Origin of the sequence: Leifsonia sp. NCR5 (assembly GCF_002105485.1) — a bacterium.
In the GTDB taxonomy this organism is placed as follows: Bacteria; Actinomycetota; Actinomycetes; order Actinomycetales; family Microbacteriaceae; genus Leifsonia.
The window spans coordinates 1-113,725 of record NZ_NCSR01000002.1; the positions used below are offsets into that span (position 1 = coordinate 1).

Annotated in this window: 110 protein-coding genes and 1 tRNA gene (1 of these 111 cut by a window edge); 20 read left to right on the plus strand and 91 right to left on the minus strand. The window is 69.8% G+C overall.

Annotation, left to right across the window (positions count from 1 at the left end):
* The 9 genes from B7438_RS02005 to polA form a co-directional block, all read right to left on the minus strand.
* Positions 1–636, minus strand: a 636-nt coding sequence (locus B7438_RS02005) for a hypothetical protein (RefSeq protein WP_085367677.1), incomplete at its 3' end; no start/stop codon positions are given.
* Positions 633–1,352 carry a DUF4129 domain-containing protein gene (locus B7438_RS02010; protein ID WP_256921833.1) on the minus strand — a complete coding sequence of 240 codons (720 nt, stop codon included), beginning with the start codon at positions 1,350–1,352 and terminating at the stop codon, positions 633–635. The genes B7438_RS02010 and B7438_RS02005, both read right to left, overlap by 4 nt.
* 70 nt (positions 1,353–1,422) lie before the next feature.
* A complete protein-coding gene (gene uvrB / locus B7438_RS02015) occupies positions 1,423–3,489 on the minus strand; it encodes an excinuclease ABC subunit UvrB (RefSeq protein ID WP_085367679.1) in 2,067 nt (688 codons plus the stop codon).
* Between the two features lie 62 nt (positions 3,490–3,551).
* Entirely contained in the window at positions 3,552–4,148 is a 597-nt protein-coding gene (gene coaE, locus B7438_RS02020; RefSeq protein ID WP_085367680.1) for a dephospho-CoA kinase, read from the minus strand.
* A gap of 96 nt (positions 4,149–4,244) precedes the next feature.
* The gene (gene rpsA / locus B7438_RS02025; RefSeq protein ID WP_085367681.1) at positions 4,245–5,699 is read right to left on the minus strand and encodes a 30S ribosomal protein S1; all 1,455 of its coding nucleotides are present in this window, start codon (positions 5,697–5,699) and stop codon (positions 4,245–4,247) included.
* Positions 5,700–5,807: 108 nt separating this feature from the next.
* Positions 5,808–6,791, minus strand: a complete 984-nt coding sequence (locus tag B7438_RS02030; protein WP_085367682.1) for an epimerase — start codon at positions 6,789–6,791, stop codon at positions 5,808–5,810.
* Positions 6,788–7,417, minus strand: coding sequence for a DUF4166 domain-containing protein (locus tag B7438_RS02035; protein ID WP_085367683.1), 630 nt, complete (start codon positions 7,415–7,417; stop codon positions 6,788–6,790). The genes B7438_RS02030 and B7438_RS02035 overlap by 4 nt, the downstream gene beginning before the upstream one ends.
* A 7-nt stretch (positions 7,418–7,424) precedes the next feature.
* The gene (locus B7438_RS02040; RefSeq protein WP_085367684.1) at positions 7,425–9,095 is read right to left on the minus strand and encodes a DUF885 domain-containing protein; all 1,671 of its coding nucleotides are present in this window, start codon (positions 9,093–9,095) and stop codon (positions 7,425–7,427) included.
* A 147-nt stretch (positions 9,096–9,242) separates the two neighbouring features.
* Positions 9,243–11,915: a DNA polymerase I gene (gene polA / locus B7438_RS02045; protein ID WP_085367685.1), complete on the minus strand. Its 2,673-nt coding sequence runs from the start codon at positions 11,913–11,915 to the stop codon at positions 9,243–9,245.
* A gap of 67 nt (positions 11,916–11,982) precedes the next feature.
* Here polA and B7438_RS02050 point away from each other — a divergent pair, with 67 nt between their 5' ends.
* On the plus strand, positions 11,983–12,387 hold the full coding sequence (locus B7438_RS02050; RefSeq protein WP_085367686.1) for a hotdog fold thioesterase: 405 nt from the start codon (positions 11,983–11,985) through the stop codon (positions 12,385–12,387).
* A gap of 79 nt (positions 12,388–12,466) precedes the next feature.
* Here B7438_RS02050 and B7438_RS02055 read toward each other — a convergent pair whose 3' ends face one another.
* Positions 12,467–13,072 carry an ANTAR domain-containing response regulator gene (locus tag B7438_RS02055; RefSeq protein WP_055894059.1) on the minus strand — a complete coding sequence of 202 codons (606 nt, stop codon included), beginning with the start codon at positions 13,070–13,072 and terminating at the stop codon, positions 12,467–12,469.
* 38 nt (positions 13,073–13,110) lie between these two features.
* On the opposite strand from B7438_RS02055, the gene B7438_RS02060 reads away from it, so the two are divergent.
* Positions 13,111–13,193, plus strand: a tRNA-Leu gene (locus B7438_RS02060).
* Between the two features lie 127 nt (positions 13,194–13,320).
* Positions 13,321–15,324 (plus strand): cell wall-binding repeat-containing protein, encoded by a 2,004-nt coding sequence (locus B7438_RS02070; RefSeq protein ID WP_143465541.1) that lies wholly within the window; start codon positions 13,321–13,323, stop codon positions 15,322–15,324.
* 104 nt (positions 15,325–15,428) lie between these two features.
* Here the strand turns inward: B7438_RS02070 and B7438_RS02075 are convergent, their stop codons facing one another.
* On the minus strand, positions 15,429–15,929 hold the full coding sequence (locus tag B7438_RS02075) for an FBP domain-containing protein (RefSeq protein ID WP_085367689.1): 501 nt from the start codon (positions 15,927–15,929) through the stop codon (positions 15,429–15,431).
* Positions 15,930–15,997: 68 nt separating this feature from the next.
* Between B7438_RS02075 and trxA the strand changes: the two genes are divergently transcribed.
* Positions 15,998–16,324, plus strand: a complete 327-nt coding sequence (gene trxA / locus B7438_RS02080) for a thioredoxin (RefSeq protein WP_085367690.1) — start codon at positions 15,998–16,000, stop codon at positions 16,322–16,324.
* 8 nt (positions 16,325–16,332) lie between these two features.
* On the opposite strand, the gene B7438_RS02085 is transcribed toward trxA, so the two are convergent.
* Positions 16,333–17,142 (minus strand): MBL fold metallo-hydrolase, encoded by an 810-nt coding sequence (locus B7438_RS02085; protein ID WP_179150699.1) that lies wholly within the window; start codon positions 17,140–17,142, stop codon positions 16,333–16,335.
* A 52-nt stretch (positions 17,143–17,194) separates the two neighbouring features.
* Between B7438_RS02085 and B7438_RS02090 the strand changes: the two genes are divergently transcribed.
* Both B7438_RS02090 and B7438_RS20940 read left to right on the plus strand, forming a co-directional pair.
* Positions 17,195–18,229, plus strand: a complete 1,035-nt coding sequence (locus B7438_RS02090) for an LLM class flavin-dependent oxidoreductase (RefSeq protein WP_085367692.1) — start codon at positions 17,195–17,197, stop codon at positions 18,227–18,229.
* A 24-nt stretch (positions 18,230–18,253) separates the two neighbouring features.
* Positions 18,254–18,796 (plus strand): sugar O-acetyltransferase, encoded by a 543-nt coding sequence (locus B7438_RS20940; RefSeq protein ID WP_085367693.1) that lies wholly within the window; start codon positions 18,254–18,256, stop codon positions 18,794–18,796.
* Between the two features lie 16 nt (positions 18,797–18,812).
* Here the strand turns inward: B7438_RS20940 and B7438_RS02100 are convergent, their stop codons facing one another.
* The 3 genes from B7438_RS02100 to B7438_RS02110 are packed head-to-tail and all read right to left on the minus strand — an operon-like array spanning position 18,813 to position 20,853.
* The gene (locus B7438_RS02100) at positions 18,813–19,583 is read right to left on the minus strand and encodes an ABC transporter permease (protein WP_143465544.1); all 771 of its coding nucleotides are present in this window, start codon (positions 19,581–19,583) and stop codon (positions 18,813–18,815) included.
* The gene (locus B7438_RS02105; RefSeq protein ID WP_085367695.1) at positions 19,583–20,509 is read right to left on the minus strand and encodes an ABC transporter ATP-binding protein; all 927 of its coding nucleotides are present in this window, start codon (positions 20,507–20,509) and stop codon (positions 19,583–19,585) included. The genes B7438_RS02100 and B7438_RS02105 overlap by 1 nt, the downstream gene beginning before the upstream one ends.
* A complete protein-coding gene (locus B7438_RS02110) occupies positions 20,506–20,853 on the minus strand; it encodes a PLD nuclease N-terminal domain-containing protein (protein WP_218775125.1) in 348 nt (115 codons plus the stop codon). Before B7438_RS02110 ends, B7438_RS02105 begins: the two co-directional genes overlap by 4 nt.
* Before the next feature lie 75 nt (positions 20,854–20,928).
* Between B7438_RS02110 and B7438_RS02115 the strand changes: the two genes are divergently transcribed.
* The gene (locus B7438_RS02115) at positions 20,929–21,471 is read left to right on the plus strand and encodes a helix-turn-helix domain-containing protein (protein ID WP_085367696.1); all 543 of its coding nucleotides are present in this window, start codon (positions 20,929–20,931) and stop codon (positions 21,469–21,471) included.
* 89 nt (positions 21,472–21,560) lie between these two features.
* A complete protein-coding gene (locus B7438_RS02120) occupies positions 21,561–22,493 on the plus strand; it encodes a hypothetical protein (RefSeq protein ID WP_085367697.1) in 933 nt (310 codons plus the stop codon).
* A 25-nt stretch (positions 22,494–22,518) separates the two neighbouring features.
* Here the strand turns inward: B7438_RS02120 and B7438_RS02125 are convergent, their stop codons facing one another.
* Complete coding sequence (locus B7438_RS02125) at positions 22,519–22,992, minus strand: VOC family protein (protein ID WP_085367698.1); 474 nt, start codon at positions 22,990–22,992, stop codon at positions 22,519–22,521.
* Between the two features lie 73 nt (positions 22,993–23,065).
* Between B7438_RS02125 and B7438_RS02130 the strand changes: the two genes are divergently transcribed.
* Positions 23,066–23,851, plus strand: coding sequence for an SGNH/GDSL hydrolase family protein (locus B7438_RS02130; RefSeq protein WP_085367699.1), 786 nt, complete (start codon positions 23,066–23,068; stop codon positions 23,849–23,851).
* Between the two features lie 22 nt (positions 23,852–23,873).
* Here B7438_RS02130 and B7438_RS02135 read toward each other — a convergent pair whose 3' ends face one another.
* Entirely contained in the window at positions 23,874–26,303 is a 2,430-nt protein-coding gene (locus B7438_RS02135) for a phosphoketolase (RefSeq protein ID WP_085367700.1), read from the minus strand.
* 55 nt (positions 26,304–26,358) lie between these two features.
* Between B7438_RS02135 and B7438_RS02140 the strand changes: the two genes are divergently transcribed.
* The 3 genes from B7438_RS02140 to B7438_RS02150 are packed head-to-tail and all read left to right on the plus strand — an operon-like array spanning position 26,359 to position 28,700.
* Complete coding sequence (locus tag B7438_RS02140) at positions 26,359–27,207, plus strand: alpha/beta fold hydrolase (protein WP_085367701.1); 849 nt, start codon at positions 26,359–26,361, stop codon at positions 27,205–27,207.
* Positions 27,208–27,216: 9 nt separating this feature from the next.
* Positions 27,217–27,798 (plus strand): GNAT family N-acetyltransferase, encoded by a 582-nt coding sequence (locus B7438_RS02145; protein WP_085367702.1) that lies wholly within the window; start codon positions 27,217–27,219, stop codon positions 27,796–27,798.
* A 17-nt stretch (positions 27,799–27,815) separates the two neighbouring features.
* Positions 27,816–28,700 carry a DMT family transporter gene (locus B7438_RS02150; protein WP_256921834.1) on the plus strand — a complete coding sequence of 295 codons (885 nt, stop codon included), beginning with the start codon at positions 27,816–27,818 and terminating at the stop codon, positions 28,698–28,700.
* A gap of 7 nt (positions 28,701–28,707) precedes the next feature.
* Here B7438_RS02150 and B7438_RS02155 read toward each other — a convergent pair whose 3' ends face one another.
* From B7438_RS02155 to B7438_RS02285, 27 genes are all read right to left on the minus strand, one after another.
* Positions 28,708–29,613 (minus strand): ABC transporter permease, encoded by a 906-nt coding sequence (locus B7438_RS02155; RefSeq protein ID WP_085367704.1) that lies wholly within the window; start codon positions 29,611–29,613, stop codon positions 28,708–28,710.
* Complete coding sequence (locus B7438_RS02160) at positions 29,600–30,580, minus strand: ABC transporter ATP-binding protein (protein WP_085367705.1); 981 nt, start codon at positions 30,578–30,580, stop codon at positions 29,600–29,602. The genes B7438_RS02155 and B7438_RS02160 overlap by 14 nt, the downstream gene beginning before the upstream one ends.
* Complete coding sequence (locus B7438_RS02165; RefSeq protein ID WP_085367706.1) at positions 30,577–31,674, minus strand: DUF2092 domain-containing protein; 1,098 nt, start codon at positions 31,672–31,674, stop codon at positions 30,577–30,579. The genes B7438_RS02160 and B7438_RS02165 overlap by 4 nt, the downstream gene beginning before the upstream one ends.
* Before the next feature lie 115 nt (positions 31,675–31,789).
* A complete protein-coding gene (pyk, locus tag B7438_RS02170; RefSeq protein ID WP_085367707.1) occupies positions 31,790–33,205 on the minus strand; it encodes a pyruvate kinase in 1,416 nt (471 codons plus the stop codon).
* 85 nt (positions 33,206–33,290) lie between these two features.
* Positions 33,291–34,748, minus strand: a complete 1,458-nt coding sequence (locus tag B7438_RS02175) for a glutamate synthase subunit beta (RefSeq protein WP_085367708.1) — start codon at positions 34,746–34,748, stop codon at positions 33,291–33,293.
* Entirely contained in the window at positions 34,741–39,318 is a 4,578-nt protein-coding gene (gene gltB, locus B7438_RS02180) for a glutamate synthase large subunit (protein ID WP_085367709.1), read from the minus strand. The genes B7438_RS02175 and gltB overlap by 8 nt, the downstream gene beginning before the upstream one ends.
* A 146-nt stretch (positions 39,319–39,464) precedes the next feature.
* Positions 39,465–40,454 carry a prolipoprotein diacylglyceryl transferase gene (gene lgt / locus B7438_RS02185; RefSeq protein WP_085367710.1) on the minus strand — a complete coding sequence of 330 codons (990 nt, stop codon included), beginning with the start codon at positions 40,452–40,454 and terminating at the stop codon, positions 39,465–39,467.
* A gap of 100 nt (positions 40,455–40,554) precedes the next feature.
* Complete coding sequence (gene trpA / locus B7438_RS02190; protein ID WP_085367711.1) at positions 40,555–41,349, minus strand: tryptophan synthase subunit alpha; 795 nt, start codon at positions 41,347–41,349, stop codon at positions 40,555–40,557.
* Positions 41,346–42,557, minus strand: coding sequence for a tryptophan synthase subunit beta (trpB, locus tag B7438_RS02195; protein ID WP_085367712.1), 1,212 nt, complete (start codon positions 42,555–42,557; stop codon positions 41,346–41,348). Before trpB ends, trpA begins: the two co-directional genes overlap by 4 nt.
* Complete coding sequence (gene trpC, locus B7438_RS02200) at positions 42,557–43,327, minus strand: indole-3-glycerol phosphate synthase TrpC (protein ID WP_085367713.1); 771 nt, start codon at positions 43,325–43,327, stop codon at positions 42,557–42,559. Before trpC ends, trpB begins: the two co-directional genes overlap by 1 nt.
* 3 nt (positions 43,328–43,330) lie before the next feature.
* A complete protein-coding gene (locus tag B7438_RS02205) occupies positions 43,331–43,561 on the minus strand; it encodes a DUF6704 family protein (RefSeq protein WP_085367714.1) in 231 nt (76 codons plus the stop codon).
* 82 nt (positions 43,562–43,643) lie between these two features.
* The gene (locus B7438_RS02210) at positions 43,644–44,387 is read right to left on the minus strand and encodes a Trp biosynthesis-associated membrane protein (RefSeq protein WP_085367715.1); all 744 of its coding nucleotides are present in this window, start codon (positions 44,385–44,387) and stop codon (positions 43,644–43,646) included.
* Positions 44,371–45,918 carry an anthranilate synthase component I gene (locus B7438_RS02215; protein WP_085367716.1) on the minus strand — a complete coding sequence of 516 codons (1,548 nt, stop codon included), beginning with the start codon at positions 45,916–45,918 and terminating at the stop codon, positions 44,371–44,373. Before B7438_RS02215 ends, B7438_RS02210 begins: the two co-directional genes overlap by 17 nt.
* Entirely contained in the window at positions 45,915–46,295 is a 381-nt protein-coding gene (gene hisI, locus B7438_RS02220; protein ID WP_085367717.1) for a phosphoribosyl-AMP cyclohydrolase, read from the minus strand. The genes B7438_RS02215 and hisI overlap by 4 nt, the downstream gene beginning before the upstream one ends.
* Positions 46,292–47,056: an imidazole glycerol phosphate synthase subunit HisF gene (gene hisF / locus B7438_RS02225; RefSeq protein ID WP_085367718.1), complete on the minus strand. Its 765-nt coding sequence runs from the start codon at positions 47,054–47,056 to the stop codon at positions 46,292–46,294. The genes hisI and hisF overlap by 4 nt, the downstream gene beginning before the upstream one ends.
* On the minus strand, positions 47,056–47,895 hold the full coding sequence (gene hisG, locus B7438_RS02230; RefSeq protein ID WP_085367719.1) for an ATP phosphoribosyltransferase: 840 nt from the start codon (positions 47,893–47,895) through the stop codon (positions 47,056–47,058). Before hisG ends, hisF begins: the two co-directional genes overlap by 1 nt.
* Before the next feature lie 48 nt (positions 47,896–47,943).
* A complete protein-coding gene (locus B7438_RS02235; protein WP_055894116.1) occupies positions 47,944–48,207 on the minus strand; it encodes a phosphoribosyl-ATP diphosphatase in 264 nt (87 codons plus the stop codon).
* Positions 48,208–48,219: 12 nt separating this feature from the next.
* Entirely contained in the window at positions 48,220–49,059 is an 840-nt protein-coding gene (locus B7438_RS02240; RefSeq protein ID WP_085368090.1) for an IclR family transcriptional regulator C-terminal domain-containing protein, read from the minus strand.
* Positions 49,060–49,113: 54 nt separating this feature from the next.
* A complete protein-coding gene (locus B7438_RS02245; RefSeq protein ID WP_085367720.1) occupies positions 49,114–49,770 on the minus strand; it encodes a 3-oxoacid CoA-transferase subunit B in 657 nt (218 codons plus the stop codon).
* Positions 49,767–50,435, minus strand: a complete 669-nt coding sequence (locus B7438_RS02250) for a 3-oxoacid CoA-transferase subunit A (protein ID WP_085367721.1) — start codon at positions 50,433–50,435, stop codon at positions 49,767–49,769. The genes B7438_RS02245 and B7438_RS02250 overlap by 4 nt, the downstream gene beginning before the upstream one ends.
* Positions 50,432–51,712, minus strand: coding sequence for an acetyl-CoA C-acyltransferase (locus B7438_RS02255; protein ID WP_373270180.1), 1,281 nt, complete (start codon positions 51,710–51,712; stop codon positions 50,432–50,434). Before B7438_RS02255 ends, B7438_RS02250 begins: the two co-directional genes overlap by 4 nt.
* 57 nt (positions 51,713–51,769) lie before the next feature.
* Complete coding sequence (locus tag B7438_RS20945; protein WP_085367723.1) at positions 51,770–52,963, minus strand: alpha/beta fold hydrolase; 1,194 nt, start codon at positions 52,961–52,963, stop codon at positions 51,770–51,772.
* Complete coding sequence (locus B7438_RS02265; RefSeq protein ID WP_085367724.1) at positions 52,960–54,393, minus strand: lyase family protein; 1,434 nt, start codon at positions 54,391–54,393, stop codon at positions 52,960–52,962. Before B7438_RS02265 ends, B7438_RS20945 begins: the two co-directional genes overlap by 4 nt.
* Positions 54,390–54,959, minus strand: a complete 570-nt coding sequence (pcaG, locus tag B7438_RS02270) for a protocatechuate 3,4-dioxygenase subunit alpha (protein ID WP_085367725.1) — start codon at positions 54,957–54,959, stop codon at positions 54,390–54,392. The genes B7438_RS02265 and pcaG overlap by 4 nt, the downstream gene beginning before the upstream one ends.
* Positions 54,956–55,771 carry a protocatechuate 3,4-dioxygenase subunit beta gene (gene pcaH / locus B7438_RS02275; RefSeq protein ID WP_085367726.1) on the minus strand — a complete coding sequence of 272 codons (816 nt, stop codon included), beginning with the start codon at positions 55,769–55,771 and terminating at the stop codon, positions 54,956–54,958. Before pcaH ends, pcaG begins: the two co-directional genes overlap by 4 nt.
* Positions 55,772–55,803: 32 nt before the next feature.
* Complete coding sequence (locus B7438_RS02280; RefSeq protein WP_085367727.1) at positions 55,804–57,012, minus strand: 4-hydroxybenzoate 3-monooxygenase; 1,209 nt, start codon at positions 57,010–57,012, stop codon at positions 55,804–55,806.
* A gap of 43 nt (positions 57,013–57,055) precedes the next feature.
* Entirely contained in the window at positions 57,056–57,844 is a 789-nt protein-coding gene (locus B7438_RS02285; protein ID WP_179150700.1) for an IclR family transcriptional regulator, read from the minus strand.
* Between the two features lie 160 nt (positions 57,845–58,004).
* Between B7438_RS02285 and B7438_RS02290 the strand changes: the two genes are divergently transcribed.
* The gene (locus B7438_RS02290) at positions 58,005–59,237 is read left to right on the plus strand and encodes an aromatic acid/H+ symport family MFS transporter (protein ID WP_085367729.1); all 1,233 of its coding nucleotides are present in this window, start codon (positions 58,005–58,007) and stop codon (positions 59,235–59,237) included.
* Here the strand turns inward: B7438_RS02290 and rpe are convergent.
* The 30 genes from rpe to B7438_RS02440 form a co-directional block, all read right to left on the minus strand.
* Complete coding sequence (gene rpe / locus B7438_RS02295) at positions 59,227–59,901, minus strand: ribulose-phosphate 3-epimerase (protein WP_085367730.1); 675 nt, start codon at positions 59,899–59,901, stop codon at positions 59,227–59,229. The genes B7438_RS02290 and rpe overlap by 11 nt on opposite strands.
* 35 nt (positions 59,902–59,936) lie before the next feature.
* Positions 59,937–61,364, minus strand: a complete 1,428-nt coding sequence (locus B7438_RS02300) for an RsmB/NOP family class I SAM-dependent RNA methyltransferase (protein WP_085367731.1) — start codon at positions 61,362–61,364, stop codon at positions 59,937–59,939.
* Complete coding sequence (locus B7438_RS02305) at positions 61,361–62,278, minus strand: methionyl-tRNA formyltransferase (RefSeq protein WP_085367732.1); 918 nt, start codon at positions 62,276–62,278, stop codon at positions 61,361–61,363. Before B7438_RS02305 ends, B7438_RS02300 begins: the two co-directional genes overlap by 4 nt.
* Positions 62,279–62,420: 142 nt before the next feature.
* On the minus strand, positions 62,421–64,433 hold the full coding sequence (locus B7438_RS02310) for a hypothetical protein (RefSeq protein WP_085367733.1): 2,013 nt from the start codon (positions 64,431–64,433) through the stop codon (positions 62,421–62,423).
* Positions 64,434–64,435: 2 nt separating this feature from the next.
* A complete protein-coding gene (gene metK / locus B7438_RS02315) occupies positions 64,436–65,629 on the minus strand; it encodes a methionine adenosyltransferase (protein ID WP_085367734.1) in 1,194 nt (397 codons plus the stop codon).
* 50 nt (positions 65,630–65,679) lie between these two features.
* Complete coding sequence (locus B7438_RS02320; RefSeq protein ID WP_085367735.1) at positions 65,680–67,038, minus strand: phosphopantothenate--cysteine ligase family flavoprotein; 1,359 nt, start codon at positions 67,036–67,038, stop codon at positions 65,680–65,682.
* 102 nt (positions 67,039–67,140) lie between these two features.
* Complete coding sequence (gene rpoZ / locus B7438_RS02325) at positions 67,141–67,398, minus strand: DNA-directed RNA polymerase subunit omega (protein ID WP_085367736.1); 258 nt, start codon at positions 67,396–67,398, stop codon at positions 67,141–67,143.
* 82 nt (positions 67,399–67,480) lie between these two features.
* Positions 67,481–68,443 carry a guanylate kinase gene (gene gmk, locus B7438_RS02330; RefSeq protein WP_085367737.1) on the minus strand — a complete coding sequence of 321 codons (963 nt, stop codon included), beginning with the start codon at positions 68,441–68,443 and terminating at the stop codon, positions 67,481–67,483.
* Positions 68,436–69,293, minus strand: coding sequence for an orotidine-5'-phosphate decarboxylase (pyrF, locus tag B7438_RS02335; RefSeq protein ID WP_085367738.1), 858 nt, complete (start codon positions 69,291–69,293; stop codon positions 68,436–68,438). The genes gmk and pyrF overlap by 8 nt, the downstream gene beginning before the upstream one ends.
* Positions 69,290–72,577 (minus strand): carbamoyl-phosphate synthase large subunit, encoded by a 3,288-nt coding sequence (carB, locus tag B7438_RS02340; protein WP_085367739.1) that lies wholly within the window; start codon positions 72,575–72,577, stop codon positions 69,290–69,292. The genes pyrF and carB overlap by 4 nt, the downstream gene beginning before the upstream one ends.
* Positions 72,577–73,740 carry a glutamine-hydrolyzing carbamoyl-phosphate synthase small subunit gene (gene carA / locus B7438_RS02345; protein WP_247597075.1) on the minus strand — a complete coding sequence of 388 codons (1,164 nt, stop codon included), beginning with the start codon at positions 73,738–73,740 and terminating at the stop codon, positions 72,577–72,579. The genes carB and carA overlap by 1 nt, the downstream gene beginning before the upstream one ends.
* Position 73,741: 1 nt before the next feature.
* Positions 73,742–74,278 carry a hypothetical protein gene (locus B7438_RS02350; protein WP_085367741.1) on the minus strand — a complete coding sequence of 179 codons (537 nt, stop codon included), beginning with the start codon at positions 74,276–74,278 and terminating at the stop codon, positions 73,742–73,744.
* Positions 74,271–75,626 carry a dihydroorotase gene (locus B7438_RS02355; protein ID WP_085367742.1) on the minus strand — a complete coding sequence of 452 codons (1,356 nt, stop codon included), beginning with the start codon at positions 75,624–75,626 and terminating at the stop codon, positions 74,271–74,273. The genes B7438_RS02350 and B7438_RS02355 overlap by 8 nt, the downstream gene beginning before the upstream one ends.
* Positions 75,623–76,579 (minus strand): aspartate carbamoyltransferase catalytic subunit, encoded by a 957-nt coding sequence (locus B7438_RS02360; RefSeq protein ID WP_085367743.1) that lies wholly within the window; start codon positions 76,577–76,579, stop codon positions 75,623–75,625. Before B7438_RS02360 ends, B7438_RS02355 begins: the two co-directional genes overlap by 4 nt.
* On the minus strand, positions 76,576–77,166 hold the full coding sequence (gene pyrR / locus B7438_RS02365; RefSeq protein WP_085367744.1) for a bifunctional pyr operon transcriptional regulator/uracil phosphoribosyltransferase PyrR: 591 nt from the start codon (positions 77,164–77,166) through the stop codon (positions 76,576–76,578). The genes B7438_RS02360 and pyrR overlap by 4 nt, the downstream gene beginning before the upstream one ends.
* Positions 77,167–77,245: 79 nt before the next feature.
* Complete coding sequence (locus B7438_RS02370; RefSeq protein ID WP_085367745.1) at positions 77,246–77,992, minus strand: thioredoxin domain-containing protein; 747 nt, start codon at positions 77,990–77,992, stop codon at positions 77,246–77,248.
* Positions 77,993–78,071: 79 nt separating this feature from the next.
* Positions 78,072–78,488 carry a transcription antitermination factor NusB gene (gene nusB, locus B7438_RS02375; RefSeq protein WP_085367746.1) on the minus strand — a complete coding sequence of 139 codons (417 nt, stop codon included), beginning with the start codon at positions 78,486–78,488 and terminating at the stop codon, positions 78,072–78,074.
* Entirely contained in the window at positions 78,489–79,052 is a 564-nt protein-coding gene (efp, locus tag B7438_RS02380) for an elongation factor P (RefSeq protein WP_085367747.1), read from the minus strand.
* A gap of 113 nt (positions 79,053–79,165) precedes the next feature.
* The gene (locus B7438_RS02385) at positions 79,166–79,603 is read right to left on the minus strand and encodes a type II 3-dehydroquinate dehydratase (protein WP_085367748.1); all 438 of its coding nucleotides are present in this window, start codon (positions 79,601–79,603) and stop codon (positions 79,166–79,168) included.
* 77 nt (positions 79,604–79,680) lie between these two features.
* Entirely contained in the window at positions 79,681–80,808 is a 1,128-nt protein-coding gene (aroB, locus tag B7438_RS02390) for a 3-dehydroquinate synthase (RefSeq protein WP_085367749.1), read from the minus strand.
* Positions 80,805–81,296 (minus strand): shikimate kinase, encoded by a 492-nt coding sequence (locus B7438_RS02395; protein ID WP_085367750.1) that lies wholly within the window; start codon positions 81,294–81,296, stop codon positions 80,805–80,807. Before B7438_RS02395 ends, aroB begins: the two co-directional genes overlap by 4 nt.
* Positions 81,297–81,307: 11 nt before the next feature.
* Positions 81,308–82,516, minus strand: a complete 1,209-nt coding sequence (aroC, locus tag B7438_RS02400; protein WP_085367751.1) for a chorismate synthase — start codon at positions 82,514–82,516, stop codon at positions 81,308–81,310.
* Positions 82,517–82,546: 30 nt separating this feature from the next.
* Complete coding sequence (locus B7438_RS02405) at positions 82,547–83,698, minus strand: shikimate dehydrogenase (RefSeq protein ID WP_085367752.1); 1,152 nt, start codon at positions 83,696–83,698, stop codon at positions 82,547–82,549.
* A complete protein-coding gene (gene mltG, locus B7438_RS02410; protein ID WP_256921835.1) occupies positions 83,691–85,295 on the minus strand; it encodes an endolytic transglycosylase MltG in 1,605 nt (534 codons plus the stop codon). Before mltG ends, B7438_RS02405 begins: the two co-directional genes overlap by 8 nt.
* Position 85,296: 1 nt before the next feature.
* The gene (gene ruvX, locus B7438_RS02415) at positions 85,297–85,764 is read right to left on the minus strand and encodes a Holliday junction resolvase RuvX (protein ID WP_179150701.1); all 468 of its coding nucleotides are present in this window, start codon (positions 85,762–85,764) and stop codon (positions 85,297–85,299) included.
* A 6-nt stretch (positions 85,765–85,770) separates the two neighbouring features.
* Positions 85,771–88,428 carry an alanine--tRNA ligase gene (gene alaS, locus B7438_RS02420; protein WP_085367755.1) on the minus strand — a complete coding sequence of 886 codons (2,658 nt, stop codon included), beginning with the start codon at positions 88,426–88,428 and terminating at the stop codon, positions 85,771–85,773.
* Positions 88,429–88,470: 42 nt separating this feature from the next.
* On the minus strand, positions 88,471–88,662 hold the full coding sequence (locus B7438_RS02425; protein ID WP_055894169.1) for a hypothetical protein: 192 nt from the start codon (positions 88,660–88,662) through the stop codon (positions 88,471–88,473).
* 75 nt (positions 88,663–88,737) lie between these two features.
* The gene (locus B7438_RS02430) at positions 88,738–89,115 is read right to left on the minus strand and encodes a DUF948 domain-containing protein (RefSeq protein WP_085367756.1); all 378 of its coding nucleotides are present in this window, start codon (positions 89,113–89,115) and stop codon (positions 88,738–88,740) included.
* Between the two features lie 144 nt (positions 89,116–89,259).
* Positions 89,260–89,889, minus strand: a complete 630-nt coding sequence (gene rpsD / locus B7438_RS02435; RefSeq protein WP_085367757.1) for a 30S ribosomal protein S4 — start codon at positions 89,887–89,889, stop codon at positions 89,260–89,262.
* A 174-nt stretch (positions 89,890–90,063) separates the two neighbouring features.
* A complete protein-coding gene (locus tag B7438_RS02440) occupies positions 90,064–91,404 on the minus strand; it encodes a replication-associated recombination protein A (RefSeq protein WP_085367758.1) in 1,341 nt (446 codons plus the stop codon).
* A 171-nt stretch (positions 91,405–91,575) separates the two neighbouring features.
* On the opposite strand from B7438_RS02440, the gene B7438_RS02445 reads away from it, so the two are divergent.
* From B7438_RS02445 to B7438_RS02455, 3 genes are all read left to right on the plus strand, one after another.
* Complete coding sequence (locus B7438_RS02445; RefSeq protein ID WP_085367759.1) at positions 91,576–92,349, plus strand: peptidylprolyl isomerase; 774 nt, start codon at positions 91,576–91,578, stop codon at positions 92,347–92,349.
* A gap of 106 nt (positions 92,350–92,455) precedes the next feature.
* Positions 92,456–93,685: a DUF349 domain-containing protein gene (locus tag B7438_RS02450; protein ID WP_085367760.1), complete on the plus strand. Its 1,230-nt coding sequence runs from the start codon at positions 92,456–92,458 to the stop codon at positions 93,683–93,685.
* 86 nt (positions 93,686–93,771) lie between these two features.
* The gene (locus B7438_RS02455; RefSeq protein WP_085367761.1) at positions 93,772–94,383 is read left to right on the plus strand and encodes a type IV toxin-antitoxin system AbiEi family antitoxin; all 612 of its coding nucleotides are present in this window, start codon (positions 93,772–93,774) and stop codon (positions 94,381–94,383) included.
* Here B7438_RS02455 and B7438_RS02460 read toward each other — a convergent pair.
* From B7438_RS02460 to pdxS, 11 genes are all read right to left on the minus strand, one after another.
* Entirely contained in the window at positions 94,370–96,622 is a 2,253-nt protein-coding gene (locus tag B7438_RS02460) for a bifunctional (p)ppGpp synthetase/guanosine-3',5'-bis(diphosphate) 3'-pyrophosphohydrolase (protein WP_085367762.1), read from the minus strand. The genes B7438_RS02455 and B7438_RS02460 overlap by 14 nt on opposite strands.
* A gap of 69 nt (positions 96,623–96,691) precedes the next feature.
* Positions 96,692–97,045, minus strand: coding sequence for a rhodanese-like domain-containing protein (locus B7438_RS02465; RefSeq protein WP_085367763.1), 354 nt, complete (start codon positions 97,043–97,045; stop codon positions 96,692–96,694).
* Positions 97,046–97,054: 9 nt separating this feature from the next.
* A complete protein-coding gene (gene secF, locus B7438_RS02470; RefSeq protein WP_085367764.1) occupies positions 97,055–98,074 on the minus strand; it encodes a protein translocase subunit SecF in 1,020 nt (339 codons plus the stop codon).
* A complete protein-coding gene (gene secD / locus B7438_RS02475; protein ID WP_085367765.1) occupies positions 98,074–99,819 on the minus strand; it encodes a protein translocase subunit SecD in 1,746 nt (581 codons plus the stop codon). Before secD ends, secF begins: the two co-directional genes overlap by 1 nt.
* A 69-nt stretch (positions 99,820–99,888) precedes the next feature.
* Positions 99,889–100,269 (minus strand): preprotein translocase subunit YajC, encoded by a 381-nt coding sequence (gene yajC / locus B7438_RS02480; protein ID WP_247597077.1) that lies wholly within the window; start codon positions 100,267–100,269, stop codon positions 99,889–99,891.
* 84 nt (positions 100,270–100,353) lie between these two features.
* Positions 100,354–101,394, minus strand: coding sequence for a Holliday junction branch migration DNA helicase RuvB (gene ruvB / locus B7438_RS02485; protein ID WP_085367767.1), 1,041 nt, complete (start codon positions 101,392–101,394; stop codon positions 100,354–100,356).
* On the minus strand, positions 101,391–102,038 hold the full coding sequence (gene ruvA, locus B7438_RS02490) for a Holliday junction branch migration protein RuvA (RefSeq protein WP_085367768.1): 648 nt from the start codon (positions 102,036–102,038) through the stop codon (positions 101,391–101,393). Before ruvA ends, ruvB begins: the two co-directional genes overlap by 4 nt.
* Positions 102,035–102,628 carry a crossover junction endodeoxyribonuclease RuvC gene (gene ruvC / locus B7438_RS02495; protein WP_179150707.1) on the minus strand — a complete coding sequence of 198 codons (594 nt, stop codon included), beginning with the start codon at positions 102,626–102,628 and terminating at the stop codon, positions 102,035–102,037. Before ruvC ends, ruvA begins: the two co-directional genes overlap by 4 nt.
* Positions 102,629–102,643: 15 nt before the next feature.
* Positions 102,644–103,405, minus strand: a complete 762-nt coding sequence (locus B7438_RS02500; protein ID WP_085367770.1) for a YebC/PmpR family DNA-binding transcriptional regulator — start codon at positions 103,403–103,405, stop codon at positions 102,644–102,646.
* Between the two features lie 109 nt (positions 103,406–103,514).
* Positions 103,515–104,129, minus strand: coding sequence for a pyridoxal 5'-phosphate synthase glutaminase subunit PdxT (gene pdxT, locus B7438_RS02505; protein WP_085367771.1), 615 nt, complete (start codon positions 104,127–104,129; stop codon positions 103,515–103,517).
* The gene (pdxS, locus tag B7438_RS02510; RefSeq protein ID WP_085367772.1) at positions 104,130–105,032 is read right to left on the minus strand and encodes a pyridoxal 5'-phosphate synthase lyase subunit PdxS; all 903 of its coding nucleotides are present in this window, start codon (positions 105,030–105,032) and stop codon (positions 104,130–104,132) included.
* A gap of 87 nt (positions 105,033–105,119) precedes the next feature.
* On the opposite strand from pdxS, the gene B7438_RS02515 reads away from it, so the two are divergent.
* Positions 105,120–106,427: an aminotransferase class I/II-fold pyridoxal phosphate-dependent enzyme gene (locus tag B7438_RS02515; RefSeq protein WP_085367773.1), complete on the plus strand. Its 1,308-nt coding sequence runs from the start codon at positions 105,120–105,122 to the stop codon at positions 106,425–106,427.
* 48 nt (positions 106,428–106,475) lie between these two features.
* Positions 106,476–107,327 (plus strand): pyridoxal kinase PdxY, encoded by an 852-nt coding sequence (pdxY, locus tag B7438_RS02520; protein ID WP_085367774.1) that lies wholly within the window; start codon positions 106,476–106,478, stop codon positions 107,325–107,327.
* 252 nt (positions 107,328–107,579) lie between these two features.
* Here pdxY and B7438_RS02525 read toward each other — a convergent pair whose 3' ends face one another.
* The 3 genes from B7438_RS02525 to B7438_RS02535 form a co-directional block, all read right to left on the minus strand.
* Positions 107,580–108,227, minus strand: coding sequence for an HIT domain-containing protein (locus B7438_RS02525; RefSeq protein WP_085367775.1), 648 nt, complete (start codon positions 108,225–108,227; stop codon positions 107,580–107,582).
* Complete coding sequence (thrS, locus tag B7438_RS02530; RefSeq protein ID WP_085367776.1) at positions 108,215–110,197, minus strand: threonine--tRNA ligase; 1,983 nt, start codon at positions 110,195–110,197, stop codon at positions 108,215–108,217. Before thrS ends, B7438_RS02525 begins: the two co-directional genes overlap by 13 nt.
* Before the next feature lie 73 nt (positions 110,198–110,270).
* A complete protein-coding gene (locus B7438_RS02535; protein WP_256921836.1) occupies positions 110,271–110,531 on the minus strand; it encodes a hypothetical protein in 261 nt (86 codons plus the stop codon).
* A gap of 122 nt (positions 110,532–110,653) precedes the next feature.
* Here B7438_RS02535 and B7438_RS02540 point away from each other — a divergent pair, with 122 nt between their 5' ends.
* Positions 110,654–111,040, plus strand: a complete 387-nt coding sequence (locus B7438_RS02540; RefSeq protein ID WP_085367778.1) for a hypothetical protein — start codon at positions 110,654–110,656, stop codon at positions 111,038–111,040.
* A gap of 58 nt (positions 111,041–111,098) precedes the next feature.
* On the opposite strand, the gene B7438_RS02545 is transcribed toward B7438_RS02540, so the two are convergent.
* From B7438_RS02545 to B7438_RS02555, 3 genes are all read right to left on the minus strand, one after another.
* Positions 111,099–111,512 (minus strand): MarR family winged helix-turn-helix transcriptional regulator, encoded by a 414-nt coding sequence (locus tag B7438_RS02545; RefSeq protein WP_085368092.1) that lies wholly within the window; start codon positions 111,510–111,512, stop codon positions 111,099–111,101.
* A 22-nt stretch (positions 111,513–111,534) separates the two neighbouring features.
* Positions 111,535–112,185 carry an MBL fold metallo-hydrolase gene (locus B7438_RS02550; protein WP_085367779.1) on the minus strand — a complete coding sequence of 217 codons (651 nt, stop codon included), beginning with the start codon at positions 112,183–112,185 and terminating at the stop codon, positions 111,535–111,537.
* 66 nt (positions 112,186–112,251) lie between these two features.
* Positions 112,252–113,085 (minus strand): helix-turn-helix transcriptional regulator, encoded by an 834-nt coding sequence (locus B7438_RS02555; RefSeq protein ID WP_085367780.1) that lies wholly within the window; start codon positions 113,083–113,085, stop codon positions 112,252–112,254.
* 68 nt (positions 113,086–113,153) lie between these two features.
* On the opposite strand from B7438_RS02555, the gene B7438_RS02560 reads away from it, so the two are divergent.
* Positions 113,154–113,725: the 5' portion of a zinc-binding dehydrogenase gene (locus tag B7438_RS02560; RefSeq protein WP_085367781.1), read on the plus strand. Its footprint extends 505 nt past the window's final position; 572 of the gene's 1,077 nt are visible here — the first part of the coding sequence; the start codon lies at positions 113,154–113,156; the stop codon falls past the right edge of the window.

The window sequence follows — 113,725 nt, forward strand, 5'->3', positions numbered from 1 at the left end:
GGTGGATGCGGTGGATGCTGCGTGTGGCTCGGCTCTGCCGACCCTGTGGTGGTCGTGGCCGTCGCTGTCGCTGTCGGGGTCGACGGGGCCGATGAGTGTTTCGGCGAGGCGGGCGAGGGAGGTGACGATCGCCTCGAAGGTGGCGGGTTTCGGGGACTCGGCGGTGCCGCGGCGGAGGAGGCGGACCGTGTCGGGGCCGAGGAGGCGGGCGATCTCGGGGGCGTCTGCGGGGTTGTCGAGGTCGAGGCCGTGGAGTTCGAGGGTGCTGGCCGTGACGGAGCGGAGGCGGCGGACAGCCTCGGGCGCGACTCCCCCGCCGCGGGTGTGCAGCGCCCAGCCGAGCTGGGACACGTCGCGGCGGGCGCCGTCGCGCGGGAGCACGGGGTCGGGAAGCCAGTCGACTCCTGCCTGCTCTCCAAGAACCGTCGCGCAGGCACCGGCGGCGAGGATGATCGCAGCCAGACCGATGGAGTGCTCGGGGTCGAGGCCGAAGAACCAGGCGACGAAGCCAGCGACTGCCGCGAGCAGGATGCACCCGGCGATGCGCCAGCGGAAACCGGCAGAGAACAGGAGACGCCTGCTCGGGGCGCGCGCGGGCGCGAGGTGCTCGGCGGCGGCGCGCTCGTCCCCGGTCACCGCGGGCCTCCTGCCGCGCTGCGGGGCGCCATGGTCCAGGACGCGCGGAGCGCATCCACTGCGGAGCGGGCGCGGGCGACCTCGTCGGCCGTGACCGGTGCCGCGCTGAAACGCGCGAGCAGGTAGAGGTCGAGGAGCGTGGTCGCGGCAGCCCGGTCGGTGGCAACGCGGACGACCACGCGGGTGGTGAACTCGCCGGGGGTCTCGGCGGGGAGTCTGCGCATCCCGGAGTCGGTGGCCGCCTCTTCGAGTCCGAGCCAGGCGCGTTCGATGGCGTCTCGGGGTTCGCGCGGTTCGGTCAGGCGGTCGTAGGCCAGGTCGAGGCCGCGGCGGACCTGGACGGGTTCCGGGGTGGGCACATCCTCGGGTGCCGCGTCGCCGAGGGCGTCGGGGAGGAGCGGCAATGCATCCCGTTCCGGGAGGGTGAGACGGCGACGGACCGCTCGCCAGATGAGGGCTGCGACGATGACGAGCACGATCACGGCGGCGGCGACCACGAACCAGGAGATGTCGAACCGGGTGACGTGCTGCAGCTCGCGCGGAGCCGGAGACCCGGAGGCGGTGGGGCCGGTGAGGTTCTGCGGGAGCGGGGGCTGGGATTCCGCGGGAGGGATCCAGCGCATCCCGGAGAATACCGGGGCGCCCTGCACGGCCAGCGCGACCACGGCGATGAGGGCGAGCGCCGAGCAGGCGAGCAGCATCCGATGACGCTTCATCGCCCCGCCGTCGTCATCGCGCTCACCCTGCCACCGTATACCGGTCGCCCGATGGACAGGCGAGGCCCGCTCAGCCCAGGTGGCCGGCCTTCTCCATCTGGCGGAGGTCGCGCTTGAGGTCGCCGAGTTCGTCGCGGAGGCGCGCGGCCAGCTCGAACTTCAGTTCTCCGGCGGCGGCGAGCATCTGGCCGTTGAGGTCGGCGATGAGAGCCTCGAGCTCGTTCGCGCCCTGCGCGGCGATGCCGCCCTTGCGGAGGTTGGGCGTCGGGCTCTTCTTCTTCGCCTCGCGGCCGGCCAGCATCGCTGCCGTGTCTGCGCCCTCGCGAGCGAGCACGTCGGTGATGTCGGCGATGCGCTTGCGCAGCGGCTGCGGGTCGATGCCGTTGACCCTGTTGTACTCGACCTGCCGCTCGCGGCGGCGCGTGGTCTCCTCGATGGCGTTCTTCATCGAGTCGGTCAGCACGTCCGCGTACATGTGGACCTGGCCGGAGACGTTGCGCGCCGCGCGGCCGATGGTCTGGATGAGCGAGGTCGACGACCGCAGGAAGCCTTCCTTGTCCGCATCCAGGATCGCCACGAGAGACACCTCGGGCAGGTCGAGACCCTCACGCAGCAGGTTGATGCCGACGAGCACGTCGTAGACGCCCGCGCGCAGCTCGGTGAGGAGCTCGACCCGGCGGAGGGTGTCGACGTCGGAGTGCAGGTAGCGGACCTTCACGCCCGCCTCGGCGAGGAAGTCGGTGAGCTCCTCCGCCATCTTCTTGGTCAGCGTGGTGACCAGGACGCGCTCGTCGCGCTCGACCCGCAGCCGGATCTCTTCGAGCAGGTCGTCGATCTGGCCCTTGGTGGGCTTCACGACGATCTCCGGGTCGACCAGGCCGGTCGGGCGGATGATCTGCTCGACGACGCCGTCGGCGATGCCCATCTCGTAGCGGCCGGGCGTGGCGGACAGGTAGACCGTCTGGCCGACGCGGTCTTTGAACTCGTTCCACTTGAGCGGGCGGTTGTCGAGCGCGCTCGGCAGGCGGAACCCGTGCTCGACCAGCGTGCGCTTGCGCGAGGAGTCGCCCTCGTACATCGCGCCGATCTGCGGCACCGTGACGTGCGACTCGTCGATGACGACGAGGAAGTCGTCTGGGAAGTAGTCGAGCAGACAGTTCGGCGCCTCGCCCGGCTGACGGCCGTCGATGTGGCGCGAGTAGTTCTCGATGCCGGAGCAGAAGCCGATCTGCTCCATCATCTCGATGTCGAACTGGGTGCGCATCCTGAGTCGCTGCGCTTCGAGCAGCTTGCCCTCGCGCTCCAGCTCGACCAGCCGGTCGTGCAGCTCGGTCTGGATGGTGCCGATGGCGCGCTGCATCGTGGCGGGGCTGGCCGCGTAGTGCGTCGCGGGGAAGATCGAGATCGCGTCGACCTTGGAGATGATCTCGCCGGTGAGCGGGTGCAGTGTGTAGATGGCCTCGATCTCGTCGCCGAAGAGCTCGATGCGCACCGCGTTCTCCTCGTAGACCGGGATGATCTCGATGGTGTCGCCGCGCACGCGGAACTTGCCACGCGAGAAGTCGATGTCGTTGCGCTCGTACTGCATGCCGACGAAACGACGGATGAGCTTGTCACGGCCGACGTTCTCCCCCACCTGCAGGGCCACCATCGCCTCGAGGTATTCCTCCGCGGCGCCGAGGCCGTAGATGCAGGACACGGTGGAGACCACGACCACATCGCGACGGCTGAGCAGCGAGTTGGTGGTGGAGTGCCGCAGCCGCTCGACCTCCGCGTTGATCGAGGAGTCTTTCTCGATGAAGGTGTCCGTCTGCGGGACGTACGCCTCCGGCTGGTAGTAGTCGTAGTAGGAGACGAAGTATTCGACCGCGTTGTTGGGCATGAGCTCGCGGAACTCGTTGGCCAGCTGGGCGGCGAGGGTCTTGTTGTGGGCGAGCACGAGCGTCGGACGCTGCACCTGCTCGATCAGCCAGGCCGTGGTGGCCGACTTGCCTGTTCCCGTCGCGCCGAGCAGCACGACGTCGGTCTCGCCGGCGTTGATGCGACCGGCGAGTTCGGCGATGGCCTGCGGCTGGTCACCGCTCGGCTGGTATTCGCTGACGACCTCGAAGGGACGGACGGCGCGCGTGGGTTGCATATGTCCAGTCTAGGAAGGACCGCCGACATTCCTGGCGGTGTGCGCTCTGAGCGGAACGGCTGTCAGCCGCGCAGCCTGTCCCACAGCGCGTCGGTCTGCGCGAGCGTCTGCTCCAGGGTGCCGTCGGTGTCGATCACCACGTCGGCGACCGCCAGACGCTCCTCGTCGGTCGCCTGCGAGCCGACCCTGCGCCGTGCCTCCGCCTCGTCCGTCCCCCGCAGCTCCACCAGCCTCCGGATGCGCGTGTCCGCGGACGCGTGCGCCACCACGATCAGATCGAACGGGTACTCGTTGGCCGACTCGACCAGCAGGGGCACGTCGTAGACGACGACGGCATCCGGATCGGCCTCCCCCGCCGCACGGAAACGCTCGGTGGACAGGGCGAGCACTGCGGGGTGGGTGATCGCGTTCAACCGCAGCCGCGCATCCTCGTCGGCGAAGATGATCGCGCCGAGCGCCGGCCGGTCGAGGCTGCCGTCCTCGCGGATCACCTGCGGCCCGAACGTCTCGGCGATCTGCGCGAGCGCCGGGGAGCCGGGCTCGACCACCTCCCTCGCGATGCGATCGGCGTCGACGACGACGGCCCCGTGTTCGGCGAGGCGGCGGGCGATGGTCGATTTGCCGGAGGCGATCCCGCCGGTGAGTCCGATCAGCTGCACCAGACCATGCTAACCGCGTCCTGCCGCCGCCGGCTCGCTCGCGTTAACGCCGGAACGGCCGGCCCCGTGAGGGACCGGCCGTTCCGGATGAACCGCTTAGGAGTTCGAGCTGAGCTTCTCGCGCAGAGCGGCGAGCGACTCGTCGTCGGCCAGCGTTCCGCCCGAGGTGGACTCGGAGGTGAAGGTCGAACCGCCGGTGGACGCGGTGCCCTCGGCTGCGGCCTCTTCGAGACCCTTGGCGACCTGCTTCTTGTGGGCCTCCCAGCGAGCCTGGGCTGCAGCGTAGTCCTGCTCCCACTTCTCGCGCTGGGCCTCGAAGCCTTCCTTCCACTCGTTCGTCTCGGGGTCGAAGCCCTCAGGGTACTTGTAGTTGCCCTGGTCGTCGTACTCCGTGAGCATTCCGTACAGCGCCGGGTCGAACTCGGTGCCCTCGGGGTCGACGCCCTCGTTCGCCTGCTTCAGCGAGAGGGAGATGCGACGACGCTCGAGGTCGATGTCGATGACCTTGACGAAGACCTCGTCGCCGACCGAAACGACCTGCTCGGCGAGCTCGACGTGCTTGCCCGACAGCTCCGAGATGTGCACGAGGCCCTCGATGCCGTCTGCGACGCGCACGAACGCACCGAACGGAACCAGCTTGGTGACCTTGCCCGGTGCGACCTGACCGATCGCGTGGGTGCGGGCGAAGACCTGCCACGGGTCCTCCTGCGTCGCCTTGAGCGACAGCGAGACGCGCTCGCGGTCCAGGTCGACCTCGAGGATCTCGACGGTGACTTCCTGACCGACCTCGACGACCTCGGAGGCGTGCTCGATGTGCTTCCAGGAGAGCTCGGAGACGTGGACGAGACCGTCGACGCCGCCCAGGTCGACGAACGCACCGAAGTTGACGATCGACGACACGACACCCTTGCGGACCTGACCCTTGTGCAGGTTGTTCAGGAACGTAGTGCGGCTCTCGGACTGGGTCTGCTCGAGCAGGGCACGGCGCGACAGGACCACGTTGTTGCGGTTCTTGTCGAGCTCGAGGATCTTCGCCTCGATCTCCTGGCCGAGGTACGGCGTGAGGTCGCGCACGCGGCGGAGCTCGATGAGCGACGCCGGGAGGAAGCCACGGAGGCCGATGTCGACGATGAGTCCACCCTTGACGACCTCGATCACGGTACCGGTGACAACGCCATCGGCTTCCTTGATCTTCTCGACGTCGCCCCACGCGCGCTCGTACTGCGCACGCTTCTTGGACAGGATGAGGCGGCCTTCCTTGTCCTCCTTCTGGAGAACGAGCGCCTCGACGGTGTCGCCGACCTCGACGACCTCGGTGGGGTCGACGTCGTGCTTGATGGAGAGTTCGCGGGAGGGGATGACACCCTCGGTCTTGTAACCGACGTCGAGGAGGACCTCGTCGCGGTCGATCTTGACGACGGTACCTTCGATGAGGTCTCCGTCGTTGAAGAACTTCAGCGTCTTTTCGACCGCGGCAAGAAAGTCTTCAGCAGATCCGATGTCGTTGATGGCGACCTGCTTGGGTGCCTTGTCGGTCGTTGCGGTTGTCATGTAGTGAGTGCTCCGTTATGGACATAATTCAGGCCGGTCGCGATGGTGCTTCTGTTTTGTTCCGCGAACGGCAGGCGGATAGAGGTGCCACAAATGTGACAGTCCAGTCTAGCTGTGTAAAGCGGTGGGCGGCAAGCCGCGGGCGGCGACGATCTCGGCGAGTGCCGGCTCGAGGTCCGGTTGAGCGAATTCGTAGCCGGCTTCGAGCAGCCGTTCCGGCACGACCCAGCGGCTTTTCAGCACGAGTTCGGTCTCGGTGCGGATCGCGATCGAGCCGACCTCGAGCATCCACCGGTATGCCGGGAACCCGAACGGCACGCCCAGGACGCGTCGCAGCGTGGCCATGAAGGTGCGGTTGTCGGTGGGGTTCGGCGACGACACGTTGACCACGCCGTCGAGCTCCGGATGCGCGCGCACGAACTCGATGACACCCAGCACGTCCCGGATGTGCACCCAGCTGAACCGCTGTTGCCCTCCGCGGGCGCGGAACTCGTGGAAGGTGCCGGCATTCCTGCGCGCGGCCGTCGCGAACCACGGCCCGTCGACCTGCGGGCCGCCGAGCCCGAACTGCGCGAGCCTGATCAGCGGGGCGAGCGCGCTCCCGTCGCCGAGCACGATGGCCATCCGCAGCGCGACGCGGCGGGTGTACGGCAGGTCTCGCTCGAAGAACGCCCTCTCCCACGCCGTGGCGACGTTCACCGAGAATCCCGTGCCGAGTTCACCGCCGCGCTCGGTCATCGCGCGGTCCTCCGCGTGACGGTAGATGGTGGCGGTGGACGAGTTGATCCAGAGCGGAGGAGGACTGTCGCTCGCGGCGATCGCGTCGCCGATGGCCCTGGTGGTGTCGAGCCGGGAGCGGAACACCTCGGCGCGGTTGGCGTCCGTGTAGCGGCAGTTGACGCTCTTGCCGGCCAGGTTGACGACCAGGTCGGCGCCGTCCACCACCCGCCGGATGCTGTCCTGGTCGGCCCAGGTGGCATCAGCGCCTCTGCGTCCGATGGTCTGCACGACGGCCCCGGATGCGCGGAAAGCCTCCGTCAGGTACTGGCCGATGAAACCGGATGCCCCGGCGATGACGATGCGGTGGCTCACGCGTCCCGCTCCCCCTGTTCGATCTGATAGCGGAACGTCCCCGCGTATTCGTAGAGCCTACCGACGCCCGGCAGGTCGAGCCTGATCGAGACGAGCTGTGCATCCCGTTCGTCGTCGTAGCGCTCGGTGAGCTGCACCCGCGGAGCAAGCAGCCGCGGCACCGGGATGCGCGCCCTCCCGAGCAGGAACGCCACTCTGGTGGACGTGAGCGTCAGCCCGCCGTCGATCACGGCGGCGGCGAAGTGCGCCGACACGCGGGCGGGTCGGCCGAGCGTGTCCACGATGACGCCGCCGTCGACGGTGATCTCGTCGACCATCGCGCGTCGCCCGGAGGCGAGCAGGAAGACCCGCGTCGCTCGCACGGACGGGACGCCGCCGGCCGTCACGCCGGGCGCGTTCCACACCGTGAATGCCACGTCGTGCTCCCACACGGGGAACACGACGTGCGCCCTGGCGAGCACCGCCAGGGCCGGCCACAGCCAGCGCCGGGGCGTGCCGACCGTGTCGAACACGCCCCGGCCGAAGCCGTGACCACCCTCCGGGATGCCGTCGAAGTACGCCTTCAGCCGCGGATGCAGGCCGTCGAAGGCGTCACCGAGGACGACCCGGTACGGCGAGGTCGCCATCCGGTGCTCAGTCGAGCAGGGCCGACTTCAGGGTGTCGAGGCCGACACCGCCGATGTCGAGCGCCTTCTTGTGGAACGCCTTGATGTCGAAGGACGCCCCCTCGCGACGCGCGTACTCGTCGCGCAGCTGCTCCCAGATGCGCTGACCGATCTTGTACGACGGCGCCTGGCCGGGCCAGCCGAGGTAGCGGTTCACCTCGAAGCGCACGAAGCCGTCGTTCATGTTGACGTTCTCGCCGAGGAACTGGAAGGCGTACTCCCCCGTCCACGGGCCCGAGCCGTCCGGCAGCTGCTTCTCGAGGTGCACGCCGATGTCGAGCACGACGCGGGCGGCGCGCATCCGCTGGCCGTCGAGCATCCCGAGCCTGTCGGCCGGGTCGTCGAGGTAGCCGAGCTGCTCCATCAGGCGCTCCGCGTACAGGGCCCAGCCCTCCGCGTGGCCCGAGGTGCCCGCGATGCGGCGCCAGGAGTTGAGCTGCGCCTTGTTGTAGGTGGCCTGCGCGATCTGGAGGTGGTGGCCTGGGACGCCCTCGTGGTAGACCGTGGTCAGCTCGCGCCAGGTGTCGAACTCGGTGACGCCCTCCGGGACGCTCCACCACATCCGGCCGGCGCGGGCGAAGTCGTCGCTCGGGCCGGTGTAGTAGATGCCGCCTTCCTGGGTCGGCGCGATCATGCACTCGAGCCTGCGGATCTCGGTGGGGATGTCGAAGTGCGACGTGCCGAGCTCCTCGATGGCGCGGTCGCTGGTCTCCTGCATCCAGCGCTGCAGGGCGTCCGTGCCGTGCAGTTTGCGGCTGGCGTCGCCGTCGAGGAACTCGATGGCCTCCGCGACGGTCGCTCCCGGCTTGATCTCGCGCGCGATCGACTCCTGCTCCGCGACCATGCGGGCGAGTTCCTCGATGCCCCACTCGTAGGTCTCGTCGAGGTCGACCGTGGCGCCGAGGAAGCTGCGCGAGGCGAGGGCGTAGAGCTCGCGGCCCACCGCATCCTTCTCGGGGGCGTGCTGCGCGAGCTCGTCTTTCAGGAAGCCGGCCAGCTTCGCGTACGCGGCCGCCGACTCCTTCGCGCCCGCTGCCAGATCGGCGGAGAGGGATGCGGGAAGCTCGGCGTCTCCGGCCTTCGCACCCTCGGTGAACTCGAAGAAGAAGCCGGTGTCCGCCACCTGCTTGTTCGCCTGCGCGAGCACCTCGCGCACCTGCCGGATGGCCGGGACGTTCCCGCTCGCGATCCCGCTGCGCAGGGTCTCGATGTAGCCGTCCATCGCGGCGGGCAGGTTGTGCAGTCGCTTCGCGATGTTGGCCCAGTCGTCTTCCGTGTCGGTGGGGACGAGGTCGAAGATGTCGCGCAGCTCCTGAGCCGGAGAGGCGATCACGTTGAGGTCGCGCTGGTTGAAACCGGCCTCGTGCTTCTCGACGGTGAGCTGCAGGTCGCGGGTGAGGTCCATCTTGGTGACCCTGTCGATGTCGTCGACGGGCTCGGCGGCCTGGATCTTGGCCAGGGTCTCCCTGACTTTGCCGACGGCCTGCTCGGCACCGGCCGGCGAATAGTCGGCGTACTCGCCCTCCCGGCCTGGGCGGCCGAGCCAGACGTGGAACTCCGGATACAACTCGAGCTGGGTGTCCACCCACTCCTCGGCGATCGTGTCGACCGGAGTGGGTGTGCGGTTCTCTTCTGTCATACCTCGACCCTATTGCGGCACCCCGCCTCCTCACCATGCCCGATCCGCGAGATGCCAGGAACTGTCGCGAAACGCCCGGGATTCGCGACAGTTACTGGCATCTCGCCGGGCCGCCGGAGGCGGGCAGGAGGGGCGGGAGCCGCAGGGTCAGTGGGCCGCCGCGTCCCAGTTGGGACCGCGGCCGACCTGCACATCGAGCGGCACGCGGAGGTCGGCGGCGTGCGCCATCCGGTTGCGGACGATGCCCTCCAGCGCGTCCCACTCGCCGCTCGCGACCTCGAAGATCAGTTCGTCGTGCACCTGCAGCAGCATCCGGGATTCGAGCTTCTGGTCGATCAGGTCGCCTGCGATGCCGAGCATCGCGATCTTCATGACGTCGGCAGCCGAGCCCTGGATGGGCGCGTTCAGCGCAGCGCGCTCCGCGTTCTCGCGCAGCACCCTGTTGGTGCTCGTGAGGTCGGCGAACGGGCGGCGGCGTCCGAAGATCGTCTCGGTGTATCCGTCGACGCGGGCCTGCTCGACGACGTTGCGCAGGTAGTCGCGCACGTTGCCGAACCGCTCGAAGTAGTCCGTCATCAGCTGGCGCGCCTCGGCCGTCTCGATGCGCAGCTGCTTCGACAGCCCGAACGCGCTCAGCCCGTATGCGAGGCCGTACGACATCGCCTTGACCTTCGACCGCATCGTGGAGGTGACTTCCTCCGGCGCGACGCCGAAGATGCGGGCGCCGACGAACCGGTGCAGGTCTTCCCCGGCGTTGAACGCTTCGATGAGGCCGGGATCTTCGGAGAGGTGCGCCATGATGCGCATCTCGATCTGCGAGTAGTCGGCGGTCAGCAGCGTCTCGAACCCCTCGCCGCTGCGGATGGCGGAGCGGATCTCCCTGCCCTCCTCGGTGCGGACCGGGATGTTCTGCAGGTTGGGGTCGTTGGACGAGATGCGGCCGGTGCTCGTGCCGGTCTGGTCGTAGGTGGTGTGGATGCGCCCATCCGGCTCGACGGCGCGCTCGAGCGTCTCGACGATCTGCTTGAGCTTCGTCGCATCCCGGTGCTGCAGCAGCAAGCCGAGGAAGGGGTGCGGGTTCTTCTCCTGCAGGTCGGCCAGAGACGCGGCGTCGGTGGAGTATCCGGTCTTGGTGGAGCGCGTCTTCGGCATCTGCAGGTCGTCGAAGAGCACCTGCTGCAGCTGCTTGGGCGAACCCAGGTTGACCTCGCGCCCGATCTCCGCGTATGCGCGGGCGGCGTAGTCGTTGGCTTTGTCTGTCAGCTCGCCGCGGAGACGCGCGAGCACCTCGCTGTCGATGCTGACACCGGTGAGCTCCATCTCGGCGAGCACGGCGACGAGCGGCAGCTCGATGTCGTCGAGCACGGCACGCGTGCCGTCGTCGAGCGCGATCATCTGCGCCTCGGCGACCCTCCGCATGTACCAGGCCTCGGTCGCCGGGCTCACCGCATCCGTGAGCGCGACCAGCTGGTTGGGGTCGGACACCGGCAGCGTCTCGCCGAGCACCTCGTACACCTGCTCGGCGAGCGACTGGGCAGCAGCGCCCGGACGCACCAGCCAGGATGCGATGCTCGTGTCGAAGGCGAGCCCGTCCACGATCAGCCCGGCGCGGCTCATCGCCTTGAACTGCGGCTTGGCGCGGAAGAAATACTTGGGCGCGCTGCTCGCGAACCACTCCTCGAGGGCGTCGTAGTCCTTGCGGCCGGCCGCCCACGGCACGTACACCGTGTCGTCGTCGGCGGCGAGACCGAATCCGGTGACGCCGGCCGGGCCGAGCTCGACCTGCACGCCCACGGCGTTGCCGTCCGCCGACGCCTTGGCGAGCCAGTTCGCGAGCTCCTCGTCGACCATCGTGCGCACCGGCGGGATGGCGATGGCGCCGGTCTCGATCGCCGCGCTCGCTCCGGATGCGCCGTCCAGCTGGCCCTCCTCCGCCGCGGTCTTGAGCAGCCGGTCGAGCAGGGTCTTGAACTGCAGCTTGGCGAAGATGTCGCGCACGGCGTTCTCGTTGAGCGGGCGGCGCTCGAGGTCGGCGGGGCCGACGGGCAGGTCGACGTCGGTCAGCAGCTTGTTGAGGCGGCGGTTGCGGAGCGCGTTCTCCTGCTGGTCGCGCAGGTTCTGCCCGACGACGCCCTTGATCTCGTCGGCGTGGGCGAGGAGGTTCTCGACGGTGCCGTACTGCTGCACCCACTTGACCGCCGTCTTCTCCCCCACCTTGTCGATGCCGATGAGGTTGTCGCTGGTCTCGCCGACGAGAGCGGCGATCTCCGGATACTGGTGCGGCTCGATGCCGTAGCGCTCGCGCACGGCGGCGGGGTCGTAGACCTTCAGCTCCGAGACGCCGCGAACATTCGGGTAGAGCAGCGTGACGTCGTCGTTGACCAGCTGGATGGTGTCGCGGTCGCCGGACACGATGAGCACCCGGTATCCCTGCTCGGCCCCCTGCGCGGAGAGCGTGGCCAGGATGTCGTCGGCCTCGTAGTCCTCCTTGGCGATGGTCGTGATGTTCATCGCGTGCAGCGCCTCTTCGAGCAGCGGGATCTGCCCGACGAACTCGGACGGGGTCTCGCCGCGGGTGCCCTTGTACTCCGGGTACTCCCGTGTGCGGAAGGAGTATCGCGAGATGTCGAACGCCACGGCGATGTGGGTCGGACGCTGCTGGGAGAGCAGGTTGATGAGCATCGCGATGAAGCCGTGGATGGCGTTCGTGTGCTGGCCTTCGCGGTTGACGAAGCTGTCCACCGGGAGCGCGTAGAAGGCGCGGAATGCCAGCGAATGGCCGTCGATGATCAGGAGGGTAGGCTTTTCGGAGTCTGACACCAGGACAGCCTACAAGGCACCTGTGACACCCAGACGACCGGACAGACGAAGGTGAGAAAGGCCGCCGATGACCGAGGACGCGCTCGCATACGTGAACCAGAGGGGACTCGGCAAACTGGCCGAGAAGATGGGGATCGAGATCCTCGAATTCACCATCGAACGGGCCGTGGCCAGGATGCCCGTCGAGGGCAACCAGCAGCCGGCCGACCTCCTGCACGGCGGGGCGTACGTGGTGCTCGGCGAGTCCCTCGGCTCGATGTCCGCCAACCTGCACGCCGGCGCCGACCGGCTCGCGGTGGGCATCGAGATCAACGCGACGCACACCCGCTCGGCCACGAGCGGCTATGTGACGGGCGTGTGCACCCCCATCCACCTGGGGCGCACGCTGACGACGCACGAGATCGCGGTCACCGACGAGCAGGGCCGCCGCTGCTCGACCATTCGGATCACGAACCTGATCAAGGATCGCTGACGCCAGGACCCCCCACACAAACACAGAAGCGCGGCCCCGGATGTTCCGGGCCGCGCTTCTGAACGTTCTGGGCTCTGCTCTACTTCTTCGGAGCGAGCTGCTCGATGATCGCCTGGGCGACATCGTGCATGGTGAGGCGGCGGTCCATCGACGCCTTCTGGATCCAGCGGAACGCCTCGGGCTCAGTGAGGCCCATCTTCTCGTTGAGGAGGCCCTTCGCGCGGTCGACGAGCTTGCGGGTCTCGAAGCGCTCGACCATGTCGGACACCTCGGCTTCGAGGGCGATGATCTGGGCGTAGCGCGCGAGAGCGATCTCGATGGCGGGCAGCAGGTCGTTCGGCGTGAACGGCTTGACGACATATGCGAGGGCTCCCGCCTCCGTCGCGCGCTCCACGAGCTCCTTCTGGCTGAACGCGGTGAGGAGGACGACGGGGGCGATGTGGCCCTTCGAGAGGCGCTCGGCCGCGGAGATGCCGTCGAGCTGGGGCATCTTGACGTCCATGATCACCAGGTCGGGACGCAGCTCGGTGGCCAGCGCGACGGCGGTCTCGCCGTCTCCGGCCTCTCCGACGACCTCGAATCCGTTGTCACGGAGGATCTCGACGATGTCGAGCCGGATGAGGGATTCGTCTTCGGCGACGACGACGCGCCGTGGTGCGGTGGGTGTAGCTTCCTGGTCAGTCACGGACAAAAGCCTACGGTATTGTTCAGGTGTTGTTGTGCGCCGGTGTGGCGGAATGGCAGACGCGGAGCACTCAAAATGCTTTGTCCGAGAGGGCGTGTGGGTTCGAGTCCCACCACCGGCACAATGACCTGGCCCCCGGAAACGCACCCCCGGATGTGGGGACAGCCCGCGCGTAGGGCTGTGCATCGGCCGAACCTCAACTAGTCTGCCTGGGACCGCACCGACAGGCGGTCAGGGGAGAAACAACCATGCGTTCCAGGCTCAGGGTCGGCCTTGCCACGACCTTCACACTCGTGACGACGGTCGGTCTCGTCGTGGCTGGAGCTCAGCTCCCCGCCACGGCGGCGCAAGAGCCGTCGCCGTCACCGTCCACGACATCCACGTCGCCTGCGGCACCTGCTTCCGGTTCGGAGGCGGCGCCCACCGCTGCTCCGACCGCGCAGCCGACGACGACACCCACACCGGATGCGGCACCCGCCACTCCACCGGCCGCAGCCTCGGATGCGAGCGCGCCCGCAGCGCCCGCGCCCACCGCAGCAGCGCCCGGTTCGACCGTGGCGGCCGATCCCGCCCTCGCGGAGATGAACGCCGCCCGCAACCACTCGATGGGTTCGACGTTCTCGCTCAGCGGTGCTGCCGCCGACGCGGCAGCGGGCAACGATGCGGGAAGCCAGGCGCGCACGTTCAGCGCTGCGGCCACCACGTTCCCGCCCGGCGTCCGCGGTCTGGACGTCAGCGGCTGGCAGACCAACATCAACTGGAACCAGGTCTGGGCGGACGGCGGACGCTTCGCGTACATTAAGGCGACGGAGGACCTCGACTACAAGAGCAGTCAGTTCTCAACGCAGTACAGCGGCGCGTACAACGTCGGCATCATCCGCGGCGCCTACCACTTCGCCACGCCGAACACCTCGTCGGGCGCCGCGCAGGCGCGCTTCTTCGTGCAGAACGGCGGAGGCTGGTCGGCGGACGGCCGGACCCTGCCCCCGCTGCTCGACATCGAGTTCAACCCGTACGGCGGCAGCAACACCTGCTGGGGCCTGAGCGCTCCGCAGATGGTCGCCTGGGTCGCCGACTTCGTGAACACCGTCACGGCGATGACCGGCATCGCGCCCGCCATCTACACGAACACCAACTGGTGGAACCTGTGCACCGGCGGGAGCGCGGCCTTCGGCGCATACCCGCTGTTCGTCGCCAACTACTCCAACATCAGCACCCCTCCGCTTCCGCCGGGATGGGGCTCGTACACGATCTGGCAGTTCGCGAACGGCGTCGGGCCGTTCCCCGGAGACCAGGATGTGTTCAACGGCTCGCTGAAGGACCTGCAGGCGTTCGCCCTCGGCAACCGTCTCGCCGGCGCCGACGCATTCGGCACGAGCGCTGCATTATCGTCCACCTTCTCCCCCGGCGTCCCCGTGGCGTACGTGGCGTCCGGATACAACTATGCGGACGCGTTGGCCGGCGGCCCGGCCGCCGGTAAACAACGCGGGCCCGTGCTGCTCGTGCAGCCGTACGGCGTCCCCGACGTGATCGCGACGGAGCTCAAACGCCTGAGACCCGCACGCATCGTGGTGCTCGGCGGTCCGACGGCGATCTCGGACGGCACCGTGTCCGCGCTCCGCGCATACACGTCCGGCGGGGTGACCAGGCTGGCGGGCTCCGACCGGTTCGAGACCAGCGTCGCCGTGTCGAAGAGCGCCTTCGGGGCGAACCCGTCCGTCGCGTACATCGCGACAGGGATGAACTTCCCGGATGCCCTCACCGGCGCCTCCGTCGCGGCGGGCTCCGCGCACAGCGGGCCGCTCCTGCTCGTCACGAGTGTGAGCATCCCGCCCAGTGTCGCCGGCGAACTGCAGCGGCTGCGTCCGGGCAAGATCGTGGTGCTCGGAGGGACGGACGCGATCAACACGTCCGTCGAGGCGGCGCTGAAGTCGTACACGTCCGGCTCCGTCACGCGCATCTCCGGGGACGATCGGTACATCACCAGCGCGAAGGTGTCCCAGGCGAACTTCGCGCCCGGCGTCGCCGCCGCGTACATCGCGGTCGGGACGAACTTCCCCGACGCGCTCTCCGGGGCTCCGGTCGCCGGCATCGCGAACGCGCCGGTGCTGCTCACCCAGTCGACGGCCATCCCGCAGTCGATCGCCGCTGAGCTGACCCGCCTGAAGCCGAAGAAGATCGTCATCCTCGGCGGTTCGGCTGCCGTCAGCGCCTCGGTCGCCGCCGCGCTGAACGGCTACGTGGTGAAGTAGGGCTCCGTCCGGTCACGCCGGGCTCTGAGCGCGCATCCGGATGTTCCGGGCGGCGCGCCAGGGTCCGGCGTTTCCGTGCCCGGCGTCCGCGATCCCGGCCGCGGCTAGATGCGCGCGCCGACGACCGTGGCCGCGAAGCGCCGTGCCCGCTCGGCGAGCCCGGCGATCCTGTCGGCGACCACCGTGTCGGCGTCGAACCCGACGTACGCGGGAGGCGGCGTCCTCCGCACGTTCTCGCTGCACTCGAAGCCGCCGCACAGCATCGTGCCCACCGTGTCGCCGTTGCGACCGGCCTGCCCGGCCCTCCTGGCCACGTAGAGGTACACGTCGCGGGTGGCGTGCACATCCTGGCACCAGCCGCACATCGACGGCGCGTGCGACCGCATCGACGCGTCGGAGGCGCGCAGCACGATGCCCACCGGGCCGTTCTCGGTCGGCACCACCACATAGCCGCGCTGCGGGATGCGCGGGTCGCGCCAGCCGAGGTACTCCCGCCTCGACCAGTCCACCTCGTGCATGCCGGGCGGCAACGGCAGCTCGGCCGCCTCGCTCCTCGAACAGTTGACGAACGACTCCCGGATCTGCTCCTGGGTCAGTGTCTCCATGCGCACCTCCGGATTCCATGCTCGCACAGCTTGACCCTGACCCAGAGGTCACGGTCTAGCCTCGCCGCATGACAACACTCAACGCCGTCACAGACGCCACATTCCCGGAGGCCGTGCTCGCCGCATCCGGAACCACCATCGTCGAGTTCTGGGCGGAGTGGTGCGGCCCATGCCGCGCGCTCGGCCCCATCCTGGAACAGCTCGCCGACGAGCACGCGGACCGCATCAGCATCGTGAAGATCAACGCGGACGACAACCCGCAGGCCTCGGCCACCTACCGTGCGATGTCGCTGCCGGTGATGAAGGTCTTCCAGAACGGCGAGGTGGTGAAGACCATCGTCGGCGCGAAACCGAAGCCGGCGCTCGAGTTCGAACTGGCCCCCTATCTGGCGTAGGTCTCCGCTCAGGTGAGGTCGTCGAACGCGCCGCTCACCCAGCCGATGTAGCGCTCGGCCGAGCGCAGCACCGCCGCGCGCGCATCCACGGGCACCACATTGCCCAGGTTGCCGTACAGCCGGTCGAACGGCCGTTCGCAGACCCTGTCGGCCGTCCGCCGCACGACGGCGGCCGACAGCGGGATCGCATTCGGGAAGCTGCGCATGAACGTCACCCAGCGCTGCGACGGACCGGGGAACACCGTGTCGCCCGCGAGCACCACCCCGCGGTCCCAGTGCACGATCGCGCTGCCGGGGAAATGGCCGCCGATCGTGCGCAGCGTCACGCCTGGCAGCACCTCCTCGTCTCCGCTCCAGGTCCGGATGCTCGGCTCGTCCCGCTGCACCCAGTCGCGGTCCGCGGTGTGAACCAGCACGGGCGGGTCGCCGAGCATCCTGGACCAGGAGGTCTGCGCACCGAACATGTGCGGGTGACTGGTGGCGATGACCGCGACGCCGCCGAGATCTTGCACGGCAGCGGCCGCCGCTTCGTCGACGTAGCCCGTCGGGTCCCAGAGCAGGTTGCCCTCGGGCGTGCGCAGCAGCATGCTCTGCTGCCCGATGCCGATCTTGGGCTCGGACCGCAGCGCGTACAGGTCGGGCTCGAGCTCGGTGACGGTCACCCGCTCCCCCGCACGCTGCAGCGCCTGCAGCGACGTCCACTCCTGCCCGCCAGGCGGCACGTACTGCCGCTCGTCCTCGCAGATCGGGCACGAAGCGGGAGGTTCGTCTCCCGCGGGGAACTCCACGGCGCACGCAGCGCACAACCAGTCGACCACCCTGCGACGATACGCCGCAGCAGGCGACCTGCGGAATACCCGGATCGGGGGCATGATTGTGTTCACTGTGAAACGCATCGGATTCCTCTCCTTCGGCCACTGGCAGCCGATCCCCGGCTCTGTGTCGCGCACGGCGGCGGACGCTCTGCAGCAGACCATCGAGCTGGCGGTCGCCGCCGAGGAGGTCGGCGTCGACGGCGCGTACGTGCGCGTGCACCACTTCGCCAGGCAGCTGGCGTCTCCGTTCCCGCTGCTCGCGGCGATCGGCGCCCGCACGAGCACCATCGAGATCGGCACGGGCGTGATCGACATGCGCTACGAGAACCCGCTCTACGCCGCGGAGTCCGCAGCGGCGGCCGACCTGATCAGCGGCGGGAGACTGCAGCTCGGCATCAGCAGGGGGTCACCGGAGACGGCGCTGCACGGCTACGAGTCGTTCGGCTACGTGCCGGCGGAGGACGAGTCCGACGCCGACATGGCGCGCCGCCACACCGAGGTGTTCCGCGCCGCGATCGCCGGGGCCGGGATCGCGATGTCCAACCCGCAGATGACCGGCGTTTCGCAGCCGCTCGCCATCGAGCCGCGCTCTCCCGGCCTGGACGAGCGCATCTGGTGGGGTGCCGGCAGCCGCGCCACGGCGGTGTGGACGGCCGAGCAGGGCATGAACCTGATGAGCTCCACCCTGCTCACGGAAGACACCGGGGTGCCGTTCGACCAGCTGCAGGCCGAGCAGATCCGGATGTTCCGGGATGCCTGGCGCGAGGCAGGTCACGAGCGCGAGCCCCGCGTCTCGGTCAGCCGCAGCATCATCCCGATCATCGACGACGAGACCCGCCGCTACTTCGGCGCGAGCGCCGTGGCGGAGTCGAGCGACCAGGTCGGCCACCTCGACGGAGGACTCGCCCGGTTCGGCCGCAGCTTCGTCGGTGAACCGGACGTGATCGCGGCCGAGCTCGCAGCGGACGAGGCCGTGCAGGCGGCGGACACGGTGCTGGTGACGGTGCCGAACCAGCTGGGCGTCGAGTTCAACGCGCGCATCCTGGAGTCGATCGTGCGGGACATCGCGCCGGCGGCCGGCTGGCGATGAGCGGGTGGCGATGAGCGGTCGGCGATGAGCGGCGAGCGGCTCATCCCGCGGCGCACCCCCGAGTCGCGGGCGGTGACGGAGCGGGTGCAGACCGTGCTCGGTCTCACCTCGCGGCTCAACGCTCTGCCGTTCACGGACGAGTCCGGGCGGGCGGCGCTGCTGAGCGAGATCATCGGCGGCCCGCTCCCCGCCGGGCTGACCGTGTATCCCCCGTTCTACTGCGACCACGGACTCGGGCTCACCCTGGGTGAGCGGGTGTTCGTGAACCAGAACTGCTCGTTCTACGACATCGGCGGCATCACCATCGGCGACGGCACGATGATCGGCCCTGGCGTCACGCTCAGCACGGCCGGGCATCCCGTCGCGCCGTCCGAGCGCTACGACGGCATCACGGCCGCGCCCATCGTGATCGGCGCAGAGGTGTGGATCGGCGCGAACGTGACCGTGACCCCCGGGGTGACCATCGGTGACGGCGCCGTGATCGGGGCGGGCGCGGTGATCGCGAAGGACGTCGCACCGCGGACCGTCGTCACGGCGGGCAGCCAGGTGGTGCGGAAGGTCCTCTAGCGGCCCGCCGCGCGCCTCACAGCTCCTGACGCCGGAACAGCGCGGCGGCGCCCAGCACCGCCAGCACGGCGACGCCCAGCGAGATGAGCACCGACCACAGCACGGCGTCGCCGTCCGCGGGCGCCCCGGCCGCCAGCGACGTGGCCTGGCCGAGCAGCCCGGCCGGCGACCAGTCGGCGAGCGGCTTCCACACGCCGGCGACCGAGATCACCGCGAACAGGCCGAGCCCAGCGCCCGCCGCGCCCGCCGCCGACGGGATGAGCACCGAGAACAGCGTCATCACGGCCAGGTAGAACACCGCGAGCACCAGCCAGACCAGCGCCGACGACCACAGGGCGCCTCCCGGAGCCTCGCCGAACACGGCGGCGGTCACCGCCCAGGTCACGAGGGTGCCGGCCACCAGCAGCACCGCGAGGTAGACCGCGTTGACGATGGCCTTCACCACCACGAACGCCACCCGCGACACCGGTTTGGTGAGCACGAGGATCGCGGTGCCGCTGCGTCGCTCGCCCGACACGATCCCGCCGTAGATGATGACCAGGGCGAAGATTCCGATCTGGCCGAGGTTCTTGATCCACTGGCCGTATGCGTCGAGCACGGTCGGGGTCGGCAGCGGCAGGGACGAGAACTGGTCGCCGGCGACCGCGGCGAGGATCTCCGGCGTGTACTTGGCGAGCAGCGGACCGGTGAGTGCGAAGAGCAGCAGGATGGCCGGCAGCACGAAGACGCGCCAGGTGCGGAGGATCTCGAACGCCTCCTTGCGGGCGAACACGAGGGCGGAGCGCATCACGCCACCTCCCCGACCAGCTCGACGAACACGTCTTCCAGACCGGGTTCGACCGCCTCCAGCCGCACCAGTCCGGCGTGCTGCGCAGCGACGAGCGCCGGCAGTTCGCGCTGTGCGGCATCCTGATCGGCCACCAGCACCTCGATGGTGCCGTGGCCGCCACGGGAGACCGACGTGGCCCACGGCTGCGCCGTGATGGCGGCGGCCAGCGCGTCCGCACCGTCCGTGACCTCGAGCACGATGCGGTGGCCGCTGTGGCGTTCCTTCAGCTCGTGCATGCTCGCCTGGGTGAGCACGCGCCCGTGGTTCAGGATCGCGACGGTGTCGCAGACTCGCTCCACATCGCCCAGGATGTGCGAGGAGAAGAAGATCGTCGCCCGGCCGCGCAGCGCGTCGAGCATGTCGAGCACGTCCTTGCGGCCGATGGGGTCGAGGGCGCTCGTCGGCTCGTCGAGCAGCAGCAGCCGGGGCGCGTTGATCAGCGCCTGCGCGATCCCGAGCCGCTGCTTCATCCCTCGCGAGTACCCGCCGATCCTGGTGGTCACCCCGGCGAGCCCGGCGATGTCGAGCAGCATCGCCGTCCGCTGGTTCAGGATGCGGTGCTCCAGCCCGAACAGTCCGCCGACGAACCGCATGAACTCCGGCGCCGTCATCCACTCGTAGAACGCAGGGACGTCCGGCAGGAAGCCGAGCTGCGCGCGCACGGCGTTGCCCGCCGTCGCGACGTCCTGGCCGAGCACCCGCACCGTCCCGCTGGTCGGCCGGGCGAGGCCGGTGACGATGCGCAGCGCCGTGGTCTTGCCCGCACCGTTCGGGCCGAGGAAGCCGAAGATCGAGCCGTCGGCGACGCTCAGGTCCACGGCGTCGAGCGCGCGCTTCCCGCCGAACTCCTTGGTCAGCCCCACCAGCTCCAGCGCGGCGCTCATGCGTCTCCCCCGTCGTTTCGGCTGTCGTCTCGTGTGCCGTCTCGCCTGCCGTAGAGGGCGTCGGCGACCTCGGCCATCGTCACCCTGGCCACCGGAGCCAGCACCGGCTGCTCCTGCGCCACTCGCAGGCGCCCGACGACGAAGTACAGGATGGGCCCGATCAGGTTGACGAGCACGATGATCGCCACCCACACCCACTTGTTGCCGAACGCCACGGCGGCCGTCGGCCTCCGCACCAGATCGACCAGCGCCCACACCAGCAGCACCAGTTGCGCGACCAGGACGATGCCCAGGATCACGAGCACGGCCACGGGCAGCGAGCCGATGTCCAGATTCACATGCACCGTCGATCCCTCCACGATTGTTCTCGAATGCGAGAACATTATCACGGGCGAGAACAAAACCTCTAGACTGGGCGGATGAACAGCTCGGAGCTCCTCCTCCACCCGGTGCGGCTGCGCATCGTGCAGGCGTTCCTCGGCGACAGGACGCTCACGACCGCTCAGCTCGCCGAGCAGCTCTCCGACGTGCCGACGGCGACGCTCTACCGCCACGTCTCACTTCTCAGCACCGCGGGCGTCCTCGAGGTGGTCTCCGAGCGGCGGGTCCGCGGCGGGGTCGAGCGCACCCTCGCCCTCCGCGTGGATGCCGCACGCGTCACGCCGGACGAGCTGGCGACCCTGAGCACCGAGCAGCACGCCGCGATGTTCCGGGCGTACATCGCCCACCTCCTCACCGCGTTCGACGAGTACCTGGCCGCCGGGACGCCCGACCTGGTCGCCGACGGCGCTGGGTACAGCATGTCCGGGCTCTGGCTGAGCGACGCCGAGTTCGCCGAACTCGGCGCGGAGCTCGGACAGGTCCTCGCCTCCCGGATCGGAAACACGCCGACCGACGACCGGCGGCTCCGGATGTTCGCGAGCGTGGTCATCCCGCAGGATGTACCCCGGAATGAGGGTTAACGTCCCCCGAACCTCCTGCCACAATGGGACTGCTGCACACCCGAAATGACAGCGCCTTATTCGCTTGACGAAACAGGAGAGGGGTGTGCATGCGTATCCGAGGCATCAGGTCGGCCATCGCCGGCGCAGGCTTCGTCGTTCTGGCGGCCGCCGTGCTGGCACCCGCCGCCGCGAACGCGGTCGCCAACGTCTCCGAGGGCTCGTCGCCGTCCGCGATCACCAGCGTGTGGGCGTGGGGCAACCCCATCGACCCGGCGACCGACGCCCGTGGCCTCGGCCAGCAGCAGTTCCAGCCGGACGCGCTCGCCGCCTTCGCCGCTGAGCATCACCTGACCAGCGTCTACCTGTCCGTGCCGTGGGCGCCGCAGGAGGGCGCGTTCGCCACCTGGCTGCCCCAGGCCGTCGAGGCGCTGCACGGTGCAGGCGTGACGACCGTCGCCGCGCTCGGCGGGGATCCGGAGTGGGCCAGGCAGCCGCAGCTCGCCGCACAGTGGACCCACGATGCGCTCGCCACCGCCGACTTCGACGCGATCCAGTTCGACGTCGAACCGTGGGCGTCTGCGGCAGGCGAACCCGACCTCGGCGTCATCGTGCCGCAGCTGAGCACGATGTTCGACGCGGCGGCCGCCGTCGCGAACGGCACGCCGATCGGCGCCGACCTGCCGTGGTGGCTGGAAGCGAAGCCGTACGGAGCCTCAACGGCGTTCGACAGCCTGCTCCCCCACCTCGACACGGTCGCGATCGTCGCGTTCTCCGATCACGCGGCGAGAGCCGACGGGATCGTCGCGCTCGCCCAGCCGGCCGCCACCGCTGCCGCAGCGCGCTCCGTGCCGTTCACCGTCGGCGTCGAGACGGACACGCCCGCCGTCGCGGGAGGGCCGCAGTACACGTTCGGCGACGACACCGCCGTCGCCCTCGAAGCCCAGACGGCGCTGGCGCGGCAGCAGCTCTCCGGAATCGCGGGATACCGCGGGGTCACCGCGGAGCACCTGCTCGCCTGGCAGGCGCTGATCGCGCAGTAGCAGCTCCCGGCCGGGTCAGCCCGGCTCAGCCGTCCGCTGCGGCGCGCAGGGCGGCGATGTCCAGCTTGCCCATGCTCAGCATCGCCTGCACGGCGCGGTTCGCCCTCGCCGGGTCCGGGTCGCTCAGCAGCTCGTCCAGGGCGGACGGCACGATCTGCCAGCTGAGGCCCCACCGGTCTTTCAACCAGCCGCACTGGCCGGGCTCTCCCCCGTCGGAGGTGAGCGCATCCCACAGCCGGTCGACCTCCGCCTGGTCGTCGACGGTCACCGAGAACGAGAACGCCTCCGTGAACGCGAAGATCGGGCCGCCGTTCAGCGCCATCACCTCCACGCCGTCGAGTTCGAACCGCACCCTGGACACCCCGGCCGCCTGACCGGGCGCATCCGGTGCGAACCGGCTGACGTCCAGCATCCGCGAGTTCGGGATGACGGAGACATAGAACTCCGCCGCCTGCTCCGCCTGGTCGTCGAACCACAGGAAGGGACTGACTCGTGACATCGTGGGCTCCTCTGCTCGATCTGCACTGGCTGAACTGGCGCCCATGCTACTAGCGGGCGGGTAACGTAGCGATGTGTTCACGAGCTATATCGCGGTCGGCGACAGTTTCACAGAGGGTGTCGGAGACGAACTGCCGGACGGCCGCGCGCGCGGCTGGGCCGACTTCGTCGCGCTGGGGCTGGCCATCGCGGCCGGCAGGGACGGCGGGGACGTGCGCTACGCCAACCTCGCCATCCGGGGACGCAAGCTGAGCCCCCTGATCGAGGAGCAGCTGCCGCCCGCCATCGCCCAGCACCCGCAGCTGATCAGCCTGAACGGCGGAGGCAACGACATCATGCGGCCCCGCGTCTCCATCGACGGCGTCGCGACCCAGCTGGTGGATGCGGCGAAGCGCGTCACCGCGGAGGGCATCCACCTGCTGCTGCTGAGCGGCGCGAACCCGTCGGCGCACCTGCCGATGGGCGGCCTGGTGCGCCGCCGGGGCAACGAGCTCGCGGATGCGGTGCGCAGCCACCTGCCGCTCGAGAACGTCACCTTCGTCGACAACTGGGCCGACGAGACCCTCTGGGACCTGCGCTACTGGTCGCCGGACCGCCTGCACCTCAACCCGCTCGGCCACGCGCGCGTCGCGAGCAACGTGCTCACCGCGTTCGGCGTCCCCGTTCCCGCAGAGTGGGGCGTGGAGGAGGTCGCCGCCGCTCCGCCCGGAGAGCGGTCCCGCCGCACCGCGGACTACTACCGCCGCTACGTGCTGCCGTGGATCGGCCGCAGGCTCACCGGCCGTTCCTCCGGAGACGGCCGGGCGGCGAAGATCGCCGAGCTCACCGTCGTCGATCCGACGGCGGCCTCGCCGCTCTGACCGCGCAGGTCGTCCTCAGCTCTCAGTCGTTGTCGCCGCCCGTCGTGTCGAAGCGCGTCGTCCGCGTGCCTCCCGCCCAGGTCCACTCCGCGACCTCGGGGATGTCCTCGCCGTGTGCCCGCGTGTACTCGCGGGCGGCGATGCGCGCATCCTGCATCTCCTGGCGGAACGCGCCCTCGCGGGCGGCGAGGCCCGGCACCCGGTCGAGCACGTCGATCACCAGGTGGTACCGGTCGAGGTCGTTGAGCATCACCATGTCGAACGGCGTCGTGGTGGTGCCCTCCTCCTTGTAGCCGCGCACGTGCAGGTTGTCGTGGCCTGCCCGCCGGTAGGTCAGGCGGTGGATCAGCCACGGGTAGCCGTGGTAGGCGAAGATCACCGGCTTGTCGGTGGTGAACAGGGCGTTGTACGCGTGGTCGTTGAGGCCGTGCGGATGCTCGCCCTCGCTCTGCAGCCGCATCAGGTCGACCACGTTGACCACGCGCACCTTCAGCGACGGGATGCGCTCCCGCAGGATGGACGCGGCTGCCAGCACCTCCAGGGTCGGGATGTCGCCCGCGCAGCCGAGGACCACATCCGGTTCCTCCCCATCCACCTCGGTGCCCGCCCAGTCGAAGATGCCGATGCCGCGGGTGCAGTGGGCGATCGCTTCCTCCATCGTCAGCCAGTTCGGCGCTGGTTGCTTGCCGGCGACCACCACGTTCACGTAGTCGACGGAGCGCAGGCAGTGATCGTACGTCGACAGCAGCGTGTTCGCGTCGAACGGCAGGTACACCCGCACGATGTCGGCCTTCTTGTTGACCACGTGGTCGATGAAGCCGGGATCCTGATGCGACGCCCCGTTGTGGTCCTGCCGCCAGACGTGGGAGCTGAGCAGATAGTTGAGCGACGCCACCGGCCGCCGCCACTCGATCTCCCTGGACGACTTCAGCCACTTGGCGTGCTGGTTGAACATCGAGTCGACGATGTGGATGAACGCCTCGTACGAGTTGACCACCCCGTGCCTGCCGGTGAGCAGGTAGCCCTCCAGCCAGCCCTGGCACTGGTGCTCGCTGAGCATCTCCATCACCCGTCCGGAACGTGCGAGGTGGTTGTCCTCGTCGATCGGCCAGAACTCGGCGTTCCACTGCTTGGCGGTCACGTCGTAGACGGCCTGCAGCCGGTTGGAGGCCGTCTCGTCCGGCCCGAACAGGCGGAAGTCGCGCGGGTTCGCCTCCATCACGTCCCTGAACCACTCGCCCAGCACCTTCGTGGCCTCTGCCACGGTCTCGCCCGGCGACGGGACATCCACCGCGTACTCCCGGAAGTCGGGCAGCCGCAGGTCGCGCCGCAGCAGTCCGCCGTTGGCGACGGGGTTGGCGCTCATCCGCCTGTCGCCGTCCGGCGCGAGCGCGGTGACGAGTTCGACCGGGGCTCCCGACTCGTCGAACAGCTCCTCCGGCCGGTACGACGCCATCCAGCTCTCCAGCAGGCGCGTGTGCTCCTCGGTGTCGCGGGCGTCGGCGAGCGGCACCTGGTGGGAGCGCCAGTTGTTCTCGGCCGGATGCCCGTCGATCTCCTTCGGGCAGGTCCAGCCTTTCGGCGTGCGCAGGATGAGCATCGGCCAGGCCGGCCGCTCGGTCAGCTCACCCGCCGCGGCGGCCGCCTTGATGCCCGCGATCTGGTCCAGGATGCGGTCCATCGTCTCCGCCATCCGCTCGTGCACGGCGCGCGGGTCCTCCCCGTCGAAGCCGCCGGAGACGAGGTACGGCGTGTGGCCGTATCCCCGCATCAGGTCGAACAGCTCGCTCTCCGGGATGCGCGCCAGTACGGTCGGGTTCGCGATCTTGTAGCCGTTGAGGTGCAGGATCGGCAGCACGACGCCGTCGGTGACGGGGTCGAGGAACTTGTTCGAGTGCCAGGCGGTCGCGAGCGGGCCGGTCTCCGCCTCCCCGTCGCCGACGACGGCGGCGACCAGCAGGTCCGGGTTGTCGAACGCCGCACCGTACGCGTGCGAGAGCGCGTAGCCGAGCTCCCCGCCCTCGTGGATCGACCCCGGCGTCTCCGGAGCGGCGTGGCTCGGGATGCCGCCGGGGAACGAGAACTGCCGGAACAGGCGGCGCAGCCCGTCCGTGCTCCTGTCGATCGCGCTGTAGATCTCGCTGTACGTACCGTCGAGGTAGGCGCTCGCCACCACTCCTGGGCCGCCGTGGCCGGGGCCGGCGACGAAGATCGTGTCCAGGTCGCGCTCCTGGATCACTCGGTTGAGGTGCGCATAGATGAAGTTCAGGCCGGGCGTCGTGCCCCAGTGGCCGAGCAGCCGCGGCTTGATGTGGTCGCGGGTCAGCGGCTCGCGCAGCAACGGATTGTCCAGCAGGTAGATCTGGCCGACCGAGAGGTAGTTGGCGGCTCGCCACCACGCATCCAATCGGTCGAGAGTCTCGGGAGTGAGCGTGGTGGTCGGTGTCGTCACAGGATTCCTTCCCCTCGCTCGGCATCCTACGGGGGGACCGCTCCGAACAACAGGTATGGATGTCTCCACCGTCGACACAGCGCTCGGACCCGTGGCCGTGCGCCACACGCCCCGGGAGTCGCACACCGCCACGATCCTGCTGCACGGTGCCGCCGGCTCCTGGACCACCTGGCGCGCGGCCATCGGCGCAGCGGAGACGGGTGGCTCCGTGGCCGACCTGGTCGTGCCGGACCTGCCCGGCTGGGGAGACTCCCCCGTCGACGACCTGTCGGCGCTCGACGCGACCGGCCTGGCCGACGCGGTGGCCCAGGTCGCCCGCTCCCTCGGATACACCCGCTGGCGTCTCGTCGGCCACTCCCTCGGCGGCTTTGTCGCGCTCGAACTGGCCGTGCGCGAACCGGCGGCCACCGAGTCCGTGCTGCTGGTCTCCGCGACCACGTTCGGCGGCCGCGGCGACCGCCTCGGCCCGGTCGGCCGCCTCCTGAAGTACGCGCCGCTGATGCTGCTCGGCGTGGGCATCCGGATGCTCGCGGGGCTCGGACCGTACGCCGCCCGGTTCGTCCGCGCGCTCGACGGCAGCGGGATCCTGACACTGCTGGCCGCTCCCCTGTTCACCGTGGTCGACCGCCAGGCCGTGCACGACCTCGCGCACGACCTGCGCCCCGGCGCGTTCCTCCGGGCACTGCACTGCGCGACGACGTACCCGGCGGCGGCCCGCTGGGCGCGTATCCGGTGCCCCGTGCTGGCACTGCACGGCGACAGGGACGTGTTCGTCGGTGCGGACGACGACGACCGGCTGGCGGCGATCATCCCGGACTTCCGCGCTGTGGTGGTTCCGGCGACCGGACACTTCGGGCACGTCGAGCACCCCACGATCCTCGCCGGGGCGCTGCACGCGCGGTAGCGTGGCGGCATGACACAGCCGTCGATCACCGTCGAATCCGTCGGAGCGGACACCTGGGACGACCTGCGCACCGTGTTCGGGGAACGCGGAGACCCCTCCGGATGCTGGTGCCAGTGGTTCAAGCTGAGCGGCGGAGAGTTCCGCGCGACGCCCACCGACGAGAAGACCGCGCTGCTGCACACGTCCGTCGAGCAGGGATCCCCCGGCGTCATCGCGCGCATCGACGGCGAGCCGGTCGGCTGGTCCGCCGTGGAGCCGTACACCGCGTATCCGGGACTGCGGCGCTCGCCGATCACCAAACGGCTGGCGGGCGACCCAGACGACCCGTGGGCGGTCACCTGCTTCGTCGTGCGCATCGACCACCGCAAGCGGGGGGTCGCCCGCGCGCTGCTCGCCGGAGCGGTCGAGCACGCGGCGGAGCGCGGCGCGGAGGTGATCGAGGGCTACCCGGTCGACCCGGGCGTCCGGCCGTCGCTCAGCGCTGCAGAGCGCTACCACGGCACCGTCTCGCTGTTCGAGTCCGCCGGGTTCGCGGTGGTGCGGCGGCCCTCGGCCACGCGCGCGATCATGCGGCGTGAGCTGGTGCCGTGACCCCATAAGCTCGTCTGGTGACACCCAGACGCGACCGCCTGATCGGCGCAGGCACCCAGGTCGCGACCGAGGTCAGCATCAACTTCGGATCGTCGGTGGCCGGGCTGCTCATCCCGATCGTCGGGTCCGTGGTGGTCGTGGCGGTCAGGCAGGTCATCACCGCCATCGCGGTCCTCCCGTTCTACCGCCCGAAGCGGGCGGAACTCACCTGGCGGCGCCTCTGGCCGGCCATCGCGCTCGGCGTGGTGCTGGCGACCATGAACCTCAGCTTCTACGAGGCGGTCGGCAGGCTCGGGCTCGGCATCGCCGCCACCATCGAGTTCCTCGGACCGTTCGCGCTCGCGCTGGCCGGCTCCCGCCGGGTCGTGGATGTGGTGTGCGCGCTCTTCGCGGCGGGCGGCGTCGTGCTGCTCACCGGCACGGAGGGCGCGATCGACCCGCTCGGGGTCGTGCTCGCCCTGACGGCCGCCGCGAGCTGGGCGGCGTACATCCTGCTCACCCGCCGGGTCGCCACACGCCTGCCGGGGCTGGAAGGGCTGAGCGTCGCGAGCGTGGTCGCCACGATCATCCTGCTGCCGATCGCCCTGTTCGTGGTCGACTACAGCCGTCTGAACTGGCCGGTGCTCGGGATGCTCGTGGCAGCGGGCGTGCTGTCCTCCGCCATCCCGTACAGCCTCGACACGTTCATCCTGCGCAGGATCACCCCGCGGCTCTACGCGGTCATCACGAGCCTCGGGCCCGCCATCGCAACCCTGTTCGGGGTGCTCGTGCTGCACGAGTCGTTCAGCGGCGTCCAGCTGCTCGGGATCGCGGTGGTCTGCGTCGCGGCGGGCGTCACCATCGCCACGCAGCGCGACCACCCGAAGTCCGACCTCGAATCGACGGCGGAGTCGATCCCGTAGGCGAGGTCTAGGAGAGAATGTCCTTCGTCGTGAACCGGCCGACCGCCAGCGCGCCGAACACCGCGACGTAGCCGAGCTGCAGCAGAGCGTTGCTGCCGAACGCGTCCCAGCTCACCGGGTCGCGCAGGAAGTCGGCGAAGCCGAACCAGTAGTGGCTGAACAGCCAGGGATGCAGCGCCTCCAGCTGCGGCAGCTGGTCGAGCACCTGCGACACCACCGAGAGCACGATGGTCGCCGCCATCGCACCGACCGGCACGTCGGTCAAGGTGGAGAAGAACAGCCCGATGGCGCACAGCCCGAGCAGGGACACGACCACATACGCGCCGATCATGAGCAGGCGCCCGAACGCATCCCACGGCCCGACCTGCGTGCCGGAGAGCAGGGTGACCGGCCCGATGGGGAACAGGATGGCGCCGATCGCCGACCCGGAGACGATCACCACCAGCGTCCCGGCGATGCAGAATGCCGCAGCTCCCGCGTACTTCACTGCGAGCAGCCGCAGCCGCCCGGCCGGGGCGATCACCAGGTAGCGCAGCGTGCCGTGGCTCGCCTCGCCCGCGATGGTGTCACCGGCGACCACGCCGACGGTGAGCGGCAGGAACAGCGGAACGCACACCACCAGCGCCGTGAAGCCGACGAACAGGCCGTTCGCGGTGATCTGGTCGAGGAAGGCCGGACCACGCCCGGCGCGCGCCCCGCCGGTCAGCCGCACAGCAATGGCGATCAGGATGGGGATGGCGGCGAGGGCGGCGAGCATCGCCCAGGTGCGCCAGCGCCGGAACAGGACGGACAGCTCCGACCAGAGCAGCGACCACCCGGCAGCCGGACGCGGCCGATTCGCCGTGAGCACCGGATGCGCGGGCGTGGCCTCCGCCCCTGCTCCCCCGCCGGTCGCCGTCTCACTGCTCGACATCGAAGCCCTCCCCGGTGAGCTCCACGAAACGTTCCTCCAGCGTCGACCCGTGCACGCCGAAGCCGCGCACCCGCACGCCGCCGGCGACGAGGGCCGCCACGATGTCCTCCGCGGCGGGCGCGGGGACGGGGAGCGGCGCATCCAGGACGCTGCCGGACTCGGTGGTCGTGCCAGAGCCGGAGTTGGCCGCAGTGGCGGTGGCCGGGGCGATCCCGAGCCCGGTGAGGATGGTCGCCGCCGCCCGCGCATCCGGGGTCTCCACGCGCACGCGCGGTCCCGTGGCGCCGCGCAGCTCGTCGAGCGAGCCCTGCGCGACCAGCCGTCCGGTGCGCATGATCGCGGCGTGCGTGCAGATCTGCTCGATCTCGGCGAGCAGGTGGCTGGACACGAACACCGTGCGTCCCTCGTCGGCGAGGGAGCGCACGAGCGAGCGCACCTCCCTGGTGCCCTGCGGGTCGAGGCCGTTGGTCGGCTCGTCCAGGATGAGCAGGTCGCGGTCGGTGAGGAGGGCGCCGGCGATGCCGAGGCGCTGCTTCATTCCGAGCGAGTACGCGCGCACGTTCCTTCCCGCCGCGTGGGTGAGCCCGACACGGTCGAGAGCGGCGGCGACACGCGCGCGACGCGTTGCGGACGGGGCGTAGCGGTCGGCGGAGTCACGGCGCAGCAGGTTGGCCGTGCCAGACAGGTACGGCGCGAACGCCGGACCCTCGACCAGCGCGCCAACCCGCGGCAGGACCGTCGCCCCGCTGGCCGGCATCTGCTGCTCGAACAGCCGGATCTCCCCGGCGGACGCGGAGACCAGCCCGAGCAGCATCCGGATGGTCGTGGTCTTGCCCGACCCGTTCGGCCCGAGGAACCCGAACACCGAGCCGCGCGGGACGTGCAGGTCAATGCCGTCGACCACGGTGCGCGAGCCGAACCGCTTGCTGAGGCCGCTCGTCGTGATGGCGGCGGCTGCGTCGGTCACCGAGCGGCGGCCTGCAGGGCGGACACGGGCACCGCGCCGGCGAACACCCGTCCGTCGTCGGTGACGAGCACAGACACGAGCGAGGTGCTGAAGGCGCGTCCGCCGTCCACCGGGGTGGTCAGCTGAGCGAACAGCGGGGACGAGGTGAGGTCGGAGGGAACGGAGCCAGCCGGTGCGCTGACGACCGCGTCCCAGCCGGTGCCGGTCACGGTCGGCTTCGCGTGCGTCCCTGCCTCCGCCTTCTTCTCGCCCGGGGCGGGAAGCGCCTGCTCCGTCACCGTCGCGCCGGTCGGCGGCGTGAACGCGAACACGCTCGCGGACGGCGTCGCCGTGCTGAACTCGCTGAACCCGGTCTCGAAGGCGGGTGTGCTCTGGCCGCGCGCATCCACCTGCACCCGCAGCGGGATGCCCGTAGTGCCGTCGACCGCGATGGAGACGGAGCCGACGAGCGTCGCGTCGGTCTTCGGGGTGAGAACGAGGTCGTACGCGTCGCGTCCGGCGACCTTCACCGGGTCGCCGAGGGTGACCGATGTGCTGGGATCGACAGCCGCGAGGAAGCGCTGCGCCAGCTGCGACGGGGTCGTGGCCGCGCCCGTCGTTGCATCCGGGTCCGGTCGCTTGTTGTCTGGCGACTTCACGGTGGAGCGATCGGGCAGCGTCACGTGCGTGACCTTCTTGCCGGTCGACGTGTAGAGCCAGACGTCGGAGCCGTTGCGGATCACATCCCGTTCGGCCAGCTGGTCGAGCACCTGGAGGCGCTGCTTCGCCGGGCCGTCCACGTACACCTTCGCCGTGTGGTCGCCGGTCAGCAGCTCCAGGATGCTTGCGGCATCACCGGACGCAGAACCCGACGCCGAGCCGGAACCCGACCCTGGCCCGGTCGACGGGATCGACGGCAGCCCGAGCTCCGAGCTCTGCTCGACCGTGCCGGAGAACGCCTTCACGTCACTCGCCGCGACCAGCCGGAGCACCTCGTCCGGCGTCTTCGACGGAAGATCGGCGGCCCCGGCGGCGAGCGGCGCGATGATGACACCGGCCGCGATCGCGGCAGGCACGACAGCGGCGGGAAGCCAACGGACCCAGCGGCGTTTCATGGAGTCGAGACTACGCCTGTGGCGGGTCGGCGAACCCTCGGGGATGCTGCGAACTCCGTGGGAAACGCCGAACGGCCCCCGCACATCGCGGGGGCCGTTCGCACATCCAGACGTCTTAGAGGACGTCGCCCACCCTGTGGACGCGGATGTCGTTGGTGGTTCCGGGGATTCCGGGAGGGGAACCCGAGATGATGATGACCTTGTCGCCGTTCACGGCGCGGCCGGTCGACTTCAGAGCCTCGTCCACCTGCGCGACCATCTGGTCGGTGTGGGTGACGCGCGAGACGACGAACGACTCGACGCCCCAGTTCAGCGCCATGCGACGACGCACCGACTCCTCCGGCGTGAACGCCAGGATCGGGATCTTGTTCCGGATGCGCGACATGCGGCGGGCGGACTCGCCGGACTCGGTGAACACGCAGAGGTACTTCGCCTCGACGAACTCGGCCACCTCGACGGCGGCGAGGGTGATCGCTCCGCTCTGGGTGCGGGGCTTGGTGCCGAGCGGCTGGATGCGGTCGAGACCGTGCTCCTCCGTCGACTCCACGATGCGCGCCATGGTCTGCACCGTGATGACCGGGTACTCGCCAACGCTGGTCTCGCCGGAGAGCATGACCGCGTCAGCACCGTCGAGGACGGCGTTGGCGACGTCGGAGGTCTCCGCGCGGGTGGGGACGGGGCTGGAGATCATCGACTCGAGCATCTGCGTGGCGACGATGACCGGCTTGGCCGCACGGCGGGCGAGCTCGACGGCGCGCTTCTGCACGATCGGGACGGCTTCGAGCGGCAGCTCGACGCCCAGGTCGCCACGGGCGACCATGATCGCGTCGAACGCCTCGATGATGCCCTCGAGGTTGTCGACGGCCTGCGGCTTCTCGATCTTGGCGACGACGGGGAGCTTGCGGCCCTCCTCCGCCATGATTTCGTGCACGCGCTCGATGTCGGCGGCGTTGCGCACGAACGACAGCGCGATGAGGTCCGCGCCGAGCTTGAGGCCCCAGCGGAGGTCCGCCTCGTCCTTCTCGGACAGCGCAGGCACGTTGACCGCGACGCCGGGCAGGTTGATGCCCTTGTTGTTGGAGACGGGACCGGCGACGATCACCTTGGTGGTGACGACGGTGCCGTCGGTCTCCACGACCTGCACGCGCACCTTGCCGTCGTCGATGAGGAGGAAGTCGCCCGGCTTGACGTCCTGGGGCAGCCCCTTGAACGTGGTGGAGGAGATCTCCTTGGTGCCGATGATGTCTTCGGTGGTGATCTTGAAGATGTCGCCTTCGGCGAGGTCGTATGGACCTGCCTCGAACTTGCCGAGACGGATCTTCGGGCCCTGGAGGTCGACCAGGACGGCGACCGGCTTGCCTGCGTCGTCGGCGGCCTTGCGCACGTTGGCGTAGACGCCCTCGTGGACGTCGTAGCTTCCGTGACTCAGGTTCATCCTGGCCACGTCAACACCCGCGTCGATGATCGCGCGGATGTTGTCATAGCTCGAGGTCGCTGGCCCGAGGGTCGCGACGATTTTCGCCCTTCTCATACTTTTTGCTTGCTCCGTGATTCTGCGCCCCTGACGGCGCTCGATTCGGTGATGACGCCCGCGGGGTGCCGGGGAGTCCGTTCAGTCAGACGAGGATTCCCCTGTCGGTGGGGCGGACGGGGGACGGCAGATGCGTCTCCCCTTCAAGATACCGGTCAACGGCGGCGGCCGCTGCACGACCTTCTGCGATCGCCCACACGATGAGCGACTGTCCGCGCCCAGCATCGCCGGCGACGAACACGCCGGGCTGGCTGGTCTGGTAGTCGGCGTCGCGGGTCACGTTGCCGCGCTCGTCGAACGGGAGGGCGAGCTGCGCATCCAGGTCGTCCTGCTCGGGGCCGGTGAAGCCGAGGGCGAGGAGGACGAGGTCTGCGGGGATCTCGCGCTCGGTGCCGGCCTTCGGCACGCGGCGTCCGTCGAGGTACTCGGTCTCCGCGACGCGGATGGCGCGCACCTCTCCGAACTCGTTGGAGAGGAATTCGACGGTGGATGCGAGGTACTCGCGCTTGCCGCCCTCCTCGTGTGCGGAGGAGACCTCGAACAGCGTCGGCGTCATCGGCCACGGCTGGTGGCCGGGGCGCTCCGACGGCGGCTGCTTGCCGATGGCGAGGTTGGTGACGCTGGCAGCGCCCTGGCGGTGCGCCGTTCCGATGCAGTCCGCTCCGGTGTCCCCACCGCCGAGGACGACGACGTGCTTGCCCTCCGCCGAGATCTGGTCGGCGACCTGGTCGCCGGCGCCCGCCTTGTTCTGCTGGACGAGGTACTCCATCGCGAAGTGCACCCCGCTGAGGTCGCGGCCCGGGATCGGCAGGTCGCGAGGGACCATCGCACCGGTGGCGACCACGACGGAGTCGTAGCGGGCGCGCAGGTCGTCCCAGGTGATGTCGACGCCGATGTTGACGCCGGCGCGGAAGCGGGTGCCCTCCGCCATCATCTGGTTGAGACGCGCCTCGAGGTGCTTCTTCTCCATCTTGAAGTCCGGGATGCCGTAGCGCAGCAGACCGCCGATGCGGTCGTCGCGCTCGTACACGGCGACGGTGTGACCGGCGCGGGTGAGCTGCTGGGCGGCGGCGAGACCGGCAGGGCCGGAACCGACGACGGCGACCGTCTTGCCGGTGAGGCGCTCCGGCGGGTGCGGCTGCACCCAGCCGTTCTGCCAGGCCTGGTCGATGATCGACACCTCGACCTGCTTGATCGTCACCGCGGGCTGGTTGATGCCGAGCACGCACGACGACTCGCACGGAGCCGGGCACAGCCGCCCGGTGAACTCCGGGAAGTTGTTGGTGGCGTGCAGCCGGTCGATGGCCTGACGCCCCTCACCGCGGTACATCAGGTCGTTCCACTCCGGGATGAGGTTCCCGAGCGGGCAGCCCTGGTGGCAGAACGGCACGCCGCAGTCCATGCAGCGACCGGCCTGCCTGCGGAGCTGGGCGGGGTCGCCGGCCTCGTAGACCTCTTTCCAGTCCATCAGTCGCACCGACACGGGCCGGCGCTTGGGAAGCTCGCGCTCCGTAACCTTCAAAAAGCCCTTTGGATCAGCCACCGGTCACCTCCAAGATTCTGTTCCACACGATGTCGCCGTCGGGGTCCAAGCCCTCGTCGACGGCGTCTTGACGCATCTGCAGCACGGCCGCGTAGTCGCGCGGCAGCACCTTGACGAACCGGGCGACGGTCTCGTCGAAGTCCGCCAGCAGCCTCGCGGCCAGGTCCGACTCCGTCTCGGCCACGTGCCGTTCGAGCAGGTCGCGCACGATCTCCACGTCCGCACTGCCGAGCGGCAGCAGTTCCAGTTCCCCGCTGGCGAGCGAATCGCGGTTGACGAGGTCCCTCTGCAGGTCGTAGACGTACGCGGTGCCTCCGGACATGCCTGCACCGAGGTTGCGCCCCGTCGAGCCGAGGATCACGGCGAGTCCACCGGTCATGTACTCGAGCGCGTGGTCGCCGACGCCCTCGACGACCGCCGTCGCCCCGGAGTTGCGGACCAGGAAGCGCTCACCGACGATGCCGCGGATGAACATGCTGCCCTGGGTCGCGCCATAGCCGATCACGTTGCCGGCGATCACGTTCTCCTCCGCGGGGAACACGCTGCCCTTCGGAGGGCGGACGACGATCTGGCCGCCGGAGAGACCCTTGCCGACGTAGTCGTTCGAGTCGCCTTCGAGCCGCAGCGTGATCCCGCTCGGCAGGAACGCGCCGAGCGATTGCCCCGCCGACCCCGTGAGGGTGATCTCGATGGACCCCGTCGGCAGGCCGTTCTCGCCGTGCCGCACGGTCACCTCGTGGCCGAGCATGGTGCCGACAGCGCGCTCGGTGTTCCGGATGGGCAGGTTCAGCTCGATGTGACCGCCCCGGGCGAGCACGTCCGCGCTCTCCTGGATGAGGTGGTTGTCGAAGTGCTTGTCCAGCTCGTGATCCTGCGTCCTCGCGTTCTTGCGCGGGACGTCGGCGGGGAACTCCGGGCCGGTGAGGATCGGCGCGAGGTCGAGTCCCGATGCCTTCCAGTGGTCGATCGCTCCGTCGACGCCGAGCAGCTCGTTGTGGCCGATGGCCTCGTCGAGCGTGCGGAAGCCGAGCTCTGCGAGGTACTCGCGCACCTCCTGCGCGATGAACTCGAAGAAGTTCACCACGAACTCCGGCTTGCCGGAGAACCGGGAGCGCAGCTCCGGGTTCTGGGTGGCGACGCCGACAGGGCAGGTGTCGAGGTGGCAGACGCGCATCATGATGCAGCCGGAGACGACCAGCGGCGCCGTGGCGAAGCCGAACTCCTCCGCGCCGAGCAGGGCGCCGACGATCACGTCGCGTCCCGTCTTCAGCTGCCCGTCGACCTGCACGACCACCCGGTCGCGCATCCCGTTGAGCATCAGCGTCTGCTGCGTCTCCGCCAGGCCGAGCTCCCACGGGGTGCCCGCGTGCTTGAGCGAGTTGACCGGGGATGCGCCCGTTCCGCCGTCGTGGCCGGAGACCAGCACGACGTCGGCCAGGGCCTTCGCGACACCCGCCGCGACAGCGCCGATACCGGACTCGCTGACGAGCTTGACGTGGACACGCGCATCCGGGTTGGCACGCTTCAGGTCGAAGATCAGCTGCTTGAGGTCTTCGATCGAGTAGATGTCGTGGTGCGGGGGCGGCGAGATGAGTCCGACGCCGGCCGTCGCGTGCCTGGTGCGCGCCACCCACGGGTAGACCTTGGTCGGGGGCAGCTGACCGCCCTCGCCCGGCTTGGCGCCCTGGGCGAGCTTGATCTGGATGTCGTCGGCGTGCGTCAGGTACATGCTCGTCACGCCGAACCGGCCGGACGCCACCTGCTTGATCGCGCTGCGGCGCTCGGGGTCGAGGAGACGGTCGAGGTCTTCCCCTCCTTCACCGGTATTCGACTTGCCGCCGAGGCGGTTCATCGCGATGGCGAGCGTCTCGTGGGCCTCGCGCGAGATCGAGCCGTAGCTCATCGCACCGGTCGAGAACCGCTTGACGATCGACTCGACCGACTCCACCTCGTCGAGCGGTACGGCGGGCCGCACGCCGGTGCGCAGCGTGAACATGCCGCGCAGCGTCATCAGGCTCTCCGCCTGGTCGTCGACCAGCTTCGTGTACTCGCGGAAGACGTCGTAGCGACGGGTGCGGGTGGAGTGCTGCAGGCGGAACACCGTCTCCGGGTTGAAGAGGTGCGGGGCGCCGTCACGGCGCCACTGGTACTCGCCGCCCGTCGCCAGCCGCTCGTGCGCGACAATGGCGCTCTCCGCCGGGTACGCGCTCTCGTGCCTGGACAGGTTCTCGGCCGCGATGACTTCGATGCCCACGCCGCCGAGCTTGCTCGTCGTTCCGGTGAAGTACAGGTCGACGAACTCCTGGCTGAGGCCGACGGCCTCGAACGCCTGGGCGCCCGCGTAGGACGAGACGGTCGAGATGCCCATTTTCGACATGATCTTCAGCACGCCCTTGCCGAGCGCCTTGATCACGTTCTTGACGGCCTTCTCCGGCGTCACGCCGGTGATGGCTCCGCTGCGGACGAGCTCCTCGCAGGTCTCCATCGCCAGGTACGGGTTGATCGCGGATGCGCCGTAGCCGATCAGGAGCGCGATGTGGTGCACCTCGCGCACGTCACCGGCCTCGACGATCAGGCCCACCTTCATGCGGTTCTCCGCACGGATCAGGTGGTGGTGCACGGCCGCGAGCATCAGCAGCGACGGGATGGGCGCCAGGTCCTTCGTGGAGTCGCGGTCGCTGAGCACGATGAACTGCGCCCCCGCCGCGATGGCCTCGTCGACCTCGTCGCACATCTCCTTCAGCCGGAGCTGGAGCGCGTCGGGGCCTGCGTCGAACCGGTAGAGGCCCTTGACCGTGGTGGTCAGGCGGCTGCCCGGACGCGGGTCGATGTGCTGGATCTTCGCCAGCTCGTCGTTGTCGATCACCGGGAAGTCGAGCACGACCTGCTTGGCGTGCTCAGGACCGGCGACGAGCAGGTTGCGCTCAGGGCCGAGGCCCAGCTTCAGCGAGGTGACGACCTCCTCGCGGATGGAGTCGAGCGGCGGGTTCGTGACCTGCGCGAACTGCTGCGTGAAGTAGTCGAAGAGCAGGCGCGGGCGGTCGGACAGCACGGCGACCGGGGTGTCGGACCCCATCGCGCCGAGCGGCTCGGCACCCGTCGTCGCCATCGGCTTCAGCAGGATGCGCACCTCCTCCTCCGTGTAGCCGAACGTGCGCTGGCGGCGCGTGATCGACGCGGGGGTGTGCACGATGTGCTCGCGCTCCGGGAGGTCTTTCAGGTTGATGCGTCCGGCATCCAGCCACTCGCCGTACGGCGCGCCGGCTGCCAGGTCGGCCTTGATCTCGTCGTCCTCGATCAGGCGGCCCTGGACGGTGTCGACGAGGAACATCTTCCCCGGACGCAGGCGACCCTTGCGGACGACGCGGCTCGGCTCGATGTCGAGCACGCCGATCTCGCTGGCGAGCACCACGAGGCCGTCGTTGGTCACGACGTACCTGCCCGGGCGCAGGCCGTTGCGGTCGAGGGTCGCGCCGACCAGCGAGCCGTCGGTGAAGACGATCGCCGCCGGGCCGTCCCACGGCTCCATCAGCATCGAGTTGTACTCGTAGAAGTCGCGGCGCGACTTCTCGATCTCGGTCTGGTTCTCCCACGCCTCCGGCACCATCATCATGACGGCGTGCGGGAGCGACCGGCCCGACAGCGACAGCAGCTCGACGACCTCGTCGAACGAGGCGGAGTCGCTGGCGCCCGGCGTGACGATCGGGAGCACGGGAGACAGGTCGCCGAGCAGCTCGCTCTCCAGCTGCGACTGTCGGGCGCGCATCCAGTTGCGGTTGCCCTGCACGGTGTTGATCTCGCCGTTGTGCGCGATCATCCGGAACGGCTGCGCCAGCGGCCAGGACGGGAAGGTGTTCGTGGAGTAGCGCGAGTGCACGAGCGCCAGCTTGGAGGCGAAGCGCTGGTCGGAGAGGTCGGGGTAGAACGGCTCGAGCTGCAGCGTGGTGACCATGCCCTTGTAGACCAGGGTGCGGCTCGACAGCGACGAGAAGTAGATGTCGAGCTCGCGCTCCGCCCGCTTGCGCAGGAAGAACGTCTGCCGGTCGAGCAGGATGCCGCCGACCTGCTCTCCGTCGTCGCCCGTGCGGGCGCTCGACACGTAGAGCTGCTCGATGAACGGCATCGCGTTGCGGGCAAGGGTTCCGATCTCGTCGGCGGCGACGGGGACCTCGCGCCAGCCGAGGACGGTGAGGTCCTGCTCGGCGGCGATGGCCTCGATGGCCGCCTTCGCCTCTGCGCGCTCCGCCTCGTCGACGGGCAGGAACACGTTGCCGACGGCGTAGCGGCCGGCGGAGGGAAGCTCGAAGCCGGCGACGGCGCGCAGGAAGGCGTCCGGCACCTGCGTGATGATGCCCGCGCCGTCACCCGTTCCTGCGTCGGAGCCGACGGCGCCGCGGTGCTCCAGGTTGCGCAGGGCATCCAGGGCGGCGTCGATGATGTCGTGACCGGCCGTTCCGCGGAGCGTCGCGACCATCGCGAGCCCGCAGGCGTCTTTCTCGTGGGCCGGGTCGTACAGACCCTGCTTCACGGGGGTGGTGCTGAATCGGGTGTGGGTGGGCTGAAGCGCCATCAACGACCGTCCTCACTTGTTCGGTGGTGCGGGGGGACGCCATCGGCCCTGGACTGAGGGAGGGGGTTCCGCCGCTCGCGACAGGCTCGGTGCAGCCTTGGGAGACGGTGAGGGTGATGAGGCTCGGGGATGGCCTCGACGAGTGATTACGAGCCGAGTGGGCTTGTGGCCTTGGCTGCGTCCTTTTCGGTGGGCTCCGCGGCGTCGGCGCCGGAAACCTCGTCATCCGAGTAGGTGTCGTCCGAGTCTACCTCAGCATCGGGCCGAACCCATTCACGACCGGGCCGGTACACGCTCGGCTCGAGTCCGGGGTGGCGGCGGCTCTGCACGATGAAGAGCACGATGCCGAGCACGACGGCGGCGAACGCGGCCCACACGTTGGTCGGGATGCCCAGGAAGCTGAACTCGCTCGGGTCGATGCGGATCGACTCCAGGTAGGAGCGACCGAGGCCGTACCAGATGAGGTAGACGGCGAATGCCTTGCCCCAGCGCAGCTGGAACTTGCGCTCCAGCAGGATGATGACGGCGATGCCGATGACGTTCCAGATGATCTCGTAGAGGAACAGCGGCTGGAATAGCGTGTTGTCCGGCAGGCCGACCGGGATGGCCTTGTTGCCCGCGTCGATCTGCAGGCCCCACGGCAGGTTGGTCGGCAGGCCGAACAGCTCCTGGTTGAAGTAGTTGCCGAGACGGCCGAGCGCCTGCGCGAGCAGCATGGCCGGCGCGAGGGCGTCCGCGAACGACCAGAACCGGATGCCGGACCAGCGGCAGCCGATGTACGCGCCGACGGCTCCGCCGATCAGTGCACCGAAGATGGCGTTCCCGCCCTCCCAGATGTACAGCGTCTTGAGCAGGTCGGCGCCGGGGAAGAAGTAGTCGGCCGGGTGGGTGATCACGTGGTAGAAGCGTGCCCCGATGATGCCGAGCGGCACGGCCCAGAGGATGATGTCGAGCACGACGCCCGGCTCTCCCCCGCGCTTCGACAGCCGCCGCGACGTCCACATGGCGGCGACGACGATGCCGATCAGGATGCAGATCGCGTACGTCTGGATGCGCCAGTGCAGCCCGAAGATGTCGATCGGGATCTGCTGCCACTCCGGCCCGGGGCTGGGGATGCTCGCGTACCAGCTGCTCATCGTCGCAAACACCCGATGACTCACCTTTCGTGTTGATCAGACCGCGCGAAGACCACGCGCGGCCACCATAGTCTAATTCTGTTTGGAAGAGCCGCCGCGCCTAGGCGGCGGTGCCCTCTGCGAGGGCTGCCGCGAGGCGGGAGACGCCCGCGACGCCGTCGTCGGCCAGCGCCTTCACGAGCGCAGAGCCCACGATCGCGCCGTCGGCGTACTGGAGCACCTCGGCCACCTGGGCGGCCGTCGAGATGCCGACGCCCACGCAGGTGCTCGTCGCACCGGCGTCGCGCAGGCGCGCCACCAGGGCGCGGGCGGCGGAGTCGACGTCGGCGCGTGCTCCGGTGATGCCCATCGTCGAGACGGCGTAGACGAAGCCGCGGCTCGCCTCAACGGTCTGGCGCAGCCGCGCGTCGGTGGACGACGGGGCGGCGAGGAACACGCGGTCGAGCCCCGTGCGGTCGGAGGCCGCGAGCCAGGCTGCTCCCTCGTCCGGGATGAGGTCGGGCGTGATGAGCCCTGCTCCCCCCGCGGAGAGCAGGTCGTCGGCGAACCGGTCGACGCCGTACTGCAGCACCGGGTTCCAGTAGGTCATCACCAGGACGGGCACATCCACCTGGGCGGTGATCTCGCGCACGGCGGTGAAGCCGTCCCGCAGCCGGAACCCGTTGGAGAGCGCCTGCTGGGTGGCGGCCTGGATGACCGTGCCGTCCATGACGGGGTCGGAGTACGGCAGGCCGAGCTCGATCGCGTCGACGCCGTTCTGCGCGAGCGCGACGGCCGCGTCGATGCTGGTCTTCAGGTCGGGGAACCCGGCGGGAAGGTAGCCGATGAGCGCACCGGATGCGTCGGCGTTGCGCCGGGCGATGACGCTCTCGACGCCGTGCTGCGCGCCCGTCACGACTGCACCGCGTCGGTGTCGATCAGGTCGAAGTACCGTCCTGCGGTCTCCATGTCCTTGTCTCCGCGGCCACTGAGGTTCACCAGGATCACGGCGTCCTTCCCGAGCTCCTGGCCGAGCTTCAGCGCCCCGGCGAGAGCGTGTGAGGATTCGATGGCGGGGATGATGCCCTCCGTGCGGCTGAGCAGGCGCAGCGCATCCATCGCCTCGGCATCCGAGATCGGCAGGTACTGCGCCCGGCCGATGGAGGCGAGCCACGCGTGCTCCGGTCCGACGCCCGGGTAGTCGAGCCCGGCGGAGATCGAGTGCGACTCGATGGTCTGGCCGTCCTCGTCCTGCAGCAGCATGCTGCGCGCGCCGTGCAGGACGCCGGGGCGTCCCTTGGTGATGGTGGCGGCGTGGCGCGGGGTCTCCGCTCCCTCGCCCCCGGCCTCGTAGCCGATCAGGCGCACGTCTTCGTCGTCGAGGAAGGCGTGGAAGATGCCCATCGCATTCGATCCGCCACCGACGCAGGCGACAACGGCATCCGGGAGGGATCCGGTGAGGTCGATGACCTGCTGGCGCGCCTCTTCGCCGATGATCTTCTGCAGGTCGCGGACCATCGCCGGGAACGGGTGGGGGCCCGCGACGGTGCCGAAGATGTAGTTGGTGTTCTCGACGTTGGTGACCCAGTCGCGCATGGCGTCGTTGATCGCGTCCTTGAGGGTGCGCGATCCCGTCTTGACGGCGACGACCTCCGCGCCGAGCAGGCGCATCCTGGCCACGTTGAGCGCCTGGCGCTCGGTGTCGACCTCGCCCATGTAGATGGTGCACTCGAGCCCGAACAGCGCTGCAGCCGTCGCGGTGGCGACGCCGTGCTGCCCGGCGCCGGTCTCCGCGATCACGCGCGTCTTGCCGATGCGCTTCGTGAGGATGGCCTGGCCGAGCACGTTGTTGATCTTGTGCGAGCCCGTGTGGTTGAGGTCTTCGCGCTTCAGGATGATGCGTGCCCCACCGGCGTGCTCCGCGAACCGCGGCACCTCGGTGACGATCGACGGACGCCCGGTGTACGAGCGGTTCAGCTCGTCGAGCTCGGCGTGGAACGCCGGGTCGGCCTTCGCGGCCTCCCAGGCCGCCGACAGCTCGTCGAGGGCTGCGACGAGGGATTCGGGGACGAAACGCCCTCCGAAGTCGCCGAAGTACGGGCCGGTTTCGGAACGCAGGGACATCAGGCCACCAGGAATTCTTCGAGCGTCGCGACGGGGTCGCTCGTGACGAGAGCCTCGCCGACGAGGACGACGTCTGCGCCGGCCGCCCGATAGTGCGCGACGTCGTCCGCCGACTTCACGGCGGACTCCGCGACGCGGATGACACCGGACGGGATGCGGTCGGCCAGCCGGCCGAACAGGTCCTTGTCCAGTTCGAACGTTGAGAGGTTGCGGGCGTTGACGCCCACGAGACCTGCGCCCGTGTCGAGCGCACGGCTGAGCTCGTCCGCCGTGTGCGCCTCGACGAGCGAGGTCATGCCGAGCGAGGTGATCAGCTCGTGCAGCTCGACGAGCTTCCGCTGGTCGAGCGCAGCGACGATGAGCAGCACGAGGTCGGCTCCGGCCGCACGCGCCTCGAACACCTGGTACGGGTCGGAGACGAACTCCTTGCGCAGCACGGGGATGGAGACGGCGTCGCGCACGGCCTCCAGATCGGCGAGCGATCCCTTGAACCTGCGCTCCTCGGTGAGGACGCTGATCGCGCTCGCTCCCCCGGTCTCGTACGAGACGGCGAGGGCCGCCGGATCCGGGATGTCGGCGAGCGAGCCGCGGGACGGGCTCGCGCGCTTCACCTCGGCGATGATCTTGACGCGGTCGGCAGGGGCGAGGTGGCTCAGCGCATCCAGAGCGGGAGCACGGTCGGCCGCCTCGGCCTCGACAACGGACAGCGGGCGCTCTGCCCGGCGCCGCTCGGCGTCTTCACGGGCGCCGGCGACGAGGTCGTCCAGCACGCGTCAGTGGCCCTTCGGCTGGTACTTCGTGCCGTCGACGCCGTATCCGGCCTTCTTCATGGCCCAGCCGACGATGAGACCGACGATCGCGAGTCCAGCGGCCGACCAGACGACGATCGGCGCCTCGAAGAAGAACGCGACGGCGCCGATGGCGAAGGCCACCAGCATGATGATGACGGCCGTCCACGCCGCCGGCGAGTGACCGTGGCCTGGCTCGACTGACTCGGTGCTCATGGGACTCCTGCTTCGTGAGGTGCGCGGCGCTCAGCGTCGCGCACGATGGATCGGGGTGGTGCTGTTCAAGTCTAGCGGTGGGTCAGCGGGTGGGGTCTTCGCCACGGCTGAGGTCGTCCCAGCTGTCGATGGCGGTGTCCTTGTCGATGGCCGCTGCACCGGATGGGGTCTCTCCGTCCGCGGCGGCACGCGCCTCCGCGTCGTCGGAGACGGTCGCCGCAGCTTCGGCGTCCTCGACCTCCGCGTCGTGGTCGAGGAGGAGCGTCGTGCCGTCCTCGTCCTCGAAGCGCGTCTGGTACTTGCGCGACGAGCCGGGCCAGAGCCGGTTCGTGACGACGACGGCCGCGCTGGCGAGCACCAGCACCACCCCGCCCGCCACGGCGACACCCGGCCAGAACTCGGCGGCGACCGTGTCGACCAGGCGCGCGATCGACGCGGACCCCGCGACGCCTGTGGCCATGGTGATCGTCGCCGTCGAGGCGCGGAGCGCGTCTGCCAGGGCGCTGATCGAGGAGATGAGCACCGAGGCGCCGAGCAGCAGCCCGAGCAGCGCGAGGACGATGCGGAACGCCGGCCCGGCGATGGCCAGGGCGGCCGCGAGGGCCAGCCCGGCGAGCGAGAGCGCGGTGAGCGCCGGCGCGGCCGCTGAGCCGGGCACCGCGAGCGTCGCGGTGTGCTCCGCGACGTCGGTGAGGTGCACCGTGAACCAGGTCTGCGTGGATGCGAGCAGGGCGAGGCCGCTGCCGACCACCAGCGCCAGCAGCGTCAGGTACTTGGCCCTGCGGGAGACGGGACGCTCGACGGCGGGCTCAGACTGCTCGCTCACCGGTCACCCGCCTCATCGCGTTCGCCACGGCGACCGCGCGCAGCGGAGCAGCCGCCTTGTTCTGCGACTCCTCGAACTCGCTCTGCGGCACGGAGTCCGCCACCAGGCCGCCTCCGGCCTGCACGCGGGCGACGCCGTCCATGATGGTCGCCGTGCGGATGGCGATGGCGAGATCGGCGTCCCCGGAGAACCCGAAGTAGCCGATCACGCCGCCGTACACACCGCGCTGCGCCGGTTCCAGCTCGTCGATGATCTCCAGCGCCCTCGGCTTCGGGGCGCCGGAGAGGGTGCCGGCCGGGAAGGTGGCGCGGAACACATCCACCGCCGTCTTGTCCGGCAGCACGTCGCCCTCGACGCTCGACACGATGTGCATGATGTGGCTGAACCGCTCGACGCGCATGAACTCCGTCACCTCGACGGAACCGGCCGCACAGACCTTGAGCAAGTCGTTGCGGGCCAGGTCGACCAGCATCAGGTGCTCGGCGCGCTCCTTGTCGTCGGCCAGCAGCGAGGTCTCCAGGTCGAGGTCCTCCTCTGGCGATGCGCCGCGCGGGCGGGACCCGGCGATGGGATGCGTGAACGCGCGCCCGTCCTGCACCTTCACCAGCGCCTCCGGGGACGACCCGACGATGGAGTACTCCCCGCCGTCCGGCCGTTCGAGCGCCAGGAGGTACATGTACGGGCTCGGGTTGAGCGAGCGCAGCACGCGGTAGACGTCGAGCGGCGCGGCCTCGCAGTCCAGCTCGAAGCGCTGCGAGATGACCACCTGGAAGATGTCGCCGTCGACGATCCGCTCTTTCGCGGTCACCACGGCGGCCAGGAAGTCGTCCTTCGCCGTGCGCGACACCGGATGCGCGGGCGTGCCCAGGTCGACCTGGGCGAGCCACGCCTCCGACGGCTGGGCGAGACCGGCCTGCATCGCGTCGAGCCGCTGCTGGGCGGCCTCCCACATCGTGTCCGCGTCGTCGACGCCGTCGTTGAGGACGGTGGCGATCAGCTGCACGGTGCCGTACCGGTGGTCGATCGCGACCAGGTCGGAGCAGAACGCGAGGGCCTGACCGGGCATGTCGTAGTCCGCGGGCGGCTGGTGCGGCAGCCGCTCGATCTGGCGGATCGCTTCCCAGCCGATGAAGCCGACCAGTCCCCCGGTCAGCGGGGGCAGGCCGGGGATGCGCGGCGTCTGCCACCGCGCGTACAGCGCGGCGAGGGCTTCCAGCGGCGGCAGGTCGGCGGTGGAGCCGATGGCCCGCTCCGCCGGGATCCCGTAGTCGAGCCAGCGCACCGCATCCCCCTGCTGGGTGAGCACGCCGAACGACGAGACGCCGACGAACGAGAACCGCGACCAGATGCCGCCCTGCTCCGCCGATTCGAGCAGGAAGGTGCCCGGGCGTCCGTCCGCGAGCTTGCGGTAGATGCCGACGGGGGTCTCTCCGTCCGCGAACAGCTCGCGCACGACCGGGACGACCCTGTGGTCGTCGAGCAGCCGCGCGAACGCGTCGCGGGTGGTGGAGCTGGTGACGGTGTCGATCACGAATCCTCCGTGGGGCTCGCCTCGACGTGGCCGACCACGGGTGTGAGCTGGTCGGCGTCGAAGCAGGTGCGGGTTCCAGTGTGGCAGGCGGCGCCGATCTGCTCGACGGTCACCAGCAGGGTGTCTCCGTCGCAGTCGAGCGCAGCGCCCTTGACGTACTGTGCGTGCCCGGACGTGTCCCCCTTGCGCCAGTACTCCTGGCGGGAGCGCGACCAGAAGGTGACGCGCCCCTCGGTGAGCGTGCGGCTGAGCGCCTCCGCGTCCATCCAGCCCATCATCAGGACCTCTTTGGTGTCCCACTGCTGGATGATCGCCGGGACCAGGCCGTCGCCGTTGAAGGCGACGCGCTCGATGATGGCGGGGTCTGCTGCGGTCATGCCCTGATCTCCAACCCGGCGCGGACGAGTTCGTCCTTCACATCGCCGATCGTCATCTCACCGGAGTGGAACACGCTCGCGGCGAGTACCGCATCCGCCCCCGCCTCGATGGCTGGAACGAAGTCTGCGACCTTTCCCGCGCCGCCGGAGGCGATGACGGGAACACTGCTGATGCCGCGCATCAACCGGATGAGTTCGGTGTCGAAGCCCTCCTTGGTGCCGTCGGCGTCGATCGAGTTGACCAGCAGCTCGCCGGCCCCCAGCCCGATCGCGCGCTCGGCCCACTCCAGGGCGTCGAGGTCGGTCTCCGTCCGGCCGCCGTGCGTGGTGACCACGAATCCGGATGCGGTCGCCGCCGACCGCTTGACGTCGAGCGAGAGCACGAGCACCTGCGCGCCGAACCGGTCGGCGATCTCGGCCACCAGCTCGGGCCGGGCGATGGCGGCGGAGTTCACGCCCACCTTGTCCGCCCCGCTGGCGAGCAGGCGGGAGACGTCCTCCGGGCTGCGCACGCCGCCGCCGACGGTGAGCGGGATGAAGACCTGCTCGGCCGTCGCGCGCACCACGTCGTAGGTGGTCGAACGGTTGTCGACCGTCGCCGTGACGTCGAGGAAGGTCAGCTCGTCCGCCCCCTGCTCGTAGTACCGGCGCGCGAGCGCGACAGGATCGCCCGCGTCACGCAGGTTCTGGAAGTTGACGCCCTTGACGACGCGGCCGTCTGCCACATCGAGGCACGGGATGACCCGGACGGCGACGGACATCAGATCCGCGCAGCGTGGATCGACGTGACGAGGATGGCACGCGCTCCCAGCTCGTAGAGCGCATCCATGATGTGGTTGACCTGGTCGCGCTTGATCATCACGCGCACGGCCAGCCAGTCCGGCTCCCCGAGCGGGGACACGGTCGGCGACTCGACGCCGGGCGTGAGGGCGACCGCCCTGTCGAGCAGCACGGCGGGCAGGTTGTAGTCGATGAGCACGTACTGGCGGGCGACCATGACGCCCTGCAGCCTGCGCAGCAGCGTGTCGACGCCGGCCGCGGGCGACGCGGAGGAGATCAGCACGGCCTCCGACTCGAGGATGACCGGGCCGAAGATCTCCAGGCCCTGCTTGCGCAGCGTCGTGCCGGTCTCGACCACGTCGGCCACCGCGTCAGCGACGCCGAGACGCACGGCGGACTCCACGGCGCCGTCGAGCTTGATGAGGGTGGAGGCGATCCCGTTCTCGGCGAGGAACGCCCCGACGAGTCCCGGATAGCTGGTGGCGACGCGCTTGCCGTCGAGGTCGGCCAGCGCGGAGAACGAGCCGGTGGGGCCCGCGAACCGGAAGGTGGACGCTGCGAAGTCGAGCGAGGCGATCTCGCCGGCCGTGGAGCCCGAGTCGAGCAGCAGGTCACGGCCGGTGATGCCGACGTCGAGCGCGCCGGAGCCGACGTACGTCGCGATGTCGCGCGGGCGCAGGTAGAAGAACTCGACGTCGTTGCGGGCGTCGGTGACGATCAGCTCTTTGGGGTCGCGGCGGCCGACGTATCCGGCCTCGTGCAGCATCTGCGCCGCGGTCTCGGAGAGGGAGCCTTTGTTGGGAACGGCGATCTTCAGCATGGGTGGTCTTTCGTGTACAGGGGGACGATCAGGACGCGGGTGTACCGGTCACAGATGTCGGTACACGTCCGCGGGGCTGAGGCCCTTCGCGATGAGCAGCACCTGGAGGTGGTAGAGCAGCTGCGAGATCTCCTCGGCCGTCTCTTCGTCCGACTGGTATTCGGCGGCCATCCAGACCTCGGCCGCCTCCTCCACGATCTTCTTTCCGATGGCGTGCACGCCAGCATCCAGCTCACGAACCGTGCCGGAACCCTCCGGGCGGGTCGCGGCCTTCTCGCTGAGCTCGGCGAAGAGGTCGTCGAAGGTTTTCACCACTACAGGCTACTAGCTTGCGAACGGCCCGCCGGACATCGGCGGCGGAACGGCGACGGTCCGCTGGATGTCGAGCAGCCGATCGGCCGCGGACAGCAGTGCACTCCGGATGCGCGTGGTGCGCTCCACGTCGTCCTCCGGGGGCAGCAGCCCGGCTGAGAGCGACACGTTGATCGCGGCCACGACGGCGCCCGCGGGGTTGCGCACCGGCACCGCGATGGACCGCAGGCCGGGTTCCAGCTCCTGGTCGACGGACGCCCAGCCGTCCCGCGCGACGGCCAGGATCGCATCCAGGAGCGCCGCCGGATCCGTCGTGGTCCTGGGGGTCAGCTTCCGGAGGTCGCTGCGGGCGAGCACGGCGCCGATCTGTGTCTCGGTGAGCCCGGCGAGTAGCACGCGTCCCATCGAGGTCGCGTACGCGGGGAACCGGGTGCCGACCGCGATGGAGACCGACATGATCCTGCGCGTGTGCACCCGGGCGACGTAGACGATGTCCGTGCCGTCGAGCACGGCCATCGAGACGCTCTCCCCCAGTTCGGCCGACAGCTCCTCCAGCACCGGGGTGGCGAGCCGAGGGAGGGACTGGCCGGAGAGGTACGCGTATCCGAGTTCCAGGACCTTGGCCGTGAGCTGGAACTCGCGGCCGTCCGTGCGCAGGTAGCCGAGGTCGATCAGGGTCAGCAGGAAGCGCCGGGCCGCCGCGCGGCTCATCCCGGTCTTCCTGGCCACCTCGCTGAGCGTCATGGCCGGGTCGTCGGCGTCGAAGGCGCGGATGACCGCGAGCCCGCGCGCGAGCGACTGCACGAAGTGGTCGTCGCCGACCTCCGCCGGCTTCGCGGACGGATCGTCCACTGACTTCTCCGCCTGCGCCACTGGCTCCCCTTCCGTGCCGTGCGACGCCCCTGCTCAGGTCCCGGCGAGTCCGGGCGCGACGTCGAGCGGGACATCGAGCCTCGATTGTAGTTCAGCGAGGGTCACGCCGAAGATGTCCGTCACCGTGACCCGCCCGTCCGCCAGCTCGAAGACGGCGACGTCGGTGTACACCCGGCTGACGCATCCGATGCCCGTGACCGGGTAGTCGCAGACGGGAACCAGCTTGCTCCTGCCGTCTTTGCCGAACAGGTTCATCATGATGAAGATCTGCTTGGCGCCGGTCGCCAGGTCCATCGCCCCTCCGACGGCCGGGATCGCGTCCGGCTCCCCGGTGTGCCAGTTGGCCAGGTCGCCCGAGGCGGACACCTGGAACGCGCCGAGCACGCACACGTCGAGGTGGCCGCCGCGCATGATCGCGAACGAGTCGGCGTGATGGAAGTACGACGCGCCCGGCAGCTCGGTCACCGGGATCTTGCCGGCGTTGATCAGGTCGTCGTCGATCTCCTCGCCGACCGCCTGCCGCCCCATGCCGAGCATCCCGTTCTCGGTGTGCAGGATCACGTCCTGGCCTGGTGCGAAGTAGTCGGAGACGAGCGTGGGCTGGCCGATCCCGAGGTTCACGAACGATCCTGGCGGGATGTCGGCGGCCACGCGCTCGGCCAGCTCGGCCCTGGTCAGTGGTGCGTTCACAGCGACTCCTTCAGGTCGACCACGATGTTGACGAAGATGCTCGGGGTGACGACGGTCTCCGGGTCGATGGCGCCGGTCGGCACGACGCCACCGACCTGGGCGATGGTCGTCGCCGCCGCGGTCGCCATGATCGGGCCGAAGTTCCTGGCCGTCTTGCGGTAGACGAGGTTGCCCTGCCGATCGGCCGTGCGCGCGGTGATGAGCGCGACGTCGCCGTGGATGGGCAGCTCGAACACCTGGCCGACGCCGCCGAGCATCCTGGTCTCCTTGCCGTCGGCGAGGCTGGTGCCGTAGCCGGTCGGTGTGAAGAAGCCGCCGATGCCCGCACCCGCCGCCCGGATGCGCTCGGCGAGGTTGCCCTGTGGGACGAGTTCCAGCTCGATCCTGCCCGCGCGGTACTCCTCGTCGAAGCGGTGCGAGTCGGACTGGCGGGGGAAGGAGCAGATGATCTTCCGCACCCGGCGCGCCCCGATCAGCGCGGCGAGACCTTCGTCGCCGTTACCCGCGTTGTTGTTGACGACCGTCAGGTCGGTCGCACCGTGTTCGAGGAGCGCGTCGATCAGCTCGACCGGCTGCCCGGCCTTGCCGAAGCCGCCGATGAGCACCGTCGCGCCGTCCTGGATGCACGACACGGCCTCCAGCGCGCTGTCGGTGATGGTGGTCATGCTGCGTCTCCCGGCGTGGTGCTGACGGCGGTGGTGCTGACTGCGGTGGTGCTGACGGCTGTTCCGCTCACGTTCTCGAGCACGATCGCGAGTCCCTGGCCGACGCCGATGCACAGGGCCGCGACGCCCCAGCGCTGGTTCTCGGCGACCAGCCGCGCGGCGAGCGTCCCGAGCAGACGGGTGCCCGTCGCGCCGAGCGGGTGGCCGATGGCGATGGCGCCGCCCCAGGCGTTGACGATGGCGAGTTCGATGGGCCACGCGTCCAGGCAGGCGAGCGACTGCGCGGCGAACGCCTCGTTCAGCTCGACGGCGCCCACCTCCGCCCAGGTGATGCCCGCGCGCTTCAACGCACGGTTCGCCGCCTCGACGGGAGCGAAGCCGAACAGCTGCGGTTCGTTCGCCCACGCTCCTCGCCCGGCGACGCGCGCGAGCGGTGCCCGGCCGAGCCGGTCGGCCGCGGCCTCCGAGCCGACGAGCAGTGCGCCTGCTCCGTCGGTGAGCGGAGACGCGTTGCCCGCCGTCACCGTGCCGCCCTCCGCGGTGTCCCCCGCCGGCCGGAACACCGTCTTCAGCCCGGCGAGCACCTCGACCGTGCTCCCCGGCCGGATGCTCTCGTCGCGTTCCAGCGCGATCCCGTCCATCCCGAGCACCTGGTCGTCGTATCGTCCTGCGCGCCAGGCGGCGTCCGCAAGCCGGTGCGAGCGCGCGGCGAACGCGTCCTGCCGCTCGCGCGTCACACCGCACTTCTCGCGCAGGATCTCCGTGGCCTCGCCGAGCGAAACCGTCCACTCCGCCGGCATGGCCGGGTTCACCAGCCGCCAGCCGAGCGTGGTGGAGGCGAGGCCCAGGTCGCCCGCGGGATACGGGCGCTCGGTCTTCGGCAGCACCCACGGCGCACGCGTCATCGACTCGACGCCGCCGACGACGAGCAGGTCGACGTCGCCCACCTCGATCTCCCTGCTCGCCATCATCGCCGCGTCGAGCGACGAGCCGCAGAGCCGGTTGACCGTCGTGCCGGGGATGCTCGTGGGCAGCCCGGCGAGCAGGGTCGCCATCCTCGCCACGTTGCGGTTCTCCTCGCCGGCGCCGTTCGCGTTGCCGAACACGACGCCGTCGATCCGCTCCGGGTCGAGAGCCGGGCTCCGCTCGACGATCCCGGAGACCACCGCCGCGGCCAGGTCGTCCGGCCTGATCGCGGCGAGCCCGCCGCCGAACCGGCCGAACGGCGTCCGCACCGCGTCGTAGAGGTATGCGTGCTGCACCGGGGTCTCCTTCACTGCGTGTTGCTGCGCGCCATGTTCGCTGTGCGTACAGGCGTGCGTCTGGTGAACATCCTACCGCGCGCTGTCGGACGCCAGGATGCCGCGGGCGATGGAGAACGCGTGATTGGCCGCGGGGACGCCGCAGTACACGGCGCTCTGCATGATCACCTCGCGGATCTCGGCGACGGTCAGCCCGTTCCGCAGCGCAGCGTGCAGGTGCAGCTCGAACTCCTCCCAGTGCCCGCCCGCGATCAGCGCCGTGAGGGTGATGGCGCTGCGCATCGTGCGCGGCAGGCCGGGCCTGGTCCAGATCGAACCCCAGGCGTACCGGGTGATCAGCTCCTGGAAGTCCTCGTCCACCGCTCCGGCGCTGCGCGCGGTGGCCCGGTCGACGTGCTCGGCGCCGAGCACCTGGCGGCGCACGCGCATCCCGGCCCCGTAGCTGTCGCTGACCGCGCTGTCGGCAGCCCGCGCGAAGTGCCGCATCAGGATCTCGGCCACGCGCTCGGGCCGCTCGGCCGACGCGAGATGCCCGGCACCCGGCACCCACTCGGCGGAGCCCGCAGCGACACCGCTGGCCACGATCCACGCGTCCTCACCGGTCACGACCCCGTCGTGCTCCCCCGCGATCGCCACCACCGGCACCGGGATGCGCGGCAGCTCGTCCACCAGGTCGGCCTCCGCCAGCGCGTCGCAGCACGCAGCGTATCCGTCCTTGTCCGCATCGGACAGCGAGTGCAGCAGGCGGCTGGACACCTCGGGCTCCCGTTCCAGGAAGCCGGGCGCGAACCAGCGTTGTGCCGACCCGGCCAGCATGGTCGGCGTGCCCTGCGCACGCACCGTCTCCGCCCGCGCCCGCCACGCGCCCGGTTCGCCGATCCTCGCGCCGGAGCAGACGAGTCCGATCCCGGAGAACAGGGCGGGCGCATCCAGGGCCAGGCGCAGCGTCGTGATGCCGCCGAGCGACACCCCCGCGGCGAACAGCGCGCCGTCACCGAGGTCGCCGGCGGCACGCGCCGCGTCGAGCGTCGCCCGCACACCGAAGGCGAGTTCGGCCAGCGTGAACGGCGCATCCGGCCGGGGACTGCGCCCGTGACCGGGCAGATCCCAGCCGATCACGGTGTAGCGTTCGGCCAGGTACGGCACGGCCGGCGCCCAGACGGCGCTGACCGACGTTCCGAGCGACGGCCCGAGCACCAGCACGGGCGTGGCGGGGTCACCTGCCCGCTGTGCGAGGGCGGTGAGGACGATGGTGGGAACGCTCATGCGCGTGGCTCCTTGCCGAGGGGTGTCCGTGTGGTCGCCTCCGCCACGATCCTGACGCAGAAGTCGTCGGCCCTGCCGAGGTAGCCCGCCGGATCGAGCAGGTCGCTCAGCGTCGTGCCGCCGAGCGCGGCGGCGAGCCGGTCCGCCCCGAGCGTAGCGAGCAGGGAACGCTCGATGGCGCCGGTGTCGCCGGTGTCGCCGGTGGCCGCATCCCGTGCTGCGGTCATCGCCGCCCGCACGTCACGCGGACCGTCGTGGTCGCCCCGGTCGGCGAGAGCCCGGCCGAGCACGGCCACGACCCGCTCGCTCAACAGCACGGGACCGGCCAGCCCGAGGTTCTGCCGCATCCGCTCCGGATGCACGCCCAGTCCGCCGGCCAGTTCGGCCGCGAGTTCCGCAGACACCGCCGCCGAGCGCACGAGCGACCGCAGCGGCGTCCACTCGGCGTGCCAGCCGCCGTCCGAGCGTTCGTCCACGGTCGCGGCGGCGGCGGCGGTCAGCGCGCCGAGGTCGAGCCCGACCCGCAGCCCCTCCCGCTTGAGCAGGACGGAGAGCACCGGGTTCTGCTTCTGCGGCATCGCGGACGACACCCCGCGGCCGTCGGCGCGCGGCTCGGACAGTTCGCCGAACTCCGGACGGCTGAGGAGTGCGACGTCCGCGCCGATCACCGCGCACGCCGCCACCGCCTCGGCCGCCGCTCCTCCGGCGCGCAGCACCGGCCACCGGTTCGTCTGCCAGGGCGCGACCGGCGCGGCCAGCCCGAGGCGTGCGGCCAGAGCATCCACCAGGGCGAGCGTGTCCACGCCGCGCAGGGTGTCGAGCGACGCCAGCGTGCCCGCCGCGCCACCCCACTGCAGCGGGAGCTTCGGAAGCAGCGCGCCCATCCGGCTCCGCGCTGCCGTGATCCCAGCCAGCCAGTGCGCCGCCTTGAGTGCGAAGGTGGACGGCAGCGAGTGCTGCGCGAGCGTCCGCGCGACCATCAGCGTCGACCGGTGCTCGCCCACCAGCGCCACCAGCGCGTCGGCCGTCGCATCCAGAGCGGACGCGGCCGCAGTGAGCGTGCGGGTGGCGACCAGCATCAGCGCCGTGTCGACGATGTCCTGACTGGTCGCCCCGAGGTGCAGGAACGCCGCGGCCTCCGGCGACCGCTCGGCCGTCGTCGCCCTGAGCCGCGCGAGCACCGGGATGAGCGCGTTGCCCCCGCCTGCCGCGTCCGCGGCGATGGCAGCCAGATGGTAGAGCTCGACGGCGCAGGCGTCCTCGATGGCCGGCAGCCAGGCCGCGTCGCCGACGCCGTGCTCGACCAGCACCTGCGCCCAGGCGAACTCGGTGTCCAGCATGGCCTGCACCACGGCCAGGTCCGTGCAGAGCGCCGCGCCACCGGATGCCGCTACCGCCGGATCGAGGATGCCGACGTCTCCGTCGGTCATCGCCGGTCGCCGCCGAAGTCGATGAACACGGTCTCGTCGTCGCCCTGCAACCGAATGTCGAACCGCAGCGAGCCGTCCGGCTCCCGCTCGGCGATCAGCGTGCCTCGCCTGTCCTCCGGCAGCGCGGCGAGGAAGGCGTCTGCGGCGAGCGCCGTCTCGTCGTCGGGGAGGTATGCGCGGGTGTGCAGCTTGTCGAGGAGCCCCCTGGCGAACACCAGCACGGCGAAGAAGGCGGGCGCGCCCTGCTCGGTCGGTCCCGGCGTGCGGGTACTGAAGGTGTAGTGGCCGTCGTCGTCGGTGGCCGCTCGCCCCCATCCGGTGAAGGTGTGGCCGTCCCGGCGGAGGGAGCCGGTGGCGCGGGGCACTGCTCCGTGCTCGTCGGCCTGCCAGAGTTCGAGGATGGCGTCCTGCACGGGCACGCCCGCTCCGTCGGTGACCGTGCCGTGCAGCCGGATGGTGCCTGCCGCCCCCGGCGGGGTGAGCTCGGAGTCGCCGGCGAACGGGAGCGCGTAGCCGTAGAAGGGCCCCACAGTCTGACCGGGCGTGGGGGCGAGCGCTGTGCTCATTCGTCGTCTCCTTCTGGTTCCATCCAGGTGCGCCGCGAGCCGCTGAGCACGATGTCCCAGCTGTACCCGGTCGCCCACTCGTGCGTCGTGACGGCGTGGTCGTACCGGGCGACGAGCCGGTCACGCGCCTCCGGGTCGACGATCGACTGGTAGATCGGGTCGAGGGCGAACAGCGGGTCGCCGGGGAAGTACATCTGCGTGATCATCCGCTGGGTGAAGTCCGTGCCGAACAGGGAGAAGTGGATGTGGGCCGGACGCCACGCGTTGTGGTGGTTCTTCCAGGGGTACGGGCCCGGCTTGATCGTCGTGAAGCGGTAGCTGCCGTCCGCCGCCGTGATGCAGCGTCCCACCCCGGTGAAGTTGGGGTCGAGCGGGGCGGGGTGCTGGTCGCGCTTGTGGATGTACCGCCCGGCGGAGTTGGCCTGCCAGATCTCCACCAGCTGGCCGCGCACCGGTCTGCCGTCCCCGTCGAGCACCCGGCCGGTCACGACCATCCGCTCGCCGAGGGGCTCCCCGTTGTGCTGGATGGTGAGGTCGGCTTCGAGCGGGTGCACATCCCGGTGGCCGAACGCGGGAGACCACAGCTCGATGGTCTCCGGGTCGGTGTGACGGAGGTCTTTGGTCGGATGGCGCAGCAGGGAGCTGCGGTACGGCGGGAAGTCACGCCGCGTGCCGCGCTCCTCCGGCGCGCCTGCCGCCCGCCCGTCCGCGTATGCGGCGTGGATGGCCTGGATCTCCGCGCTCAGCTCCGACTGCGGCCGGAGCGGGTTCGGTGGGGTGGGTGGGGTCGTGGGTGGAGTCGTGGGTGACATCGGCGTCCTTTCGTGGAGGAGGGTGTTGCTGGTCAGGCGACGGGCTGCGCGACGGCGGCATGCTGCCAGCCGGTGTAGCCTTCCGCGAGGAACGCCGAGCCTGCGCGGGAGGAGACGATGGACTCCAGCTCGCCGCGTTGCCTGCGCCTGTCGAAATCGCTCGCGCCCGGCTGCTCGTGCAGGAGCGTCGTCATCCAGTACGAGAAGTGCTGGCTCTTCCACACCCTGGCCAGGGCACGGTCGCTGTAGCTGTCCACGCCGGATGCGCTCCCGCCGAGCAGCAGTTCGACCAGCGCTTCGTGCAGCACTGCCACGTCGGCGAGCGCCAGGTTCAGCCCCTTGGCGCCCGTCGGAGGCACCGTGTGTCCGGCGTCGCCCGCGAGGAACAGCGAACCGTGCCTGAGTGGTTCGCAGACGAAGCTGCGGAATGGAAGCACGACGCGGTCGGTGATCGGTCCCTCGGCGAGGGAGAAGCCGTTGCCTGCGACGCGGCTCTGCAGCTCGTCCCAGATGCGTGCGTCACTCCACTGGTCGGCGTCCTCGCCAAGGTCGCACTGGAAGTACATGCGCTGAACGGTCTCGCTGCGCTGGCTGATGAGCGCGAAGCCGCGGTCCGATGCGGCGTAGATGAGCTCCTCCGCGCTGTGCGGCGCCTCAGTGAGGATGCCGAACCACGCGAATGGGTACTCACGGAAGTAGCTGCGGCGCTGCGCATCCGGGATCAGCTTGCGGCAGGCGCTGCGCGAGCCGTCGGCGCCGATCACCACGTCGCAGCTCAGCTCGACGGCAGAACCGTCGTCCTCGGTGAACACGACGAGCGGATGCGCGTCCGTCGCCCCTGTCACCGTCACGTCCTGCACCGCGTAGCGCACGTCGCCGCCGTCGCGTTCGCGGGCGTCGGCGAGGTCGGCGAACACGTCGGTCTGCGGGTAGAGCCACGCCGACTGGCCGACGAGGTCCTGGAAGTCGATCCGGTGGCCGTCGCCGTCGATGCGCAGTTCGATGCCGTCGTGCCTGTCGCCCTTCTCCAGCACGCGGCGGGAGACGCCGGACTCCACCAGCATCCGGACGCTGCCGGGTTCCAGGATGCCCGCACGCACCGTCGCGTGAATCTCGGCCCGTGTGCGCCGCTCGACGACGACGCTGTCGATGCCGTCTCTCGCGAGGAGGTGCGAGAGCATCAGACCGGCCGGGCCACCGCCGACGATCGCGACCCTGGTCGTTTCTTTGCGCGCTGCCATAGCTGCACTCCTCCTGATGGTTCTGACGAGTGCGGTCAGTTTGTCAGGACGGCCGAGCGGCGGAGCGCCCTTCTCGTTCATTGAGAACGGCGAGCGCGTCGGCCCGCAGCGCCGCGGTGATCCGCTCAGCACCCTCGGTCAGCGGCCCGATCACCGCGGCGATCACAGCGGGGTCGCGCGGGACGACGACGCTGAGCGCCGCCACCACCTCGAGCCCTGGCTCGCGCACCGGAACGGAGACCCCGGCGGTGTCCGGGTGCATCATCCCCTCCACGACGGCGTGGCCGCTCGTGCGCACCCCGGCCAGCCGGTGCCGGAGGCCGGGCAGACTCGGCTCCCAGTCCGCGATGAAGCCCTCCCGCACCGCGCGGTCGGCGAACGCCAGGATCGCGTGCCCGGCCGACGACCGGTACGCGGGAAGCCGGGTCGCCGTCGTCGCCGCGTTCTCCACCGACCCCTCGCCCGAGTAGCACTCGAGGTAGAGCACCTCGTCGCCGTCCGCGGTGAGCACGCCGAGCTGGGTGTTCTGCCCGACCACCCGCTGCACCTCCTGCATGGCGGGGCGCGCGATCGTGAGCAGGTGCGTGTACGGCGAGCGGGCACGGTGGGCGAGCTCCCACAGGTCGAGGCCCAGGCCGATCCTGCCCTGCTCGTCCTTCACCAGCCAGCCGATCGCGCTCAGCTCGGCGACCAGCCGGTGCACGGTCGCCACGGGGAGGTCGGCGAGCCGGGCGACGGCGGTCGCGGTCATTGGCGGATGCCCGGAGTCGAGCGTGCTCAGGATGCGGACGAGCCGCGTGATCAGCGACTCCCCCGACGGCGAATTGGCCACGTCGACTCCTTCCTGCGCGTCCCACCATGCTACGGTGCGTTCTGATAGCGCACGAGCGTGCGCCAGGCGAACAGCCGTTTTGCCATCGCGTCGCCGTGACGCACGAACCGCAGCACCACGCACCACCAGCACCACCCCGCATCACAGCAAGGAGGCTCCGATGACGAGCTCACCCCCGTCCACCGCCCGCGTCTGGCCCGTCATGCTCTGCTGGATCGTGGTGGCGCTCGACGGCTTCGACTTGGTCGTCCTCGGCACGGTCATCCCGACCCTGATCGGTACGGGCGCGCTCGGGTTCGACCCTGGCGGCGCGACGGCCGTGGCCACAGCGGGACTCGTCGGGGTCGGAATCGGTGCGCTCGCCGTGGGGCCGCTCACCGACCGCTACGGCAGGCGCGCGACGCTGATCACCTGCGTCGCCCTGTTCTCGGTGTTCACGATCGCGGTCGTCGCCGCGCCGAACGTGTTCGTCTTCGGCGCCCTGCGACTGCTCGCCGGGCTGGGGCTCGGGGCGTGCATCCCGACCGTGCTCGCCTACGTGGGCGAGTTCGCCGGGTCCACCCGCACCGGGCGCTCGACGACGCTGACGATGACCGGCTACCACGCGGGCGCCGTCCTCACCGCGCTGCTCGCCCTCGCGATCGTGCCGAACTGGCAGCTGATGTTCCTGGTCGGCGGCCTCGCCGGGATCGTGGTGCTTCCCCTGCTCTGGTTCACGCTGCCGGAGTCGGCAGCCGTCCTCGCCCGTCGTGCGGACGGAGCAGCCCGACCGACGGGGACCGTCGGTGTCCTCGTCCGGCGGCCGTACCTGCTCGCCAGCATCGGCATCTGGACGGCGTCGTTCATGGGGCTGCTGCTGGTCTACGGCCTCAACACCTGGCTTCCGCAGCTCATGAAGGTCGCCGGCTACGACACCGGGGACGCGCTCGGCCTGCTGCTCGTCCTCAACCTGGGCGCCGTCGCCGGGCTCGTCCTCGCCGGAACGCTCGCCGACCGCAACGGCACCAAGCGCGTCACCCTGGTCTGGTTCTTCCTGGCTGCGGTGTTCCTCGCGCTGCTGAGCATCCGGATGGACGAGGTCGTGCTGCTGTACGCGGCGATCTTCGTCACCGGCGTCTTCGTGTTCTCCGCGCAGGTGCTCGTCTACGCGTTCGTCAGCCAGCTCTACCCTCCGGAGGTGCGCGGCACGGCACTCGGCTTCGCCGCGGGCATCGGGCGCATCGGCGCCATCGCCGGACCGGCCATCACCGGGGTGCTCGTGACGCTCGACCTGGCGTATCCGGGCGGCTTCTACGTGTTCGCCGTCGCCGCGCTGATCTCGGTGGCGAGCATCGCGACCGTGCCCGCCGTGATCCGCCGACGGGAGGGGGCGCCGGTCGTCGTCAGCGGCTGACCGGGTGGCTGTGACGCGCGGCCGTCTCACGGAGCAGCGCGATCTGCCGCTCGGTGTTCTCCGCCTTGAACACGCTCGATCCCGCCACGAAGGTGTCCGCACCGTTCTCGGCGGCGACGGCGATGGTCTCCTCGGTGATCCCGCCGTCGACCTGCAGCCACACGTCGGCGCCCGTTGCATCCACCGCCGCGCGCAGCCTGGCGAGCTTGGGCATGGTCTCCGGCATGAACGACTGGCCGCCGAAGCCGGGCTCGACGGTCATCACCAGCACCTGGTCGAACTCGGGCAGCAGGTCGAGGTAGTCGTCGACCGGCGTTCCCGGCTTGAGCGCGATCCCCGCCCGCGCACCGATCTCGCGCAGGCGCCTGGCGAGCGTGACCGGCTCAGTGGCCGCCTCGGCATGGAAGGTGACGGAGAACGCGCCGAGCTCCGCGTATCCCGGCGCCCAGCGCTCCGGGTCGTCGATCATCAGGTGCACGTCGAGCGGGATCGCGGACACATCCTGGATGCGCCCCACCATCTGCGGACCGAACGTCAGGTTCGGCACGAAGTGGTTGTCCATCACATCCACGTGCACGAGGTCGGCGGTGGCGATGCGACCGAGGTCGCGCTCCAGGTTGACGAAGTCGGCGGCGAGGATGCTGGGGTTGATCCGGACTGGCATGCCTCCAGCCTACAAAACCGGCGAACCCTGCCGGCTCAGCGCTTGGCGAGCAGCGCGATGAACATCGCGTCCGTGCCGTGGCGGTGCGGCCACAGCTGGGCGGCCAGGCCGTCGCCGGCGAGGTCGAGGCGCTCCAGCGCGAGCTCCTGCAGCACGAACGGCGTGTCGATGGCTTCGACGTCGTCGTGCGCGTCCAGCGCCGCCGCGACGATGCCCCGCGTCTCCGCGATGTGCGGGGAGCAGGTCACGTAGGCGATGAGGCCGCCGGGCTTCGCGGCGGCGATGGCCGCGTCGAGCAGCCGCGCCTGCAGTCCGGTGAGCTCTGCGACGTCGCGCGGGGTCTTGCGCCAGCGCGCCTCCGGCCGGCGGCGCAGCGCACCGAGCCCGGTGCACGGGGCGTCCAGCAGGATGCGGTCGAACTGTTCCGGGTGGGACTCTCCGACGGTCGTGCCGTCCAGTTCGAGCACCTCGACGGGCTCCGGCAGCGCGGCCAGCGCACGCCGGACCAGCTCCGCGCGGGCTGGGACGACCTCGTTGGCGGTGAGCGTCGCACCACCCAGCCGCGCCTCGGCGGCCAGCAGTGCCGCCTTGCCGCCCGGACCGGCGCACAGGTCGAGCCACTGCTCACCGGGCACGATCGGGCGCGACCTGCTCAGGGCGAGCGCCGCGAGCTGCGATCCCTCGTCCTGCACCCGCAGACGTCCGCCCGCCTCCTCGACCCTGGCCTGCGGATCACCGCCGCCCGCCGTGAAGCCGACGGGAGAGAACCGGTCCTCCGTCGCGTCGTCCGGCAGCTCGGCGAGTCCGGGCAGCGCGACCATGTTCACCCTGGGCGCTGCATTGTCGGCGTTCAGCAGGTCGGCGAGCTCCACCTCCCTGCCCTCCGCTTCGAGAGCGCGGCGGAAGGCGCGCACGATCCACACCGGATGCGAGGTCAGCGCGGAGAGCTCCTGGTCCTGGCCCTTCGCGTCGGCCAGGATGCGCTGCCGCCACTCCTCCGGGCTGTGCCGGCCGATCTCGCGCAGCACGCCGTTCGTGAACCCGGTCGCTGAGCGCGAACCGACGCTGCGGGCGAGCGCGACGGACTCGTTGACGGCCGCGTGGGGCGCCACCCGCGTGGACAGCAGCTGGTGGGCGCCGAGCCGCAGCACATCCAGGATGGGCGGATCGATGCGGTCGACGGGACGCCCGGCCGCGCGGGCGATCACCAGGTCGTAGTACCCCTGCATCCGGAGCGTGCCGTACGTCAGCTCGGTGGCGAGGGCGGCGTCTCCGGGGTTGAGGCCGGCGCGCGCGATGCGCGTCGGCAGCAGCAGGTTGGCGTACGCGTCGGAGTCGCGCACGGCGGCGATCACGTCGTACGCGACCCTGCGCGCCGGCTGCACGTGGCCGCCCTGCGCTCCGCGGCCGCCCTGCGCTCCACGACCGCCCTGGCCGCTCTGGTTTCTGTTCCGCTCGCTCATCGCAGCACCACCCCGTCCGCCGCGGAGAGGCCGCGCCACCAGTCGGCGGCACCCATCGCCTTCTTTCCGGCCGGCTGCACCGTCACCAGCTCCAGCGGATGCGTGCCCGTCCCGACCACGACCCGCTTGCCCTGCAGCGCGACCGCGCCGGGGGCCAGCTCGTCCGCATCCGGGGCCGGACGGGCCACGAGAACCTTGAACCGGTCGTCGCCGAGCAGGGCGAACGCCCCGGGCTCCGGCGTCACACCGCGCTGCCGGGCGTAGACCGCGGCCGCCGGCTGGTGGAAGTCGAGGTGCGCGTCGGCCAGCGACAGCTTCGGCGCGAGCGTGACGGCTCCGGTCTGCGGCGCGGAGGCTGCCGTGCCGTCGGCCAGCGCATCCACCGTGTCCGCCAGCAGTTCGGCACCGGAGAGCGAGAGCGCACCGAGCACGTCGCCCGCCGTCTCGTCGGCGCCGATCGCGCGGGTCAGCTCGGAGAAGACGTCGCCCGCGTCCAGCTCCGGCACCAACTGGAAGACCGCGGCCCCGGTCACCTCATCTCCCGCGATCACGGCGTGCTGCACCGGGGCGGCGCCGCGCCAGGCGGGAAGCAGCGAGAAGTGCAGGTTCACCCAGCCGAGCCGCGGCGTCGACAGCAGCGGCTCGCGCACCAGACCGCCGTACGCCACGATCACGCCGAGGTCGGGCGCCAGGCTCCGGATGCGCTCCGTCACCGTCTCGTCGAGCCGGTTGGCCTTGATCGTCTCGATGCCCAGCTCGTCCGCTGCAGCGGCGACCGGGGACGGCGTGAGCACGCGCTTGCGCCCCAGCTCCGCGTCGCGCCTGGTGAGCACGGCCACCACCTCGTGCCGCTCGGCCAGGAGCCGCAGCGCGGAGACGGCGACCGCCGGGGTGCCGGCGAAGACCAGCCTCATCCCTCGTTCTCCGTGCGGCGCGGCGTGGACGGGAATCGGGGCATAGCTGGTTCTTTCGGTCGGGAACGTCGGCCGCGTGCTCCACGGCCACCGTCGATCCTACCGGCCGGGGTCGGCCGGCCAGGGATCGGAGGCACAGGGGTCAGATGATCTCCGGGTCGTCGAACTGCACGCGCAGCGTCGGCGCCGGGCGGAACCCGGTCTTGCCCGCCGGAGCCTTGCGCCGCTTGCTCGCGTTGCGGACGATCGCGCCGCGCACCGCCGTCGCGACCTCCTGCCCCTTGGCGTACTCGAACCGCAGGATCGCGCGCACGGTGGAGTCGTCGACCGTCGCCGGGCCGAGGACGTCGATCAGCAGCCCCGGATCGACGGCGTCGACCGCCGCATCCACCACGTCCGGCGCCCCCGCGATCGACGCGAGCCGCACAGCGGGAGGGAAGTGCAGGGCGCGGCGGTCCACCAGCTCGGCGTGCGCGAACTCCGCGACCCGACCGGTGGCGAAGTCACGCGCGAGACCGCCGGAGACCCCCACCAGCACGGTCGGCGCTCCTGGTGCAGCGAGCCCGGCGGCGTTCGTCCACCAGCGCAGGCAGTCCTCGGCGACACCCAGAGTCTCCCTCGCCAGCATCCGCTCGCCGTCGAGCAGCAGCACGGCGCGGTACCCGCCCGCGGCGATCGGCTCCGCACCGCGGGTCGCCACGACGATGGCGCGCGCATCCGGCACGGACTGCACGGGATGCTCGCCGTCCGCCACGATCACGCGCACCCCGGGGAACGCACGCCCCAGCTCCTCCGCCGTGCGGCCGGACCCCAGCGTGACCAGCCGGAACCGGTCGTGCTCGCAGTGGTCGCAGTGCCAGTTGGTCGCGAGCGCCCCGCACCAGCCGCAGGACGGAACGCTTCCGGCCCTCCGCTGCCCGAGCGGGCCCGTGCAGCGGTTGCAGCGCGCGGCCTGCCCGCACTTCGCGCAGGCGATCTGGGGCGCGTACCCGGGCCTCGCCACCTGGATCAGCACCGGTCCCGCCGGCGTCTTCTCGTCGCCGTCGAGGGCCGCGCGCGCGGTCTTCCACGCCACGGACGGGATGCGCGCCGCCCGCGCCACCGGCTCCTCCGCCGTCTGGTTCGCGCTCAGGATCACCTTCGGCCACACCATGCGCTCCGGGTCGACCGCCCGCAGCCAGCCCAGCTCCACCAGCCGCTGCGCCTCGACGCTCCGGATGCGCCCGGCCAGGATGAGCGCGCCGCCCTGCTGCTCCTGCCGCACGAGCGCCGCATCCCTGGTGTGGATGTACGGGGCCTGCCTGGCCGCGTGCAGCGGGTCCCCGTCGTTCCAGACGATCAGCAGGCCGAGGTCGTCGGCGGGCGCGTACACGGCGGACTGGCTGCCGATCACGATGCGCGGGCCGGACAGCGCGCCGAGGAACGCCTTGTACCGCTCGGAGTCGGTCTGTCGGCCGTCCACCCGCACGACGGCCTCGGCGGGAGCCAGCGCGAGCAGTGTTGCGGCGAGCTGGTCGAGGTCGCGGTAGTCGGGGACGGCGATGATCGCGGTCTTCCCCGCCGCCCAGCAGGCGACGGCCGCCCCGGCGAGCGTCACGGCCCACTGGCCGACCCACTCGCCCTCCGGCGTGCGGACGACGCCCGGGATGGTGCGGAGCGCGATCCGCTCCCCCGCGGCGACGGCCGCCTCCAGCACGCCGTCGCCGTAGCTGCCGATCGGCGCGGTGCGCGGGTGGGCTGCCTCCTGCTCGGCGCTCTCGTCGCCGCTCGCCGCCGCCTGGGCAGCCAGCCACGCTTTCTCCACCCGCACCGACCGCGGGGGCACCGCGAAGCGCAGGATGTCGTTCGCCGTCCCCGCGCTGCGGTCGGCCAGCTTCCTGGCCAGCGCCCACACCGCGGGCGTCAGCACGCGCGCCGTCGACACCACCTGTTCGATCGGCGTCAGCTCGCCCTCGTAGTCGATCTGGTCGCGCGGCAGCACCTCCACCACGAACCCGGACACCATCCTGGCGCCCGTGCGCAGCGGCACCTTGACCCGCACTCCCGGATGCACGTCGGCGTCGAGCGCCTCCGGAACGCCGTAGTCGAAGAGGTGATCGAGTTGGGGAAGCGCCGAGTCGATCACGATGCGGGCGACCCGGCCGGCCGCCGCCATCGTCAGAGGCCTGCGGCCGACCGGAGGTCGTCGACGCGGTCCAGACGCTCCCAGGTGAAGTCCGGCAGCTCACGGCCGAAGTGGCCGTATGTCGCGGTCTTCGCGTAGATCGGGCGCAGCAAGTCGAGGTCACGGATGATCGCGGCCGGCCGCAGGTCGAACACCTCGCGGATCGCGGAGATGATGCGGTCCTCCGGCACGTGGCCGGTGCCGAACGTCTCCACGTACAGCCCGACGGGCGCCGCCTTGCCGATCGCGTAGGCGATCTGCAGTTCGAGCCGGTCGGCGAAACCGGCGGCGACCGCGTTCTTCGCCACCCAGCGCATGGCGTACGCCGCGGAGCGGTCGACCTTCGACGGGTCCTTGCCGGAGAACGCGCCTCCGCCGTGACGGCTCGCGCCGCCGTAGGTGTCGACGATGATCTTGCGGCCGGTGAGCCCCGCGTCGCCCTTCGGGCCGCCGATCTCGAACCGGCCGGTCGGGTTGATGAGGGTGCGCACGTGCGCGGACTCCAGCCCGGCCTCGTGGAGCACGGGGGCGATGATCTCCTCGATCACCTCGGCCTGCAGCTGCTCGTTGGACACGCTCGGCGCGTGCTGGGTGGAGAGCACGACGGTCTGCACCGACTTCGGGACGATGCCCTCGTAGCCGATGGTCACCTGGGTCTTGCCGTCCGGCCGCAGGTAGTCGAGCGTTCCGTCTTTGCGCACGGTCGCGAGGCGCTCGGAGAGGCGGTGCGCGAGCCAGATCGGCAGCGGCATGTACTGCGGCGTCTCCGTGGTGGCGTAGCCGAACATGATGCCCTGGTCGCCCGCACCCTGCCGGTCGAGGTCGTCGTTGCTCTGCTCCGCGCGCGTCTCCAGCGCGTCGTCGACGCCCTGGGCGATGTCGGGAGACTGCGCGCCGATCGACACGGACACGCCGCACTGGGTGCCGTCGAAGCTCACGTCGGAGGAGTCGTAGCCGATCTCCACGAGCTTGGCGCGCACCAGGGCGGGGATCTCCACGTAGCCCTTGGTGGTCACCTCGCCGGCGACGTGCACGAGGCCGGTGGTCACCAGGGTCTCGACGGCGACGCGGCTGTGCGGGTCGACCGTGAGGAGCGCATCCAGGATGCTGTCGGAGATCTGGTCACAGATCTTGTCCGGGTGGCCTTCCGTGACCGATTCGGACGTGAAGAGGCGCAGATCTGCCATTGTTCTCCTTAGCCGGATTGTGGCTGCTCGGACGGTGCCCGAGATGCTCGTCAGGCGATGACGTCGAGAATACGATCGGCCACCGACAACTTGGTCCCCGAGGCCTCCATCACTATATCCCCGCCCCGGCGGAGGACCACGACTTCATTGCTGTCCGTTGCGAAGCCCTGCGACCAGCCCACCTGATTGATCACCAGGAAGTCGCTGCCCTTCGACGCGAGCTTGCTGCGGCCGAGTTCGATCAGCGCCGACGGGTCGGGCTCCGTCTCCGCCGCGAAGCCGACGATGACCTGACCGTCGCGCCGTGCAGCCGAGAGACCGGCCAGGATGTCCGGGTTGGCGACCAGTTCGAGCGTGAGGGTCTCCCCCGCGACCGCCTTCTTGATCTTGGTGTCGCGGACCTCGGCCGGCCGGTAGTCGGCGACGGCGGCGGTCATCACGACGATGTCGGCGGCGCGCGCTGCCTCAGTGACGGCCTCCTGCAGTTCGAGTGCCGTCTGCACCTCGATCAGCTCCACGCCCTCCGGCGGCTCGACCTCGAGGTGGGCGGCGATCAGCACGACCTCCGCTCCGCGGGCGAGGGCCGCGCTGGCGACGGCGACGCCCTGGCGTCCGCTCGACCGGTTGCCGAGGAAGCGCACGGGGTCGAGCGGCTCGCGCGTGCCCCCGGCGGTGACGACGACGCGCTTCCCGGCGAGGTCGTCTCCTCCGCGCGGTCGGCGCGCGGCCTCGTTGGCCCTGCGGCGCTCGGAGAGCACGACGATGTCCGCACCGGATGCGGACGCCGCGACGGGGGAAGCGGGAGCAGTGGGGGCCTCAGTGGCGGGCGCTGCCGCATCCACTGCTGCCTGCGCTGCATCCCCTGCCGCTGCACGCTCGGGATGCGCGCCGACCGCGGCCAGCGCCTCCCGCACGATCACGGAGGGCTCCTCCATCCGGCCGGGGCCGGAGTCTGCGCCGGTGAGCTGACCGCTCGCCGGTCCGACGACGGTCACGCCGCGCGAGCGCAGGGTGGCGATGTTGGCGACGGTGGCGGCGTTGCGCCACATCTCCGTGTGCATCGCCGGGGCGATGACGAGTGGGGCCGTGCTCGCGAGCACGGTGTTGCCGAGCAGGTCGTCGGCGAGACCCGCCGCGAGCTTGGCGATGGTGTTGGCCGTCGCGGGAGCGATGACGATCAGGTCGGCCGACTGGCCGATAGCGACGTGCCGCACCTCGGCGACGCCCTCGTAGAGGTCGGTCGCCACCGGGTTGCGGCTGATCGCCTCCAGCGTCGGGCGTCCGACGAAGCGCAGGGCCGCCTCGGTGGCGACCACGTGCACCGAGTGCCCTTCGAGCACCAGCGAACGGATCACGCCGACGGCCTTGTACGCGGCGATGCCGCCGGTGACCCCGACGACGATGGTCAATCGTGCGCTCACGACGCCCTCCCCTTCAACGACGCCATCGCCTTGACGACGCGGCTCTCCCACGGCACTGCTCCTGCCCGGGCGCAGTGCCCGGGGGCGTCGCTATTCGGCGATCGGCTTGATGGTGAGCTTGTCCTCGTTGATCTCGTGCAGCGCGACGGACAGCGGCTTGTCGTCGACCGACGAGTCGACCAGCGGTCCGACGTTGTCGAACAGGCTGCCCTCGTGCAGGTCGGCGTAGTAGTCGTTGATCTGGCGTGCGCGCTTGGAGGCGAAGATGACCAGAGCGTACTTGGACTCGACCTTGGCGAGAACGTCGTCGATGGGCGGGTCGATGATGCCCTTGTTGCTGAGTGCCATGCGTGTATTGCTCCTTGCAGGTTGAACGGATCGTGGGTGGTCGCAGGCTGCGACGGCGTCTGAATGACGCGACGAAAACGGTCTACGGGCGCGACGGCGCCGCGCGGATCTTCATCAAGTCTACGACCTCGCGCGCCGCCTCGGCCACGTCGGTGTTCACGACGCGGTGGTCGAACTCGTCCTGAGCGGCCAATTCGACCTTCGCCGTCTCGAGTCTGCGCTGCTGTTCCGCCGGTTCCTCCGTGCCGCGGCCGATGAGCCTGCGGACCAGTTCCTCCCAGGTCGGAGGCAGCAGGAAGATCAGTCGCGCCTCCGGCATCGCCTTCCGCACGCTGCGCGCGCCCTGCAGGTCGATCTCGAGCAGCACGCTCTTTCCCTCGTCCAGCGCGCGCTCGATCGGCTTGCGCGGTGTGCCGTAGCGGTACGCGTTGTGCACCGTGGCGTATTCGAGGAGCTCGCCGTCCGCGATCATCCTGTCGAACTCCGCGTCGTCGACGAAGTAGTAGTTGACGCCGTCGACCTCGCCGGGCCGCGGGGCGCGGGTGGTCGCGGAGACCGAGAGCAGCACATCCGGGTAGTTCTCGCGGATGTACGTCGAGACCGTCCCCTTGCCGACGGCGGTGGGGCCCGCCAGCACCACGAGGTGGTTCTTCAGTCGCCCGGCCTTCGCCTCGCGGTCGATCAGGTAGTCGCGGAGGCGCAGGCGCTGGTGCCTGCCCAGGCCGCCCAGCCGTTTGGCGGGCGAGATCGCGAGCGTGCGCAGGGCATCCTGCATCTTGGTGGTGCCGATCGCGGGCACACTGAGCAGGAACTCGGTGACCCGCAGCCGCCCCTCGACGCCCTCCGGGTCGGCCGTCGCCTTGTCCAGGACGGTCAGCGGCGAGATCTCCTGGTGCGCGATAGCGGCCTTGACGGCCGCGCGCGCCCGGCGGGCGGCGACGGCGGCCTGCGATGCGGCGGCACGGTCGACCTCCGGCGGGGCCGGCCGGTGGGATGTTGCCGTGCCCGCCGCTGTCGTTCCCTCTGCTGTCGTCTGGTCAGACATGGCTCGCACGCACCTCCTCCGCCCGGCGCGCGATGGCGTCGGCCAGGCCGGACGGACCGGCGCCGAGCAGCCCGCGCGATTCGCTCACGATCACGCCGCCCGCGAACGAGCCGTACAGCCGGGGTGCGTCCTCCACCTTCGCGCCCTGGTGGCCGAAGCCCGGGGCGAGCACGGGAGCACGGTTGACGCCGGGCTCCCCCGCGATGTCGATGCCGAAGCCGGTGAGGTCGAGGGTCGCGCCGAGCACGAGCCCGACGGACCCGAATGCGCTGGGGGTCTGCGCCTGGTTGAACGATTGCACGTCTTCGATGATCGCACGAGCGACGGTGCTCCCCGCACGCCGGCCGTCCTGGACGACCGCGCGCTGGATGGCCGCCGCCTCCGGATTGGAGGTCGCGGCGAGCACGAACAGGCCCTTGCCGTTCGCCTCCGCCAGCCGCATCGGCTCCTCGATCGACCCGACGCCCTGGAAGGCCGCGATGGTCATCGCGTCCGCTTCCAGCGGGGCGCCGGGGGTGAGCCACGCCTCCGCGTACGCCGTGACGCTGGTGCCGATGTCCCCGCGCTTCGCGTCGGCGATCACCAGCAGCCCGGCCGAGCGGGCAGCCCCGATCACCTCTTCGAGCGCCGCGTACCCCGCGGAGCCGTAGCGCTCGAAGAACGCGACCTGCGGCTTGACGACGCCCGCCCGGCCCTTCGTCGCCTCGACCACCGCGAGCCCGAACTCACGCACACCGGAGGCCGAGGCCGCGAGGCCCCAGCTCTCCAGCAGGTGCGCGTGCGGGTCGATGCCGACGCAGAGGCGCCCGCTGGCCGCGAAGACTCCGGCGAGCCGGTCACCGAAGCTCACGCGCGTGCGGCCCTCTCGATCGCGTACTGCTGCAGCGACTTGACGTCGAAGCCCTCGCGGATCGCATCCACCGATGCCACCGCAGCGCTCAGCTCGGCGATCGTGGTGAACAGCGGCTTGTCTCCGGCCACCGCAGCGGCGCGGATCTCGTAGCCGTCCGCGCGGGCGGAGCGGCCGCTCGGGGTGTTGATGACCACGTCCACCTCGTTGCGGTTGATCAGGTCGACGATGGATGGCGCATCCACGTTCTCCGTCTCGCTGAACTTGCGCACGACGCTGGCGGCGATGCCGTTGCGGTTCAGGACCTCCGCCGTTCCCTCGGTCGCGAGGATCGAGAAGCCGAGCTCCTGCAGGCGGAGCACCGGAAGCACGATCGAGCGCTTGTCGCGGTCGGAGACCGACACGAACGCCGTGCCGCCGAGCGGCATGCCGCCGTACGCGGCCGACTGGCTCTTGGCGAACGCGCGCGGGAAGTCCTTGTCGATGCCCATGACCTCGCCGGTCGAGCGCATCTCCGGGCCGAGGACCGAGTCGACGACGTTGCCCTCCTTGGTGCGGAAGCGCTTGAACGGCAGCACGGCCTCCTTGACGGCGACCGGCGAGTCCATCGGGATGATCGAGCCGTCCTGCTGCGGAAGCAGACCCTCCTCGATCAGCCCGGCGACGGTCGCGCCGACCATGATCCTGGATGCAGCCTTCGCCAGCGGGATGCCCAGCGCCTTCGACACGAACGGCACCGTGCGGGAGGCACGCGGGTTCGCTTCGAGCACGTAGAGCACGCCGGCGCCGATGGCGAACTGCACGTTCAGCAGGCCGCGCACGCCGATGCCCTCCGCGATCTTCAGCGTCGCTTCGCGCACCCTGTCGATCTCGCGACGACCGAGCGTGATCGGGGGAAGCGTGCAGCTCGAGTCACCCGAGTGGATGCCCGCTTCCTCGATGTGCTCCATCACGCCGCCGATGTAGAGAGTCTCTCCGTCGTAGAGCGCGTCCACGTCGATCTCGATGGCGTCGTCGAGGAAGCGGTCCACCAGCAGTGGATGCGCCGGCCCGACGATGCCCTGACCGGCCACGCGCTCGAAGTAGTCGGCCAGCGACGGGCTGTCGTAGACGATCTCCATGCCGCGGCCGCCGAGCACGTAGCTCGGGCGCACGAGCACCGGGTAGCCGATCTGCTCCGCCACCTGCACGGCGCCGGGGAAGTCGAACGCGGTGCCGTTGCGCGGCGCGAGGAGTCCGGCGTTCTCGAGGATCTCGGCGAACAGGCCGCGCTCCTCCGCCAGGTCGATCGCCTCGGGCGTGGTGCCGAGGATCGGGACGCCTGCGGCCTCCAGGCCCTTCGCCAGCCCGAGCGCCGTCTGGCCGCCGAGCTGCACGACGACGCCCACGAGCTCGCCGCTCTGGCTCTCCGCGTGGATGACCTCCAGCACGTCCTCCAGCGTGAGCGGCTCGAAGTAGAGCCGGTCGCTGGTGTCGTAGTCGGTCGAGACCGTCTCCGGGTTGCAGTTGATCATGACCGTCTCGTACCCGGCGTCGCTCAGCGCGAACGACGCGTGCACGCAGGAGTAGTCGAACTCGACGCCCTGACCGATGCGGTTCGGGCCGGAGCCCAGGATGACCACCTTGCGCCTGTCGCTCGGCTCCACTTCGGTCTCCAGGTCGTAGCTGGAGTAGTGGTACGGCGTGAGGGCCGGGAACTCGCCTGCGCAGGTGTCCACCGTCTTGTAGACGGGACGCACACCCAGGATGTGCCGGATCTCGCGCACGTCCGCCTCGCCGAAGCCGCGCAGCTGACCGATCTGCGCGTCGGAGAAGCCGTGGTCCTTCGCATCCCGCAGCGTGTCGGTGTCGAGGGTCTCCGCGGTGCGGATCTGCTCGGCGACCTCGTTGATCAGCACGATCTGGTCGAGGAACCACGGGTCGATCTTCGTGGCCTCGAACACCTGCTCGGGCGTCGCTCCGAGGCGGAGCGCCTGCTGCACATCCACGATCCGGCCGTCCGTCGGGGTCTGGATGCTCGTCAGCAGCTCCTCGACGGTGCGGCTCTCGGCACCCCAGTGGAACGACGATCCGCGCTTCTCCAGCGAGCGGAGCGCCTTCTGCAGCGCGCTGCTGAAGCTGCGGCCGATGGCCATCGCCTCTCCGACCGACTTCATGGTGGTGGTGAGGGTCGGGTCGGCGGCGGGGAACTTCTCGAACGCGAAGCGCGGCACCTTGACGACCACGTAGTCGAGCGTTGGCTCGAAGCTCGCCGGGGTGACCTTGGTGATGTCGTTCGGGATCTCGTCCAGGCGGTAGCCGATGGCGAGCTTCGCGGCGATCTTCGCGATCGGGAAGCCGGTCGCCTTCGACGCGAGCGCCGACGAGCGGGAGACGCGCGGGTTCATCTCGATGACGATGATGCGGCCGTTCGCCGGGTCGACGGCGAACTGGATGTTGCACCCGCCGGTGTCGACGCCGACGGCGCGGATGATGTCGATGCCGATGTCGCGCATCCGCTGGTACTCGCGGTCGGTCAGCGTGAGGGCCGGGGCGACGGTGATCGAGTCACCGGTGTGCACACCGACGGGGTCGACGTTCTCGATCGAGCAGACGACCACCGTGTTGTCGGCGGTGTCGCGCATCAGCTCGAGCTCGTACTCCTTCCAGCCCAGGATGGACTCCTCCAGCAGCACCTCGCTGGTCGGGCTCTGGTGGATGCCGTCGCCGACGATGCGGCGCAGCTCCTGCTCGGTGTACGCGAAGCCGGAGCCGAGGCCGCCCATCGTGAACGACGGACGGACGACCAGCGGGTAGCCGAGGTCCTCGGCGAACTCGACGGCCTCCTCGACGGTGTGCGCGATGTGCGAGCGCGCGACCTCCGCGCCGGCCTCGATCACCAGCTCCTTGAAGATCTGGCGGTCCTCGCCCTTCTGGATGGCCTCGAACTTGGCGCCGATCAGCTCGACGTTGTACTTCTCCAGGATGCCGTGCTCGTGCAGCTGGATGGCGGCGTTGAGAGCGGTCTGGCCGCCCAGGGTCGGCAGGATCGCATCCGGCTTCTCCTTGGCGATGATGGTCTCGATGACCTCCCACGTGATCGGCTCCACGTACGTGGCGTCGGCGAAGTCGGGGTCGGTCATGATGGTCGCCGGGTTCGAGTTCACCAGGATGACGCGCACGCCCTCCTCGCGGAGCACGCGGCACGCCTGGGTGCCGGAGTAGTCGAACTCACAGGCCTGCCCGATGACGATCGGGCCGGAGCCGATGACCAGGACGGAATTGATGTCGGAACGCTTCGGCATTACTCGGAGTCTCCCTGCGATGCGGTTGCGCCGTTCTCCCGAGCAGTGATCATGTCGAGGAAGCGGTCGAAGAGGTAGTTGGCGTCGTGGGGCCCTGCGGCCGCCTCGGGGTGGTACTGCACGCTGAACGCGTTGAGGTCGAGGCAGTTGAGCCCCTCCACCACGTTGTCGTTGAGGCTGAAGTGGCTGACCTCGACGCGGCCGAAGCCCGCCGGGGAGTCGAACACACCGTCGATCGGCGCATCCACGGCGAACCCGTGGTTCTGCGCGGTGATCTCCACCCGGCCGGTGCGCTTGTCGAGCACCGGCTGGTTGATGCCGCGGTGGCCGAACGGCAGCTTGTACGTGCCGAGGCCGAGCGCGCGGCCGAGCAGCTGGTTGCCGAAGCAGATGCCGAAGTACGGGACGCCGGCCCTCAGCACCTCCTGCAGCAGCGCGACGTGCTTGCCGGACGCCTGGGGGTCACCTGGCCCGTTCGAGAAGAACAGGGCGGAGGGCTGCAGTTCCAGCACATCCCTGGCCGACACCATCTGCGGGAGCACGTGCACGTCGAGGCCGCGCGCTGCGAGGTTCTCGAGCGTCGACTTCTTCACACCGAGGTCGAGAACGGCGACGGAGCCGACCTTCTCGCCGACCGCGGGGACCGTGAACGGCTCGGGCGTCGACACCTCGGCGGACAGGTTGGTGCCCGCCATCGTCGAGGTGGACCGCACGAGCTCCAGCTGCTCCCCATCGGTGAGGTCGAAGTCCTCGCCGGAGAAGATGCCGGAACGCATCGCGCCCGCCGACCGGATGTGCCTGGTCACCGCGCGCGTGTCGATACCGCTGATGCCGACGACGCCCTGGGCGACCAGGTCGTCGTCGAGGCTGCGCTGGGCGCGGAAGTTCGACACGATGCGGCTGGGCTCGCGCACGACGTAGCCGGCGACCCAGATCTGGCGGGACTCCATGTCTTCGTCGTTCGTGCCCGTGTTGCCGATGTGCGGGGCCGTCATCAGGACGATCTGGCCCGCGTAGCTCGGGTCGGTCAGCGTCTCCTGGTATCCGGTCATGCCGGTGGAGAACACCGCTTCGCCGAACGTGCGGCCGACGGCGCCGTACGCCCGTCCGACATAGCGGGTTCCGTCTTCGAGGACGAGGACGGCGGGGGTTGCCTGCGCCACGTCACACCTCACTTTCCGTGCTGGTTCCCGCCTGATGGCCGGCGGGGAGAATGGATTCGACCGCGGCGATCACCGGCGCCCGGTCGGCCGGGTCGACGACCCGGAAGAAACTGTCTGCCGCCACGCCGCCGCTGGTGGTCCAGGAGAGACGGAGCAGTCCGTCCTTCTCGACCACGCGGTCGATGGCGGTGGTCGCCGCCCCGAGGCCGGTGATCGCCGACGACGGGATGTAGACGGGCTGCTCGCCGGGGATGGCGACGCTGACGCCGTCCTCCGTCACGCTCAGTTCGGCCTTGCCGCGGAACGAGAGCCCGGGGAGCGCGAGGCGCTCCAGGTGCTCCCCGCCCTTGGTGGTGGCGACGTAGAAGGTCGCGACGCGCGCGAGCGGCTGGGCTGCGGCGGTGGCCGCAGCCGGGGCAGCGTATCCGCCGCCCGCCGATCGGTCGCGTCGCACGCGTCGTCGCCAGCCCCAGACGATCAGCAGGACGGCGACGACCAGGACGGCCGCGACGACCAGGACGGGGACGAGCTTATCCACGCAGTGCCTCCTCGTAGTGTCCGGCGACCGCCCTCGCGCGGGCGGCGACCTCCTCCGCGTCGGAGACCGCGCCGTCGAAGACGGTCGGGTATCCGTGGTGGAAGGTCGCGATGACGCGGCCGGGGAGCGTCATCGACAGGTAGGGAGAATTGATACCCTTTCCGGCGAGGTCTCCGGTGGAGAACGACCGGGAGGCAGCGGGGTCGTAGAGCGTGAACTCCGCGGGAGCCCCCTGCTCGATCGCCTGGCCGTGACCGGCCAGCCTGCCAATGCGCGCCGGGGTGTGCGAGAGCACGCGGGCGACGTCCGCCCAGCCGAGCATCCCGTTCTGCACCACGGAGGCGTGCACCACCGAGAGCGCGGATTCCAGGCCGATCATGCCGAACGCGGCGGCGTCCCACTCGCAATCCTTCGACTCGACGGGATGCGGGGCGTGGTCGGTGGCGACGATGTCGATGGTGCCGTCCGCGAGCCCTGCCCGCAGCGCCTCGACATCCTCCGACCGGCGCAGCGGCGGGTTCACCTTGTATCGGGCGTCGTAGCCGCTCGCCAGGTCTTCGGTGAGGATCAGGTGGTGCGGGGTGACCTCGGCCGTCACGTCGATGCCGCGGGCCTTCGCCCAGCGGATCACGTCGACGGAACCGGCGGTCGAGACGTGGCAGACGTGCAGGCGCGAGCCGACGTGCTCGGCGAGGAGCACATCCCGCGCGATGATCGACTCCTCGGCCACGGCGGGCCAGCCGGCCAGCCCCAGCTCGCCGGACAGCGCACCCTCGTTCATCTGCGCGCCGACGGTCAGCCGCGGCTCCTGGGCGTGCTGGGCGATGACGCCGTCGAACGCCTTGACGTATTCGAGCGCCCTGCGCATCAGCAGCGGGTCGGAGACGCACTTGCCGTCGTCCGAGAACACCCGCACGCGTGCGCGGGAGTCTGCCATCGCGCCGAGCTCGGCCAGCCGCTCGCCCTCCAGGCCGACGGTGACGGCGCCGATCGGGCGCACCGTGGCGTAGCCGGCGGCGTCGCCGAGGCTCAGCACCTGCTCGACCACACCGGCCGTGTCGGCCACCGGGGAGGTGTTTGCCATCGCGAACACCGAGGTGAAGCCGCCGGCCGCCGCAGCGCGGGTGCCGGTCAGGACGGTCTCGCTCTGCTCGTAGCCCGGCTCGCGCAGGTGCGTGTGCAGGTCGACCAGGCCGGGAAGCGCGAGCAGCCCGTCCGCGTCGACCACCGTCGCGCCGGCAGCGGACAGGCCGGTGCCCAGCTCCGCGATCCTGCCGTCGCTCACCAGCAGGTCGGCACGCGTGCCGTCTGCGAGCGTCGCTCCCGCGATCAGATACTTCTCGTTCATGCCAAGTCCTCCCGATCTCCACCGGACAGCAGGAGGTACAGAGCGGCCATTCGAACGGAAACCCCGTTGGCCACTTGTTCCCTGACCGTCGAGCGGGGCGAGTCCGCCGCCGCCGCCGAAATCTCCAGACCCCGATTCATCGGACCGGGGTGCATCACAATGCTACCGTCGCCGAGCCGGGCGAGACGTTCGTCGTCCAGCCCCCAGCGACGCGAATACTCCCTGGTGTTGGGGAAGAACGCCGCGTTCATCCTCTCGCCCTGGATGCGGAGCATCATCACCACGTCCGGTCCTGCGTCGATCGCGGCATCGAGGTCATAACCGATCGTCGCCGGCCAGCCGGACGCATCCACCGGCAGCAGGGTGGGCGGCGCCACCAGCGTGACGTCGGCGCCGAGGGTCTCCAGCAGCCAGACGTTCGAGCGCGCCACCCGCGAGTGCAGGATGTCGCCGACGATGGTCACCGTCACGCCGTCGAGGTCGCGACCCCTGGATGCAGCACCGTGCAGCCTGCGCCGCATGGTGAACGCGTCGAGCAGCGCCTGGGTGGGGTGCTCGTGCATCCCGTCTCCGGCGTTGACGATGCCGGCGTCGATCCAGCCGCTGGCGGCGAGCGTCTGCGGGGCGCCGGATGCGCTGTGCCGGATGACGACGGCGTCCGCGCCCATCGCGGCGAGCGTCTGCGCGGTGTCCTTCAGGCTCTCGCCCTTGGAGACGCTGGAGCCCTTCGCGCTGAAGTTGATCACGTCGGCGGAGAGCCGCTTGGCCGCGGCCTCGAACGAGATGCGGGTGCGGGTCGAGTCCTCGAAGAAGAGGTTGACGACGGTCTTGCCGCGCAGCGTCGGAAGCTTCTTGACCTCGCGCTCCTGCACGTCGGCCATGTCCTCGGCCACGTCCAGGATGCGGATGGCGTCGTCGCGCCCGAGGGTGCGGGTGGAGAGGAGGTGCCTCATGCGCCGGCCTCCGCACTGCCCTCGGCATCCGCGGCGTCCGTCAGGCCGTCCTCGATGGTCACGGCCTCGTCCCCGTCGATCTCGGTGAGCAGCACGTTGATGCGCTCCGAGGCGGCGGACGGCAGGTTCTTGCCGACGAAGTCCGCCCGGATCGGCAGCTCGCGGTGGCCGCGGTCGACCAGCACGGCGAGCCGGACCGCGCGCGGCCTGCCCAGGTCGCTCAGCGCATCCAGTGCCGCCCGGATGGTGCGCCCCGAGTACAGCACGTCGTCGACCAGCACGACGGTCTTGCCGTCGATGCTGCCCGGCAGCGAGGTGGGCGCCGGGGTGCGGGTGGGGTTGCGGGAGAGGTCGTCGCGGTACATCGTCACGTCGAGCGCGCCGACGAGGTCGGCCGGCGATGCGACCGCCTGTGGCTCGATCCGCTGGATGTTCTCCGCGATCCTCCGCGCGAGGACGACCCCGCGTGTGGGGATCCCCAGGATGATGAGATCGTTCGTACCCCGGTTGGACTCGAGGATCTCGTGGGAGATCCGAGTCAACGCCCGGGTGATGTCAGCGTGTTGCAGCACTGTTCGCACTGTCATGCCGACCTCCTTCCCCGCCTCACAGGACGGCTGTTAAAGGATGTCTACCGCGAACGAGCATAGCAGGAGCGCGCGATGCTCAGTTCTTCGCAAGGAACGACGTGAACGCGGCGCTGTCATCGACCTTGCCGGTGAACTGCTTGCCGTCCACCAGCACGGTCGGCGTGCCCTGGATGGTGTCCAGCACCTTCGTGCCGTCCACGGTGATGGGGCCGGTCTGCGAGTGCGCGGTGTTCGCCTGCGCCCACGCCTGATACGGGCCGCTGCGGCCGAGGCAGTCGGTGATGTCGGTCATGCCGCCGTCCGTGGCGAGCTTCGCCAGCTGCTCGTTGGTCAGCCCGTTGGAGTTCTCCTCCGGCTGGTTGGCGAACAGCGCCGTGTAGTAGTCCAGAGCGCTGTTCGGCTCCTTCACCGCCACGCAGGTGAGCGCCGCGGAGGCGCGGGTGGAGTATCCGGTGCCGTTCGATGCCCGGTCGAGGAACGTCAGCGGGTGCAGGCGGAGCGTGATCGTGCCGTCCGAGACCGCCTTCGCCAGTGTGTCTCCGTTGGCCTTCTCGAACGCGCCGCAGACCGGGCACATCGGGTCGAACCAGATGTCGACGTGCTTGGTTCCCGTGCCCGCCTTGATGTAGCCGTCGTCGAAGTTGACCGCGCCGTCCGTGCCGGTCGGAGCCTTCGCCGTGGCGACAGGGACCGAGCCGTTGCCCCCGACCAGCGAGCACGCGGCCGTGCCGGCCACGAGGGCGATGGCGATGAGCGCTGCGCCGAGTGCGCGCACCCCCGCTCGCCGTCCGGATGGGCGTCGAAGGGAGGTGGTGCTGCGCATGGCTCTCGTTCCGCTGGTCTGGCGATCCCCCGCCGGGATGCGCCCTGGTCGGGCGCTCCCCGGCGGCCGGGCGCTGGTCTTACTTCGGTTTGTTCTGCGCGATCTTCGCGAGAAGACCGTTGATGAAGCCGGCCGAGTCGTCCGTGGACAGCACGGTCGCCGCCTCGACGGCTTCGGAGATGGCGACGCCGTCCGGCACCTGCTCGTTGAAGAGCAGCTCCCAGACGCCGATGCGCAGGATGGCGCGGTCGACGATCGGCATGCGCGCGAGGGTCCAGCCCTGCGCGTACGTCTCGATCTGCTCGTCGATCTCGTCCTGGTTGTCGATGATCCCGTCGACGATCTCGCGGGCGTACAGCCACGAGGCTTCGCGCTGCGGCTCGCTGGCCGCGCGCTCCGCCTCGGTCGCGAGTGCCTGGTTCAGCGCGATCTGCCGGACGTCCGCTCCGTAGAGCACGTCCAGAGCACGCTTGCGGGCTTTGGTCCTGGCGCTCATCTAGTCGTTGACGCGACCGAGGTAGTCACCGGTGCGGGTGTCGACCTTGACCTTGGTGCCGGTCTCGAGGAACAGCGGGACCTGGATCTGGTAGCCGGTCTCCACGGTCGCCGGCTTGGTGCCGCCGGTGGAGCGGTCGCCCTGCAGGCCCGGCTCGGTGTAGGTGATCTCCAGCACGACGGAGGCGGGGAGCTCGACGTAGAGCGGCTCGCCCTCGTGCAGCGCGACGGTGACGTTCTGGTTCTCGAGCATGAAGTTGGCTGCGTCGCCGACGACGGTGCCGGAGATGCTGATCTGGTCGTAGTCGCTGGTGTCCATGAAGACGAAGTTCTCGCCGTCCTGGTACAGGTACTGGTAGTCGCGACGGTCGACGTTCGACGTCTCGATCTTCGATCCGGCGTTGAAGGTGCGGTCGACGGTCTTGCCGCTGGTGACGTTCTTCAGCTTGGTGCGGACGAACGCGCCGCCCTTGCCCGGCTTGACGTGCTGGAACTCGATCACGGTCCAGAGCTGGCCGTCCATGTTGAGGACGATGCCGTTCTTGATGTCAGCGGTTGTTGCCATGCGTGAGTTCCGTTCGATTGTGGGAGAAGATCCGGGTGGATGCGCGCCGGAGCGGTCCACGGTGGCCGGCCACGCACGAAGGACGCGGCGGCAGCCTCAAGAGATTCTAGTTGTCAGTCGGCGTTTCGGCGAATGTGGGCGAGCGCCAGGCGGTAGGAGTCGAACCCGAATCCGGCGATCACCCCGCTCGCGACGGCGGAGATGACACTGGTGTGCCGGAACTCCTCGCGCGCGTGCGGGTTGGACAGGTGCACCTCGATGACGGTGCCGCCGGCCTTGGTCACGAGCGAGACCGCATCCCGGAGCGCGTAGGAGTAGTGGGTCCAGGCGCCCGCGTTGAGGATGACGGGAGCTCCGCTGTCCGCCGCCTCGTGCAGCCAGCGCAGGAGCTGGCCTTCGTCGTCCGTCTGGCGGAGGTCGATGGTCGTCTCCGGCGCGTCGGACTGCAGGACGACCCGGAGGTCGTCCAGGGTCTCCGCACCGTAGACGTCGGGCTCGCGGGTGCCGAGACGCCCGAGGTTCGGGCCGTTGAGGACGAGAACACTGCTCATAGCGGATCAGCCTACCGGCGCAGCGGCGGCGGAGAGCGGACGCGCAGCCGCCAGCTCGGTCGCGGTGGTCGCGGTCGTCACGAACCGATCTCCTGGTATGCGGCGAACAGCAGGCTCTGGTCGGGGCCGGCGAGCACGGTCGGCCGGGCGATGTCGTCGAGCACGATGAAGCGCAGCAGACTCCCCCGCGCCTTCTTGTCGCGCTGCATCGACGCGAGCAGCGTCTGCCACCGGCCGAGCGGGTAGCTCACCGGCAGCGTCAGGGACTCCAGGATGCGGCGGTGCCGGTCCACGACCTCGTCGCTCAGCCGCCCGCTCAGCCGGGCGAGCTCCGCCGCGAACATCATGCCCACGGAGACGGCGGCGCCGTGTCGCCACTGGTAGCGCTCGGCGTGCTCGATCGCGTGCCCGAGGGTGTGGCCGTAGTTGAGGATCTCGCGAAGGCCCTGCTCGGTGAAGTCCTCCCCGACGACGCGCGCCTTGATGCCGATGGACAGCTCGACCAGGCGGCGGAACTCGTCGGACAGCGGATCGGTGGCCCGGTCGACGTCGCGCTCGATGATGTCGAGGATCTCCGGCTCGGCGATGAAGCCGTACTTCACGACCTCGCCGAACCCGGCCAGGATCTCGTTGCGCGGGAGCGAGGTGAGCGTGTCCAGGTCGCAGATCACCGCGGCCGGCGCGTAGAAGGCGCCGACGAGGTTCTTGCCCTCCGCCGTGTTGATGCCGGTCTTGCCTCCGACGGCCGCGTCGACCATCCCGAGCAGTGTCGTCGGCACCTGCACCAGCCGGACGCCGCGCAGCCAGGTGGCCGCGACGAAGCCGGCGAGGTCGGTCACCGCACCGCCGCCGAAGCCGATGACGGCGTCGGAGCGGGTGAAGTCGGCCTGCCCCATCACCTGCCAGCAGAACGCGGCGACCTCGACCCGCTTGGCCGCCTCCGCATCCGGGACCTCGGCCAACAGCACCTCGAACTGCCCGACCAGCGACTCGCGCAGCTCGGCAGCGGCCGCGCCCAGTGTCGGCGGGTGGACGATCAGCACCTTGGCGACGCCGCCGCCGAGGTGGTCGGCCAGCTGCGTGCGAAGCCCACGGCCGACCACCACCGGGTACTGGTCTGCGCCGGGGACCAGGATCTCGGTCGGCTGGTCGTTGCCGGTGGGCTGGTCGTTGCCGGTGGGCTGGTCGTTCTCGATGGGGGTCATCGCTGTCCTTCCTCGACCCAGGCCGCGATCTCTTCCACGATGGTGTCGATCGGTCTGGTCGATGTGTCTGCCGTGTAGTCGGCGAGTGCTGTGTAGATGTCGGTGCGGGCGGCGACGAGTCGTTTCCACGATTCCACGTCGGTGACCAACGGTCGCTTGCCGTTGCCGATCCTGGCCGCGATGGCCTCCGGGCTCACGGTGAGGAGCACGACCCGCGCGTCGGCCAGGTCGGCCTGCGTGCCCTGGTCGATGACGGCGCCCCCGCCGAGCGAGACCACGCCGTGCTCTCCGAGCGCCCTGGCAACGATCGCGCGTTCCAGCGCGCGGAAGTGCGGCTCCCCGTGCTCGGCGAAGATCGCGGAGATGGGCCCGTGCTCGGCGACGATCAGCGAGTCCGTGTCGACGAACGGGACCTTCAGGCGCGCGGCGAGCCGTTTGCCGATGCGCGACTTGCCCGCCGCCGGCGGACCGATCAGGACGATGGTCACGGGTGCGGTGCTCAGGCGTATGGCGCCGACAGGCGCTCCGTCGCGAGGTTCTGCGGGATGGCGTCGAGGTAGCCGCGCAGGTTCCTCGCCGTCTCCGCGATGGAGTCTCCGCCGAACTTCTCGACGACCGCGTTGGCGAGCACCAGCGCGACCATCGCCTCCGCGACCACGCCGGCCGCAGGGACCGCACAGACGTCCGAGCGCTGGTGGTGGGCGGCCGCCGCCTCGCTCGTGGCGATGTCGATGGTGCGGAGGGCGTGCGGCACCGTCGCGATCGGCTTCATGCCTGCGCGCACGCGCAACACGGTTCCCGTGCTCATGCCGCCCTCGGTTCCACCGGCCTTGTCGCTGGTGCGGACGATCTCGCCGTCTTCCGCCACCAGTTCGTCGTGGGCCTCTGAGCCGCGGCGCGTCGTGGTCAGGAAGCCGTCGCCGACCTCCACGCCCTTGATCGCCTGGATGCCCATGAGGGCTGCCGCCAGCTGCGCGTCGAGCCTGCGGTCCCAGTGCACGTGCGAACCCAGTCCGGGCGGAAGCCCGTATGCGAGCACCTCGACGACGCCGCCGAGGGTGTCGCCGTCCTTGTGTGCGGCATCCACCTCTTCGACCATCAGCGCGCTGGTCGCCGGATCGAAGCAGCGCAGCGGATCGGCGTCGAGCACGTCGACGTCGCTCGGCAGCGGAAGGGGCGAACCCTCCGGAACGCGCACCGGACCGATCGACAGGGTGTGGCTGACGAGCGTGATGCCCAGCTCGGCCAGGAACGACCGGGCGACGGCGCCGAGCGCGACCCTGGCGGCGGTCTCACGCGCACTCGCCCGCTCCAGGATGGGGCGCGCCTCGTCGAAGCCGTACTTCTGCATCCCGACCAGATCGGCGTGACCGGGGCGCGGGCGGGTGAGCGGTGCTCCGCGGCCGCTCGCGAGCTTCTGCTCGTCGACCGGCTCCGCGCTCATCACGTCGACCCACTTGGGCCACTCGGTGTTCCCGATGCGCAGCGCGATGGGGCTGCCGAGGCTGTACCCGTGGCGGACGCCGCCCGAGATGTCGAGCGCGTCCTGCTCGAACTTCATGCGAGCACCACGCCCATAGCCGAGTTTCCGGCGCGCGAGATCGGCGCGGATGGCGTCGAGGGAGACGGGCACCCCTGCGGGGAGCCCCTCCAGGAGGGCGATGAGTTCGGGACCGTGGGATTCCCCGGCCGTGAGCCAACGAAGCATGATTCGATTCTGGCACAGCGGGCAGAGGGCTCAGTCCTCCAGCAGTGCTCCCGCAGCGTCGATCCCGACCGCGTCGAGCATCGCCGCCAGCACCGTCTCCTCGCCGTCCAGCGGCTGCAGAGGGTCGCCGGACACGAAGATCCGCACCTGCAGCAGAGCCTGGTGCGCGAGCAGCGCCAGTCCGGAGACGACATGGCCGCCGACGGCGTTCCACGACCGGCCGAGCGCGCTCGGCCACGGGTCGTACGACACGTCGAAGAGCACGGCCTTGCGGCGCGTGGAGTCGGTGTAGAGCGCATCCGTCGTCGCGCCACCCGGCAGGGTGCTGATCACCAGGTCGGGCACGTCGAGCGACCGGTCGGCCTGGCTGAGCGGCCGGATGCGCACCATGAGGCCCAGCTGGTGCGCGAGCGGTTCGAGCCACACGCTCCGCTCCAGCGACCGCACGTAGATGTCGACCTTCTCCGCCCCGAGCTCCGCGGCGGCGACGAGCGCGGACGCCGCCGTCGCTCCCCCGCCCAGGATGTGCACGAAGTGCGCGCTCTCGAGCCCTGCGGCGGACAGCGCGCGCACGAACCCGGGAACGTCGGTGTTGAAGCCGCGCACGGCACCGTCGTCGAGGAGGACGGTGTTCGCCGCTCCGGTCTGCTCGGCGATCCTGTCGGTCTCACCGAGCACCGGGACGACCGACTTCTTCAACGGCATGGTCAGCGACAGCCCGCGCCATTCCGGTCCGAGGCCGTCGATGAAGCCGGCGAGGTCGTCGGCGGTGACATCGACCGCGTCGTACTCCCAGTCGAGTCCGAGCACGTCGTACGCCGCGCGGTGCAGGGCAGGCGACTTGGAGTGCTCGATCGGCGAGCCGAGAACCGCGAGTTTGCGGGTGACGGGCTTGGCCGCCTTCGACGAGCCAGCGCGCGGCTTGCTGGACGCTGCGGCCGGCTTCTTGGCGACGACAGGCGCGGGCTCAGCCTCAGCCTCAGCCTCAGCCTCCACTTCAGCCTCGTCCTCCGGCTCCTCCAGCTCCGCCGCCTCTTCCGCTTCGGCGACGGCAGCCTCCTCGGCCTCCGCCGCGCGCTCCGCTTCGACGATGGCGGCGATCGTCGCCTCCGCCTCCGCCTCGGAGACGCCGTCTTCCTCTGCCGCTCCTTCGCTGCCGTTCACGCCGCGTTCGTCACTCATAGCCGGGGTTGTCCCTCATCCACTGTTGCCACTTCGCCACCGCGGCGTCGTGCTCTTCCACGGTCGTCGAGAAGATGGTCTCGCCGGTCTTCAGATTCCAGGTCACGAAGAACATCCACGGTCCGTCCGCCGGGTGGACCGCCGCTCCGATGGCGAGGTCGCCCGGGTTCGAGATCGGTCCGACAGGCAGTCCGGGATGCACGTAGGTGTTGTACGGGTTGCCCGCGTCGGCGCGCTCGGCGTCGGTCGTCGTCACCGTGTGCGTGTTGCCGGTGCCGTACGCCACCGTCGCATCCGACTGCAGGTCCCAGCCCTGCGCCAGCCGGTTGAGGAACACCCTGGACACCTTCGGGTAGTCGGGAGCAAGCCCGGCCTCCCGCTGCACGATCGAGGCGAGCACTACGGTCTTCCAGCGGTCGGCGGGAGCGACGCCCGCCTCATCCAGCGCCTGGAAGCTGCGGTCGACCATCGTCTTGATCGCGTCGTGCGCGGTGATCCCCGGGGTGAACGTGTACGTCGCGGGGAACAGGAACCCTTCGAGCGTCTTCGCCTCGGCAGGGACCCCGAACTGCGCGGGGTTCGCCGCTGCAGCCTGCAGGTCGGCCACCGGCAGCTTGGTCGCCTCCGCCACGATCGGCAGGATGTCCTTCTCGGCCGTGCCCTCGGGGATGACCGCCGTGTTCTCCATCTTCGACGCCGGATCCTGCAGCGCGATGAGTGCCGCCTGGGCGCTCATCTGCTTGGCCAGCTTGAACAGTCCCGGCTGGAAGTTCGGCTCCGGCTTCTGGCGGAGGAGCAGCGTATAGAACGCTTCGTAGCTCTTCGTCACGCCCTTCTTCGCCAGGTTGTTCGCGATGTCCGAGCCGCTGTCGCCCGAGTTGATCGTGAACAGCACCTGGCCGGTGCCGTTGCCGGTGTAGTCGTTGTCGACCGGCGTGATGGCCTGCACGAGCTTCGCGATCTGCGGCTGGAACACCGCGTACGCTCCGCCGATCAGGCCGCCGAAGATCGGGACGATGATCAGGGTCACCCAGAGCGGCTTGAGGCTGCGCTTCTTCTTGGGCGGTTCGGTGTGCGAGAGGTAGTGCTGCTGCCGCCAGACCAGCGGGGAGTCCTGCTGCGCATCCGGTGCGTGCTCGTCGTGCTGGGCCGCGAGCTCTTCGAAGGTGGCGAACGGGTCGGAGGTCACCGGCTCCTGCGCGGCGTCCGCGGCCGGTCCTCGCGCGCTGATGAAGTTGGAGCGACGGGCGCCGACGGTCTCCCGCTCGCGCTCCTCCGCCTGCTCCGGGATGCTGCCGTCGCGCTGGGCGGCGATCGGGCCGGTGATCACGGCGTCGAAGTCGAGCGGAGCGATCGAGCGCGCGGGCGTGGCGGGTGCCGCCGGTGCAGGAGCCTGCTGGCCCGACGGGTCAGCCGCGCCACTCCGCGCTGCGTCCGCGTCGGGTCCCGCCGCCGCTTTCGCCGCTGCCGCTTCTCTGGCCTTCGCCTCGCGCCGCGTCAGAGGCTGACGGTTGACCGACGGGAACAGCGGGGGTGCTGGCTGGCCGTCCGGCTGGCTGGTTTCGCCGTGCCCCGGGGTAGGAGGGTTCTGCGACAAACTAGGGTCCAATGTTCGGTTCAACGGGTGTGCCCGGCGGACGGTCTGAAGCGCGCTCCGCGTCGAGGGCGTGCTGCAAAATTATCGTGGCAGCCACCTGATCCACCACCGGACGCGCGCTTTTCGAGTTCTTTCCCGACGCCCGGAGTGCCGAATGGGCCGAAACGGTCGTCAATCGTTCGTCGACCAGCCGCACCGGCACACCCACCTCCGTGACGAGCGCTTCAGCGAATCCGACGGCGTCGGCCGTGGATGCGGTGTGCGCGCCCGAGAGCGCCAAAGGCAACCCGACGATAATCTCGAAAACTCCGAGTTCCGTCACAATCTCCGAGATCCTGCGGCGATCCGCAGCATCTTTGGAGCGTTGCACCGTCTCGACCGGGGTGGCGAGCATCCCGTGCAGGTCGGACCGGCTGACGCCGATCCTGACCTTCCCGACGTCGATGCCGAGGCGCACTCCCGAGCGCACGACGCCCTAGCCGCCGATCGCCGAGGTCACCGCGCTGAGCGCGGCAGGGATCGCGTCGACGTCCGTGCCTCCGCCCTGGGCGAGGTCGGGCTTGCCGCCTCCCCCGCCGCCGAGCACCCCGGATGCGGTCTTCGCGAGAGCACCGGCGTTGACGCCGGCGTCGCGCGCGCCCTGGTTGGTGGCGACGATCACGACCGGCTTGTCCGCCGCCCGCGCCGCGAGCGCGACGACGGCGGGGTCGGAGCCCAGGCGCTCGCGCACGGTGGTGGCGAGCAGTCGCAGGTCGTCCGCCGAGTTCAGCGTGCCTGCGTCGCTCGCGACGACCGTGACGGACCCGTGACGGGATGCGGACTCCAGCAGAGCGGGAACCTTGTCGAGCACGGCGCGCGCCTCGAACGCCGCGATGCGCTTCTCCGCGGCCTTCAGGTTGGCGAGGAGGTCGGCGATCTTCTCCGGCAGCTGCTCGCGCGGCGTCTTGAGCGACCCGGACAGCTGGGACACGATCGTGCGCTCGACCGCGAGGTCGCGGAACGCCTCCAGCCCGACGAGCGACTCGACGCGACGGTTCGTCGAACCGACGGACGACTCGCTGACCAGGTTGATCATCCCGATCTCCGCACTCGACATCACGTGCGTGCCCGCGCAGAGCTCGCGCGACCACGGGCCGCCGATGTCGACGACGCGCACGGTCTCGCCGTACTTCTCGCCGAACAGCGCCATCGCGCCGAGCGCCTTGGCCTCGGCGAGCGGCAGTTCGCGCGTGGTGACCTCGAGGTTGTCGCGGATCGCGTTGTTCGAGATCTCCTCGATCTCGCTGCGCGTCTCCGCCGACAGCGCCTGGTTCCAGGAGAAGTCGAGACGCAGATAGCCCGCCTTGTTGAACGAGCCGGACTGGTGCGCGTTGGAACCGAGCACCTGGCGGAGCGCCGCGTGGATGATGTGCGTTCCCGAGTGCGCCTGGCGCGCGCCGCGACGGTAGTCCTTGTCGACCAGCGATGTCGCCGGAGCACCGACGCCGACCTCTCCGCTGCGCACGAAGACCTTGTGGCTGATCAGCCCCTTGACCGGCTTCTGCACATCCAGCACCTCGAGCTCGTAGCCGGGGCCGACGATGGTTCCCGCGTCGGCGTCCTGACCGCCGGACTCCGCGTAGAGAGCGGTCGCGCCGAGGATGACCTCGCCGATCTGCCCCTCGGTCGCCTTGTTCACCGACGCGCCGTCGACGATCAGGCCCAGGATGCTCGACTCCGTCTCCAGCTCGGTGTACCCAGTGAAGACGGTCTCGCCCTGCGAGCGGAACGCGCTGTAGACGGAGAGGTCGGCCAGTGCCGTCTTCTTCGCCTTCGCGTCCGCCTTCGCGCGGGAGCGCTGGTCGGCCATCAGGCTGTCGAACGCCGCGCGGTCGACGCTGAGGCCGGCCTCCTCCGCCATTTCGAGCGTGAGGTCGATCGGGAAGCCGTACGTGTCGTGCAGCAGGAACGCGGTGTCGCCCGCCAGCTGCTCCTTGCCGGCGCGCTGCGTGTTCGCAACCGCCGTGTCCAGGATGCTCGTGCCCGCGACCAGCGTGCGGAGGAACGTCTCCTCCTCCGCGTACGCGAGCTGCGAGATGCGCGCGAAGTCGGCATCCACTTCCGGGTATGCGGCCTTCATCGCATCCCTGGACACGGTGAACAGCTCGGGGAAGGTGGGGTGGTCGACGCCGAGGAGGCGCATCGCACGCACGGTGCGGCGCAGCAGGCGGCGCAGGATGTACCCGCGGCCTTCGTTCGACGGCGTCACGCCATCGGACATCAGCATCAGGGCGCTGCGCACGTGGTCGGCGATCACGCGCAGGCGCACGTCGTCGTCGTGGACGGCGCCGTACTCCTTGCCCGCGAGCTGGGCGGCACGGTCGAGCACAGGGCGTACCTGGTCGATCTCGTACATGTTCTCGACGCCCTGCTTGAGGAACGCGACGCGCTCGAGCCCCATGCCGGTGTCGATGTTCTTCTTCGGCAGGTCGCCGAGGATCTCGAAGTCGGACTTGCCGGTTCCCTCGCCGCGGAGGTACTGCATGAAGACCAGGTTCCAGATCTCCACATAGCGGTCGTCGTCCGTCGCAGGACCGCCGTCGATGCCGTACGCGGGGCCGCGGTCGAAGAAGATCTCCGAGCACGGGCCGGCCGGGCCCGGCTGACCGGTCGACCAGTAGTTCGTGTCCCTGCCGAGACCCTGGATGCGCTCATCCGGAAGCTGCGCGACACGCTTCCAGATCTCCCGCGCCTCGTCGTCCTCCTCGTAGACCGTGACCCAGAGGTCCTTCGGGTCGAAGCCGAGGCCGCCGTCGTCCTCGGGCGTGGTCAGGAGCTCCCAGGCGTACGTGATCGCCTGCTCCTTGAAGTAGTCGCCGAACGAGAAGTTGCCGCACATCTGGAAGAACGTGCCGTGCCGCGGGGTCTTGCCGACCTCGTCGATATCGAGCGTCCTGATGCACTTCTGCACGCTCGTCGCGCGCGGGAACGGCGCGGGGACGAGCCCGGTCAGGTATGGCACGAACGGCACCATGCCCGCCACCGTGAACAGCAACGACGGGTCGTCGCTGACGAGAGAGGCGGACGGGACGACGGTGTGACCGCGCGTGGCGAAGAAGTCGAGCCAGCGGCGGTGGATTTCAGCAGTCTGCATGGTTTCCGAGCGGTAGTGAGCGGTGGTGCGGGGAGGGAGGGGTCAGTCGCCGTCGATGGCGGAGCGGATCTCCGCCTCGCGCTGGCGGTAGCCGTCGGAGACGGCCTCGCCGAAGTCGCGCGCCTTCTTGTCGATGCTGCTGAAGAACTGACGCCCCTGCGGGGTCTCGTTCACCTTGTGCGCGACGACGAACCCGATCGCGACGCCGACGACGAGCCACAGAAAACTCTTCATGTCCTGATTCTCCCTCGATGGATACGACGCGGGCGCCGACCTCCTGCCGGCGGTCTCCCGCGCGCCTCGGTCAGTTTAGTGCGTGGTGTTGCGGGAACGTCGAGAGCCCCGTGTCCAGCCGAACGCGGCTCTGACCGCTGCGCTGAACCCGGCGAGCTTGATCAGCGGGCCGCCGACCGTTGCGGCGAACAGGGACACGAGGGCGGAGACGTTGCCCGTCACGTCCGCGACGTTCTTGGTGATGACGTCGACGCGCGCCAGCTGTTTGTTGGTCTCGTGGATGGTCGTCGCCGTCTCGTCGAGGATCGGCGTGATGCCGTCGCTCGCCTCTTTGATCGCATCCCTGGTCTGGTCGAGCACACGCCCGAACTTCACCAACGGGATCGCGATGAAACCCACGAGCACAGCGAAGACGCCCGCCGCGATCAGTCCTGCGATATCGCCACCGGACACGAGGCCACCTTCCATTCCGTCAACGGCATACGGGTCAAGCGTAGTCCCAGCAGGCCCCGATGTGGCCAGGGCCGTTCGCGGTGCCTGGAACGACAACAGGGGCCGTGGCTGATGCCACGACCCCTGCTGTTCTGAGCGCTGTGCTTAGCGAGCCGCGTAGTACTCGACGACGAGCTGGACTTCACACGTCACCGGGACCTCGGCGCGCTTCGGGCGACGCACGAGGCGCGCCTGCAGCTTGTCGAGCTCGACCTCGAGGTAGCCAGGGGTCTTCGGCAGGACGTCGACGTGTCCGCCGGCCGCTGCGACCTGGAACTGCTCCGTGCCCTCCGAGCGAGCCTTGACGTGGATCAGCTGACCCGGCTTCACGCGGAACGAGGGACGGTCGACGATCTGGCCGTCGACGAGGATGTGGCGGTGCACCACGAACTGACGCGCCTGTGCGGTCGTGCGGGCGAAGCCTGCGCGGAGCACGAGGGAGTCGAGACGCATCTCGAGCAGCTCGACCAGGTTCTCACCGGTCAGGCCCTGCGTGCGACGAGCCTCTTCGAACGCGATCTTCAGCTGCTTCTCGCGGATGCCGTACTGGGCGCGCAGACGCTGCTTCTCGCGCAGACGAACGGCGTAGTCCGAGTCGGCCTTGCGCTTGGTGCGGCCGTGCTCGCCGGGGGCGTACGGGCGCTTCTCGAGGTACTTCGCTGCCTTCGGGGTCAGGGCGATGCCCAGCGACCGCGAGAGGCGGGTCTTGCTACGGGTACGTGACTTGGTAGACACGATTTCCTTTCGGTTGTCTCTCTAACAATGAACGCAGGCACACATGTTCGTCCTGCAAAAGTAGAGGGATGTGCCGGGGAGGCCCGGCTACAGGGCCTGTCCCGTCGAAGACGTTGCTCGACGCAGCCGCACGCGAGCACGCTTCTAGGCCAGAGAAGTCTAGCAGATCGCGGGTCAGCGCCCGCGCACGATCCGGCGCAGCTTCGCCAGCCGTGCGGACACGTCCCGCTCGTTGCCGTGTTCGGTCGGTGCGTAGTACGTCGCATCCCGGAGTTCGTCGGGGAGGTACTGCTGCTGCAGCACGCCGAGGGCGTCGTCGTGCGGGTACTTGTATCCCTTGCCGTGGCCGAGCCGTTTCGCGCCCGGGTAGTGCGCGTCGCGCAGATGCTTGGGCACGCGCCCGATGCGGCCGGCGCGCACGTCGGCGATCGCCGCATCCAGTGCCATGTACGCGGCGTTGGACTTCGGAGCCGTCGCCAGGTGCACCACGGCCTGCGCCAACGGGATGCGCCCCTCCGGCATCCCGATCAGCTGCACGGCGTCCGCCGCCGCCACCGCGACCACGAGCGCCTGCGGGTCTGCCAGGCCGATGTCCTCCGACGCCAGGATGATGATGCGCCTGGCGATGAAGCGCGGGTCCTCCCCCGCCTCGATCATGCGCGCGAGGTAGTGCAGGGAGGCGTCGACGTCCGAACCGCGCACCGACTTGATGAACGCGCTGATCACGTCGTAGTGCTCGTCGCCGTTCCTGTCGTAGCGCAGCAGGGCCCTGTCGACCGCCTGGGCGACGAGTTCGGCCGTGATCACCGGCTTCTTCTTCGACGTGGCCGGGGTCGACGACGCCGCGCTCACGGACGCGGCTTCGAGCGCGGTGAGCGCGCGCCGCGCATCCCCCGACGCCAGCCGGACGATCGCCGCCCGCGCCTCCGCGTCGAGCGTGTAGTGCCCGCCGAGACCGCGATCGTCGGCGACGGCCCTGTCGATGACCGTACCGAGGTCGTCGTCGCTGAGAGTCTCCAGAGTCAGGAGGAGCGAACGGGACAGCAGCGGCGAGATGACGGAGAACGACGGGTTCTCGGTCGTGGCCGCCACGAGGATGACCCAGCCGTTCTCGACGCCCGGGAGCAGCGCATCCTGCTGCGCCTTGGTGAAGCGGTGGATCTCGTCCAGGAACAGCACGGTGGAGACGCCGTAGAGGTCGCGGGTGGAGAGCGCCTCGTCCATCACCAGGCGCACGTCCTTCACCCCGGCTGTCACCGCGGAAAGCTCGACGAACCGGCGGCCGGACGAGTGCGCGATGGCCTGCGCCAGCGTGGTCTTGCCCGTGCCGGGAGGACCCCAGAGGATGACGGACACCGAGCCGGTCTCCCCGCTCTGGTCCGACGCGAGGCTGACCAGCGGCGATCCTGGACGCAGCAGGTGCTTCTGTCCGGCCACCTCGTCGAGCGACTTCGGCCTCATCCGCACAGCGAGAGGCGTCGCTCCGGTGCGGAGCCCAGGTTGCACGTCGACCACCTGACCAGGCTAGTCGCTCCCACCGACACTCCCGCTGCCGCTCCCCTGCCGCCGAACCTGGGAGCGGCGACTTTGCCGCTCAGAGGCGGGTCCAATAGGGTTCATCCTGATCCTCGGGCGTTGCGCGACGGGTCGAGTATTTCGCACGACGGCGCGCTCCGGAGGACACACGTGGCACCAAACAAGCAGAACGACCGCGAAGCCAGGCAGGCACGGGAGCGGTTGCGCGCGTATCAGGCGCGGCAGACCGTCCACGAGAAGAAGGTCAAGCGGCGCGTCAGGGACAACTGGCTCGCCGGCGTCGCCGTCCTGATCGTCGTCGTCCTCGCCATCGGAACGCAGCTCCTCTTCTTCGCGAAGCCCGGCACGCCGACCGCCTCCGGCTCCCCGTCGCCGTCCGCGTCCTCCGCCGCCCTCACGCTTCCGCCGAAGACGCTCGCCGAGGACCGCACGTGGACCGGCACGATGACGATCAACGGCATCCCGCTCGGCGTCGAGCTCGACGGTGCGAAGGCGCCGCAGGCCGTCTCGTCGACCATCGCGCTCACCCAGAAGAAGTTCTACGACGGCCTCACCTGCCACCGCCTCACCAACGGCGGCTTCTACGTGCTGCAGTGCGGCGACCCGAAGGGCGACGGAAGCGGCGGCCCGGGATACTCGTACGGCCCGATCGAGAACGCGCCGAAGGACGACAAGTACCCGGCGGGCACGATCGCGATGGCCAGGCAGAGCAACAACGCCAGCAGCCAGGGAAGCCAGTTCTTCATCGTCTACAAGGACACGACGATCGGCTCGGACAGCGCGGGCGGATACACCGTGATCGGCAAGGTCACGAGCGGTCTCGACACCCTGATCTCGGACGTCGCCGACAAGGGAACGGCCAACGGACAATCCGACGGAAAGCCGGCGGTCGCCACGAAGATCGACAGCTTCACCGTGAAGTGACGCACGAGGTCGGGCCGACGGCTGCACGCCGCGCCCTCGTGCAATAGGCTATTTCGCAACCGTGGGGCGTTCTGCGCCCGCACCGCACATCAGCAAGGTGAGGCTCTTGGCTACAACTGATCAGCAACCGTGGGGTCGTGTCGATGAGACCGGCACCGTCTTCGTCCGCGAGGGTGAGAGCGAGCGGGCCGTCGGCCAGTACCCCGACGGAACTCCCGAGGAGGCGCTCGCGTACTTCGAGCGCAAGTTCACCGACCTCGCCGGTCAGGTGACGCTCCTCGAGCAGCGCGCCCGTCGCGGAGCCCCGGCCTCCGACATCGCCAAGGCCGTCGCGACCCTCCGCACCACCATCGACGGTGCGAACGCCGTCGGAGACCTCGCCTCCCTCGCCACCCGGCTGGATGCGCTCGGCGGCACCGTCGAAGAGCTCACCGAGCAGCAGACCGCAGAGGCCAAGGCCGCTATCGAGCAGGCCGTCGCGGAGCGCACCGCCATCGTCGAGGAGGCAGAAGCCCTCGCCGCCGAAGATCCGGCCCGTACGCAGTGGAAGCAGACGACGGCAGCACTGGATGCACTGTTCGCCCGCTGGCAGAGCCACCAGCACGACGGTCCTCGCATCCCCAAGAATGAGGCCAACGAGCTGTGGAAGCGGTTCCGCGCCGCCCGCTCCACCATCGAGCACAACCGCAAGGCCTTCTTCGCCGAGCTGGACAACCAGCACCGCGACGTGCGTGCCCGCAAGACGGCGCTCATCGAGCAGGCGGAGGCGCTCATCCCGCGCGGTGCCGACGGCGTGCCGGAGTACCGCCAGCTGCTCGACCAGTGGAAGCTCGCCGGTCGTGCAGGCAAGCGCAACGACGACGCGCTGTGGGCGCGCTTCAAGGCGGCCGGCGACGCCATCTACTCCGCGAAGGCGGAAGTGGATGCGCGCGACAACGTCGAGTACGAAGCCAACCTCCAGCTCAAGCTGGCCCTCCTCGACGAGGCGGAGCCGCTGCTGAAGGCCACGAACCGCGAGTCCGCCCGCAACGCACTGGTCTCCATCCAGCAGCGCTGGGACGAGATCGGCCGCGTGCCGCGCGAGCAGGTGCGTCCGATCGAAGACCGTCTGCGCAAGGTCGAGGCCGCCGTCCGCAAGCTGGACGAAGAGCACTGGGAGAAGAACAACCCGGAGAAGAAGGCCCGCTCCGAGGGTCTGGCGAGCCAGCTCAACGCCGCCATCGCCAAGCTCGAGCAGGAGCTCGACGACGCGAAGGCGAGCGGCGACGCACGCAAGGTGAAGGAAGCGCAGGAGGCGCTCGACGCCAGGAAGATCTGGCTCGACGCCCTCGGCTAATCCGCCGAGTTCTTCACAGGCCGCCGAATCTGCACAGATTCGGCGGCCTGAGTCTTTTCCGCGTCCCCCCACCGCACAGTGGATGCATGACAGCACTCCTCCCCCGCCTCCTCGGTCCCGACGTCCTCCCTCTCGCCGAACTGATGGCGCTCTGCCTCGACGGCCAGCTCTACCGGGTGGGCGATTCGTTCGCCACGCTCGACACTCCGGAGTCCGCGGAGCTGCGCGCCCACGCGTTCACCGCGCAAGCCCCGCCGTACGTGATCGCCGACAGGGGCACGGCGGCGTGGATCCACGGGGCGCGCGCCTCTCCGCCCGCCCGCCTGCAGGTGTGCGTCGACACGCGCAACCGCGGAGGGCGCATCCCGACGGAATTCGACAGCAGGCAGTCGACGTTCGCGCGCGGCGACGTTGAGCGCGTCGGCGCTGCGCGGGTCACGTCACCGGAGCGCACGGCGCTCGACCTGATCTGCGCCGACGGACGGTTCCCGCCAGACACCGCAGCGCAGGTGCGCCACCTGCTCGGCATCTCCGGCGTCTCCGTGGCCGCCCTCCGCTCCCGGATGCGCGCATCACCGCGCTGGGGCGCCCGCCGCTCCCTGGCGCGCGTCGACCGCCTCACCGCCCTGGCCGAGTTCGCGGTCCGGCCTCGGCGCCGTGCCCAGACAGCTCCGCGTCTCGCGGTCAGCCCGCGCTGACCCGGTAGACGTCGTAGACGGCGTCGATCCGTCGCACGGCGTTCAGCACCCGGTCGAGGTGGGTGGTGTCACCCATCTCGAACACGAACCTGCTGAGCGCGAGGCGGTTGCTCGACGTCGTCACCGTCGCAGAAAGGATGTTCACATGATGCTCGGACAGCACGCGCGTCACATCGGAGAGCAGACCGGACCGGTCGAGCGCCTCGACCTGGATCTGCACCAGGAACACGCTCTTCGAGCTCGGCGCCCACTCCACGTCGATCATGCGGTCGGGTTCCTGCATCAGCGACTGCACGTTGTGGCAGTTCGACTGGTGCACCGAGACACCGGCTCCCCTGGTGATGAATCCGACGATGGGATCGCCGGGCACCGGGGTGCAGCACTTGGCCAGCTTGACCAGGATGTCCGGTGCGCCGCGCACGAGAACGCCCGAGTCGCTGTCGCGCAGCTTCCGCGAACGCCCCTTGACGGGCAGGTCGATGTCACCGGCGTCGGACTCCGCCTCGGTCTGCACGGAGGCGACGATCTTCTCGATCACCGACTGCGTGGAGACGTGCCCCTCGCCGACGGCCGCGTACAGCGACGAGACGTCGTCGTACTTGAGCAGCGAGGCCACCTCGATCAGCGAGTCCTGCGACATCAGCTTCTGCAGGGGCAGGTTCTGCTTGCGCATGGCGCGCGCGATCGCGTCCTTGCCCTGCTCGATCGCCTCGTCGCGGCGCTCCTTGGTGAACCACTGACGGATCTTGTTCCGCGCCCGAGGGCTCTTGACGAAGTTCAGCCAGTCCTGGCTCGGACCGGAGTCGGGGTTCTTCGAGGTGAAGACCTCGACCACATCGCCGGTCGTCAGCGAGCTCTCCAGCGGCACCAGGCGGCCGTTGACCTTCGCCCCCATCGTGCGGTGGCCGACCTCGGTGTGCACGGCGTACGCGAAGTCCACGGGGGTCGCACCGGCCGGCAGGCCGATCACGCGACCCTTGGGCGTGAAGACGTAGACCTCTTTGGCGCCGATCTCGAAGCGCAGGGAGTCGAGGAACTCGCTCGGGTCCGCGGTCTCCGCCTGCCAGTCCGAGATGTGGGCGAGCCAGGCGAGGTCGGTCTCCGAGCGGGCCGGCCCCCCGGCGCTCTTGCCGGTGGTCTGTTCCTTGTACTTCCAGTGCGCAGCCACACCGAGCTCCGCGCGCTGGTGCATCTCCTCCGTGCGGATCTGGATCTCCACGGGACGGCCCTCCGGACCGACGACCGTGGTGTGCAGCGACTGATACAGGTTGAACTTGGGGGTGGCGATGTAGTCCTTGAACCGGCCGGGCATCGGCGTCCACCTGGCGTGGATCTGGCCGAGCACCGCGTAACAGTCGCGCACCGAGTTGACCAGGATGCGGATGCCGACCAGGTCGTAGATCTCGTCGAACTCGCGGCCCCTGACCACCATCTTCTGGTAGATCGAGTAGTACTGCTTCGGGCGGCCGACGACCTTGCCGCGGATCTTGGCGGCCTTCAGGTCGTCGTTGATCGCGTCGATGACCTGCTGCACCAGGCGCTCGCGCTCCGGCGTGCGCTGACGCACCAAGCTCTCGATCTCGGCGTACAGCTTCGGGTAGAGCACCGCGAACGACAGGTCCTCGAGCTCCCACTTGATCGTCTGAATGCCGAGGCGGTGCGCCAGCGGAGCATAGATCTCCAGCGTCTCCGTCGCCTTGCGGGTCGCGGAGGCGGCGGGCACGAAGCCCCAGGTGCGCGCGTTGTGCAGGCGGTCGGCCAGCTTGATGATCAGCACGCGGATGTCCTTCGACATCGCCACGATCATCTTGCGGACCGTCTCGGCCTGGGCGCTGTCGCCGTACTTGACCTTGTCGAGCTTGGTGACGCCGTCGACCAGCATCGCGATCTCGTCGCCGAACGCATCCCGCAGTTCGTCGAGCGTGTACTCGGTGTCTTCCACCGTGTCGTGCAGGAGCGCGGCGGCGATCGTCTTGGCCCCGATGCCGAGGTCGGCGAGGATCTGCGCGACAGCGACGGGATGCGTTATGTACGGCTCGCCGGACCGGCGCTTCTGGCCGGAGTGGGCGCGCTCCGCCACGGCGTACGCGCGCTCGATCAGCGAGAGGTCGGCCTTCGGGTGGTGCAGGCGCACCGTGCGGATCAGGGTGTCGACCGCGCCAGCGGGCTGAGCGCGGGAGAAGATGCGGGGAACGAGACGGCGCAGCGAAGCGGCCTGTGGTGTCGAAGTATCAACCATGTGCGCGCCTCCTGTCGTCCATTATCGCCGTCCTCCCACCCTGTTCTGACACAGGGCGGATTCCGGCGGTCAGGCGACCGCCCCCGGCGAGCCGTCGTCGCGCACCACGGGCGCTCCGCTCGCCTGCCAGGCGTACATCCCGCCGGCGACGTTGGCCGTCGGATAGTCCGCACGGTTCAACGCATCGGTCGCGAGCCGCGACCGGCCTCCGGAGAGGCAGACCACCAGGATCTGCTGATCCTCCGGCAGCTCGTGCTGGCGCGACTCGATCTCGTACAGCGGGATGTGGTGAGCGGCGGGTGCGTGCCCGGCCTCCCACTCATGCGCCTCACGGACATCGAGCAGCCAGGCCGAACCCGACTCGACGAGCTCGTGCGCGCGCTCGGCGCTCACCTCGTCTTCCGACAGATAAGAACCGCTCACGCTCTCCTGCTATTCCGCCGCGACCGGCACGGCTTCGGGCTGCACAGCAGCCTTCGGACGGATGGCGAGCACCTTCTGGTCGTGCTTGCGCACGGCTGCCTCGCCCTCGCGGAACTGCGAGTACATCGGCGCGGCCAGGAAGATGGTCGAGTACGTGCCGACGATGATGCCGATGAGCAGCGCGAGCGAAATGTCGCGCAGCGTGTCTGCACCGAGCCAGAACGCACCGATGAAGAGGATCGAGGCGACGGGGAGCACGGCGACGACGGCGGTGTTGATCGAGCGCACCAGGGTCTGGTTCACCGCGAGGTTCACCGACTCCGCGAACGTGCGTCTCGTGAGGTCCATCTCCTCCTTGGTATTCTCGCGCACCTTGTCGAACACCACGACGGTGTCGTAGAGCGAGTATCCGAGGATGGTCAGGAAGCCGATCATGGTCGCCGGGGAGATCTCGAACCCGACGAGCGCGTAGATGCCCGCCGTGATGATGAGGTCGTGGAACAGCGAGATGATGGCCGACGCCGACATCTTCCAGGTGCGGAAGTACAGCGCCATCGCAATGAATGCGAGGAGCAGGAACACCACGAGACCCTGGATGGACTGCTGCGTGACGTCGGCGCCCCACGACGGGCCGATGAACGTGGAGGCCACCTCGGTGACCGGAACGTCGTACGCCTTCGCCAGCGCGTCGGCGACCTGCTTGGTCTGCGCTTCGGAGAGCTGGTCCGTCTGCACGCGAACGGCGTCGGAGCCGACGGAGCTCACGTGGGCCACGGCGTCCGGGACGACGCTGGTGAGCGCCTCCTGGGCCTTCGCCTGGTCGGTGGTCTCGACGTTCGTCACCGTGAACTGCGAACCGCCGCGGAACTCGATGCTGAAGTTGAAGCCGCCCTTGAGCACGGGGATCAGGATGGAGATGATGACCATCGCTGCCGCGATGGCGTACCAGATCTTGCGCTTGCCGACGAAGTCGAACGAGCGTGCGCCGGTGTAGAGGTCGTTTCCGAACTTGGTGAGTCGGCTGGCCATCAGGAGTCCTTCCCCTCGGTCGAGCGATCAGAGGACGTCGATGACGACGACGCGGAAGCACCGGCGAGCTCTGCAGCCTTGCGCTCGGCGATGGTCTGGCGGCGAGCCGCCTCCTTGCTGCTCGACGCTGCCTTGCCCGCGCTGACGGTGACCGTCGGCTTGCGGAACTGGGCTGCGCCGCGGTACACGGCGCCAAGGGCCTGCGGGTCGAGACCGGAGGCCTTGTGACCGGTGCTGAAGAACTTGGTGCGCGCGAGCAGCTGCAGCGTCGGGTGCGTGAAGAGCAGCACCACGATCACGTCGATGATGGTCGTGAGACCGAGCGTGAACGCGAAGCCCCGGACGTTCGCCGCGGCGAGCACGTAGAGCACGATGGCGGCCAGGAGGTTGGTGGCCTTCGACGCGTAGATCGTGCGGCGGGCGCGGGTCCAGCCCGCCTCGACGGCGGACTCGAGCCCTCTGCCGTCGCGCAACTCGTCACGTATTCGTTCGAAGTAGACGATGAACGAGTCGGCTGTGAATCCGATGGCGACGATCAGACCCGCCACACCTGCCAACGACAGTCGGTAGTCGTAGTGCCACGACAGCAGGGAGATCGTCAGCAGTGTGAGCACCGCGGCGACCACCAGCGAGATGATCGTCACGAAACCGAGCAGACGGTACTGGAAGAACGTGTAGATGGCGACGAGCAGGAGGCCGATCGCGCCGGCGATCAGACCGCTCATCAGCTGAGTCGATCCGAGGGTGGCCGAGATGGTGTCCTGACTCTGCACCTTGAAGCTGAACGGCAGGGCGCCGAACTTCAGCTGGTCGGCCAGCGCCTTGGCGGTCGACTCGGTGAAGTTACCGGTGATCTGCGGGCGGCCGTCCGTGATGACCGCGTTCGTGGTCGGTGCCGAGATGACCTTGCCGTCGAGCACGATCGCGAACTGGTTCTGTGCGCCCTGCAGTCCGTTGAGGCGGGTGGTCACATCCGCGAACGCCTTGGTGCCTGCGTCGTTGAAGATGATGTTGACAGCCCACTGGCCGTTGCTGACACCGCTGGAGGACTGGGCGAGGCCGCTGTTCGCGTCTTTGATGTCCTGGCCCTTCACCTCGACGGGGCCGAGGAGGTACTTGACCGTCTTGGCGTCGTCACAGGTGATGAGGGGCTTGTCCGTCGGCGCCTGGTTGACGTTCTCCAGGTTGGCCGTGGTGCACGAGAACGCGTCGAACTGCGCCTGCAGCTCCGGCGTGACCCAGGCCAGGTCGCTGCCGTTCGTCGGCTTGGTGGACGGCGTCGACTGCAGTCCGGGAGCCGGGCTCGGGGCAGGGGTGCTCTTGCCGTCAGCTCCGACGACCTCGTTGGTCGGCCCGCTGGTGGCGAGGACGGGACGGAAGTCGAGGCGCGCGCTGGCCTTCACCCGGTCGAGTGTCGCCTGGTCCGGCGTTCCGGGCAGGGACACGACGATGTTCCGCGATCCCTCTGTGGAGATCTGCGCTTCCGAGACGCCGGAGGCGTCGATGCGCTGGCGGATGATCGAGACGGCCTGGTCCAGCTGCTGCTGCTGGACGGTCTGACCGTTCTCCACCTGCGGGGCCAGGATGATCTGCGTTCCACCCTCGAGGTCGAGGGCGAGCTTGGGCAGCCAGGTGGCATTTCCCCAGATGACACCGGCCGTGAGGACTCCGAGGAGAACCACCACGATGGCGCCAAGCCAACTCAACGAACGCCAGGCTTTCTTGACCGGGGTCGACTTTGCCACCTAGGTACTCAGCTTTCTACGCGCGCGACGACGCCGGCACCGGCGCCGTCGCACAAAGGGATTAACGGATCAGTCGTCGCTCTTCGAGCCGGGCTTCTTCGAAGCGTCGTCGAGACGCTCGCCGAACTCGGGCTCGGACAGGGGGATGGCGTTGTCTTCGTTGAGCTGCGGCTCGGACGAGACCACGTCGGCCGCTGCCGGCTCCGGGGTCGTCGGCTCGACGACGCGGGCGAGCACCTGGCGGTGCACCTTGAGGACGGTGCCAGGGCTGGTCTCGACGAGGGCCGTGTTGTCGTCTTCGTTGACGGAGAGAAGCGTGCCGTACAGGCCGAAGTTGGTCATGACCTCTGCGCCAGGGACCATCTTCGAGCGCGTCTCAGCCTGCTCTTTCTGGCGCTTGCGGCTGTTGCGGAACATGAAGAAGATGAGGGCCGCCAAGATGACGACCATCACAATGGTTAACGGGTCAATGGGCATGAAATCTGCCAAACCTTCCGGTGGGGTTTGTGGGAGTGGCCGAGAGGCCAGCTTGAATTATATGTCATCTATCAGTGATGGTTGCTGTGAGAGTCCTAGCTTGGGGCCGGGGAGCCCGAAGTGACGCCACGCAGCGGGGGTCGCCACCCGCCCTCTGGGGGTGCGCGAGAGCAGTCCGATCCGCACCAGGAAGGGCTCGACGACCGATTCGATCGTCTCAGCCTCCTCTCCGACGGAGACCGCGAGGGTGTTCAGGCCGACCGGACCGCCCTCGAAACGTTCGAGGATGGCGGTGAGGACCGCGCGGTCGAGGCGGTCGAGACCGAGCGCATCCACGTCGTAGAGGTCGAGCGCTGCGCGGACGGCGGCGACATCGGCCTCTCCGCCGTGCACGAGCGCGTAGTCGCGCACGCGCCGCAGCAGGCGGTTGGCGATCCGCGGCGTTCCGCGGCACCGGCCGGCGATCTCGGCGAGAGCGGCCTTGTCGACCTGGAAGTCGAGCATGACCGCCGCGCGGGTGAGCACCTGGGTCAGCTCCGCCTCGTCGTAGAACTCGAGGTGGGCCGTGAAGCCGAAGCGGTCGCGCAGCGGGTTCGGGAGAAGCCCGGACCGCGTCGTCGCCCCGACCAGGGTGAACGGCGCGAGGTCGAGCGGGATGGACGTGGCGCCCGCTCCCTTGCCGACCATGATGTCGATCCGGAAGTCCTCCATCGCGAGGTAGAGCATCTCCTCGGCGGAGCGCGCCATGCGGTGGATCTCGTCGATGAAGAGCACCTCCCCCGGCGTCAGCGACGACAGCAGCGCCGCGAGGTCGCCGGCGTGCTGGATGGCCGGGCCGCTCGACAACCGGAGCGGACGCTCGCTCTCGTGCGCCACGATCATCGCGAGCGTGGTCTTTCCGAGTCCGGGAGGACCGGCGAGCAGGATGTGGTCCGCCGTGCGGTCCTGCATCTTCGCCGCGGTGAGCAGCAGCTGAAGCTGACCGCGCACCTTGGCCTGGCCGACGAACTCGGCCAGCGAGCGCGGGCGGAGCGCTCCCTCGAAGGCGAGCTCGGACTCCGACTCGAGTTCGGGGGTCGTGAGGTCGTCGTCGCTCATCGGGCCACCTGCCCTCGCTGCGACGATGCACCGGTCTGCGCCGCGGGCCCGAGTCGCGCCAGGGTGAGCCGAAGCAGGGTCTGCACGCTGTCACGCAGCTTCTCGTCCGTGTCGGCGACGACCTCGGCCACCGCTTCCGCCGCCACCTTCTCGGGCCAGCCGAGACCGACCAGCGCCACCAACACACTGTCCCCCACCGACGACGGAGCGCCCGGCTTGCTCACGGCGACAGGAGCCCTGCGGGTCACGGCGAGCTTGCCTGCGAGCTGCACGACGATCAGCTTCGCCGTCTTCGGGCCGATGCCGGACACCTTGCGGAACGGCGCGTCGTCATCGGCGGCGACCGCCTCGGCGATCTGGTCGGGGGCGAGCACGGACAGCACGCCGATGGCGGACTTCGGACCGACGCCGGACACGCTCGTCAGGAGTTCGAAGACCTGCAACTGCTCGACATCGGCGAAGCCGAAGAGCTGCAGGGCGTCCTCGCGGACGATGAGGGAGGTGTACACGAACGCTTCGTCTCCGACGCGCAGGGACAGCACGTGGTCGGGAGTCAGCTGCACGGAGAACCCGACACCGCCGACCTCGATCACGGCCGAGCCGCCTGCCGCTTGGAGCACCGCGCCGCGGAGGGAGGAAATCACTTGGCCAGCCTACGGGGCACCGCCGACGCCCGGGTGGAGCGTTCCGCGGCGCGCCACGCGGCCTGCGCGGGGGTCAGCGACCGCGCATCCACTGCTCCGGCCGATGCCGGTGCTGCGGGGGCGCCGCGCCAGGCGTGGCAGATCGCGATGGCGAGCGCGTCGGCGGCGTCGGCCGGTTTCGGCACCTCCGCCAGGCCCAGGATGCGCGCGACCATCGTCTGCACCTGCCGTTTGTCCGCCGAACCGTATCCGGTCACAGCGGCCTTCACCTCGGACGGGGTGTGCAGCGCGACGGGCAGCCCGCGCTTCGCAGCGGCGTGCAGCGCGACTCCGCTCACCTGGGCGACCCCCATCACCGTGTGCAGGTTCTGCTGCGCGAAGACGCGCTCGATGGCGACCGCCGCCGGACGATGGGCGTCGAAGAGCCGTTCCAATTCGTCTCCGACGGCGAGCAGTCGCTGTTCGAGCGGCATCGTCGGCGGAGTGCGCACCACGACCACCTCGACGAGCGTCGCCGTGCGGTCGGGTCGCACATCCACGATCCCGACGCCGCAGCGGGTCAGACCGGGGTCGATGCCGAGTACGCGCACCGACATGGCCTGTCGCTACTCGTCTTCGCCGAGCTCGGCCTGGACCTCGGCGGTGAGGTCGAGGTTGGTGTAGACGTTCTGCACGTCGTCCGAGTCTTCGAGCGCGTCGATCAGGCGGAACACCTTGCGGGCGGTCTCCGCGTCCGCCTCGATGTTGAGGCTCGCGACGAACTCGACGTCGGCGGAGTCGTAGTCGATCCCCGCGTCCTGCAGGGCGGTGCGGGCGGCGACCAGGTCGGTCGCCTCCGTCTGCACCTCGAACGACTCACCGCGGTCGGTGACCTCTTCCGCACCGGCGTCGAGGACCGCCGTGAGCACGTCGTCCTCCGTCAGGCCGTCCGCGTGCGGGACGACGATGACGCCCTTGCGGTGGAAGTTGTACGCGACGCTGCCCGGGTCGGCCATAGTGCCGCCGTTGCGCGTCATCGCCGTGCGGACCTCGGCGGCCGCGCGGTTCTTGTTGTCTGTCAGACACTCGATGAGGAGGGCGATGCCGTTGGGACCGTATCCCTCGTACATGATCGTCGCGTAGTCGATGGACTCACCGGTGAGTCCGGCACCGCGCTTGACGGCGCGGTCGATGTTGTCGTTGGGGACCGAGGTCTTCTTCGCCTTCTGGATGGCGTCGACCAGGGTGGGGTTGCCGGACAGGTCGGCGCCGCCCATCTTGGCCGCGACCTCGATGTTCTTGATCAGCTTGGCGAACGACTTGGCGCGGCGCTGGTCGATGACCGCCTTCTTGTGCTTGGTCGTTGCCCACTTGGAATGCCCGGACACTGGTGCTCCCTCAGTTACGTCTAAAGATCCTGACCATTGTAGGACGCGCCGGGCCCCACTTCCCCGCACGACGCCCGTGGATGCGCGACGCCGCGTGCCAGTGGGACGCTTAGGCCGCGCTCTCCGCGCGCTCGCGGACCAGCCCGAGGAAGTACTCGTGGAACCGCGTGTCCCCGGTGATCTCCGGGTGGAACGACGTGCCGATCAGGTTGCCCTGCCGCACGGCGACGACACGCCCGTCGTCCAGTTGCGCGAGCGGCGTCGCCTTCTCGCCGACGCTCTCCACGATCGGCGCCCGGATGAACACGGCGTGCATCGGCTCCTCGCCGACCGCCGGGATGCGCAGGTCGGTCTCGAACGAGTCGAGCTGCGAGCCGAACGCGTTCCGCCGCACGGACACATCCAGCCCGCCGAGGCTCTCCTGGCCGCGGATGCCGTCGAGCACACGGTCGGCCAGCATGATGAGCCCGGCGCAGGTGCCGTACACCGGCAGCCCGCTCGCGATCGCCTGCTTCAAAGGTTCGGCCATCCCGAAGGTGCGGGACAGCTTGTCCATCACGCTGGACTCGCCGCCGGGGATGACCAGCCCGGCCACCTCCGCCAGTTCGGCGGGTCTGCGCACCGGCACCGCGTCGGCGCCCAGCCCGCGCAGGACCGCGATGTGCTCGCGGAAGTCTCCCTGCAGGGCCAGGACGCCGACCGGCGCCGTCGATTCCGCCGTCACTTACCAGCCGCGCTCGGCGAGACGGTGCGGTGCTGCGAGGTCGGCGACGTTGATGCCGACCATCGCCTCGCCGAGTCCGCGGGACACCTCGGCGATGACCTTGGGGTCGTCGTAGAAGGTGGTGGCCTTCACGATCGCCGCGGCGCGCTGCTCGGGGTTGCCCGACTTGAAGATGCCGGAGCCGACGAACACGCCGTCCGCGCCGAGCTGCATCATCATCGCGGCGTCCGCGGGAGTCGCGACGCCACCGGCCGTGAACAGCACGACGGGGAGCGAGCCGGTCTCCGCGATCTCGGCCACGAGGTCGTACGGCGCCTGCAGCTCCTTGGCCGCGACGTACAGCTCGTCTTTGCTCATCGCGCTGAGAGCGGCGATCTCCGACTTGATCTTGCGGATGTGCTTGGTCGCCTCGGAAACGTCTCCGGTGCCCGCCTCGCCCTTGGAGCGGATCATCGCCGCACCCTCGTTGATGCGGCGCAGCGCCTCACCCAGGTTGGTCGCACCGCAGACGAAGGGGACGGTGAAGCCCCACTTGTCGATGTGGTTGACGTAGTCGGCGGGCGAGAGCACCTCGGACTCGTCGATGTAGTCGACGTCGAGCGCCTCGAGCACCTGCGCCTCGACGAAGTGGCCGATGCGGGCCTTCGCCATGACCGGGATGGACACCTCGGCGATGATGGCCTCGATCAGGTCGGGGTCGCTCATCCTGGCGACGCCGCCCTGGGCGCGGATGTCGGCGGGAACGCGCTCGAGTGCCATGACGGCGACGGCGCCGGCGTCCTCGGCGATGCGCGCCTGCTCGGGGGTGACGACGTCCATGATGACGCCGCCCTTCAGCATCTCTGCCAGGCCTCGCTTGACCCGGTTCGATCCGGTGGCGGCGCTCTGTTCGGTGTCAGCCATCGTGGTCCTCTCGTCTGGAACTAATTCATCTTTGACCTATGCCAAACGATAGCACCCGGCCTCGCGCTCGCTAAACTCGGGAGCGTCATGGAACAGATCATCACAGGCACGACGGCCGCGGAGATCGCGGACAGCGTGCGCGGACTGCACGAGCGCGGCGAACTCCGCACCGGGGACGCACTCCCCCCTGTCCGCGAGCTCGCCGCCCTGCTCGGCGTGAACCGCAACACGGCCGTCGCCGCATACCGGATGCTCGCCCAGGCCGGCGTCGTCGTCGCGCGCGGCAGGGCCGGCACGGTCGTCGCCGGGCACGAGGCCGTCGCCCAGGAGGGCTACGCGGCCGACACGGTGCTGCGCGACATCGGCACGGGCAACCCGGACACCCGCCGCATCCCGGACCCGAGCAGAGCGCTCGCCCGCGCGGCCGGCCGGCCCGTGCTCTACGGCGAGCCGGTGATCGACCCCGCCCTCGAACGCCACGCCCGCGACTGGGCGGCCGCCGACCTTCCCGGCGTCGACCTCCGGATCACCGTCACCAGCGGCGCCGTCGACGCCGTCGAGCGCCTGCTCGCCCAGGCCCTGCTCCGCGACGACGCCGTCGCGCTCGAAGACCCGTGCTTCCTGGCGAGCATCCACACGGTGCGGCTCGGCGGCTACCGGGCGGTCCCCGTCCCCGTCGACGCGGAGGGGATGACCGTCGCCGGTCTGAAGGACGCCCTCGACGCCGGCGTGCGCGCGATCATCTGCACCCCGCGCGCCCAGAACCCGACCGGCTCGACCCTCACGCCGCGGAGGGCCGCCGCCCTGCGCGAGCTGCTCGCCGAGCATCCATACGTCCTTGTCATCGAGGACGACCACTTCTCGATGCTGTCGCAGCGTCCGTACGAGACGTTGATCGGCCCGGCCCACCGCCGGTTCGCGCTCGTCCGCTCCGTCTCGAAGTTCCTCGGCCCCGACATGTGCCTCGCCATCGCGGCGACCGACCCGGAGACCGCCGAACGCCTCGCCCTGCGGCTCAGTCCGGGCACCACCTGGGTGAGCCACCTGCTGCAGCGCCTCGTGCTCGCGCAGCTCACCGACGAGGCCGTACAGGTGCAGATCGCGGAGGCCGGGCGCCACTACGCGGAGCGCAACGCGGCGTTCGCGGCACTGCTGGGCGAGCGCGGACTCCCGACCGAGGCGGGCGACGGCCTCAACCTCTGGGTCGAGCTGCCGATCGAGGCGAAGACGGTCGCCGAACGTCTCATGCGGCGCGGCTGGCTGGCACGCACCGGCGACGAGTTCCTGCTCACCGAGCGTGCTGCGCCCTCCCACCACCTACGGCTCACCGTCCACGACCTCACCGAGGACGAGACGCTGCGGCTGGCCGACGACCTGGCCGACGCCGCCCGCTGAACACCGCAGCGGGATGAGCGCCACCCGAAGGGATGAGAGGATCGAGGGATGAAGATCCTCTCCATCCAGTCCGCGGTGGCGTACGGCCACGTCGGCAACTCCGCAGCCGTCTTCCCGCTCCAGCGCATCGGGGTGGAGGTGCTCCCCGTCTACACGGTGAACTTCTCCAACCACACCGGTTACGGCGCCTGGCGCGGGCCGCTGATCGCCCCGGAGGATGTGCGCGAGGTCATCACCGGCATCGAGGAGCGCGGCGTGCTCGGGCAGATCGACGCCGTGCTGTCCGGATACCAGGGCGGCGAGGGCATCGGCGACGTGATCATCGACGCGGTCGCGCGGGTCAAGGCCGCCAACCCGGATGCGGTCTACGCCTGCGACCCGGTGATGGGCAATGCGAAGTCCGGATGCTTCGTCGCCCCGGCCATCCCGGACCTGCTGCGCGACAGGGTGGTTCCGGTCGCCGACATCATCACGCCGAACCAGTTCGAGCTCGGGTTCCTCACCGGCACATCGCCGGACACGCTCGAGTCCACCCTGGAGTCGGTGGATGCTGCGCGCGCGATGGGCCCGGGCACCGTGCTGGTCACGAGCGTCGAACGCCCGGACGCCGAGCCGGACACCATCGAGATGCTCGCCGTCGACGGCAGCGGCGCCTGGATCGTGCAGACCCCGCGGCTGCCGATGAAGGCGAACGGCTCCGGCGATGTCACGGCCGCCCTGTTCACGGCGCACTACCTGCGCGACGGCAGTGCGGAGTCCGCGCTCCGCAAGACGGTGTCGAGCGTCTACGACCTGCTGAGCAGGACGCTCGAGTCCGGGGAGCGGGAGCTGCAGCTCGTCGAGTCGCAGGAGTTCTACGCCCACCCGCGCGAGCAGTTCGCCGTGCGCCAGGTGCGCTGAACGGGGCCGCATCCCGAGCGTCGGCCGGACTCCGTTGACGCGGAGATCGCGCCGCTCGCCGCCAGATGCTCCGTCCGAACGGAGTTCGGCGCGGCGAGTCCGCCGCGCGCTCCGCTGGAACGGAGAACGGCGTTGGAGCGGAGTTCAGCGGCGGCGCCGTCGCGTTCTCCGGCTGAGCGGAGAACGTGGCCGGAAACACGCCGGACTCCGCTGGAGCGGGGAACGGCGGGGCCGGGTCGGCGGGGCGGCCGGTCAGTCCTTCGGCCAGGCGTCCGCGATGGCTGCGCGGACGTCGCCGAGCAGCTGCGGCAGCGCCTTCGTCTTCGCGATGATGGGCAGGAAGTTCGCATCCTGAGCCCACCGCGGCACGATGTGCTGGTGCAGGTGCGCGGCGATCCCCGCGCCGGCGATGGCGCCCTGGTTCATGCCGATGTTGAAGCCGTCGTTCTTGGACACCTGCCGGATGACCCGCATCGCCGTCTGGGTGATGCTGCCGATCTCGGCGACCTCCTCCGGCGTCGCCTCGTCGTAGGTGGCGATGTGGCGGTACGGGCAGACCAGCAGGTGGCCGCTGTTGTACGGGAACAGGTTGAGCAGCGCGTACGCGTGCGTCCCGCGCGCCACGATCAGCGCATCCTCGTCGCTCATGCTGGGCGCGACGCAGAACGGGCAGTCGTCCGCGCCCGGCTGCTGGCCGTTCTGGATGTAGACCATCCTGTGCGGTGTCCAGAGGCGCTGGAACTCGTCGGGAACGCCGACGAGGTAGCCGGGGTCGTCGATGCGGACGTCCCCGGCTCCCCCGGCTCCCCCGGATGCTGCGGCGGCGTCCGCTCCGGATGCGGCGGGAGTCCCGTCCGCTCCGGAGGCGTCCGCGTAGTCGTCGAGGCTCAGTCGAGCCATGCCGTGTCGACCTGCTCGTGCTTCTCGATCGCGGAGACGATCCGCTCGATCGCCTCGTCGACCGTCACGCCGTTGCGCTGCGTGCCGTCGCGGAAGCGGAAGCTGACCGTGCCGGCCGACGCGTCCTCCTCGCCGACGATGAGCTGGAACGGCACCTTCGCCTTGGTGTGCGTGCGGATCTTCTTCTGCATCCGGTCGTCGGAGTGGTCGACCTCTGCACGGACGCCCTTCGCCTTGAGGCGGGAGATCACGTCGTCGAGGAACGGGCCGAACTGGTCGGCGACCGGGATGCCGACGACCTGCACCGGGGACAGCCACACCGGGAACGCCCCGGCGTAGTGCTCCAGCAGGATCGCGAAGAACCGCTCGATCGACCCGAGCAGCGCGCGGTGGATCATCGCCGGCTGCTTGCGCGTTCCGTCGGCCGCCGTGTACTCCAGCTCGAACAGCTCGGGCTGGTTGAAGTCGAGCTGGACGGTGGACAGCTGCCAGGTGCGGCCGATCGCATCCCGTGCCTGCACCGAGATCTTGGGGCCGTAGAACGCCGCTCCACCTGGGTCGGCGACGAGTTCGAGACCGGACTCCACCGCGACCTGCCGCAGCGTCTCGGTCGCCTGCTCCCAGCTCTCGTCGGAGCCGACGTACTTGTCCGGGTCCTTCGTGGAGAGTTCGAGGTAGAAGTCGGTGAGGCCGTAGCCGCGCAGGGTTTCGAGCACGAATTCGAGCTGGCGCGCGACCTCGTCCTTGATCTGCTCGTCGGTGACGTAGATGTGCGCGTCGTCCTGGGTGAGGCCGCGCACACGAGTCAGGCCGGACAGCGTGCCGCTCTTCTCGTAGCGGTACACGGTGCCGAACTCCGCCAGCCGCAGCGGAAGCTCACGGTAGCTGCGCCCGCGCGCCCGGTAGATCAGGTTGTGCATCGGGCAGTTCATGGGCTTGAGGTAGTAGTCCTGGCCCTGGCGGGTGACGTGACCCTCCGCATCCACCTCTTCGTCCAGGTGCATGGCGGGGAACATCCCGTCCTTGTACCAGTTGAGGTGCTGGCTGATTTCGTACAGCCGGCCCTTGGTGATGTGCGGGGTGTTGACGAGCTCGTAGTCGTTCGCGATCAGGCGCTCGCGCATGAAGTTCTCGATCTCGTTGCGGATGATGCCGCCCTTGGGGTGGAACACCGCCAATCCGGAGCCGATCTCCTCCGGGAAGCTGAACAGGTCCAGCTCTGAGCCGAGCTTGCGGTGGTCGCGCTTGGCGGCCTCCTCCATGCGGGTCTGGTATGCGCGCAGCTCGTCCTTGGTCGGCCAGGCCGTGCCGTAGACGCGCTGCAGCTGCTTGTTCTTCTCGTTGCCGCGCCAGTACGCCGCCGCGACGCGGGTGAGCGACCAGCCGTTCCCGATCATCCGGGTGTTGGGCAGGTGGGGGCCGCGGCAGAGGTCCTTCCAGACCGTCTCCCCCGTCTTCGGGTCGACGTTGTCGTAGATGGTGAGCTCTGCACCGCCGACCTCGACGGACTCGCTCTCGTCGAACGCCGCGGTGTCTCCGTGGACGACGCCGCCCTTGAGCCCGATGAGTTCCAGCTTGTACGGCTCGTTCGCGAGCTCTGCGCGCGCCTCGTCGTCGGTGACGACCCTGCGCACGAAACGCTGGCCGGCGCGCACGATGCGCGACATCTCCTTGTCGAGCGCCTTGAGGTCTTCCGGGGTGAAAGACTCTGCGACGTCGAAGTCGTAGTAGAACCCGTCGGTGATGGGCGGCCCGATGCCGAGCTTCGCCTCCGGGTTGATCGCCTGAACGGCCTGCGCGAGAACGTGCGCGGTCGAGTGCCGCAGGATGTTCAGTCCATCCGAGGAGTCGATGGTCACCGGTTCGACGGTGTCCGTGGTCGTGACCTGCGTTGCGAGATCTTTCAGCTCGCCGTTGACGCGCATCGCGACAACGGAACGGTCGGTGAAGAGCTCGAAGCCGTCAGCCACCTTTTCCACTCCTTGGATCGATTGAATCGGAACCGTTCAAGCTTAGTGCGCGCGGGGTGGGTGGCTTTTCCCGTCAGAAGTCGAAGAGGCCCCCGAACGGCTCCTCGTCGTCGCCGGTGTCGCGCGGGTCGAACTGGACGGTCTCGACGGAGATCACCACCTGGCTCCGCGGGGTGATGAGCACACTCACCGCTCGATTGCCGACCACGGTGAAGCTGACGAACCGTCCGGACGACGCAGCGGCCGCCTCGATCCGACTCTGCAGGTCCTCAATATCCTGGCCCTGCGCCAGGAAATAGCCGGTGCCATTGATCGCTACGGTCGTTCGGACCATTGTCTGCATTTCAATCATCACGGACAACGTACCCCTTCGGCCTGCTGCGATGAACCCGTGAACCATCCCAGCGGATGATGCGCATTGGCGCGTGGCCGCGAAGACTGGCAGGGAGGGGGAAGATGCACACACGGTCTCAGAGGCGGGGCCTTCGTGCCGCGTTCACCGTCGCCGGTGCACTGATGGTGGCGTACGGCCTGTATGCAGGCTTCAGTATGATCGCGTCTGCGACGACCAACACCTGCCGGCAGGAAGGTCCGTCCTCACCCCTCGCGGTCATCAGCGAGGGCGGCGACGTCGTGAATCAGAGCCTCAGCGGATGGCCGCTGGGCCGCGCGTGCGAGTGGCGGCGTGCCGATGGCAGCGGGACCGTCACGACACACAGTGGCAGCGCCGACAGCACGGCCGGCGTGTACGGCGCCATCCTGATCGGCGCCGGTCTGCTCGCGCGAGGAGTGTGGCGGGGGCCGACGGGCTGGTCGCACTCGGAGGGTTCGTCGTCACGGTGATCGCACTGCTCGTGGTTGCGGGAGGTCGCGCTTCTGGCGGAGAGGCCCACCGCGGGAGTCAGGATCCGAGCTTGCGCAGCAAGGCAGGAACCTGCGCGAGCAGTGCGCGCTCGTTCGCGTCGAGCCGGTCCTCGATGCCGCGCGCGACGGTGTCCCGCCGAGCCGTCCGGTCGGCCTCGAGGGCCGCCTGACCTCGTTCGCTCAGGGAGATGACCCACCCGCGTGCATCGGCGGGATTGCGCATCCGGTGGACGAGCCCGTGCGATTCGAGTTCGGCGACCGCCCTGCTCATGCCCTGATGCCGGACGCCGCGGGCAGCAGCGAGTTGCGCGATGGTCTGCGGGCCCCTCCTCTCCAGTTGGCTCAGAGAGTCGGCCTTGACGCGAGGAAGAACATCGGTTTCGGCGCGCGTGGCGCGGACGAACTCACCGACGGCGAGCCGGAGGTCCTCTGCGAGGTCGAGATAAGACATGGTCACCCTCCCATTCAACGCGTCAGAGCGCGGCTGATTCGCCCGGGCGAAGTGCAACGAGCGATACCCCGGTCACTCCGTCTGCGCCGAGAAACGTCGACGCCGACCCCCTGCCGATCTCGGAGAGCATGATGTCGTGCACGAGCACGGTCTGCGTGGGACTCACCGCCGCGATGAAGTCGATCGCTTCGCCGATCTTGACCCAGGGGCCGCTGACCGGCACAAGCAGGGTGTGGACCGCAAAGGGCGGAACGGCATATGAATCCCCGGGATGGAAGACAACCTCACCGATCAGGTAGCCGACATTGTGCGGCACCGGGATGCGCGGGTTGATGAGCGCATGATCGCCACCGAATGCACGAACGGAGATATCTCCGACGGCCCAGGCATCGCCGTCCTCAACGCGCACGAGCTGCGCCTTCCCCAGGCCGGCGGTCACGAGCGCGTCCACCACCGAACCCGGTCCGTAGAGAACGAGTCCTGGAACGGCCGCCAACGCATCCCGCACAGCATCGAGGTCGAAGTGATCGAAGTGATCGTGAGTGACGAGCACCGCGGTCGCGCCGGCGAGCAACTCGCGAGCATTGGGAGTGAAGACACCCGGATCGACGAGCACGACGGTTTCGTCCTGCTCGATGACGACGGTGGCATGGGCGTGCCTGGTGAGTTCCACGGTGGCGACCTTTCAGATGTGCACGTCGGTTGTGTCCATCTAAATATACAACACTGTTGTATTCCCTCAGGACCCCGCGCGACCGCCCTCCGGCACTCCCGCCGCCTCGATCGGACGGTGGATCGTGAGGACCTGGTCCGGACGGTCCGCCACCCGGAACGAGGCGTAGCTGAGCAGCAGGATCTGTCCGGAGAGCGTGCGCACGCGTTTCGCTCCGGCGCGATTTTCGCCGATGTCGTAGCGGGGCCACCATTCCCGGGCTTCGGGGCTCGCGTCGAGGAGCTCGCTCTGGACGCGCGCGAGCGTGGCTGATCCCGGATGCCGCCCGGCGCTGGTGCGGAAGCGGGCGAGCACCCCCTGGGCGATCCCGCTCCAATCGCAGAGCGCATCTCGGGCCGCGGGCGCCAGGAACACCCAGAGGACGAGGTTGGGGTCGGGCGCGGTGGTGGCATCCCGGAACAGGTCAGCGGCCGATTCGTTCCAGGCGAGCAGCTCGAACGCGCTCCCCGTCACGTACGCGGGGTTGGGCTCCACCATGCGCAGCACGTCCGCGACCTCCGGGGCGACGCTGCGGTCGTCGCCCTCCTGGAGGGCGGGCACGTCCGAGGAGAGGGCAAGCACGTAGCTGCGTTCGGCATCGTCGAGCCCGAGTGCCTCCGCGATCGCGCCGAGCACCTGCTCCGACGGGTTCACATCCCGCCCCTGTTCGAGGAAGGTGTACCAGGTCACGCTGATTCCCGCCACGGCGGCAAGCTCCTCCCGGCGCAGGCCAGGGGTGCGCCGTCGAGAGGAACCGGGCAGACCGACCTGCTGCGGTGACGTGCGTTCGCGCCGCGACCGCAGGAAAGCGCCGAGCTCCCGTCGGCGCTGGATGTTCGGGTCGGTAAAGGTGATCGTCATACCAACACAACTAATACCAGCATGAAGCGGATCTGGTTAGCAGTGCTGGAACGCCGAAGACTGGGGGCATGAAGGCATGGATTCTCGACGAGCCCGGTTCCGGTGTGCGCCTCCAGGAGGTGGCGGACCCTCGATTGCGCAGCGGCGGAGCCATCCTGCGGATGCTGGCGGTCCAGGTCCCCGGTTACACACGCGCCCTGACCGAGGGCACCCGCGGCGGCATCGCGACGCCGACGGTCCTCGGCATCGGCGGCATCGGCCGCGTGGAAGCCGTCGCGGAGGATGTCCACACCGTCCGCCCGGGCGACATCGCGCTCTGCACGGGCTTCCTCTCCACGGGCCGGATCGCCCATCCGGAGGAGGTCCTCCTCGGCTGGACGGGCATCGGCGGGCGCGGTGTTCAGACCCCCGCGACCGACGCGATGCGCGCGGTGTGGCGGACCGGTACGTTCGCGGAGCGGGCCCTGATGCCGGGCTCGACGCTCGTGGCGCTCCCGGGAGCCGACGAGTACGGCGACTTCGACCGGCTGGCGTTCCTTCCGTGGCTGACCGTTGCCGCTTCGGCAGTGGAAAAGAGCGAGCTTGCCCCCGGCGGTCGCGTGGCCGTGATCGGCGGAAGCGGCCGGATGGGTGGTGCGGC

Bases quoted from the DNA above. Each gene is read 5' to 3' on its own strand.
- B7438_RS02070 (WP_143465541.1), top strand. From the start codon at position 13,321: ATGCGTTCCAGGCTCAGGGTCGGCCTTGCCACGACCTTCACACTCGTG.
- B7438_RS02035 (WP_085367683.1), bottom strand. From the start codon at position 7,417: ATGGCGACCTCGCCGTACCGGGTCGTCCTCGGTGACGCCTTCGACGGC.
- B7438_RS02405 (WP_085367752.1), bottom strand. From the start codon at position 83,698: ATGAGTGACGAACGCGGCGTGAACGGCAGCGAAGGAGCGGCAGAGGAA.
- lgt (WP_085367710.1), bottom strand. From the start codon at position 40,454: ATGAGCAGCTGGTACGCGAGCATCCCCAGCCCCGGGCCGGAGTGGCAG.
- B7438_RS02555 (WP_085367780.1), bottom strand. From the start codon at position 113,085: ATGACGATCACCTTTACCGACCCGAACATCCAGCGCCGACGGGAGCTC.
- pyk (WP_085367707.1), bottom strand. From the start codon at position 33,205: ATGAGAAGGGCGAAAATCGTCGCGACCCTCGGGCCAGCGACCTCGAGC.
- hisG (WP_085367719.1), bottom strand. From the start codon at position 47,895: ATGCTGAAGATCGCCGTTCCCAACAAAGGCTCCCTCTCCGAGACCGCG.
- B7438_RS02100 (WP_143465544.1), bottom strand. From the start codon at position 19,583: ATGCGCTCCGCCCTCGTGTTCGCCCGCAAGGAGGCGTTCGAGATCCTC.
- B7438_RS02385 (WP_085367748.1), bottom strand. From the start codon at position 79,603: ATGAGCAGTGTTCTCGTCCTCAACGGCCCGAACCTCGGGCGTCTCGGC.
- B7438_RS02205 (WP_085367714.1), bottom strand. From the start codon at position 43,561: ATGAGCACCGAGTCAGTCGAGCCAGGCCACGGTCACTCGCCGGCGGCG.
- B7438_RS02515 (WP_085367773.1), top strand. From the start codon at position 105,120: ATGGAACAGATCATCACAGGCACGACGGCCGCGGAGATCGCGGACAGC.
- gltB (WP_085367709.1), bottom strand. From the start codon at position 39,318: ATGGCGCTTCAGCCCACCCACACCCGATTCAGCACCACCCCCGTGAAG.
- B7438_RS02540 (WP_085367778.1), top strand. From the start codon at position 110,654: ATGCACACACGGTCTCAGAGGCGGGGCCTTCGTGCCGCGTTCACCGTC.
- rpoZ (WP_085367736.1), bottom strand. From the start codon at position 67,398: ATGGCACTCAGCAACAAGGGCATCATCGACCCGCCCATCGACGACGTT.
- B7438_RS20940 (WP_085367693.1), top strand. From the start codon at position 18,254: ATGAGCGGCGAGCGGCTCATCCCGCGGCGCACCCCCGAGTCGCGGGCG.
- gmk (WP_085367737.1), bottom strand. From the start codon at position 68,443: ATGTCTGACCAGACGACAGCAGAGGGAACGACAGCGGCGGGCACGGCA.
- B7438_RS02310 (WP_085367733.1), bottom strand. From the start codon at position 64,433: ATGGCGGCGGCCGGCCGGGTCGCCCGCATCGTGATCGACTCGGCGCTT.
- B7438_RS02360 (WP_085367743.1), bottom strand. From the start codon at position 76,579: ATGAGGCACCTCCTCTCCACCCGCACCCTCGGGCGCGACGACGCCATC.
- ruvB (WP_085367767.1), bottom strand. From the start codon at position 101,394: ATGAGCGACGACGACCTCACGACCCCCGAACTCGAGTCGGAGTCCGAG.
- secF (WP_085367764.1), bottom strand. From the start codon at position 98,074: ATGGCCAGCCGACTCACCAAGTTCGGAAACGACCTCTACACCGGCGCA.
- trpB (WP_085367712.1), bottom strand. From the start codon at position 42,557: ATGTCCCTGCGTTCCGAAACCGGCCCGTACTTCGGCGACTTCGGAGGG.
- B7438_RS02545 (WP_085368092.1), bottom strand. From the start codon at position 111,512: ATGTCTTATCTCGACCTCGCAGAGGACCTCCGGCTCGCCGTCGGTGAG.
- aroC (WP_085367751.1), bottom strand. From the start codon at position 82,516: ATGCTTCGTTGGCTCACGGCCGGGGAATCCCACGGTCCCGAACTCATC.
- yajC (WP_247597077.1), bottom strand. From the start codon at position 100,269: ATGGTCGTCATCTTGGCGGCCCTCATCTTCTTCATGTTCCGCAACAGC.
- B7438_RS02460 (WP_085367762.1), bottom strand. From the start codon at position 96,622: ATGGTTGATACTTCGACACCACAGGCCGCTTCGCTGCGCCGTCTCGTT.
- hisF (WP_085367718.1), bottom strand. From the start codon at position 47,056: ATGTCCGTCGCCGTCCGGGTCATCCCGTGCCTCGATGTGGCAGACGGC.
- B7438_RS02040 (WP_085367684.1), bottom strand. From the start codon at position 9,095: ATGACAGAAGAGAACCGCACACCCACTCCGGTCGACACGATCGCCGAG.
- B7438_RS02140 (WP_085367701.1), top strand. From the start codon at position 26,359: ATGGATGTCTCCACCGTCGACACAGCGCTCGGACCCGTGGCCGTGCGC.
- B7438_RS02105 (WP_085367695.1), bottom strand. From the start codon at position 20,509: ATGAGCGCCGCGCTGGAGCTGGTGGGGCTGACCAAGGAGTTCGGCGGG.
- B7438_RS02075 (WP_085367689.1), bottom strand. From the start codon at position 15,929: ATGGAGACACTGACCCAGGAGCAGATCCGGGAGTCGTTCGTCAACTGT.
- B7438_RS02265 (WP_085367724.1), bottom strand. From the start codon at position 54,393: ATGACCGACGGAGACGTCGGCATCCTCGATCCGGCGGTAGCGGCATCC.
- aroB (WP_085367749.1), bottom strand. From the start codon at position 80,808: ATGACCCCCATCGAGAACGACCAGCCCACCGGCAACGACCAGCCCACC.
- pdxS (WP_085367772.1), bottom strand. From the start codon at position 105,032: ATGGCTGACACCGAACAGAGCGCCGCCACCGGATCGAACCGGGTCAAG.
- rpe (WP_085367730.1), bottom strand. From the start codon at position 59,901: ATGCCAGTCCGGATCAACCCCAGCATCCTCGCCGCCGACTTCGTCAAC.
- metK (WP_085367734.1), bottom strand. From the start codon at position 65,629: ATGGCAGATCTGCGCCTCTTCACGTCCGAATCGGTCACGGAAGGCCAC.
- B7438_RS02145 (WP_085367702.1), top strand. From the start codon at position 27,217: ATGACACAGCCGTCGATCACCGTCGAATCCGTCGGAGCGGACACCTGG.
- B7438_RS02355 (WP_085367742.1), bottom strand. From the start codon at position 75,626: ATGAACGAGAAGTATCTGATCGCGGGAGCGACGCTCGCAGACGGCACG.
- B7438_RS02115 (WP_085367696.1), top strand. From the start codon at position 20,929: ATGAACAGCTCGGAGCTCCTCCTCCACCCGGTGCGGCTGCGCATCGTG.
- carB (WP_085367739.1), bottom strand. From the start codon at position 72,577: ATGCCGAAGCGTTCCGACATCAATTCCGTCCTGGTCATCGGCTCCGGC.
- B7438_RS02425 (WP_055894169.1), bottom strand. From the start codon at position 88,662: ATGAAGAGTTTTCTGTGGCTCGTCGTCGGCGTCGCGATCGGGTTCGTC.
- B7438_RS02455 (WP_085367761.1), top strand. From the start codon at position 93,772: ATGACAGCACTCCTCCCCCGCCTCCTCGGTCCCGACGTCCTCCCTCTC.
- B7438_RS20945 (WP_085367723.1), bottom strand. From the start codon at position 52,963: ATGAGCGTTCCCACCATCGTCCTCACCGCCCTCGCACAGCGGGCAGGT.
- B7438_RS02280 (WP_085367727.1), bottom strand. From the start codon at position 57,012: ATGGCAGCGCGCAAAGAAACGACCAGGGTCGCGATCGTCGGCGGTGGC.
- nusB (WP_085367746.1), bottom strand. From the start codon at position 78,488: ATGAGCGCCAGGACCAAAGCCCGCAAGCGTGCTCTGGACGTGCTCTAC.
- B7438_RS02010 (WP_256921833.1), bottom strand. From the start codon at position 1,352: ATGAAGCGTCATCGGATGCTGCTCGCCTGCTCGGCGCTCGCCCTCATC.
- B7438_RS02090 (WP_085367692.1), top strand. From the start codon at position 17,195: ATGATTGTGTTCACTGTGAAACGCATCGGATTCCTCTCCTTCGGCCAC.
- B7438_RS02120 (WP_085367697.1), top strand. From the start codon at position 21,561: ATGCGTATCCGAGGCATCAGGTCGGCCATCGCCGGCGCAGGCTTCGTC.
- B7438_RS02165 (WP_085367706.1), bottom strand. From the start codon at position 31,674: ATGAAACGCCGCTGGGTCCGTTGGCTTCCCGCCGCTGTCGTGCCTGCC.
- B7438_RS02300 (WP_085367731.1), bottom strand. From the start codon at position 61,364: ATGAGCGAGCGGAACAGAAACCAGAGCGGCCAGGGCGGTCGTGGAGCG.
- B7438_RS02125 (WP_085367698.1), bottom strand. From the start codon at position 22,992: ATGTCACGAGTCAGTCCCTTCCTGTGGTTCGACGACCAGGCGGAGCAG.
- pcaG (WP_085367725.1), bottom strand. From the start codon at position 54,959: ATGAGCACAGCGCTCGCCCCCACGCCCGGTCAGACTGTGGGGCCCTTC.
- pdxY (WP_085367774.1), top strand. From the start codon at position 106,476: ATGAAGATCCTCTCCATCCAGTCCGCGGTGGCGTACGGCCACGTCGGC.
- B7438_RS02050 (WP_085367686.1), top strand. From the start codon at position 11,983: ATGACCGAGGACGCGCTCGCATACGTGAACCAGAGGGGACTCGGCAAA.
- B7438_RS02290 (WP_085367729.1), top strand. From the start codon at position 58,005: ATGACGAGCTCACCCCCGTCCACCGCCCGCGTCTGGCCCGTCATGCTC.
- B7438_RS02250 (WP_085367721.1), bottom strand. From the start codon at position 50,435: ATGACCACCATCACCGACAGCGCGCTGGAGGCCGTGTCGTGCATCCAG.
- B7438_RS02155 (WP_085367704.1), bottom strand. From the start codon at position 29,613: ATGTCGAGCAGTGAGACGGCGACCGGCGGGGGAGCAGGGGCGGAGGCC.
- efp (WP_085367747.1), bottom strand. From the start codon at position 79,052: ATGGCAACAACCGCTGACATCAAGAACGGCATCGTCCTCAACATGGAC.
- rpsA (WP_085367681.1), bottom strand. From the start codon at position 5,699: ATGACAACCGCAACGACCGACAAGGCACCCAAGCAGGTCGCCATCAAC.
- B7438_RS02525 (WP_085367775.1), bottom strand. From the start codon at position 108,227: ATGGCTCGACTGAGCCTCGACGACTACGCGGACGCCTCCGGAGCGGAC.
- trxA (WP_085367690.1), top strand. From the start codon at position 15,998: ATGACAACACTCAACGCCGTCACAGACGCCACATTCCCGGAGGCCGTG.
- B7438_RS02370 (WP_085367745.1), bottom strand. From the start codon at position 77,992: ATGCGCAGCACCACCTCCCTTCGACGCCCATCCGGACGGCGAGCGGGG.
- B7438_RS02305 (WP_085367732.1), bottom strand. From the start codon at position 62,278: ATGAGGCTGGTCTTCGCCGGCACCCCGGCGGTCGCCGTCTCCGCGCTG.
- hisI (WP_085367717.1), bottom strand. From the start codon at position 46,295: ATGACCGCAGCAGACCCCGCCATCATCGAGCGCGTCGCCTTCAACGGC.
- B7438_RS02535 (WP_256921836.1), bottom strand. From the start codon at position 110,531: ATGGTCCGAACGACCGTAGCGATCAATGGCACCGGCTATTTCCTGGCG.
- pyrR (WP_085367744.1), bottom strand. From the start codon at position 77,166: ATGACAGTGCGAACAGTGCTGCAACACGCTGACATCACCCGGGCGTTG.
- uvrB (WP_085367679.1), bottom strand. From the start codon at position 3,489: ATGCAACCCACGCGCGCCGTCCGTCCCTTCGAGGTCGTCAGCGAATAC.
- alaS (WP_085367755.1), bottom strand. From the start codon at position 88,428: ATGCAGACTGCTGAAATCCACCGCCGCTGGCTCGACTTCTTCGCCACG.
- pcaH (WP_085367726.1), bottom strand. From the start codon at position 55,771: ATGTCACCCACGACTCCACCCACGACCCCACCCACCCCACCGAACCCG.